Raw genomic sequence first — 115343 nt, 5'->3', positions numbered from 1 at the left:
ACGTTGTGGATCGTCCGGAAGACGGCCACCAGCAAGACAAAGGCACGCTGTACTTTGACGAAGTCTCGCTCATTATGCCAGGCTCCGCAGGGACAGCGCCGAAAGGAACCAACGTCGTTCCAGAGGTGCCGGGAACGCTCTCGCTGGGAGCAGAGCTCGATCTGGGCTACTCGTTTGAGCGTACAGCGCCTTTCCTGGACATGGCTTCGATCAAAGTAAATTCGATCGTGCCGCAGCCGCTTCCAGGCTATGTCCCGGCTGACTACTCCTTTACGATCAAGCCGGAGACGTACAAAGACGGTCAGGATGACAGAATCACCACATCTCCGCTGACATTGACCTTGACGCCGAAGAACTGGATCGCCGGCAAAGGAGTAGGTCTCCTGTACGTAAACGAAATCAACAAGACGTTTGACCCGCTGCTCGGTACGAGAAATGCGCAGGGACAGTGGGTCTACGAGGTAAATGACTACGGTACCTACATTCCGTACTATCTGGATGGTGCGGGCGGCAGTGCAGCCTTTACGGACATTTCCAAACACGCAGCCAAGAAGGAAATCACCTGGATGGCTGAAAAAGGGTACGTAAAGGGGCTGACGGAAACGACGTTTGGTCCCGAGGTCGCCCTCACCAGGGCCCAGTACGTCACGCTTTTGGCCCGTACCTTTAACTGGGAGCTGCCAGCGTCGCCCAAGCTGAGCTTCAAGGACAAAGTTCCGGCCTATGCCCAGGGAGCAGTCCAAGTAGCGATTGCCAAAGGGCTAGTAAAAGGCTACCCGGACAACACCTTCCGTCCGGATCAGCCTGTGACCCGGGCAGAGGCAGCCGTTATTCTGGACCGTGTACTGAAGAAAAAGGCGACTCCTGCCAAAGCGATGTCGGACAAAAAGTCGTGGCCATCCTGGGCGACCCAGTCGATCAACAACACGGTAGGCCAGGGACTGATAGACCCGCTGGGCAGCAAATTTGAACCGAATAAACCGGCGACCCGGGCAGTTACTGTCGTCGCGCTGTATCGGATATTGAACAAATCGTAGCACCTGTAAAACCGGCTTCTTCTTAAAGTGAAGAGGCCGGTTTTTTGTGTTTCTGCTCCTAACAGTCTATTGAGGAAAACAAAGGAGGCAGGTATACTTTATTTGTTAACTAATTTTACTAAATGGTTAACAAATAAATTTGGAGGAGGGCTGTTCCATGTCTATTTCACCGTACAGCTACGAAGAGCTCGCGCGGAAAAACAAGGAGTACCTCTGGAATCCGTTCACCCAAATGAAAGATTACATAGCGGATGACCCGGTGATCATTGCCAGAGGAGAAGGCATCAAACTGATCGATGTCCAGGGAAAGGCCTACTACGACGGGTTTTCATCCGTCTGGCTCAACGTCCACGGACACAATGTGCCGGAGTTGAATCAGGCCATTGTCGACCAACTGAACCAGGTCGCGCATTCCACTTTGCTGGGGATGGCGAACATCCCGTCGATCCTGCTGGCTGAGCAGCTCGTTCGGATCGCGCCTCCAGGTTTGACCAAGGTGTTTTACTCCGACAGCGGCGCTACGGCAGTGGAGATCGCGATCAAGATGGCGTTTCAATACTGGCAAAATCTCGGCAAAACCGGCAAGCGCTCCTTTATCACCATGAAAAACGCTTATCACGGGGATACCATCGGTGCAGTCAGCGTAGGGGCAATCCCGCTGTACCACGAGGTATACCGACCGTTGTTGTTTTCCCCGTACACGATTCCGTATCCGTACCCGTATCGCCACGAGGGCGAAAAATCGGCAGCAGATACGACAATAGCCTGTCTCGAGCAGCTCCTGGAAGAAAAAGCGGACGAGATCGCAGCGCTGATCGTCGAGCCGGTCGTCCAGGGAGCGAGCGGGATGATTTTGATGCCGGATGGCTGCCTTCAAAAAATGGCGGAACTGGCGAAGAAGTACGATGTGCTGCTCATCGCGGACGAGGTGGCGACCGGATTTGGCCGTACGGGGAAAATGTTCGCCTGCGAGCATGAAGGGGTTGTACCGGATATTATGACGATCGCCAAGGGCATTACCGGCGGTTATTTGCCTGTCGCTGCCACAATGACCACAGAGCGGGTGTACCAAGCCTTTTACGCGGATTACGAAGAACAGAAAACCTTTTTCCACGGGCATTCCTACACGGGGAACCCGCTCGGCTGCGCAGTCGCCCTGGCCAATTTGCGACTGATGGAACAGCGGAGGCTTGTCGATGAGGTAGCCCAAAAATCGGAGAAGCTGGGGGAAATGCTAAGGCCGCTGGCGGCATTCCCGCACGTAGGCGAGGTCCGGCAAAAAGGATTCATGGTCGGGATCGAGCTTGTACGCGACAAACACACAAAGGAAAGCTACCACTGGAATGAGCGCATCGGTGTGCGGGTGACGAAATCGGCCCGCGAACGAGGGCTGCTGACAAGACCGCTCGGGAACGTGATCGTGCTCATACCGCCGCTGGTCAGCACAGAGGATGACCTGGCCGCGATGGTCGACATTTTGGCAGCCTCGATCCGGGAGGTGACGGAAGGATGAGCGATGTCGCAGCCGATAAGCCGGTGAAATGGACAGGACTTTTTGTTTCCGGAACGGATACGGGTGTCGGAAAAACGATAATCACCGCCGGTCTGGCAGCCGTCCTGCGAGCGGACGGACTTGAAATAGGGGTTTACAAGCCGGTTCAGTCAGGAGGAGAAACCGAGGAAATGCGGGACTCCTATCTGCTCCGCGCCATTTCGGGTGTCAGTGATGCACCAGAAGAGATTGCTCCCTTTTCTTTTTCCGCTCCGCTTGCTCCTCTGCTCGCTGCGGAGGCTGAGGGAGTTGCGCTTTCATTGCCCCGGGTCGCAGCAGCAGGAGAACCGCTGAAACAGAAATACAAGGCTCTTCTGGTGGAGGGGGCGGGCGGACTCGCCGTGCCGCTGACAAAGACAGAGCTGATCGTCGATTTTGCGGCTTATCTGGGAATGCCGGTACTGCTTGTGGCAAGGGCCGGTCTGGGGACGATTAACCATACGATTCTTTCTGTGGCCTATGCCCGTCAGCATGGTCTCAGGGTAGCAGGCGTCATCCTGAACGGTTATCGCCCGAATGACAGCGATAAAAGCATGGAGAGCAATGCCGCTTTGATCGAAGAGTACGCCGGAGTGCAAGTGCTGGGACAAATCCCCTGGATGGAGGGGGAAATCTCGCAGACCTCCGTCACAGAAGCGATACGAGCTTACGCCGATACAGAAAAGATTCGAGAGCTGTTTTCCATTTCCACACGATAAGAAGAGGAGAGAAAGAGCATGAGCGTGAGTCTGAACACGGTGCACTGGAGCCGACTGGCCAAAAAAGCGCTGCAGGGAGATTTGTTGACACAAGAGGAGGCGCTTTCCGTTCTGCAAGCAGACGATGAAGAGGTGCTGCCGATCCTGCAGGCGGCTTTTCAGGTCCGCAAGCATTTCTATGGAAAAAAAGTAAAGCTGAACATGATCATCAATGCCAAAAGCGGTCTTTGCCCGGAGGATTGCGGTTACTGCTCCCAGTCCATCGTGTCCAATGCTCCGATTGAAAAGTACGCCTTTTTAGACAAGGAAACACTGATAGCCGGTGCTCGTGAGGCGCAGAACAGGCAAGCGGGCACATACTGCATCGTGGCATCCGGCCGCGGACCGACGGAACGCGAGCTGGAACAGGTGATCGAAGCAGTACGGGAGATCCGCGAGACGATGCCGCTGAAAATATGTGCCTGCCTGGGCATCCTCAAGCCGGAGCAAGCGGCCCGCCTGAAAGAGGCAGGCGTCCACCGCTACAACCACAATGTAAACACCAGCCGGTCCAATTACGGTCAGATCACGTCCACTCACACCTACGACCAGAGGGTAGAAACCGTAGAGGCGGCCAAGCAGGCAGGGCTGTCGCCTTGTTCCGGAGTGATCATCGGGATGGGAGAGACGGACGAAGAAATTGTGGAAATGGCTGTCGCCCTGAGGAGCATCGATGCAGATTCGATCCCCGTTAATTTTCTCAACGCCATCCCAGGCACTCCGTTGGAAAATCGCGGACGGACACCGGCAATGAAGGCCTTGAAGGTGCTGGCCCTGTTCCGCTTCATTTGCCCTTCAAAGGAGATCCGCGTCGCGGGAGGCAGGGAGAAAAATCTGCGTACGCTTCAGCCGCTGGCCCTTTATGCCGCCAACTCCATTTTTGTAGGGGATTACTTGACGACGCCCGGGCAAGAGGTAACGCTTGATCATCAAATGATTGAGGACCTTGGCTTTGAGATTGAGCAGTGTGCGCTGTAGGAGTGTGACCCAGTTGACGGCAGACAGCGGATATTCGTGGATGGAAGCGGAGTTGACGAAACGAAAGGAAAGCTTCTTGTACAGAGAGCTGCAAAAACACGATAAGATCGATTGTTCGCCGCTTGCACCTTCCGGCATGCCTTGCCTGCGTGACGAGTTTGATCAGCGCGAGGATTTTGTTTTCGACCTGGCTGAAAACGACGCAGACAAGTGGCTGTCGATCAGGGGAGAGAAGCTGTTCAACCTTTCGTCCAACAACTATTTGGGACTGTCAGGGGATCTGAGGCTTGTTCAGGCAGCTGCCGACGCTGCCATGCGGCTTGGAGCGGGAGCGACTGCTTCCCGTCTCGTCAGCGGCAATCACGTCTGCTACAGCGAGCTGGAGGAAGAGCTGGCGAGGTGGAAGGGGCGGGAAGCCGCGTTGGTGTTTGCCAACGGCTACATGGCCAATCTCGGTGTGATTTCAGCATTGGTGGGACGAGGCGATGCTGTGTTCAGCGACCGGCTCAACCATGCCAGCATCGTGGATGGCATCATTCTCAGCAGAGCAGACCATTACAGGTACCGGCACAACGACATGGATCATCTGGAATCCCTGCTAAAGAAGCACAGCGGAAGCAAAAGGCGCATGCTGATCGTCGCCGACGCTGTCTTTTCGATGGATGGTGACAGCGCTCCTCTGCGCGAGCTGGTGGAGCTCCGGGACCGCTATCACGCCTTGCTGCTGGTTGATGAAGCCCATTCCGGCGGTGTTCGTGGAGAGCGCGGAGAAGGTCTTTGCCATGAATACGGCTTGCACGGGCGGGTAGACGTGATCATGGGGACGTTCAGCAAAGCGTTTGGCGTTTACGGCGCGTACGTTTGTGCGGATGAGGTGCTGATCCGCTATCTGGTCAATACGGCCAGGCCGCTGATTTACTCGACGGGCTTGCCGCCGATGGTCGTCGCTTCCGTTCAGGCGTCCCTGCAGATCGTGCAGGAGGAAGGCTGGCGAAGAGAGAGGCTGCGGAGACTTGGCAGGTGGTTTCGGGATCAGCTGCGCCAGGCGGGATTATCCGTGATGGAGGGAGATTCGCCGATAGTCCCCTGGTTGATCGGCAGCAACGACCGTGCGCTTCGCATCAGCCGTGCTCTGGCGGAAAGGGGCATATCGGCGGTTGCGATCCGTCCTCCCACTGTCCCCGAGGGCGAAGCGCGGATTCGGTTTTCGCTCATGGCCACCCATGCCAAAACCGAACTTGCTGGAGTGCTGGAACAGATACGTGAGGTGGCTTATGCGGAACAGGAGGCGTACAGATGAAAGCCGTCATGCTGTGGATAAATGGCTGGGCCATGCCCGATGAGGTTTGGGAGCCGATTGTTGACGCCTTGGATGATTGTGAGCATAGAAGACCGGATTACTCGCGGATTGTTCACCCCGAGCAGTTTTACACGGCTGTCCGCGAGCAGCTTTCACCGTTGCGCTCCATGCCGCTCATCGTGATCGGATGGTCGATGGGCGGTATGCTTGGGCTTCGCCTTGCCCAAGAATCCGCGGTGGACGGTTTGATTGCGATTGGCACCGCAGCGAGGTTTGTCGGCAGCCGTGGCGATGGGAGCAGCGGATGGCAGGACACCCATCTGCGGCTCATGAGTCGAAAGCTGACCCGAAACCGGGAACAGGTAATCGGCGACTTTCACTACTCGATGTTCACGCAGGCAGAAAGGGAGAGGATTGCGGATGTCGGGGTCAGACTGGCTGACAAATGGCCGCAGCCGACACTGCTTGCCGGTCTATCCTACCTGCAAAAGGAGGATTGCAGTCCGCTGCTGCCGGAGATTGCCTGTCCCGTCACGGTGATTCACGGAACAGAGGATGGGATCTGTCCCTACCGGGCAGGAGTGGAGCTCGCATCCGGCCTATCTGCATCCGCCCTTTCCGCATCCGCTCTTTCCTCTGCCCGGCTGGTGTCTGTTCCGGGCGGCGGCCACGCCATCCCGCTCCTGTATCCGGAAATCATCATAGAAGAAGCCAAAAGGATGGTGGGCAGGTATGGCAAATGAACTTGTCAGCAAACGTTTCAGCGCAAAGGCAGCCACTTATGATCAGTACGCCGTCGTCCAGCAGGAGATGGCTTCCATTCTGGCCAAGTCAATTTTCTCCGGGACCCGGCAGGTGCAGAGCCTGCTCGAGATCGGGAGCGGCACCGGCGGGCTGACCTGGCTTTTGCGAGCGCAGTTTCCCCTATGCGAGTATGTGGCGCTTGATATCGCGCCGGGGATGGTAAAGCAGGCACGCGAGCGTTTCAGGGAAGATACGCGCATACGGTTTGAGCTGGCTGATGTGGAACGATGGGTATGGGAGGAGCGATCCGAGACATACGATTTGGCCGCCTCCAGCGCCTGTTTCCAATGGCTCCAGCAGCCAGCCCGAACGGCAGCGGGATTATACAAGCTTTTAAGACCCGGCGGGCAGCTGTTCTTCTCTACGTTTGGGCCGGGAACCTTTCAGGAGCTGCATCGCTCCTTTGACTCCGCCTACCGCCTGCTTGATCGGCCTCCAGAGCGGCATGGTCTTTCCTATCTGACCCCGGAACAATGGCGGGATATTTGTCTGGGGGCAGGGTTTGCGTCCGTGGAGTCTGAGCGGACCAGGCGAACGCTCTACTACCCCGACGTCCGCAGCTTTTTGCAGGCTGTCAAAGCGATCGGGGCAAATGCGGGAGGAAAGAGCAGCGGCGCTGGATTGGGGCAGCGGCGATTATTGACCGCGATGATGGCAGAGTACCAACGCTTGTACGGGGATGAAAGAGGCGTACCGGTTACGTACGAGCTTGTCTTTATACGGGCCAAAAAGGCATAGCCCTTGCGTTGTTGGAAAGAAACAGCCTTCACCGTTTGTTTAAACATAGAGCGAAATCCAAGATAAAGTGAAAACCAAGACAGAGCCGAATTCAAGTGTTTCCTGCACCAAAATGCGGCATCCGGCTGATTTTCCTGTTCGGATTCGATGTTGCACAGGGAGCCGATCACGACGACAAAAAACCCGTCCTGGCAATGGATCAGGACGGGTTTTGCTAACGGATCAAGCGCGAAGTCTCGCAAAACTCTCTCGTTTATTTCAAGTCGAAGTAGAGCGTATATGGATCGGTATCCGTATAGCCCGAGTACGATTTTACGAGAATGTAATACGTCTTTCCTTCTTCCGCATCGAAACGGAGAGACTCGTCCGAATTTCCGGCGCGGGTAGACGAAGCGATTTGATCGAGATTTTTTCCTACCAATTCATAAACGTACAAATCATAGTCGTAGCTTCCGTATGGAATCAACAGCAGCAGCCGTTCCTCGTTGTTGATCGGAGCGACAAACGAGAACCAATCTTCATCTGTGGCCGAACTGATGGTGCCTCTGATGCCATCTTCAAGTATCGGGTTTGCTTCGCGTCTTGTATTATTCGGTTCGCTTTCAAAAGGATACGTTGCCGCAGGAGCTGCTGAAAGCTTATGTACCTGCGCTGATTGCTGCTTTCCTGCTGCAGAAACGGAGCTGGAAAACGTAAATACGAGAGCAAGTCCAAGGAAGAGGTTCAAGTATTTTTTCATAAATAGAGTACCTCCATAAATTGGTATTCGATTCCATGGATAAAATATACAAAATTTAAATTTATTTGTAAACTGAAAATATGGACCGTTGTCTCTCAAAATCATTAAGACCTCTAGCACAAGCAAGAGATTCTTGTCGGGTTCTTGCAGCTTCGGAGTTTGAGCGGGGACAGCTTTCCAGGCAGATTGTTCAAAAATGCAGGAATATTTCGATCAGAAATGGAATGGTATGAAGATGCTTTCATCCAGTTTTGCGAGGAGTGATTTTTCGTGAGTCAAAGAGAAATCGTAATTGCAAGCGCCGTTCGGACGGCTATCGGCAATTTTCAGGGAGCGCTGGCAGGGGTAAGCGCTACACAGTTGGGAGCCGTTGTGCTGGAAGCGGCACTCGAACGCGCTGGCGTCGCCAAAGAAGCTGTCGATGAAGTGATACTTGGCAATGTGCTTCAGGCCGGTCTTGGGCAAAATCCTGCCCGACAGGCGGCGATCCGGGCTGGGCTGCCTCAGCAGGTACCTTCCATGACAATCAACAAGGTGTGCGGATCCGGGCTGAAAGCGGTCCACTTGGCGGTGCAATCGATTCTCTCCGGGGATGCCGAGGTCGTGCTTGCCGGGGGCATGGAAAATATGAGTCAGGCGCCATATCTGCTGGAAGGGGCGCGGGGCGGCTACCGGATGGGCGATCAAAAGGTGGTCGACAGCATGATCCGCGACGGTCTCTGGTGTGCGTTCAATGACTATCACATGGGGATTACAGCGGAAAATCTGTGCACGCAGTATGGGCTGACGAGAGAAGAACAGGACGAGTTTGCCGCCTGGAGCCAGGAAAAAGCGCAGCGTGCGCTAAGCGAAGGACGTTTTCAAGATGAAATTGTTCCCGTGCCGATTCCGCAGAAAAAAGGCGAACCGATCATGTTCAGCGTCGACGAATTCCCGCGGGCTGGTGTAACAGCGGAAGCACTCGGAAAGCTCCGCCCCGCGTTTAAAAAGGACGGTACGGTTACAGCAGGGAATGCTTCCGGCATCAACGACGGAGCGGCTGCTCTCTTGATCATGTCGGGAGAAAAGGCACGCGAGCTCGGTGTAATACCGCTGGCCAGGATTGTCGCCAATGCTAGTGCAGGTGTCGACCCGAGCATCATGGGCATCGGACCGGTTCCGGCGACGCGCCGCGTACTGGAAAAAGCGGGTCTGACGCTTGCGCAAATGGACTTGATCGAAGCCAATGAGGCGTTTGCCGTGCAATCGCTGGCAGTCGGAAAAGAACTCGGGATTCCGCGTGAGAAGCTGAATGTGAACGGCGGAGCGATCGCTCTCGGCCATCCAATCGGCGCGAGCGGAGCCCGAATACTGGTGACGCTTGTACATGAATTGAACAAGCGTTCAGGGGCAAAATATGGGTTAGCGACTCTGTGCATCGGCGGCGGCCAAGGAGTAGCCACGGTTGTTGAAAAAATCAATCAGTAGAAGAGATAGTTTTTCCAGTTTTGACGGCCGGAGAGAAAGGGCTGTTTTTGCAAAAAAACCGCGTCATTTTCAAATGTGAACGCTTTGTGTACAGAACCTATCGCACGTTGACAAATGGAATAAATCTTCGTTAATATGAATGAGGGCATAGGGGCACTTGACAACCTGCCCTCTCCTTGTGTATGAAAGGGGACGGTTATGTGCCGAAAATCGATAATCCGTGGCGAGCCGTCACGCTAGTGAGCCTGATAGGTGCGGACATGGCCGTTTGTGTCATTGGCGGCGTCTATCTGGGCAGATACGTTGACAGTCTTCTGTCTACCAAACCTTGGTTCTTGATGGTTGGGCTCCTTCTCGGATTGGGAATTGGCGTGTATAGCGTCTACCGCATAGTTCGCGGGTATTTGTAGGGAGATAGAACATGCAAACGTTTACTTCGGCTATGCGAGCAACCTTTCGCTATGCTTTTTTCTGTGTGGCCCTGGTTGCTATACTCTGGGCCGTTTTGCCTCCATATCGGCTGTTTTTGCAGAGCCTCCTGCTTGGAATGGGGTGCAGCCTACTGGGCGGCACCGTGCTCGTAAGCAAGACTTGGCGCATCGGCCAGATGGCTGTCGACCCGAGCGTCCGTCCAAAAGGAACAGGCATGCTGCAACGCCTCCTCTTGGCTGGATTCGCCGTATTTCTGACGATCCGCTTCCCCCATCTGTTTGTTTTGTCGGGCGTGCTGATCGGCCTTTTCCTCTTTCAAGTGTTAGGCTTCTTTTTCGTTTACCGCTCCTTAAAATAGATTTTGCAGCATTTTTTTACTCTGTACATGACTTGGTAATAGACTCGCGCGGAAGAAAGGGGTGAAATACATGCATTATTCTCTGCGATTTGAGTGGTTGGGCATGGTTTTTGATGTCTCGACCATCATTGCGATTTTGGTAAGCTCCCTGGTGGTTCTGCTTCTGTGTGTGGGTCTGACCCGCAACCTGACCACCGCTGCTCCAAGAGGCGGGCAAAACGTGATGGAGTGGATTGTCGATTTCGTCACAGGCATCACCAAAAGCTATATCGAGCCGAAAAAGGCAGCGCATTTTGTTACGCTAGCCTTGACCCTGTTCCTCTACATCTTTATCAGCAACCAGCTGGGCCTTGTGTTTAACGTGAATACGTCTCATCACAACGATCCGAATACGGGTCAACAAATGAGCCAGACGGTAGTCGATGCGCTGACGCTGGCGAGCGACGATGAAGCCAAGAAGCAGAAGCTGGAAAAGCTGAATGAAGAGTTGAACGCTACCGATCCTCACAGCCACGGCGTAGTCATCGGTTGGTGGAAATCGCCGACTGCTACCCCGAGCGTAACCTTTGCGCTGGCGTTTGTGGTGCTGCTCTACGCGCACTACCTGGGGATGAAGAAGAGTTTCGGCGGATGGCTCAAGCATACATTCCTGAACCCGATTCACATTCTGGAAGAGTTCATTATTAAGCCGTTGACGCTTCCTCTGCGTCTATTCGGTAACATCTTTGCCGGTGAGGTTTTGATCGCCTTCCTGTTGAGCGTAGGAATCTTCGGAAGCATTCCGTTGTTCCTGTGGCTGGGCTACTCCGTCTTTGTCGGCTCTGTCCAAGCCTTTATCTTCACCACGTTGGCGATGGTATACATTTCACAACAAGTGAATGACCAACATTAATTCACTGTAGATTTCTATCTTTTACACACACTAAGGAGGTTTTTTTACAATGGAAGGTTTGGCTCTTGCAATCGGTATCATATTTGGTCTGGCTGCTCTTGGTGCAGCAATTGGTAACTCTCTCGTTATTTCCCGTACAATTGACGGCGTAGCTCGCCAGCCTGAAGCGCGCGGCAACCTGATGGGTCTCATGTTCCTGGGTCTCGGTCTCGTCGAGGCGGTTCCGATTATCGCAGTTGCGATCGGTTTCATCCTCTTCGGTCGTCTGTAAAAAGCATAGGTTTGATGGGCGGGGGCTTGACCTTCGCCTCTATTTTAGTCATCAGAACTTATTTTTGCCCTGGTGGCTTGTGGCTCCGTCCGCCTTTTTAGCTGGCGCAGCCGGGTTATCTAGGAAAGAAGCGGCTTTAATCCGTAGATATACATTCTCCTGTTTGTAAGGAAGGAGTGAAACAAATGCTCGACTTTGGTGCCGTCTCCCTTAACCTTGGAGACTTGCTTACCCAAGTAATCGTATTCTTGGTGTTGCTGCTGGTTGTTCGAAAACTGGCCATGGGCCCTATCGTAGGAATCATGGAAAAGCGCCGTCAGCATATCGAATCCCAAATTTCCTCGGCTGAAAAGAGCCGCCAAGAAGCGGAAGCTCTTCTCGCCGAACAACGCCGCGTCCTCGACGAGGCTCGTGTAGAAGCAAAAGCAATTATCGACCGCGCTACGAAACAAGCTGCGGACGAAAGCGCGAAGCTGGTTGCCGATGCGCAAGCTGCAACTGAGCGCATGAAGGCTGATGCCAGCAAGGAACTGGCTCGCGAAGTAGAAAAAGCGAAAGCGGAGCTGCGCGATCAAATGACAGGTCTGTCCGTTCTCTTGGCTTCCAAGATCATTGAAAAAGAACTGGACGAAGCAGCGCAAAAAGCAACCGTTGACAAATTCCTCGCTCAAGTGGGAGATCGCCTATGAGCAGCGCAGTAGGAAAGCGCTACGCCCGCGCCCTTTTTGAAGTGGCCAGCGAGCGTGGGAAAATCGATCAGGTGGAAGCTGACCTTGGCGCAGTCGTGCAAGCGGTTGAGCAAAACGCCGATTTGAGCAAAATCCTGCTACACCCGCATATCGCGGCGGGAGCGAAGAAAACGCTGGTGGATGACCTGTTCAAAAGTCACATCAGCGAAGAGACTCACAATTTCCTGACCGTCCTGATTGAAAGCGGACGGGAAGCGCAGCTGGCACAGATCCAGCAGGCTTTCGTGAAGCTGGCAAACGAAGCGCGCGGCATTGCCGACGCCATCGTCACCAGCGCCAAGCCATTGAGCGCCGAAGAGCAAGCGGAGCTGGCCGAGAAGTTCGGTCAAAGACTGAACAAGAAGCTGCGCGTGCAAACCGTTGTGGATCCGTCCATCCTCGGTGGAATTGTGATCAAGATCGGCGACCGTTTGTATGACGGAAGCATTAAGACGAAGTTGGAACTTTTCGCGCATCAAGCATAAATGCCGTTTAAAGCGGGAATCCTGGTCAACTTCCGAAAGGCCAGGCATTCATATGAGCTTTAAACACCCTCTATTAAGATGTTGGACGAATGGGGTGAATGTTAAGTGAGTGCAATCAGACCAGAAGAGATTAGCTCCCTCATTAAAGAGCGGATCGCTAATTTTACATCTGAAATTGAAGTTGTGGACGTAGGAACGGTCATCCAGGTTGGTGACGGTATCGCACGCGTTCACGGTTTGGAAAAAGCAATGGCCGGGGAGCTCCTCGAGTTCCAAAACGGCGTAATGGGTATGGTACTCAACTTGGAAGAAGATAACGTGGGTGTCGTTATTCTTGGTCCGTTCCGTGACATTAAAGAAGGCGATACAGTAAAACGTACAGGCCGCATCATGGAGGTGCCTGTAGGTGAAGCAATGGTGGGCCGCGTAGTGAACCCGCTCGGTCAGCCGATTGACGGCCTCGGCCCAATCCATACGACCGAATTCCGCCCGATCGAAAGTCCGGCTCCGGGCGTTATGGCGCGTAAATCTGTTCATGAACCGCTGCAAACCGGTATCAAAGCGATTGACGCGATGATTCCAATCGGCCGCGGACAGCGCGAGCTGATCATCGGTGACCGCCAAACAGGTAAAACATCTGTGGCGCTCGACACGATCATCAACCAAAAAGGCAATGGCATGATTTGTATCTACGTGGCAATCGGTCAGAAGCAATCGACCGTTGCAAACATCGTAGAAACCCTGCGCAAGCACGGCGCTCTGGACTACACAATCGTCGTTTCCGCGACTGCGTCCGATCCGGCTCCGATGCTGTTCCTGGCTCCTTATGCTGGGGTTACGCTGGGTGAGTACTTCATGTACAAAGGCGGACACGTTCTGTGCGTATACGATGACCTGTCCAAACAGGCTGCCGCATACCGCGAAATGTCCCTCCTGCTCCGTCGTCCTCCAGGCCGCGAAGCGTATCCTGGTGACGTATTCTACCTGCACTCCCGTCTGCTGGAGCGCGCAGCGAAATTGTCCGATGAACTGGGCGCAGGTTCACTGACTGCCCTGCCGTTTATCGAAACCCAAGCGGGCGACATTTCCGCATATATTCCGACCAACGTGATTTCCATCACTGACGGTCAGATCTTCCTTGAAACAGACTTGTTCAACGCCGGCCAACGCCCAGCGGTAAACACCGGTCTGTCCGTATCCCGCGTAGGTGGTTCGGCGCAAATCAAGGCGATGAAAAAGGTTGCCGGTCCGCTCAAGCTTGAGCTGGCTCAATACCGCGAGCTGGCTGCGTTTGCCCAGTTCGGTTCCGACCTTGACAAAGCGACGCAAGCCCGTCTGATTCGCGGTGAGCGTTTGATGGAAGTAATGAAGCAAGGCCAATTCGAGCCGATTCCGGTTGAGAAGCAGGTTGCGATCATCTACACCGCAACCAAAGGCTACCTCGATGATATTCCGGTAGAGGCTGTTGGCCGCTTCGAGAAGGAACTGATGTCGTATCTTGAGTCCAACAAGCCTGAGCTGTTGGAGCACATCCGTACGACGAAAGAGCTTCCGGATGAAAAAGAATTCAACGCAGCGATCGAAGAGTTCAAAAAAGGCTTTTCGGTAACTCGCTAAACGTTAATCCAATAGACAACTGATGCATGCCGGGCCGAAAAGTTCGGCATGTGTCCCCAAGGTGGTGAAAACGATTGGCTAAAGGAATACGTGAGATTCGACGCCGTATTAAAAGCGTGAAAAATACCCGTCAGATCACAAAGGCGATGAAGATGGTGGCGGCTGCAAAGCTTCGCCGCAACCAGGAGAAGGCGGAAGCGGCCCGTCCGTACGCCGACAAGATTCAGGAAGTGATTGCGAGCATCGCAGGTGGCACCACCGGTTCCAAGCATCCGATGCTGCAATCCCGCCCTGTGAAAAAGACCGGCTATATTGTCATCACCTCTGACCGCGGTCTCGCAGGCGGTTACAATGGTAACATGATCCGTACCGTGATCCAGACCATTAACGAGAAGCACAAGTCCAAGGACGAATACGGCATTTTCGTAATCGGACGTAAAGGCCGTGATTTTTTCACGAAGCGCAATTACCCCGTCATTGACGAGGCAACCGGCATAGAAAACCCTGCCTTTGCTGATATCAAGAAGATCGCCAGTGCAGCCGTGCAGCTGTTCGCGGACGAGCAGATCGACGAGCTCTACTTGTGCTACAACAAGTTCCAGAGCGCGATCTCTCAGGTGCCTACGATCAAGCGTGTTTTGCCGCTTGAGGCTCCCGAGAGCAGCAACGGGCGTACGACGAATTACGAGTACGAACCGAATGCAGAAGAAGTCCTGGCTGATCTGTTACCGAAATATGCTGAAACGCTTGTTTACAGCGCCATGCTCGAGGCGAAGGCTTCCGAAGAAGGCTCCCGCATGACAGCGATGGGCAATGCGACAGATAACGCGACGGACATGATTGGACGTTACACGTTGATCTACAACCGTGCCCGTCAGGCAGCGATTACGCAGGAGATCTCCGAGATCGTCTCCGGTGCCAACGCACAGGCGTAAAGACGAAAGTTGACTCCCAATTCAGTTTCACAGGAGGGAAGAAGTAAGATGGCGAAAGGACGCGTGGTTCAGGTAATGGGTCCGGTCGTTGACATCGAGTTCGACCGCGGACATTTGCCTGCCATTTACAATGCGATCAAAATTCAACATAAAGCACAAAGCGCCGGTGAGCGCGACATCGATTTGACTGTCGAGGTTGCTACACACCTGGGTGACAACCTGGTTCGTGCCGTTGCGATGTCCACTACAGATGGTCTGGTGCGCGGCATGGAAGCTGTAGACACAGGAGCGCCTATCTCCGTTCCGGTCGGTGAGGTTACTCTGGGCCGCGTATTTAACGTACTCGGCGAGCCGATCGACTTGAAAGAACTGGGTCAAGTAGAGCGCCGCGACCCGATTCACCGCAAAGCTCCCGAGTTCGTGGAGCAAGCGACTGAAGTTGAAATTCTGGAAACAGGTATCAAGGTTATTGACCTTCTCGCTCCTTACATCAAGGGTGGTAAGATCGGTCTCTTCGGTGGTGCCGGTGTAGGTAAAACCGTTACGATCCAAGAGCTGATCAACAACATCGCGCAAGAGCACGGCGGTATCTCCGTATTCGCCGGCGTTGGCGAGCGTACCCGTGAAGGTAACGACTTGTACCATGAGATGAAAGACGCTGGCGTTCTGCCGAAAACCGCGATGGTATTCGGACAAATGAACGAACCGCCTGGCGCGCGTCTGCGCGTAGCGTTGACAGGTCTGACCATGGCGGAATACTTCCGTGATGAAGAAGGCCGCGACGTGCTTCTGTTCATCGACAACATCTTCCGCTTTACCCAAGCAGGTTCCGAGGTATCCGCTTTGCTCGGACGTATGCCGTCTGCGGTAGGTTACCAGCCGACCCTGGCTACCGAGATGGGTCAGCTGCAAGAGCGCATTACCTCTACGAAAAAAGGTTCCGTTACATCCATTCAAGCGATCTACGTACCGGCGGACGACTACACTGACCCGGCACCGGCTACGACGTTTGCTCACTTGGACGCTACGACGAACCTGGAGCGTTCCATCGCCGAGCTGGGTATCTTCCCTGCGGTTGACCCGCTCGCTTCCACATCCCGCGCTCTGTCTCCTGACATCGTTGGTCAAGAGCACTACGATGTGGCTCGTGGCGTTCAAAAAATCCTGCAACGCTACAAAGAACTGCAAGACATTATCGCGATCCTGGGTATGGACGAGCTGAGCGATGAAGACAAGCAAATCGTAGCACGCGCTCGCCGCATCCAACGTTTCCTGTCTCAATCGTTCCACGTTGCCGAACAGTTTACCGGTAACCCGGGCCAATACGTGCCGCTGAAGGAAACCGTTCGCAGCTTCAAGGAAATCCTCGAAGGCAAGCACGACCACCTGCCTGAGGGTGCATTCCTGTACGCTGGTACGATCGAAGACGTTGTAGAACGTGCAAAGACCATGGCGTAACACCCTGGAAAGGGGAGACCAGTAAGTGAGTAAGATGACAGTAGAAGTCGTAACTCCTGAACGGGTTTTGTTCAGCGGTGAAGCCAGCATGGTCATTGCCCGTGGCGTACAAGGGGATCTCGGTATTTTGCCGAATCACATGCCCATGGTGACTCCACTGAAAATCGCACCTGTTCGGATCAAGACCGAAGGCGACAAGGAGCTCGTAATGGCTGTCAGCGGCGGCTTCATGGAAGTACGCGGCGACAAGGTGACGATTTTGGCCGAGACAGCAGAAAGACCGGAGGATATCGATCCAAGCCGCGCCAAGGCAGCAAAAGAGCGTGCCGAGCAGCGTTTGAACGAAAAACATCCGGACCTGGATTTGCGTCGGGCTGAGCGTGCACTGCAACGCGCAATCACTCGTCTTCAGGTTACAAATAAGTAGATGACAAAAGTCCCCGCGCTTCTGGCGACGGGGGCTTTGTTGTATATCGAACGGACAGTGAGCGGCCCCAGCATTTTCAGGGAACAGGGGTAGTTTCCCCCAATTTTTTTTTCGAGTTGGTAATCGCCTATTGATTCCGTGTATAATAAACCTAATGCCCGGCCTCGGCAGCAAAGACGGCGGGATACTAGGTACTGGGATTGCGAATTGGCTATCGGGATAAAGGAGAGTGTAACATATGCAAACAGTTAGAGACGTTCGTGATAGCAGCAGCGAAGGCGTTGCTATTCCTGGCGCGTATGCGGGCCATGGCTGGAGCAACGTGCTTCCGCATGAAATGAATGTGCTGTTCCAAGCGCTGTGCTATGCAGTCACCAAAGGAGAAAGCAAAGCAGAGATGCGTGAGATCGTAGATGGCTTTGAAGGTTTGGAAGGCTTGTTTGCCGAACCGACCGAAGACATGTTCAACTCCAAAGAGGATTTTGAAAACTACAAGAGCCTGCTGGAAAGACATAAAAAAGTAATCGTCCGCTCCGGCTACGAGTATCCGAAATCTCGCGAGGAAGCGATTGCTCTCTTTGAAAGATGGGGACTGCTCATCGATAAAGGAGATGTGTGGGATATTCCGATCAACCCATTCCCGGACGCTCTGGACACATTCGAATTGACTGAAGCAGAACAGTATGCATTGAGATATGTAAGATTTGAAGCATTGGTGCATCCGTTCTTTGCCCGTCTGGTGATGACGCTCCATGAGCGTGACGATGAGTCCTTTACCTTTACCAAGGCGGAACTGAAAGAAATGCTGAATACCAACGATTCGATGCTGGCAGAAGTATTGATCAAGCTGACTCCTTACATGGAAGAGGCGATCGAGAACATGCTGGAAATCCCGGAAGATGAGCCGATGACGTTCTCAATCGTCTGGGAGCGCGTCTATGAAGACTTCCTCGGCCAGCAGTTTTCTCCGAACGTTCAATAAAATAAAAAATGCACAGAATGGAAAACTTAGGGAGAAATTCTCTAAGTTTTTCCTTTTATTGGTACATATGGAATGAGTTCGTTAGACACCATGTAGGCGATTTGCTATAATGATAAAGGTATTTTTTTCTAATGTTCACAGAGCGGAGGGAACGTCAGTGGGTGAAATCTATACCAACAATTATGTCATTGTGGCGATTTTCTTGTTCCTCGGGGTGTTGCTGCCTGTGGCGACAGTCAGCATCATCGGACCCATGCTGCGCCCGAAAAAGCCGACAGCGGAAAAACAGACAACCTATGAAAGCGGTAACATTCCAGTCGGAGACAGCTGGGTACGGTTTAACGTCAAGTATTATATCTTTGCCTTGCTCTTCGTCATTTTTGATGTGGAAACACTCTTTCTCTATCCATGGGCTGTAGCCTACAAGGAATTGGGACTGTTTGCCCTGGTAGAGATGGTGATCTTTATCTGCTTGCTGGTGGTTGGACTGATTTACGCATGGAGAAAGAAGGTGCTGGAATGGAACTAGATCTGACGAGCATTGCGCCTGAATTGCAAGAAGAGTTGAATCGCAACGTCATGTTTACGACGCTGGAAACGATAAAGGGGTGGGTACGAAGCAATTCGCTTTGGCCGCTTACGTTTGGTCTTGCCTGTTGCGCCATTGAAATGATGGGTACAGGCGGCGCACGTTATGACCTCGACCGTTTTGGCGTCATTTTCCGTGCCTCTCCCAGGCAATCCGATGTCATGATCGTTGCCGGAACAGTCACGAAAAAAATGGCCCCCCTACTCCGCAGACTTTACGATCAAATGCCAGAACCGAAGTGGGTAATCGCGATGGGTTCTTGTGCTACAGCCGGCGGACCTTACGTCAAGTCGTACAGTGTAGTAAAAGGTGTTGATCAGATCGTTCCCGTAGATGTCTACATCCCTGGATGCCCACCTAATCCCGCCGCTCTTATTTACGGAATAAACAAACTTCAAGAAAAAATTCGTTACGAAGCTAAGACTGGAAAGCAGGTGACGAATCAATGACAGAAGAAAAACGCAAACCGACGCCGGAAGAAAAAGCAAAGGCTGCAGCAGAAGCCAGAGCCAAGGCGGAAGCTTTGCGGAAAGCAAAAGAAGAACAGCAGGCAGCCGAGCAAGCTGGAGCCGAACCTGCCCAAGCTGGAGCGGAGCCGATTGGAGATTCCCAAGCTGGAGCTAAGCCAGATAACCCCACTCAAGCCGCGGTCGAGTCGAAAGCGTTCGACCAGTCCGCAGCGCCGAGCAAGCCCGTGTCTGAAATGACACCGGAGGAAAAAGCAGCAGCCAAAGCGGCGGCAGCGGCAGCAGCAGCGGCGAAGGCAAAGGCGGCTCGTGAAGGTTCTGCTGAGAGCGGAGCCGGCGGTGATGATGCGGATGCGAAGGCAAAAGCAGCAGCGGCAGCCAAGGCAAAGGCCGCGGCAGCAGCCGCAGCAGCGGCCAAAGCGAAAGCGGCGCGAGAAGCTGCTGGCCAGAGTGGTGAGTCCGCCGAAGCTGGCGGAGACGATGCCAAAGCGAAGGCAGCAGCAGCCAAGGCAAAAGCAGCGGCTGCGGCGGCAGCGAAAGCCAAGGCTGCCAAAGCTGGTGATGCAGATACAGAGACAGCCCCCGAGGCTCCCAAAGAGCCGTCGAAAAATCAGCCTTTTCTGGATAAATACGTGGCCCGTATTTCCGAAAGGTTTGGTGCAGATGTACTGGAATCCTCCTATATTAATGAATTGGCAAAAGAAGTGCCGACACTGGTCGTCAAGAACCAGCGCTGGCACGAGGTGGCTCAATTTCTGAGGGATGACGAAGAATTGGGCTTTGAGTACCTGTCCAATCTACACGGTGTGGACTACGAAGACAGGATGGAAGTGTACTATCACTTTTATTCCTACAAAAATAGACAAAGCGTTGCCGTAAAGGTAAAAACCGATCGGGAGCAGCCAACCGTTGCTTCTGTAGTGGACATATGGAAGGGCGCCGATTGGAACGAACGGGAAACTTATGACCTTTTGGGAATTCATTTCCCGGGACATACCGATTTGCGTCGAATTTTGCTCCCGGATGACTGGGTCGGTTATCCGCTTCGAAAGGACTACGTGCAGTACGACGAGGAGGTGTAGAAGTTGAACCAAGGCATTCTTACTACGAATTCAACCATCTCTTCTGATACCGGTATTCGGACAGAGGAGATGCTTCTCAACATTGGCCCGCAGCACCCGAGTACGCACGGAGTATTTCGTCTGGTAGTCAAGATCGATGGGGAAACCATCAAGGAAGCGATTCCGGTGATGGGTTACCTGCACAGGGGTACGGAGAAGCTGGCCGAAAACCTTACGTATACGCAAATTATTCCTTATACAGACCGAATGGACTATCTCGCAGCCATGACCAACAACTATGTCATTTGTCATGCTGTGGAGACGATGATGGGACTGGAAATACCGGAGAGAGCCCAGTATTTGCGCCTGATCGCAATGGAGCTGAATCGTGTGGCAAGCCACATGGTCTGGTGGGGTACTTATCTTCTCGACCTTGGTGCCATGTCGCCGTTCTTGTATGCATTTCGGGATCGGGAAACCATCCTTGACCTGTTCAACGAGCTGTGCGGCGCCCGGATGACCTTTAACTACATGCGCATCGGCGGCGTAAAATGGGACGCTCCTCCAGGGTGGATCGACAAGGTGCGGGAATTCGTCGCCTACATGAAGAAGGAACTGAACAATTACCATGCACTCGTTACAGGCAACGAAATTTTTATTAACCGCCTGAAGGGCATCGGCAAATTTGATCAAAAGACAGCCCTTGACTATTCGCTTTCCGGCGTTATGCTCCGCTCGACCGGAATCAAATGGGATCTACGCAAGGATGAGCCGTACTGCATTTACGACCGGTTTGATTTCGACGTACCGGTCTCGACCGATGGGGATTGCATGAGCCGTTATCATCTGAGGCTTGCCGAAATCGAGCAGTCTTTGCGTATTCTTGAGCAGGCACTCGACCAATTCCCAAGCGAAGGCGAAGTAATGGGCAAAGTCCCTCGCGTCATTCGTCCGCCTGCAGGGGAAACGTATGTGCGGATCGAATCGCCAAGGGGCGAGATCGGCTGCTACATTGCCAGCCAAGGAAAGGATAAGCCGTGGCGCTTGAAATTCCGCCGCCCTTCCTTTACCAATCTGCAAATTTTGCCGAAATTGCTTGAGGGAGAGAATATTTCCGACATGGTGGCAATCCTTGGCAGCATCGACATCGTGCTTGGGGAGGTAGATTGTTGATGCGAGACCTGTTGCAACAGACGCCTTCACTGGGAAATGCACTTTGGTTTTTCCTCGCTGCTGTAGTGTTGCTTGTGATTTTGTTGGGATTTGTAACATATGCGATCTATTTTGAACGGAAAGTAATCGGGTGGATGCAGGCGAGGATCGGCCCGAACCGTGTAGGGCCCTTGGGACTCTTGCAGACGGTGGCAGACGTTGCGAAGCTGCTGATCAAGGAAGATACGCGGCCCAAGCATGCTGACAAGGCTCTTTATGCGCTTGCTCCGATACTGGCGTACGCGCCTGCCTTTGCCGTCCTGGCGGTTTTGCCGTTTACAGAGACCCTGCAGTTTGCCGATCTCGGCATCGGGATCCTGTACTACATCGCGCTGTCGGGCATTACCGTTTTAGGCGTGATTACGGCGGGCTGGGCTTCCAACAACAAGTATTCCTTGATCGGGGGACTTCGTTCCGCGGCGCAAATGATCAGCTATGAAGTGCCGCTGGTTATGTCGGTGGTCGGGGTTGTCCTGATGACGGGCAGCATGAACCTGCGGGAGATCGTCCTGGCCCAGCAGGATATGTGGAACTTCATTCCGCAGTTTCTCGGCTTCGCCGTATTCCTCGTAGCGGCCCAGGCTGAGCTGAACCGTACGCCTTTCGACCTGCCGGAGGCCGAATCCGAGCTGGTCGGGGGCTACCACGTAGAGTATTCCGGTTTCCGTTTCGCCATGTTCATGCTGGCTGAGTACGTCTATATGTTCGGTATGGGTGCGATGGTCACGATCTTGTTCTTCGGCGGCTGGCTGCCGATTCATCCGGCGCTCAGCTTTATTCCGGGTATCGTCTGGTTTGCCGTCAAGCTGTTGCTCTACGTCTTCCTGCAGTTCTGGCTGCGTGCGACGATGCCGCGTCCCCGCGTCGACCAGCTGATGTCGTTTGCCTGGAAGGTGCTTTTGCCGGTGGCGCTGTTGAATATTCTCATCACCGCCGTAGTGATCTCCTACCAAAGCGGCATGATCTAAAAAAGCCAGGTATGACTGCTATTTTGACCAAGAGGGGTGACACACATGCTAGGACTGGCCAAAGGCCTAGGGTATACATTTAAGAGAATGACCGCGAAAAAGGTGACTCACTTTTATCCGGATGTGCCCTTTCCCATGCCGCCCCGCTTTCGCGGCATCCAGCACTTTTCGCCGGAGAAGTGCATCGTTTGCAACCAGTGTGCGCGCATTTGCCCGACAGAGTGCATTCAATTGACGGGCAAGCCCCATCCTGATCCGGAGAAAAAGGGGAAAATTATCGACACCTACGATATCAACTTTGAAATATGCATCTTGTGCGACCTGTGTACAGAGGTTTGTCCGACAGAAGCGATCGTGATGACGAACAATTTCGAGTTGGCAACGTATAGCCGGGATGAATTGTACAAGAACCTGACCTGGCTCGACGACAACAATACCAACGTCAGGGAGGAGAACTAGCGATGACTGGCGAGTTTATTGCCTTTTTTGTCCTGTCCCTCCTGACGATTGGCGGAGCCGTGTTCATGATCAGCTTTACGCGCGTCGTGCACATGGTCATCTCGCTCGGGATTACGTTTATCAGCATCGCCGGATTGTACGTCCTGCTGGGGGCGGAGTTCGTCGGGGTGGCACAGGTTCTCGTGTACTCCGGGGCGATCTCGATCCTCATGCTGTTCGGGATCATGCTGACCAAGCACGACGCATCTGATGAGGGCACGGGAAACACGTGGAAAAACTGGTTGAGCCTCATTTTTGTGGCGGCATTGTTCGGATTGATGTTCTGGGGCATCCAGAGCTCCGTATGGCCGGCACCACCGGAAACGGCTGCTTCAGATGTCAGCAACGTAAAGCAGATCGGTTTGGACGTATTTAAAAGGTACGTGATCCCGTTCGAGCTGATTTCCGTACTTCTGTTAGTGGCTTTGGTAGGCGCAATCATCATGGCGAAGAAGGAGGGGAACAAGGAATGAGCGTAAGCATTACCTCCTATTTGTTAGTGGCCTTGATCCTTTTTTGCGTAGGCTTGTACGGTGCATTGACCAAAAGGAATGCCGTCGTCGTCCTGATTTCGATTGAATTGATGCTCAATGCGGTCAATATCAACCTGGTTGCCTTTTCCAAATACGGGCTGTATCCGGCGGTTACGGGACATATCTTCAGTCTGTTCACCATGACGGTGGCCGCGGCTGAGGTAGCGGTCGCGCTGGCAATCCTGATAGCTTTGTACCGCAACAAGGAAACAGTCAATGTCGATGAGATGGATTCGATGAAACGCTAGGACAGGGATTCGAAAAGGAGGACAAAGATGGATACCCTTATGCAATACGCTTGGTTGATTCCTCTGTTTCCGCTTCTTGCTTTCATCGTGATCGTCTCGTTTGGCCGTCAGTTGAAAGAAGGAGCAGCTGCTGTCGGAATTCTCTTTACTGCCGTTTCATTCGGATTGGCGGTACTGACCTTCTGGCAGAGGTTTCAGGAGGGAGCGACTGACTACAAGTTCTCGATCGATTGGCTGAAGGTTGGGGATATTGTCATTACCATGGGGTTTGAAATCAACCAGTTGAATGCGTTGATGCTGTTGATTGTCACCCTCGTCAGCTTGCTCGTACAAATCTACTCCAAAGGCTATATGCACGGGGATGAGCGTTTTCCGGTGTTCTACCAGTACCTGGCGCTCTTTACATTCTCCATGCTCGGTCTGGTGATTGCTCCCAACCTTCTGCAAATATACATTTTCTGGGAATTGGTTGGAGTATGTTCGTTCCTGCTTGTCGGTTACTACTATTTCAAGCCGGAAGCGAAAGCTGCGGCGAAAAAAGCGTTCATCGTCACCCGCATCGGCGATTTGGGTCTTTTCATCGGGATCTGTCTGCTGTTCTGGTGGACCGGCAGCTTTGAACTGTCACAAATCTTTGACAGCATTGCGCTCGGAAAACTGGAGCCGTGGATGATCACGTTGGCGGCTATCCTGATTTTTGTCGGCGCGATCGGGAAATCGGGTCAGTTTCCGCTGCACACGTGGCTTCCGGACGCGATGGAAGGTCCGACACCTGTGTCTGCGTTGATCCACGCGGCGACAATGGTAGCGGCCGGGGTATATCTGGTAGCAGCGACGTACCCGCTGTTTATCGCTTCGGATGCGGCGTTGAACGTCGTTGCCTATATCGGTGGATTCACCGCCATTTTTGCGGCATCCATCGGCTTGACACAAAAAGATATCAAGCGCGTGCTTGCCTATTCCACTGTGAGTCAGCTCGGCTACATGATGCTGGCGCTGGGGGTAGCCGGGGCAGCCGGTTACGTGGCAGGTACATTCCATCTGATGACACATGCCTTTTTCAAAGCGCTGCTCTTTTTGGGGGCAGGCAGCGTGATCCATGCCGTACATACCCAGAATGTCTTTGAAATGGGCGGCTTGTGGAAGAAAATGCCGATCACGGCCTTGACCTTCTTGATTGGTTGTCTGGCGATTGCGGGAATTTTCCCGTTTGCCGGATTCTGGTCAAAAGAAGCGATACTCGGCGCGGTTTACGAAGCGCATCGCTACGATCTGTTGTTTATCGCGATACTGGCTGCGTTCTTTACGGCGTTCTACATGTTCCGTCTGTTCTTCCTGACGTTTGCCGGAGAGGCGCGGGGCAAGCATGAAGCGCATGAGTCGCCGGGAGTCATGACCGGACCGCTGTTGATTCTGGCACTTCTGGCCATTGTTGCGGGCTTCATCAATACGCCGTATGCGCCGGTCTTTGGCGACTGGCTCTTGAGCGGAGAAGTAGGCACGATCATTGAGGACGTGTTTGGCGCAGGAGAAGGCCACGCGGCAGCCTGGCTGCAAATCGCGGCGCTCGGGGTGTCGATCCTGGGAATCCTGCTTGCCTGGCTGATGTACGGAAAGCGGGCTATTCCTTCCGATGCCATTCCGGAAGCGATGCCGTGGCTGTACCAACTGTCCTATCGCAAGTATTTCGTAGACGAGTTCTATCATTATGTAGTGGTTGTTCCGCTCGGCTGGCTCGGCTACCTGCTCAATCTGTTCGACAAGTATATCGTTGATGGCCTGGTTTCTTTGATAGCGAAAATTGCCCGAGGCATCGGCGCACTGCATGGACGTGCTCAAAACGGTCAGGTGCAATCGTACGGGGCCATGGTGCTGTTTGGCTTGCTGTTGTTGATTGTCGCCATCACTTTGACGGCGCAGGGAGGTGGAGTCCTTGGGATTGGCCAATAGTATACTGCTTACATTGATCGTCTTCTCACCGCTTTTGGCTGTCTTGATACTGGCGTTCGTTCCCCGGCATCAAGGAGGCGTGATCAAGAAAATTGGCGTGCTGGGCACACTTTTGCCGCTGGCCTTGTCACTCATGCTGTTTGCGTCATTCAACTACGAATCTTCAGGCTTGCAATTCACCGAGACGGCGAAATGGATCTCGATTCCGGTCGGACTGCAGCAGTCGGGCGCGATCTTCTCGTTTGACCTTGGCTACGAGCTGGGCGTGGACGGAATTTCGATGCCTTTGATCGTGCTCACCGCGATCATAGCGACTCTGGCCGCTGTAGCCTCATGGAATCAAAAGAAGCGGCTGAAGGAGTACTTCATCCTGTTCCATCTCCTGCTGATCGGAATGTTTGGCGTGTTTGCTTCGCAAAACCTGTTTTTGTTCTTCATCTTCTTCGAGCTGACACTGGTACCGACGTACTTCCTGATCGGCATCTGGGGCTACGGAGAGAGGGAAAAGGCTGCGAACAAGTTTTTGCTGTACAACGGTATCGGTTCGGCAGTCATGCTGATCGCCTTTATCGTGCTGTTTATGTATCTGAACACGATGAACATGGATAAAATCGCCGAGATTCTCGCCTCATCAGGCAATCCGGCATCAGCGGCCATGTCGCCGGAGTTCCGCTTCGGCCTGTTTTTGGCGATCTTTATCGCCTTTGCGATCAAGCTGCCGGTCTTTCCGTTCCATACCTGGATGCTGAAGGTCCACGTGCAGGCTCCGCCGGCGATCGTCATGATCCACTCCGGCATCTTGCTGAAAATGGGTGCGTACGGACTTTTGCGCATGGGTATCGGCTTTTTCCCTGAACAAGCCTACCAGTTCGCGACGTGGATGGCTGTGCTCGGAATAATTAACATTCTATACGGTGCCGTGCTGGCCTTTGTCCAAAAGGATCTGAAGATGGTGATGGCATACTCCAGTATCAGCCACATGGGAATTGTCCTGCTTGGATTTGCCGCGATGAATACGATCGGCTTCCAGGGGGCGATGTTCCAGGTGATCTCGCACGGCTTTATTTCCGCGCTGCTGTTCTTCCTGATCGGCATGATTTGGGAGAGAACCAAGACCTCGATGATCGACGAGCTGGGCGGACTTGCGAAATCCATGCCGTTCGCCAGCGGAATCATGCTGGCGGGAGCGATGGCTTCTCTGGGACTGCCGGGGATGTCCGGCTTTATTAGCGAATTTTTCGCCTTCCTCGGCTTGTTTGGGCAAATGCCGATCCTGGCGGCTATCGGTACGCTTGGCATCGTACTCACAGCCGTCTATCTGCTGAGGGCTGTTTTGAAAACGACGTTTGGACCGACTCCGGGGCGGTTTGCAGGTGTGGCAGATGCCCAGCCTATGGAGGTTGTGCCGCTGGTCGTCCTGCTCGGATTTATTATCCTGATCGGCGTCTATCCGGCCGTTTTGGCAAATCCTCTGCAGCAAACGTTGAAAACGATCGTCCCAATCGTTACGGGAATAGGAGGGTAATCCATGGACGTAAAAGATATTTTCTCGTATGACTGGAGCTACCTTCTGCCCGAATTCATCATTCTAGGATTCGCGACCGCCCTGTCGCTGCTCGATCTGTTTGCCGGAAAGCGTTTGGGCAAATCCGTCATCGGGTGGCTGACGCTGGCGGGAGTGGTGCTGGCTGCCGTTTTCGTCTTTGTAAACATAGGGAAACTGGATGAACCGTACGCATACATGGCGGATACGATTCGCATCGATGATTACGGAAATGCGTTCAAGCTGCTGTTCCTCGGAGGAGTCGCCTTTACCGTGCTGCTTTCTCTCTCTTATATGAAGCAGGACGAAATCAGGCATGGCGGCGAGTATTACTACTTGCTGCTGACCGGTCTTCTGGGCGCAATGGTGATGGCTTCTTCTGCCGATCTGATCACCATGTTCGTCGGTTTGGAGCTGTTGTCCATGTCCTCGTACGTTCTGGTGGGCTTGCGCAAGCATTCCTTGCAGTCCAATGAATCGGCGTTTAAATACATCGTCTCGGGATCGATCTCCACGGCGGTGACGCTCTTCGGGATGTCCTATGTATACGGATTAACCGGAACGACAAACATTTATGAAATTTCCGTACGGCTGTCCGAAGCGGCGATGTCCGGCTATGAGTTTATGGTGTATGCGGGATTCACCTTTTTGGCTGTAGGGCTTGCCTTCAAAATCTCTGCTGCACCCAACCACATGTGGGCACCGGATGTGTACCAAGGGGCGGCGACTCCGGTCACGGCCTTCCTGGCGGTCGTCTCCAAAGCTGCCGGCTTTGCTCTCGTCTTCCGCTTGCTGCTGATCGGCTTCTTCAACATCCAGACCGATACGCGTTTCTTTTTCGATCAGGGAGCGCTTTACCTGGCGATCATAGCGGGGGCTTCGATGATTATCGGGAACACGATGGCTCTGCGTCAGACCAATGTAAAACGGATGATGGCCTACTCCGGAATTGCGCAGGCGGGCTATATGCTGGTGGCGTTTGCGCCGCCGACCATCCTGTTTTTCGGCGAAGTGACATTCTTCCTGTTCGCCTACCTGCTGGCCAGCTTTGGTGCCTTTGCGGTCATCATGGTGGTTGCTCGCGATCAACAAACCGATGATCTGAAGGGCTTTGCAGGACTTTATCACCGCTCGCCGCTGATGGCAGTGTCGATGAGCATCTTCCTGCTGTCGCTCGCCGGCATTCCGGTATCCGCCGGATTCTTCGGGAAGTTCTACATCTTTATGGGGGCGATCGCGCAGCAGAGCTATGTTCTTGCAGCGATTATGATCTTGACCAGTGTCGTGTCGTATTACTACTACTTTGGCATCATTCGGCAGATGTACATGCGCCCGGGAGCGACAGAGGCTCCTTTGTCCGTACCGAAAACGATTGGGGCGCTGGTCCTGATTTTGGCGCTGGCCACAGTGGTGTTCGGCGCATTCCCGGGGCTTGTGACTGATTATGTCCAAACGCACCTCAATCACGGGTTTAATTTTGGCGACATGCTGCCACCGAACTTTCAATGAATTGCGGTCAGGGATCAGGTACAATAGAGGGGACGGCTTGCGAGCCGCCCCCTTTTTACATATCAGTTGCCGTGGCGAGCAGAGGCAAGTGGTGCGGTCGGTTCTGGTTTGCTCGGTTCCGGCTACTCGGTACGGCTACTCGGTACGGCTACTCGGTACGGCTACTCGGTTCCGGCTACTCTGTTCCGGTTACTCGGTACGGTTACTCGGTTCCGGTTTACTCAGTTCCGACTTACTCAGTTTCGGTTAGGAACGGCACCGTGCTTCTTCTCGCTACAGCCACGTATAAAGCGGTCTTTGGTTTGATCCCAGTGAAAAATCGATGAACGGAAAGGCAAGGAGGAAACAAACGTGTCGCAAGGTATGTACGGTTTTGTAAGCATTATCGTCTCAGTCGCCCTGATCGGCGTCAGCTGGTGGGCCCTGCAGGCTTTTCGATTTGACCTCTTTCTGAAAAATCCGCAAGGGCCGCAAGCAAAGCTCTTGCAAATCATCATGTCCATCTTTCTCGGATACCAGATGGCGAGCTTTCTCATGGAATATCTCGGCTGGTCCTTGATCTTCGGGCAAATCTTTTCCTGACCGCAGGATTCGACAGGAATTGATTGGTATATCCCACCAGTTTTACGTGCAAACTGAGAAGTACAAAGAGAAGCGCGTAAAAAGGGAGAGGGATAAAAATGGGGAAACGGAACGTTTGGTTTGTTTTGATAGGATTGGCTGCACTGGGTACGGCGTGGTGGATGCCGGCAGAAGCGCAGAACGAAAGGCAGCTACATCAGGAGCAGCAGGAAACGCGGGCAGTTGCCCGATTGTTCGACGTATTGGAAGGCTCGGGAGCCAGGGTGGCAAGTGTGGAGGTGCGTACGCGCATTTCCTTGGGGAAACTGTCCGGCACCGAAGAAATGAAGGATTTGGCTGCGAAATGGGCGGATCGGCTTGACATGCCGCTATCCGAAGCAAAATGGACGCAATCATCCCATCTGTTTACCTATCAGGTCCCGGCCAATCTGTACGGGGTTCAGCTCGATTATCAGGTTACCGGGGTACCTCACAAAGATGGTATCGACACATATCTAGTACTGTCCATAAAAGGAAATCGCGATTCTCTACCATATGTTGATTTGATACAGAACAAGCACGAACAAGCCCTGAAGCAAGCCGGCTTCATTCCGCAATTTAGCACTTGTATTCGCGGATTGTACAATGTTAAACTGAGTGTTGATCAACAGGAGGGGAAAATTTTGTCGATATTTGACGCCCTCCATGCAAAAGAATTGGAACGTTTACAAGATGAGACGGTTGTCAGCATATCTGGTTACACTTCTGAGTGGAATTCGTTCTTATCACTAAACGGACAAGCTCGGATGAATCTGCAGGTCGCCACTCACCGGGACAGTTTGAACGGTACGTGGATTACAGCAGGTACACCGATTATCACAGCGGAATATTAGCACGCGGAGGGGTACACATTGGATAAAATTATTGTCCGCGGTGGGAAGGCTTTGGCGGGGAATGTGAAAGTTTCCGGCGCCAAAAATGCCGTACTCCCTATTATTGCAGCAGCTATCCTGGCCGAAGAGGGAACCAACGTCATTCACGACGTACCCGCTCTGGAAGACGTCAGGATCATATGCGATCTCCTGAAAACATTGGGTATCACCCTTACATACGATAAAGAAGTGCTGACCATCAACGCCTCTCGTGTGACGAGTGTGGAAGCATCTTACGAACTGGTTCGTAAAATGCGAGCGTCCTTTTTGGTAATGGGACCGCTCCTGGCCAGAGAAGGCAAGGCGCGTGTAGCACTTCCGGGAGGGTGCGCCATTGGTACCCGCCCGATCGATCAGCATCTCAAAGGCTTTGAAGCGATGGGAGCCAAGATTGAGATCGGACAAGGGTTTATCGAAGCCAGTGTCGAGGGACGTTTGCAGGGAGCGAAAATCTACCTGGATATCGCCAGCGTAGGCGCTACCGAAAACATTATGATGGCTGCTGCTTTGGCTGAGGGAACCACCGTTATTGAAAACGCAGCCGAAGAACCGGAAATCGTGGATTTGGCCAACTTCCTCAACGGGATGGGAGCCAAGGTTCGCGGAGCAGGTACCGGTTCCATTCGGATCGAAGGCGTGGAGAGATTGAAAGGCTGCACGCACTGCGTGATTCCGGACCGGATCGAAGCGGGTACCTTCATGGTAGCTGCCGCGATTACAGGCGGGGACGTTTTTGTCGAAGGTGCAATCTGTGATCATTTGAAGTCCGTTACTGCCAAGCTGAGAGAAATGGGCGTGGAAGTGGACGAGCAGGAGAACGGCATTCGCGTGAGAAGCAATGGCCGTCTCAAGGCTGTCGACGTCAAGACCTTGCCGTATCCCGGCTTCCCGACGGACATGCAGTCGCAAATGATGGCGCTGCTATTGGCATCGGAAGGCACCAGCATCGTTACCGAGACCGTTTTTGAAAATCGCTTTATGCACGTGGAAGAATTCCGCCGGATGAATGCCAATATCAAGATTGAGGGACGCAGCGCGATCGTGGAAGGCGGCGCCAAGCTGACCGGAAGCAAAGTGGCGGCGACGGATTTGCGAGCAGGAGCTGCGCTCGTATTGGCGGGCCTGGTGGCCGAGGGCGAAACAGAAGTGAGCAGCCTTCACCACATCGACCGGGGCTATGTCCAGTTCACGGAAAAGCTTCGCGGCCTGGGCGCTCTTGTAGAGCGTGTTTCGCCAGCGAAAGAAGTCGAGACAGAAGCGGTTGAACAGGTAAAAACCGAACCGATCAAAGTCCAGTTTTCTCCCAATTTTGCGTAAACACATACCGAGACTTCCCTGCAAGCGGGGAAGTCTTTTTCATTTTCAGCAAACTCTTCCATCTCTCTTATTCTCTCGTTCTACCTCCCGAGGCTTGGACATAGACTGAAATAGTCCAGCACAAGAGGGGGGATATGACGCATGAAACGTTACCTGGTGGCGTGGTTCATCGGATTGCCGATACTGCTCGTGATGCTGCCTGCCGCGCTGGTCTACTTTTTTTCCTCTCCACCCGGAAGCGAGGGGCTTCCGCAAGTCTCTGCCCCGAACAACCCGGCTGTTCATCAGTCGGCGATCGAGGTGAAGGTATATCGGACCGCCAAACAGGCTGTGGAAACGATGCCGTTGGAAACGTACATCGAGGGCGTAGTGGCGGCGGAGATGCCGGCAGAGTTCGAGCTGGAGGCGCTCAAGGCCCAGGCGATGGCAGCCCGTACGTACATCATCCGCAGGCTCGATGCGAAGAAATTTGATGACGTTCCCAAGGGAGCACAGGTCACCGATACGGTGAAGCATCAGGTCTTTCTCGACGAGGCGCAGCGCAAGCAGAACTGGGGGGACCAATTCGAGTGGAAAAACGCGCGCATCCGCCAGGCTGTGCAGGCGACGGCCGGGGTCATTCTGACCTACGGAGGCAAGCCGATCGACGCGACCTTTTTCTCCACCAGCAATGGGTTTACGGAAAATGCCAACGAGTATTTTGAAGAGCCGGTTCCCTATTTGAAAAGCGTGGCAAGCCCCTGGGACATTCAATCGCCCAGCTTTGAAAAAACCGTCAAAATCGCCGCAGCGGACCTGGAGCAGCGTCTCGGAATCAAACTGACAAAGGAAGCCTCCGGCAATGGCAGCTGGTATCGCATCGTGGAGCGGACGACGGGCAATCGCGTGGGCAAAATCAGCATTGGCGGAAAAGAGTTCAGCGGCAGGGAATTCCGCGAGAAGCTCGGACTCCAATCTTCCGCCTTTACGCTGGAGCTGCGAGGCAATGAAGTCCATATTACGACCAAAGGATACGGCCACGGTGTCGGGATGAGCCAGTGGGGGGCCAACGGAATGGCGAAGGCAGGGAAGAGTGCCGAGCAGATCGTCAAATACTTTTACCAGGGAATCGCCTTGGAAAATTGCGACCTCATCCTGAAAGGATAAAGGCAAAAGAGAAAAAAGGCTGTTTTCAGCAAATTTACAAGTTTCCCCTCTCTCTCAGGTTTATCCGCCGAAAATCTGGCGATACTGAGGGATGAGGTGATGAATACAATGGAAGATCAAAAAAATCAAAATCAACCGATTCCATTCAAAAAGGCAAGCTCCTGGAAAAACGTTTTGGGCAAAAAATGGGCGTTTCCGGCGATCTACATCGGCACCGCAGCAATTATTCTCGCTTTTGTGATGTGGTATCAGAGCGGCGGTGTGACCGACAATCTCCCCGGCCAAGCCGAGGGCGGCATTGCGATCACGACACCGCAGGAAGGCGCCAAAGATCCGTCTGAAGCTGACGAAAACAGCGCTGTTCCGGTATCTGGAACCGTTCAACAGCTTGCTTGGCCTGTAGCCAAAGGAGTTCAGTACGAAAAGGGAATGAATTTCTTCGACGAGCAAGCGTCCAAGGATGTACAGCAAAAAGCTCTCGTCAAGTATGACAACACGTTTATGCCGCACACCGGTATCGACCTGAAGTCGACTGACGGCAAGAGCTTTGATGTAACCGCCGCTCTGCCTGGCAAGGTGAGCAAGGTGGAAAACGATCCGCTCGTCGGTCGCGTGGTGGAAATCGAGCATGCCGACAAGATGGTCACCGTGTATCAAAGCCTGGACAAAGTGAATGTCAAGCCTGGCGATGAAGTAACCCAAGGCCAGGTGCTGGGTACAGCGGGCCGCAGCGTGTATGAAAAGGATGCCGGTATTCACCTTCACTTCGAAGTTCGCGTTGACGGTGCGTCTGTCGATCCGGAGCAATACCTGCTCCAATCGGAAATGCAGGATCAATAACGATTCCAGGAATTTCAGAAATGCCGACAAGCCTGTAGAGAGGTTCGCTCTGCAGGCTTTTTTTTATGAAAAACAGGCCGATGTGTACACGCCCTCCAAAAAAGATGTGGTCGTGCTGGCTTGTCAGGCTTGGAAACGTAGAATATGTGTCCGCACCCACCCATATATTGTAACAGACAATGTTGAAACAGGGAGGCGAGTAGCGTGCACGATTACATCAAGGAGCGAACCATAAAGATCGGCCGGTATATTGTAGAAACGCGAAATACGGTTCGCATGATCGCCAAAGAGTTCGGTGTTTCCAAGAGCACGGTACACAAGGATCTGACAGAGCGGCTGCCTGAGATAAATCCGGAGTTGGCGAACCAGGTAAAGGAAATATTGGAGTACCACAAGGCGATCCGTCATCTGCGTGGAGGAGAGGCAACCAAGATCAAGTACAAGAGAAGGAGCAAGAAAGTCCGGGTAGAACAGGAGGAAAGCGTATAAAAATATGCAATTCATAAACAATTATTTCCTAAGTCCATAAGAATTTCCTTGTCCTCTCACGTCTAACAGCCTATGATAAGGGGTAGATATGTAACTGGTACAGGGAGGACCTTTTCATGTTTGGCAAAGATATCGGAATCGACCTGGGTACGGCCAATGTCCTGGTTTTTGTAAAGGGCAAAGGCATCGTCCTGGATGAACCTTCTGTCGTGGCAATTGATAATCATACGAAAAAAGTGCTAGCCGTAGGAAATGAGGCTCACCGCATGGTGGGACGTACTCCAGGAAATATCGTGGCGATCCGGCCGTTGCGTGACGGGGTTATTGCCGATTTTGATATCACGGAAGCGATGTTGAAGCACTTTTTGGCTAAGATTGGCGGGAAGCAAATGTTTGCCCGTCCGCGCATCTTGATTTGCTGTCCGACGAACATCACATCGGTAGAGCAAAAAGCCATTCGTGAAGCGGCTGAGCGCAGCGGCGGTGCACGCGAGGTATTTATCGAAGAAGAACCGAAGGTAGCCGCTGTAGGAGCCGGCATGGAAATTTTCCAGCCATCCGGCAACATGGTAGTGGATATCGGCGGAGGTACAACGGATGTAGCGGTACTGTCCATGGGCGATATCGTCACATCTTCCTCCATTAAGGTTGCGGGCGACAAATTTGACATGGCCATCATGAGATACATAAAAACGAAATACAAGCTGCTGATCGGGGAACGTACGTCTGAAGATATCAAAATGCAAATCGGTACGGTTTCCGGCGGACGCCAGGACGAAATGGATATTCGCGGCAGGGATATGGTAAGCGGGTTGCCTCAAACCATTACCATTCGCTCGCACGAAGTCCAGGAAGCCCTGGCTGAGTCGGTTAGCGCAATTGTACAAGCATCCAAATCTGTTTTGGAACGAACACCTCCGGAGCTTTCTGCCGATATTATTGATAAGGGAGTTTTCCTGACTGGAGGAGGCGCGCTTCTGCATGGATTCGACCAGCTGCTGGCGGACGAGTTGAAAGTACCGGTGCTCGTAGCGGAAGATCCGATGATGTGCGTCGCCAAAGGAACCGGCATGATGCTGGACTATCTGGACAAAGTGCCGGCATATCGGAAGAAAAAGTTTTTCGGGAGGTAATGCCGTGTGATCAGAGGCTTGTATACAGCCGCATCGGGCATGTTGTCTTTGCAGAGAAAACAGGATTCGCTTGCCAACAATCTGGCTAACATCAATACGCCTGGCTACAAGCAGGACGTGGGCGTCATGCGCGCTTTCCCCGAGCAGCTCCTGTCTCGCATCCGCGATCAGGAAGGACCTGATATTCAGGGGATGCCGCAAATGGGTGGACAAGCAGTCCCGATCGGTCGTCTGCATACGGGTGTGTACATGTCGGAGGCGCTTCCTGTGTTTCGCCAGGGGGATATCGCCGAGACGCGCGATCCGTACGATGTCGCGCTCATGGACAACATCCAGCCGGATGAAGAAGGCAACGAGCGCCGCCTGTTCTTCAGCGTAGCGAGACTGGCTGATCCCGCTACGGATACAGCAGAGCCTGAGCAGCTGCGATACACCCGCAACGGCAACTGGAGCGTCAATGCAGACGGCTATCTGGTGACGCCAGACGGCTATTATGTGCTGAATAATGAGAATCAGGCGATCCGTGTCAACGATCCGGACTTTCCTGATCAGAGTGCGGGCCATACGCTGGAGATTACCGCCAACGGTGCGCTCTTTTATCGAAATGATGCTGGCGAACAGGTGCCGTTGAACGATCAAAGCCTGGGCATAAAAGTGCTGACCAATCCACAGCAAATGGTGAGGGAAGGAACCAACGTCTACCGCTACACAGGCGAGGGACAACCGGCAAATGTGGGCGATGACCCGGAAAATACGGGCTTTTACGGCGTGAAGCAAGGCTGGCTGGAACGCTCCAATGTCGATCCTGCCCAGACGATGACGGATATGATGACGGTTCTTCGGGCATACGAGGCGAACCAGCGCATCATTACGACAGTGGATGGCACGATGGAAAAAGCAGCCAATGAAATCGGACGGGTTAACGGGTAAGATAGGAGGAAGAGCGCATGCAATCACTAAACATCTCCACGGCAGCTCTGCGCGGCGTCCAGCAGGCATTGGATAACACGGCCAACAATCTGGCCAACGCCGATACAGTCGGATACAAGCGGCGGACTGCATCGTTTTCCGAGCTTTTGTCAGACTCGATGAACGAGCAGGCCGCAGTAGACAGCAGACAGCGCAATTCTCCGCCCGGTCTGCGCATCGGCAGCGGTTCAAGGCTGGGTTTGACGAAAACGGACGTCTCCCCGGGGAACATGAAGCAGACGGATGTACCGACCGATCTGATGATCGAAGGGGACGGCTATTTCCTGGTCTCTCGTCCGTTTCGCAACGCAAACGGGGAGCTGGACGATGAATACCGTCTGACGCGGAGCGGAGCTTTTCAATTTGCTCAAATGGCTGGGCTGCCCGGGTATGCTCTGGTAACTCCTACAGGCGAGTACCTGGTGGATGAAGTGGGGCTTCCCATCAGCTTTGAGAATCCCGGAGAGCTGACCATTACGCCAGAGGGCGTCGTGTTTTTGGATGGAAATGAAGTGGCGCAGATGCGTCTTTACAAAGTGGACAACCCTGACCAGTTGCAGCAGGTAGGAGACAACCAGCTTCTGGCTCCTGTGCTGGACGACCAGAAGGCACCTGACTTTATGCAGTTTGCCGACGGCCGGATCAAGCAAGGCGCACTGGAAACATCCAATGTCAATGTTCAGGAAGAAATGTCCCAATTGATCAATGTGCAACGGGCCTATCAATTGAATTCCCGTGCGATTGGAATCACCGACCAGATGATGGGGATTGCCAATTCGCTCAGGTCCCGTTAATACACTTTGGCATGTCGGAGGATACGCGAATGGATCAAGGAAAGGGGAAACGTTCCCCGCGTGATGGCCAGGGAGCCGAACAGAGAGAAAGGAAGCGTGTCGGCAGCGCTTGGCAAATAAAGCTCGCCAAGTGGCTGATCGTCCCATTTCTGCTGTTTTTCTCGCTGATCATCGGCCTGGTCATCGGTTACAGCATGGTCGGACACAAGCCGGCGTCAGAAGTGTTTGATATTAACACGTATAAGCATATGTATGATCTGATGTTCTCTGGCACCTAGAAAATACAGACCCCAGCCGCAGGAGGTGTGGGGTATTTTTTTGATCGCTTGCAAGCCTTCCCGGCTCTCTTCCGGGGACTTGTTGTGCCCTTTGTCCAAAGAGTATAATGGAACAGTGGTAAAAAGGGAGTGACGATTTGATCCGGAGGGATATCCGTGAATCTTCCAAATGCGCTGACCGTTTTTCGCATCGTTCTCATCCCTTTGTATTTGTACGTGTTTTTTCGGGAGTTCCCGTTTCATATTGAGGTTGCCCTCGGCATCTTGATTCTCGCGGGAGTGACTGACATTGCAGATGGATACATCGCGCGAAAGCACAAGCTTGTAACGACGTTTGGGACGATGATGGACCCGCTTGCAGACAAGCTGATGATGATGGCAGTGATCGCTTCATTGTTTTTAACAGAGCGGATCAGTGTATGGGCCGCCCTGTTTTTCTTTGCTCGCGACGCCGGAATGATCGTGGCATCGGCCTTTTTCCACTTCCGTGGGAAAAAGACAGTGCCAGCCAATGCGTTTGGCAAAATAACGACGGTCTTGTTTTACATCGCGTTCCCGATGGTCATGTACAGGTTTCAGTACGGCGAGCTTATCTTATGGACGGCTATCCTGTTCTCGTTTGTGACCGCCGCCATTTACCTGGTCAAGTTTCGTCTGATGAATCGCGTGTACTAATACAAACCAGGGATGAAAAGAGCACTTCCGCCGCATGTGCAGGAAGTGCCCCTCTATCTTAACCCCGATCTCCCCATGTGGAAGATAGGGGGGTGTCTTTATTCTCAGTTTCGAGTATGTTCTTCATGCATGGCATGAGTGATATAAAGAATGGAAATGGAGCGTTGTTTATGGAATTTCAATTGCCTTTGGACGTAACAGACATTCAATCGATTATCCCCCATCGCTATCCTTTTTTATTGGTGGACAAGGTTACCGAGCTGGAGTCGGGGAAGCGGGCAGTCGGGTTAAAAAACGTTACGGTAAACGAGCCGTTTTTCCAAGGTCATTTCCCGGGCTACCCGGTCATGCCAGGTGTGCTGATCGTCGAAGCGCTGGCCCAGGTAGGAGCCGTCGCGGTACTGAGCATGGAGGAAAACAGAGGCAAAATCGCCTTTTTTGCCGGAATCGACGAATTTCGCTTCAAGGATCAGGTCAAGCCGGGCGATACCCTGACACTTGAGGTCGAATTGACGCGAGTGCGCGGCTCGATCGGCAAGGGACACGGAACAGCCAAGGTAAACGGCAAGGTCGTGGCCGAGGGCGGACTTCTTTTTGCCCTGTCGGCAGCACAAAAGGACTAGAAAATCGCCCATCTTGTATGTAAGGCCTATTTGGGGTAGAATGGCTAATGTATGTGCAACATTTCTTAGGCGCTCTGCGTCTATCACGTAATGAAGGTGAAAACGTTGACCAAACAGGTCGCAAACATATTGGGTGTGTCGTTTTCTACACGCGGTTTTGACGAGACGGTGGCACATCTTGTCGACCGGATCCGGGAAGGAAAACAGACGCACGTCGTCACGGCCAACCCGGAAATTGTCATGCTGGCGAAGGAAAATCGCTCCTTTCTGAAACTATTGGACCAAGCCTATGTCGTTCCGGACGGGATCGGCATTGTCTATGCGGCCAAGTGGACGGGAGAGCCGATTCGCGAGCGCGTTGCGGGCGTGGAGCTGCTGGAAGCATTGATGGCAGCGGCAGACAGAGAAAAGTGGAAAGTATATCTTTTGGGAGCGTCACCGGAGGTAAACCGGCTGGCAGCGGAAAAGCTGTCCGAGCGGTTTCCGGGGGCGCGCGTCGTCGGGTATCGAGACGGTTATTTTCAACGAGACGAAGAACAAAGAGTCGTGCAAGACATAGCCGAAAAACAGCCCCATCTCCTGTTCGTGGCGATGGGAGCGCCCAGGCAGGACGAATGGATCGCCGCCTACCGCGATCAGCTTCAGGCTACGCTCGCGATGGGAGTCGGAGGCAGCCTTGACGTCATTGCCGGGAAAGTAAAGAGAGCGCCAAAGCTGTGGCAGCGCTTGCATCTGGAGTGGCTGTATCGACTGTTGGCCCAGCCGTCGCGCTGGAGAAGACAGTTGGCTATTCCGCTGTTTGTCTGGACAGTCTTGAAGGAAAAAAGGGGAAGCCGCTCCTGAACGTACCCGTAGAGAGGAGAACAGTCGATGTCTACACTAATCCTCGGATTACTGACTTCGCTGATAGTATCATTTATAGCCACACCATACGTGAAAAAACTGGCGGAATCCATCGGAGCGACAGACACGCCGGACCAGCGCAAGGTTCACAAGCGGATCATGCCGCGACTGGGTGGTCTGGCGATTTATCTCGGATATTTTGTTGCATTTTTCATATTTGTTCCATTTACTACGATGAAAGAAATGCTCGGCATCTTCATCGGCGGTACGATCGTGATGGCGACAGGAATGCTGGATGACAAATACCAGCTCTCTCCCAAGTGGAAGCTGATGGGCCAACTGCTTGCAGCGGCAGTCGTCGTCATTCCGTTTGGCCTCAAAATAGGCGTCGTCAACCTGCCTTATGAAGGCAGCATCGATTTCTCCAGCGGCTGGCTGCTCTGGCTCGGCGTACCGATCACGATCTTCTGGATTGTCGGTGTCACCAACGCCGTCAACCTGATCGACGGCCTGGACGGCCTGTCCGCAGGGGTATCGGCGATCGCGACAGCTACGATGGCCATCGTGGCACTGGTTATGTCCGGCAGCGGCGCGGCGGCTCACTATGACACGATCGCGATTTACTGCTTCGTTCTGCTGGGAGCCATACTCGGCTTTCTCTATTTCAATTTCCATCCGGCCCGTATTTTCATGGGAGACACCGGCTCGCTGTTTTTGGGCTTCAACCTGGCGGCGCTCTCCATCATGGGCTTCAAAGAGGCGCTGTTCGTCTCCTTTATCATCCCCATCGTGGTGCTCGGCGTTCCGCTTTGGGACACGTTTTTCGCCATCGTCCGGCGGATCGTCAACAAAAAGCCGATTTCCAGCCCGGATAAAGGCCATCTGCACCACTGTCTGTTGAACATGGGACTGTCGCACCGTGCGACAGTACTGACGATCTACATGATCAGCATCTTCTTCGGGACGATGGCGATCGTTTTGACAAAAACGACAAAATGGACAACCATCATCGTGATGGTGCTGCTGCTCTTCGCTACCCACATGGCGACAGAGATCGTCGGCCTCGTCGGCCGCCGCCACCGTCCGCTGATCAATACGTATCGCAAGCTGAAGGTGAAGAACGCCGATCAGCGCCGCAGTCACTAGAAATGAATAACGTACGCAAAGCCTCTGCTGGTGGACAGCAGGGGCTTTTTTTCTCCACATTTTTGCAGTTTATCCTTAACCAGATAGAAGATTTTGCCGATAACAGTAAAGACGAGTAAGGCATCCCCTGCACAAAAATTGGCAGGGCCAAATACAGACTATATGGAGAGGTGAAACCTTTTGCAGAAGATGTTCGCTACGATGCGGCAGTGGTTGGCTGTAAGTTTGGCACTGTTACTTGTAGTCAGTGGAGTGCTCCCGTCCATGGCTGCTGCTGCTACTGAGAAACCTGTCATTCTGGAAGATGCGTATAACGGCAAGGGCACAAGCCCTGTGGACGCTTATACGTATGGAAGTTCAAAGATTACCATCAGTGGTACCGTGGGAGCTGGCGTATCCGGCCGGAATTTGCGGGTCAAAATCACTTTGGGGAATGGAACCGAAGTCCCCGGGATGGAAAAAATAACACCGACCGTGTCGGGGAGCCAGTTTACGTTCTATGACATTTCGTTGCAGCCAGGTCTGAACAAGATCAGCTTTTACGAAAATGTAGGCAGTGTGGAAAAGGATCATTTGCAGTTTTACGTGAACTATAACGACACCCCGATCATTGAGGAAATATCTGTTGAGGATACCGAGCTCAATCCGAGTGGAGTCACCTATTATTCTTTGCCTGCCTCGAACCGGATGGTTGTCAATCTCAACGGCAAGGCGTTGAATGCGGATACCGTTGTCGTGGAGAATATCTCCAAGGGCGAGGAAGTTCGCGGTTCGGTCAGCAAAAACACAGGCTTCTTCAGCCTGAAAATTCCTGTCATGTTTGGTGAAAACACGCTTCGCTTCACGGCGTTGAACCAAAACAAAACTGTTGGCGCCATCGAGAGAAAGCTTCTGATTGTCACGACGTCGATCGGTGAAGCCGATTTGCTCTATAATCTCAGCATCAACAATGAGCGGCTGACTCCGGACACAGAGGATGAGGTCGGAAACAACATTGTGAGAGTCGATCCGGCAAGCTCAGCGAACCTGAGTCTGAAATCTTCCGCCTTGCTGCAATACGATACGGCGAATCCGAACAAGCCATTTGATTCAATGTCTTTTGTCATCAAAGAAGACGGGGCTTCGGCGGAAACCTCCTATACGGCTACCATTACAGACAAAAAAGCGTCCAATGACGGTTTTACGCAATACGAACTCAGCGGTAATGTGCCCCAATCGGCATTGGCATCTGGAAAGAAATACACTGTATGGCTTGTTTACAAGTACAAAGAAGACACAGATCCGTCTACAACACCGAGCTCCTTTGAGGTAAAACGGTATCTGTACACCATCAAGACCGTAGAGCAGGATGCGCCGCAGTTTATCTCCGGCAGCTATTTGGGAGCGCCGCTCTCTACTTCCAGGACGAATACTCTGCTGGGAGTGCCTGCAGAACTTCTCGTAACCGGTGAATTTGTTGGCGATTCCAGCAAGTATCAACTCTACCTAAACGAGAATCCACTGGACAGCAGCAACTATGCCCTGAAGGTAGATCCCTTTAAAGATGCATCAGGAAACACGGTTGCAAACAAATATGTGGCAACGATCAGCTTGAAAAATCCCGACGCAGGTACGGGAAATCTAAAAATTGTTTATACAGGCGGAGCTGGCACGTCTGTAATGTATCCGATCAAGTGGCAAATTGCCCCTTACGTACAGCTTACCTACAAAACCGGTTCGCAAGACAACAGCTTTTATGACGGCTTCCAGATCAATAGCGACAGCGATGTACCGACTTTGCACGGACGCGTGTACAACTTTGATCTGAAAGCAAACCCGAGCGATTCTTCCAAGCTGGATAATCTCACTGTGAAGCTGAACGAACAGGACCTAGCCCTTTCGAGTGTCGACGCCGCGAATGGCAAGTTCAGCATTTCAAGTTCAGAGTTGAAGAAGTCGGTCAACGGTTCTTCCATATTGAAAAAGGGTACAAACACCCTGAAAATTACACTGAATCCAACGGCAAAACCGGGAGCTACTCCTGTCGTATTTACCTACAATATCCTGTACATTACGGCCAAGGCTCCCTCCATCGAAGAGGTAAAGCTGTGGGGAATCTTCAATGGGAAGGAAAATGAGCTGACTGGTTCTACCGGCGGAACATACGAAACCGGTGCTGCTTTCTTGAGCAAATTCTCCTTTAAGGTAAAAGATGCCTCCAAGCTCTATGTGGAGAAAAACGGCAAGCGAATTGTGGAATTTGAAAAGGATTCCGGAAGCTGGAAGACGCCAGACCCTGCCAGCAAGGAATACAATGATGCGATTGGCGAGCTTCCGAGCAGTTTGCAAAACTTCTTTGATTCCAGCTACAACATTGACGACAAATCCAGCACGAGCTTCGAAGGGTCGCTATCTTCCTCCAAGTACAATCGCATGCTAGACAAAGTGCAGCAAGCGGTAAAGGGAACAGGCGATCAAAAACTCGAAGAGCAGGAAAAGTACCTGGCGTTGTTGCCGCTGACTCTGCGGAAAAACAACTCGACGGTATACACGATCGTTGCAGAGGATGAAAGCGGTACAGTCGTACGATACAACATCAAGATCAACCAGAGAACAAGCAACTGGGAGGTTTTGAGTCCGGTCAAAGCCAGGTCGACAGACCAGTACATTACTGTAAACAGCAACAGTGCCGTGATCAAGGTTTTCGCTGAAAAAGCGGACAAGGTCATGTTTGGCAAAATCGAAGCGAAAACGAGCAACAGGACTGAACCCGACTTTAGATTCGACCCTGATTTCGCAAAAGCGATACCGGAGACTTATTACGTCTTTACGGCGACTGTCCCGCTGAAAAACGGGTTGAACACGATCAAATTCACGGTTCAGGTAGGAGATACCACCTACAACGACCAGATTCAAATCTTTAATGCGAATTCGACGGTAGATGGTGCAGAATACCGCGAAGTCCTCGGCAAGAAAGTGTCATTCTCGGTATTTAACAAGGGGCTGGAATTGAAGTTCCCTGCAGGAACCGTACTTCTTTCGCCAAGCAATCACCGTGCAGGAGAAGAAGTCAAGAATCCAACCGAAGACATTTTTGTCGATGTACCATTGTATTTTGGTATTGCCGACCGTACCACGGGCCAGGTGAACTTGTCTGGCAGCTCGATGAAGAGCCGACTGGAATTGGATGAGAAGTTCAATTACGCAAGCCCGCTTTACTACATTGACGCTGGCGACGTGAAAAATCCAGGTGGGCGCGACCCATACTACGATGAGGACGATGGGGAAGAATTCAGAGGACGCTATGATGACAACCTCATCCCGAGCCGGGAAGGGACGCTGTCGATTCAATACGACTCTTCCATCGTGAATGCGGCAAACAACATTCTCACCGTTTATTATCACAACGGCTTTGAGTGGAAAAATATCGGGGGCGTTGTAAATACCGGCAAGAAGACCGTTACGGTTCCGTTTAGAGGCTTTGGTTATTACATGGTCATGAAAAACCGCGAGTCCTTCGACGACGTGGTGTTCCATGAATATGCCCGTGACGCGATGGAAACACTCTACTCAAAAGGAATCATGCCGGCATACAGCTACAGCACCTTTGGAGCGAATCGCGATATCACTCGCGGAGAGTTTGCGACCATGCTCGTAAAAGCGATGGATTTGCCGATCAAGGCCGGACCTTACTATGACAGTGATGAAACCGACCCGGTAAACCCGACATTCCTCGATGTCCGTCCGCGACCTGTTCACTGGGATTACGAGTATAAGTACGTGGAAACTGCAGCTCGTGCAGGAATTATTCGCGGGAAGGTGCCCGGATACTTCAGACCGGATGATCCGCTGACCCGTGAAGAAGCTGCGGTGATGATTGCCCGTGCGCTGAATCTGAAAACCGGTACACCGGAGGCTTCGAAGCAAGCTCTGAATAAAATGTTTACGGATGGAAAAGACGTCGGACACTACGCCACGGCTTCCGTCCTGGCCGTAGCAAAAGCAAAACTGATGAATGGCGAGGCCGATGATCCGACCGCCAAAAGACCAACATACAGCTTTAAACCGGCCAACAACCTGACTCGTGCAGAGATGGCCGTTATCACCGTTCGTGTAATGACGCAATTGAAGAAGCTGCCTAAGCAGTAACGTATAAAAGCGGCAACAAACACAAAAAGCTGAAGAGGCGAAATCCTCTTCAGCTTTCTTTATCTCGTCTTTCCTGAATATATGATTCGAATCTCTCCCGCAGGAGAAACAGCTGTTTTTCATGTTCAAAGACCTTATGTTCCAAAAAAGCGGTCGATTTGTCCGTCTGTTCCCACAATCGCTTCAGCTCAAGCAGATCGGACTGAATCTCGTCCATCCGGGCGTTGCTGTGTCCCACCATTTGGACCAGAGATGCATACATCTCTTCAAGGCTTCCCAGCATGCCATCATGTCGGTCCAATCGTTTCTCGACATTCGCAAACCGCAAGTCCATCTGCTCAAACCGCTTGTCTACATCATCAAATCGTCTGTCGATCTGCTCAAACCGCTTGTCTACATCATCAAACCGTCTGTCGATCTGCTCAAACCGCTTGTCTACATCATCAAACCGTCTGTCGATCTGCTCAAACCGCTTGTCTACATCATCAAACCGCCTGTCGATCTGCTCAAACCGCTTGTCTACTTCATCAAACCGCCTATCGATCTGCTCAAACCGCTTGTCTACGTCATCAAAGCGCCTATCGATCTGCTCAAACCGCTTGTCTACTTCTTCAAACCGCCTATCGATCTGCTCAAACCGTTTGTCTACTTCTTCAAATCGCCTATCAATCGCTTGAAAACCATGCTCCATCCTCTCGCCGAGTGCTTCCAGCTTGTCAAACAGCTCATCCAATGACCTGCCCACCGTCATTCCCCCCGATTGTTTGGATAGTATGGGTTCCTGCACTTGTCTCTCTATATTAATAGAAGAAAGAGGAGGGCAACAAGGTAAAATGAGTTTAGCAAAACTGTAATCAGCCCCAGCCCATCAAGTGAAATGACGTCAAAGCTCTGTCTGTAGTCTTTCTATCCAGATGGTTTACATCTAAGCGGTTAACCCGGACAAGCTGATTGACCCGCAACAAACCAATCCAACCGCACCTTAAACATCTTCCGACCCGACAGCCTCCACAGGGACTTCCACATACTCTTTTTCGCCGAGAACAATATGCGCCTGGCCATTCGTCACATCCGTCAAGTGCGCTACAAAATCGTCCTGCTCACCGTCCGGAATCAACACATGCACGGTGACCTTGTCCGTATAGTCCGTCCCGACGACTCGCTGCTGGCCGATCCGCAGTTCGTTTTCGACCTTGCCCCACCAGGTGTAGTCGACACTGACGGAGATTTTCTGATGAAGCGTATGGACGACGATTCCGGCCGCTTTCAGCGCGATCACCGTGCCTGCCGTATAGGCGCGGACCAGACCGCCGGCACCCAGCTTGATCCCGCCGAAATAACGAGTCACGACGACGGCGGTATCCTTTACCCCATTTTTCTTGATGCATTCCAAAATAGGCTTGCCAGCCGTTCCGCTCGGCTCTCCATCGTCGCTGGAGCGCTGGATCTGATCGTTCTCCCCGATGACAAAAGCCGAACAGTTATGGGTCGCATCCCAATGCTTTTTTTTAATCATAGCGATAAATGCCGCAGCTTCTTCTTCGCTGGTGACGCGCTGCGCATATCCGATAAAACGGGAGCGCTCGATGACAATCTCGTCTTCCCCGTATCCCGCAATCGTTTTGTACTGTTGTAGCATGCTCTTTCACCTCAAGGATAAGAATAGCATGTCCGCCAAAGGTTTTCGAATAGTGGATGGCAAACACGCTATATAGATGAAATTTTTCGGCGACTTAAACGTAGTAACACGAGATGGCAGGTGTGATAAACGGGGGGAGGGGTGCATATAGATGGCAAGGTGCAATGATAAGGTGAAAGATTTGGAAACTGGCGATTCTTCGTGTACGAAACATTATTCGGTGTGATATAGTGTTGGTGGGACAAACTGTAAGCTTCCTGCTAGTGAAAACATTATGAATCCAGGCAAAAAGGAGTGGAAAAGAATGAACTTTCCATATTCATCGAAGAAATGGCTGACGCTTTCCATAGCGGCCGTCATGGCGACCTCGATCGGTGTAGGTGCAGTCGCTTCTGAAAGCGGAACAGCAGCTCCTGCTTCGCAAACACAAGGAAGTCAGCAGAATGACAAAGCGACGACTGCAGCAACTGCGGACAACAGCAAGGCAGATGCGAACAAGACAGACGCAACAAAAGCGGATACCGCCGCAACGGAAGACAAAGCGGCTGCGAACGGTACGGCAGACGCAAAGGCAACAGAAACAAAGGCAACAGACGCCAAAAATACATCGACTACAAGCACAACTGGCACGACAAACACAACTACGACTACAAACACCAGCACCACGAATAATACACCTGCAGCAGATTCCACTGCGTCTGACCAGATGACTCTGGCCAAAGCGATCGAACTGGCGATGCAGAACAACTCCAAGATCCTTACAGCCCGTCTGGAAGCGAAAAGCGCAGATATTAACCAATCGCTGTCTTATGCCACGACCTCCGCGATCACAGCCGATATGATGGACAGTTCTCTGGATGCGGAGAAACAGAAAAAAATGACCCGGGCTCAGGCAGATCTGACTACAAAGCTGAATGACTTGGCGGTAAAGGTGACAGAGAGTCAGGTCAAGCTGGGAGTCCAGCAGGCTTACTACAATCTGCTGCATGCAGAGGCGGACCTGAACCTGAAAAAGCAAAGCCTGAACCGTGCGCAGACCCAGCTGAAAGTAGCAAAAGCGGCATTTGATGTAGGAACCAAGGCCAAGACCGATATTCTCCAGGCCGAGATGGGGGTAGCCGGCGCACAGGCGGCTCTGGCAGCTGCAGAAAACACCGTGGAAATCAACCGGATGAAATTCAATGAAATCATCGGCGTAGATGTCAACAAGAAGTGGAAGCTGGCCCCGGAGAACAAACAGGTAGCCGCTCCTACGCTTACTTTGCAGCAGGCGCAGGAAAAAGCGCTCGCCCAGCGTATTGAGGTGCAGCAAAAAGCTGGAGAGCTGGATCTCGCTCAACTGAACGTAAGACTCTTTGAAGAGTGGTCTCTGAGCTCTACCTATCAAGGCCGGATTGCCCGCAACAACGTGGAAAAAGCCAAGCTGGCCATTGATGAGCAAAACCGTCAGATCAAGATGGAGGTAGCCGAAAACTACCTCACGTTGAATGCAGCCAAGGTCGCGATCGATTTTAAGAAAAAAGCGCAGGAAGCGGCAGCAGAAAGCTATCGTCTGACCAACCTTCGCTTTGAAAACGGTCTGGCTACGACGCTGGAAGTGATCCAGGCTGAAGAAGAGTACTCCGACAGGGAAAATCAATACCTGGAGGCCATCCGCAACTACAATCTGGCGGTAGTGAACTTCGAGAATGCCCTCGGAGTGAGCAAGTAGCCAAGAGCTGTAAGTTGACCGGAAAAATGGAAAAAGGTTCACTGGTGACAGCCCGCCCAACCTGCTCTATAATACGAATTGTGGCGGATGTCACCATATACATAATGAAGTGAAAGTGCGACCACAAAAATTTTTAAAAACTTTTTTCGAAGGCACCGCAACTTTTTGCGAGCTGAGGCGTTTAATAGGATGTCACACGAAATACGGGGAATTGTGTAAAAAAGATTCACGAATTCTAGCACCTGTGATACACTAGGGATTGTTGCATTTACACAATACTGAATATACTAGAACTTTCACACTGAAAAAGCGGAGCAATCCTGCGAAAGGAGGTGAAACGCGCTTGCAGGATTCGGGCTCAAAAAAGAAAGATAGATTACTAAATAATATTCCCCAAGAACAATTTGTTTGTACTAGAGGAGGAGAACCCAAGGTTATGAAAAAGGTTGTTAACAGCGTACTGGCTAGTGCACTCGCACTGACTGTTGCTCCTATGGTAGTGGGCGCAGAAGAAGCAACTCAAACAGACACCACGAAAACAGAAGCTCCTAAGATGGATGCTGAACTTCAGAAGGTTGTAAACCGACTGAATGCACTGGGTGTTGTACAAGGTTATGGCGATGGCGATTTCAAAGTTGATCAAACAATCAACCGCGCTGAGTTCGCTACCCTGATCACTCGTATCCGTGGACTGGAGCAAGGTGCAAAATTTGCTCAATACCAATCCACTTTCACTGACGTAAACTCTTCTGACTGGTTTGCTGGTTTCGTAAACGTAGCATCCGGCCAAGAGATCATCAAAGGTTTTCCGGACAAATCCTTCAAACCTAAAAACGATGTTACTTATGCAGAAGCAGTAACCATGCTGATCCGCGCTCTGGGCTATGAGCCATCTGTTAAAGGCGTATGGCCAAACAACATGATCGCGAAAGCTTCCGAGCTGAACATCGCGAAAAGCATCACTGCTCCTAACAACGCAGCAACTCGCGGCGACATCTTCAAAATGATCGACAACGCTCTCCGCGTAAAACTGATGGAGCAACAAGATTACGGAGTTAACTTCAACTTCCAAATCACCAACGAAACTCTTCTGACTCGCTACATGAAAGTGAAAGTTCGCGACATGGAGTGGGCGAAAGACGAGAAGAACGGTGCACAAGATCTGCCGATCGTAACAAACGTACCAGTTATCGGTCTGGGCACTCTGAAAGCTAACGAAGTTTCCTTGAACGGTAAAAATGCTGGCCTGGGATCTTCTACTTACAAAGTAGCTGACGGTATCAACCCGAACGAATTCGATGGTCAACACGTACAAGTGTGGATCAAAGACGATAAAGAAAACACCATCGTTTGGATGGAAGGCTCCGAAGACGAAGAAGTAATCATGGATCGTCTGGGCACTTTCTACTTCAACGATCGTGAAATCAAAAACGGTAACACTGATGACATCAAGAAAGACAGCGATCTCGAAGATCTGGAAATCGAACTTGATGGCAACGGCAAAACCTACCGTTTCAACAAAGACACAAAAGTTACTTACAACTTCAAGCCTTACAGCGATGCTACCAAAGGTATCAAAGACATCATCGCTGCAAACGATGGCTGGACTTTCTCCGCAAAAGTAGTACTGGATGAGAAAGATGAAATCAGCTACATCCACGTAATCGACGACCAAACTCTCAACGCTACAAAAGAAGGCGTGAAGTACGGTTCCAAAGTTATCGAGAAAATCGATGCTGACAAGAAGAAAATCACCAACCTGAATGGTGGCTCCTTCAGCAAGCTGGAAGATCTGGACGAAGGAAAAGACTTCCTCGTATTCCGCGACAACAAGCCAGCTAAACTGTCTGACCTGAAGCCTATGGACGTATACAGCGTTTACTATGCTGACGGTAAGAAAGAAAAACTGCTGGTATTCGCTACTAGCACTGTAGTTGAAGGTAAAGTAGACAAAGTCGTTGTTCGTTCCGATTCCGACAACCGTCTGACTATCGGTGACAAGACTTACCGTTTCCGTACAGGTTCTACTTTCTCCGACAACCAAAACAAAGACATCACTGTTTTGGAAGCTGGCAACTGGGATAAAATCCGTGACCTGGATGGCGAGAATGTAAAACTGTACCTGGATGCATCCGGCCGTATCCGTCACATCGAAACTGGTGACAACGTAAGCGATCGCCGTTTCAAAGCAATCCTGACTTCTCAAGCCGAGCTGAGCCGTGGTAAATACGAATTCAGCATCATCGGTCAAAACGGCAAAAAATACGATCTCGCTCTGAAACCAGACAAGATTTACATGAAAGATGGTAAATCTTACGAGAAAAACAAAAAAGAAGACGAAATCAAGAAAGATTTCGTACCAAGCAAAGATGGAAACAAAATTCTGCTGCTTGAAGTAACAATGGATGCTAAAGGCGAAGCAGAAAAAGTAAAAGTTCTTGAAACAAACATGAAGTACCTCGAAGGTACTGCTTGGGATAATGCAGCAGACGAAGACGACGAAATGGTTAACGGCTACGATGTAGTCTCCGACACGGCGATCTTCGACATGACTGGCGAAATCCGCGGCACTCAAAACGAACTGAAGAGCCCTGGCATCGCTAAGTTCAAAGACATCGCGAAGAAGAAAGACCTCAAAGTTTACTACACTATCAACGACGATGAAGAAGTTGACGCTATCTTCGTTATCGATGGTAAAGGTCTGGGCAGCGATGTGAAATACGGTCAAGTTCTGAACCTCGGTTCCAAGGGCGATGACATCATCGAACTCATTACCAAGGATAAAGATGACAAACTGACCACTGTTGAGTACAAACTCGACGGCGATTACGAAGACCTTCTCGATGCTGGTATTCGTCGCGGCGACTTCATCGCTTACAGCCTCAACTCTGACGATGAAGTAATCGTTGATGATGTTGTTGAAGTAGTTGACCGTGCTGACGATATCGAAACTGCTGATTTCTTCGGCGATGGCAAATACGAAAAAGCAACGAAAAAACAACTGGAAGATGCAAACCTGGATAAACTGACAGTTGCTCAAGTAACAGACGTTACTTCCAGCCGCATCACTTATGAATACAAAGATGCAGACGGCAAGAAGCAAACTCAATACTTCTCTGTTAACAGCAAAACTGCTTACATCAACGCTGGCGACCTCGAAGCAGCTGACGGCGTAGACGAAGGCGACTACATCATCCTGGTTGAAACTGACGATGATGGTGACAAGTACGACTACGTACTGACTGTAATCAACGAAGATGACTTCAAACGTGAATTCACGAAAGAAGAGCGTGAAACAATCCTGAAAAACTTCTTCGCTCAAGCTGATTACGAAAAGCCAACGCCAGGTGAACCAGGCGACAAAGACATCCTGGATGAAGAGTCCCTGGAAGCGGTTGTTAGCACCATCTTCGATGACACTATCGGTAAGTACGTGATCACCGGTAAAGGTGAAAAAGGCGCTACTATCAAGGTAACTGTTGGTGAATTCGAAAAGACAGCTACTGTTGCAAATGACGGTACTTTCAAAGTAACTGTTCTGGGCGAACCAGGAGCAACTGAATACACCATCGAAGCTACTCTGGAAGGCCAAAAGTCCGAGAAGCACACAATCAAATTCGACACGAAGTAAGAATATCTACAGTTTCCAAGGGAACTGACTGATCCTCTTCAAGTGTTAACCTGTTTGGCATGAATGACCTGGGGCAGGGGGAAGTCCCTCTGCCCTGTCATTCCATGTAAGCCAAACACAGGACAGACTCAGATATGGGGAAACACACTCATCCAGATACACAGCATGAGTGTTTCTCAAATACAAAAAAAACCTATCAATATCTGGAGGGGTAGTACGTGAATAAAAAGCTGGTACTTTCTGTTCTTTCTACAGCTGTATTGACTAGCATGGCAGCTTCCGCAATGGCGAAACCTAGCCAAGGTTTCTACGTTGGCGGAGAAGTTGACAAATATTATTCTCCAACAGCATTGCTGGCTGACTTTAAAGCTGGCTTGAAAGAAATCCTGAGCAACGCAACCGACACTGTTTACGTAAACAAAGACGGTAAAGCTGCAAACTTCCTGGTAGCTGCTGAAGCTGAAAAAATGGAAGATGTACTGAAGCCAGCAACTCGTGATTTGTTCGAAGAGAACGATTACGCTGTAGTTGGTTCCGAGGGTGAGAAGTGGAACCCAGCTGATGAGAATGACTGGCCTGTTCCTGGTGATATCACTGTTGAAAGCGTAAGTGCTATTTCCACTAAAAGTATCAAAGTAACATTTGTTAATGCAGTTGCAGCATTGAACAAAGAAGATGTAACAGTAGTAAACAAGACTACTGGAGATAAACAATATGTTAAATCCGTAACTGTGTCTGAAGATAAAAAATCTGCGGTCGTTGAATTCTATGAATCATTGACTAAAGGTACTTACACAGCAACTGTTAAGTCTGGAAGCACATCCTCTTCAAAAGATTTTGACTTTGCGGTTGGCAAAGTAGCAAAAATCGAAGCGGAAACAACACAAATCGTACCTGCTGGTAAGGCAACAGCAATTAAATTCAAGATTCTTGATGAAGCAGGTTTGGATGTAACAGCAGACTACAAAGATAAAGTGACTTATGAATCTAACGTCACAATTGCTGATGGAAAAACTCCAGCGCTGGCAGATGGAGCTATTGCATTGGTATATGTGAAGTACCAAGAAAATGGTACTGAAGTGAAGAGTGAAAAAATTACGGTTAAAGCAGAAGCATCAAAAGCGACTGAACTGGTTAACTGGACTTTAGCTGCACCGAACCAAGACCCTGGGTTTGATAAGACAGATTATAAGCAAAACACAGTGGCTAAAACCGGTTCCGACCAAAAATTCTTCGTCCAGTTTAAAGACCAATTCGGTGAAAAGAGCGCATTTGATGGTAATGTTCGTTACGAATCTTTAGACAAAACAATCGCATTGGTTGACCAAGTCTCCGGTAGCGTAAAGCCAATTAAAAACGGTACAGTACCGGTTAAAATCTCGGTTCTTAAAGACGGAAAAGCTTATTTTACAAAAACAGTTGAAATCAGTGTTGTTGCTAAAGCTGACGTAAACAAAATTGAGTTTAAGGACCTGAAAGACAATGAAATCACTTTGTCTTCGTCTTTGGTAACAACTAAGAACGTAACGCTTGCATTCAAAGATCAGTATGGCGATGATTTCACTTATACCGGAGACGTGAAAGTTACTGTTAAATCCGGTAAAGATATCGTTGAGGTAAGCGAGACTACACCTAAGGGTACGTATAGCGTAAAACCTGTACCTAATACAGAAGGTGTAGCTGTCGTTGAATTCGCTATAAATGATCAAATCAAGACGGAACTGCTTGTAAAGGTTGAAAAAGCTGGAGCAGTTGCTGATTTTTCAGTAGACGGCTTTGAATCAGTCCTGGATAAGAGCGGTGATGGCAAAACTTCTAAATCGGAATTTACACTTAAAGTCTACGCAGTAGATGCGAACGGTGGAAAAGCTCAACAGCTAAATACAAATGTACACTACAGTGTTAAAGATTCAGCAGGAAATCCGGTAAATGTAACATCTGAAAATGGTGAACTGCTCATCGATTCCAAATCTGCTCTGTTTGAAGTAGGCAAGGAATACACTGTTACTGTAAAAGTTGGAGAAAACGCAGAAACCGCATACCAAGTATTCAGTGGCAAGTTCTCTGTAAAGGATACAAAGGAACTGCCTAAAGTTACTTTGACTAAGGGAACCCTCGATGTAAGTGTTGCTGATAGTAAAAATGATACCGTAAAATTTGTCGATGTAGTTCAGCTTAACCAATTGTTTGATGTTACCTATACAGGGGCAGGAAGCAGTGATATTACCGTAACAGACTTTGAGTTTGTTGGCGATAACGATGCTGTTCTTAACGGCAAAACAGCTACTACAGCAACATTACTTGAAGACGGCGTTGTATCGATTGTTATCAACACGGTTTCTGTTAAAGTAAAAGAAGATACGTTTAAGGTTGATCTTGGTGAAGTTTTAAAAGTAAATGTTAAAGGCTTTGGTGACAAAGAAGCGGCTAAAGCATTAGAAGAAGAAGTGAAGAAAATTAATTCTATTCCTGCACCGGAAGCTGATGCTACAAAATTAACATTGCCAACAGTTGGAGAAGGCTATTCTGTAGCGATTAAGTCGTCGGATAATGAAGATGTAATCGCAAAGGATGGAACTATTACTCCACCAGATGCGGAAACCACGGTTAAAATTGTCTTAACAGTAACTCAAAAATCAACTGGAAAAACAGCTGATACAGGCGAATTTGAAGTTAAAGTGCCTGCAAAAACCACCCCTTAAATAACACGAAACGTCACTTCATAAACTCACCTGAGTGAAAGAAGTGGAGAAATCCCCCTTGACGATGCAGATTACGCAAGTCCAGGGGGATTTTCTCTAACTGCCTTGTTCAATCGATTGGTGCAAATCCAATCCGTGATAACAGCCCATTCATCACGTGCCTAATCCTCCTGCACGTCAGCGGCCCTAATCAACCAATGGCGTGAAGTCAGGTGAAGTCGTACTCGCGCAAAGCGAGGCGGGGCTCCTTAAAAGCTGGCTATGGTCAGGCGACGAACCCATGTGGACCCAATCGAAAATAGCTGTCGTCAGGTAAAAAGCTAGGGGTTGGGCGACAGCCGCTGCATCTGCAATGATGCAGGCGAAACAGGAACAATTCGGCTGTTAAACCTGTTTTTCTTCGATTGTATAGTGGGGACCTACGGTTAGCAAAAGAAGGGATAGACAAGGCGGAACGTTTGAAGTCTTATCAGAAGAGGTGGGTTAGCACCGGCGAGGCTGATAAGATGGCGGCGGGTTCGTAGTAGTGATGATGGCTTGCCGTCTGTACCCGTAGTGGCAACACAGGCGGGGAGGGGAAAACGGGCCGGAGCGAAGGGACCCAGTCAGCGGATAAGAGGATATGAGAACGTACAATGGGCGTTGTAGTTTCTCGCAGTACCCGTGAGGACTGTAAATACAAACCGTATTTACAGTCCTTTTTGGTGATTCCTCTTTTCTCTCTGCTGATGGCACGCCGTGTGCGCTGAAAGGTGCCCGCACGGTGTAGGCTCGACTCGAAATTTCCTTGGGGAGAACAATCCGACGGGGATATAAGGCGAGCATAGCGATCCCAAGTTTGCAAGCGGCGAGGGGACAATCCACGACCCCTATGTCGTCAAAACCGCCGATCACTTGAACCATGTGAGAGAATACCTTGACTCCGCTTTCGTGTTGGATGCAGACATCGATCTGAGCAAGGCTCCTTACAACACAGGCAATGGTTGGACGCCGATCGGCACCGAAACGACCCCTTTTACCGGAACGTTTCACGGAAACGGGCACACCATCCGCGGTTTGTATATCTTTGAAGGGAAAAACCTCGGTCTCTTCGGAACCATTGAGGGCAAAGCGGAAATCAGCGACCTCACCCTCAAAGATGCGGACATTCGTACGACTAAGAGCGGAGTTGCCATCCTGGTCGGACAAATGCTTGGAGGAACCATAACAAATACTCACGTTTCCGGAACTATCAAAGCCGATAGCCACAACGTCGGGACATTGGTTGGGTATATGGAACGCGGCTCGATTGCGGACAGCTCCGGTTCGGGAAGAATTGACAACCATTTCTCTTGGTATACAGGCGGGCTTGTGGGAAGAATGGAGCCAGGGGCTACCCTGAGCCGATCATCCGCAGACACAACGACTAACGGCTTCGTTTCAACGGGAGGACTTGTGGGTGCAAACGCCGGTACCATTGAGCAATCCTTTGCCAAGGGCAGCGTAGAAAGTAACGCTTCCAACCTTGGCGGACTGGTCGGGGAAAACTACGGGGAGATTTGGCAGTCGTATGCACTGACGGACGTCACGGGCGGATCGAATAATGTTGGGGGCCTTGCCGGACTAAATGGAAGCAAAGGAACCATCGAACAGTCTTATGCAAAAGCAACGATTGATACTGAGTCCATGGCTGTAGGCGGATTGGTGGGAGAAAATCAGGGAGTGATAGCGGATGCGTATGCTAGCTCCGATATCACTGCAGGAAAGTATAGAGAGGATGTTGTCATCGGAGGGTTGGTGGGAATCAATCATAAAGAGGTTACCAGAACGTATGCTGCCGGAACCATAGACAGCAACGCCAAAGAAGTTGGCGGCTTGGTCGGCAAGCTGGACAGCGGCGGCACAGTGACCAACTCTTTTTACGATCAGGATCAGACTGGACAAAATGACACGGGCAAGGGAACGCCGCTTGCATCTGAACAAATGAAGGAGCAGGAATCGTTTACAGACTGGGATTTTACGGACGTGTGGCAGATGGGTGAGTATCCGTCTTTCCAATGGGAGTAAACACCAGAAAACTGCCATGAATCGATAAAAGTGGGTCGACCGCTACAAGCGTTGGCCCTTTTTCTTTTCCCTCGTCAAGACAGCAAAAAGACATAGCCCCAAGCTATGTCCTTCCCAGCAAAGTTTCTATTTCACGCTCATATCCATACCTGCGAAAGAACTCGATCAGCGCTACAGCGAAGATGTCTCTCTGGCTGATGTTCTTTTCCTTGCTATATTCCCGGACAAGTGAATCGAGCGTATTGGTCATGTGTACGGATTTGGTCACGAAAATGCCTGGAACTGCGTAGCGCGGCACCTTTCCGCTTTCTGCCCCCGGCACGATCAGATCGATCAGCCGGTCCTTGTTTCGCTCCAGCATCTCCAGAAGGGGCAAATAGCGCTCCAATTGGGCTGTGTCCGCACGGCTCAATCTGGGGGCCGGAGATGTGTTTACAGCCTCATCCCCTCCATGACTATCCTGCAGTTCTTCTACGGCCTCTGGACGGCCCTCAGCCTCCTCCTGGAGCTGTCCGTATACTCTCGTGTAATTCCCCTGCTCGGACGACCATCTGTAGCCCTTCGCTCTCATGTAATTGGCCAGTTCACGGTGATCGGCGAAGCCTAGGCGTTTGGCAATCGTCTTGGCGTCGGCTCCTTCTTTTTGGAACAGGGAAATGACCGTGGCTACTTTTGACGAACGAAGCAGTGCCAGATCCATATCCTGTTTGTCCACGCGACTGTAGGCCGGCACGTAGTTTTGCTTATCCCGGTCCCATTTGAAATTCTTGCGCCGCATGTAAATATCGAGGGTTTTGTAGTTTTTATAGCCTAGTTCTTTTGCGAGTTCATCCCTAGTCTTCCCCTCCACGAGACCGCGGAGTATGGCATTTGCACGTTCATCGTAGATGGGCTTTTGATCTGCTTGTACATCCATTGTTTTATACACCTCTATTAAACTCCCTTGCATGTTTCCATGCCCATTTCTTTATCGTTTCTCTATCTTGTTTACAGGGTATTGATTGCCTCGCTCAGTTGCTCCAAATCGGTATGTGTATAGATACTCGTCACATTCAAAGACGAGTGTCCCAGCAGCTTTTGTATTTGCACGAGATTCACATCCTTTTTGACCAGCCGACTGGCGAAGCTGTGGCGCAGGATGTGAGCTGTCACCTTCTTTTTCCAGCCCAGCTCATTGACTGCCTGCGATATGATTCGATTGACGTAGACAGGGGACAGCTTTCCCGTTTTCTTGGTGCAGAAAAACAACGGAGATTCGGTTTCAGGGCGTTGGTTGCGAATGTAATCCTCAAGTAAGGGAAGCAATCTATTGGAAATGGGTATGAGTCGGTCCTTGTTCCCTTTCCCGGCGACGACATGGATTACCCGATGTTTCAAGTCTACGTTGTCGACCGTCAGATTCAGGCATTCGGAAATTCGCATTCCCGTCATGTATAAGACGATCACCACCAAGCGAATCAAACGGTGGTCGATCTTTTTAATTAGTTGCTCGACTTCTTCTTCCGTCAGATAGGTTCTTTCTTTTTGCTGTACCTTAATTTTTTCCACAGAAAGCGCTACATTGCGGCTCACCAGCTCTTTGTTGTAAGCGTATGCAAAAAAAGAACGCAGCGTATGAAGGTTGCGCCCCCTGCTGGCGGGTGCATAATTTCGTTTTTCTTTGAGGTAGGTGAGGTAATCTTCTATATCGTTTGCTGTAATTTCATCAATGTAGGGCTCGACGTTATACTTGGCTTCAAGGAAGCGAGTGAAAAAAATCAGGTCCTTGCGGTAGCCGGTAATCGTCTCATGGCTTCGATCTATAGAGGACAAGTATTGCATAAACAATTGAATCGCATTTATGAGTAGCATGGCTATCTGCCCACCTTTAGTAACGAAACATGCTTCATCTTATGGACATATTGTCATATCAAACATTCTAACCAGTTTTATAGGTCGTATAACTTGGAAACGGTTGCAGTTCAAATATTATTGGGAAGTCAGTGTAGACAAGATTACATCTTTGGGTATTTTCAACATATGGTTTGTGCTGCTGGTTTTCTTCATATAGTGATTTTCTGTCTGAGCTCGGTAACGAATGATTCCAGAGTTGTGTCATCATTTCTGTTCAATGAAAACAAAAAGAAAGAGTCTAACACCTTTCGATGTTAGACTCTTAGTTGAAAATTCTTATGGACAGACGTCCTGACTAATAATTTACGCGCCTGCGCCAGTGTCTGTGCCTGCACCAGTGTCTGTGCCTGCACCAGTGTCTGTGCCTGCGCCAGTGTCTGTGCCTGCGCCAGTGTCTGTGCCTGCGCCAGTGTCTGTGCCTGCGCCAGTGTCTGTGCCTGCACCAGTGTCAGTACCTGCGCCAGTGTCTGTGCCGCCTTCAACAGCTGCAGTAACCAGAATCGGAAGCACTACTTCTTTGCCGCCGTAAGCCGCATCGAGAGTAATAACCAATGTTGCTTTGGTGTCTTTAGTAACAGCTTTAGTTGCAGCTTTCGCTACAGTACCAAGGTCGGAAACTGCTACCAAGTCATCAGAATCAACGATAGTTTTAAACTCAATACCGGTCAGTTCATCGGAATTATTCACAGACAGAGCGATTTCTTTACCGTCTGCACCGATAAATTGCAGTTCATCAATCAGATCGGTAAATGTAGCAGCGTCAGCTGTTTCTACTCCACCTGCAACCTCAACCTGAGTTTTGCCTTCTTTCAGTTTGATATCAGTGATTTGTGGAGTAGAGTTTGTTACTTCTACTTCAACGGTTGCTACCGTGATACCGCCTTGTTTGTAGGAGATCACTGCTTTACCGGCAGCGACTGCAGTTACCTCACCTTTGGCATTTACAGTAGCAACTTTTTCGTTATCGGAAACAAAGGTGAAACCTTCTTCTGCCTCAACAACGGTTCCTACTTTAACATCGCCAACATATTTCTCGATGGAAAGATCCACTGTTTCTTTCGTTGGGTAAATATCCAGTTTCAAATCTTCGGTAGAAGATGCTGGAACCAGTTTGTAATTGTCTGGCTCTTGTCCAGCAACATCTACTACTTGAACAGAAACAGTACCAACTACTGCATTGTCTTTGTTCTTGATTACAAGCGTATCAGTACCTGCTTTAAATGCCAAGTCGGTAACTTTAAGTGCGAAAGTGCTGTTATCTACAGCCAGCTTAGCATTTGCAAGGTCAATGACATCCGCTTTGTCGCTGCCTGTGGAGACAGTCCAGCCAGTAATGTCAGCTGCTTTACGCAGCTTAGCATCGTATTGATCCAGAAGTGTCAGTTCCAAAGAAGTTTCGTCTTTGAGAACTTTAGCGGAGGTTTCTTGTACTTTCGTTGCAACAGGAGAATCTTTTACTACGAGTTCAATAGCTGTAGATTTGTCTCCAATTGCCACTGTAATAGTGGTGGTTCCAGCTTTCAGGACTTTGATTTTACCTTCGCTGCTTACCAGAGCCACTGCAGGATTGCTAGAAGTATAAGTTACGCTTCCAGCAGCAACGCTCTCTCCATTTACTTCATCATCGCCAGTATTTTTGTCGATTACAGTACCAGCGAAGTTTTTACCTTTTGTGATAACAACTTCAGGTGCATCGTCAGTAGTTACATAGCCCAGATCCCAAAGCTTGCTGCCAACTTTGAGTTTTGCTTCAGTTGGTTCTACGACAACTGTGTCATCGCTAACTTTAACTGTCAGAAGATCGGATTCGAATTTTGCTGTGTCCTTTGTTACAACAACTTTATATTTGAAAGTTGTGCCAACAGAAAGACCGTCTTTCAATTCGCCTGTCTCGCTAGTATAAGCGTTACCTTTAAACACGTCAGATGTTGCTTGGAATTCAACTTTGTATCCAGCAGCAACCAATGCGTCAACAGTTACAGCTTGGTCACCGTTGATGGTCAGACCCAAGAACTGAGGAGCTTCAAGGGTTCCAGCTGCTACTGTACTGGTAATAGCACAAACCTTTACTAGTATTTGGAATCGTCTGGAAATTAGGTCCACCCTTTATTTTCCAGGTGGTTTCCAGCTATCCGCTGACTTTCCATTTGTAGAAAAAAGGAATATGGCTGTATCTTTTACCTAAGCAATGGAAATCCCCACAATATGGAAGTATTGGATTGCTAAGTAAGAACTTCATTCCCTATACATTTGCGGAGTCATGAACGCTCTAAGTCCGCTGCTATCGCGGAGGCTTTTATTGTTGAACTTTTTTACCGCAGCGCCAAACAATAAATCATTGCCTTTCTCTACAAAATTCAGATTGTATCCTTTCCTGTCTGTGATAAACTGAAACTGTTACCATATCTTGAGAGGGATTGCCGATGAATGGTTCGGAGAAAAGGTTTCTTGCAGAGCCGTTGTCATCAGGGAAAAGTGATGGGTTCCATTCAAAAACTGTACGCCACGCAGGTTTCTACTCAACCGTTCCATTATAAATAGCAGGTTTTGTACAATATGCGATTACGTATAAGCGAGGGGCGAAATCATGAACAATCGACGCTGCCAGATCGAGGGCTGCACCAATAACTATTACGCAAAAGGCTTTTGCATGAAGCACTACCAAAAAAACAGGCTGCTGCAAAAAACAGTGATGAGTGCACAGCCGGGTATGGAGAGACAGACTGTAAAAGAACGGATTTGCCAGGAGCCTGGTTGTGACAAAAAGCAGGTGGCCAAAGGGTTGTGCGCTACACACTACCAAAGAAACAGGCTGCAGTCGGTGAAAACGGCGGCAAGACATGAGATAAGCGTCACGCAGGAAAGCGGAAAGCCATTGGTTGGGAAGGTCTCAGGTGTGGTTCGTGAGCTGGATTCCCTGGGGAGAATTGTTTTGCCGATTGAACTCAGGAGGGTGCTGAATATCGAAGTAATGGACTCTTTGGAAATTTTTGTGGACAACGACACGATCATTCTCCGGAAATATGCTCCGGGCTGTGTATTCTGCGGAACCTTGATGAATGATACCTTCTATTTCAAAGGCAAACTCGTTTGCAAGACTTGCGTCGGGGAGAGTGCCACAGAGAGTTCTCCGGTAGACTTTGATTATTGATAAATGTAAGCAAGGCCCTTCTTTTCTTCGCATCGCTGTGGAGAAGAGAAGGGCCTTTCAATTTTTTACTTACTTTTAGGGGACCGGCGAGGTGTTTTCCTTTCTGGCCGGAGAGAATGTCTTCCAGGCTCGGAGCGAAGCTGTTCAAGGCTCTCTCATCGTAATTATGAATCGTTGGGTAAAAAACAGCAGCTCACCTGACTCGTAAGGTATTTATACACTGTACTAAGATATAAAAGCCGGTCTGGGTAAGTAAGGCTTGATTCGCTTTCAAGAATATAAGCGAATAGTAGTCTCAAAATGTAAAAAATACAAATATTTACATAAAGATAAGGTAATGATAATATAATGAAAAAATACAAAATTTGGGAGTTGGTGACTATGAAAAAATGGGCTTTGTTTACTCTTTTGTCCGCTGCCTTGCTTTTGCCTTCAAATGCGTTAGCCAACAATGAACCAACAAAGACTTCCGGGGTTTCAAGTACTGAAACAGAACAGCAGGCAATGGCAACACAAACCTTTCGATTTGCTGTAGCAGCGGGTGAATATGATGAGACTGGTTACATATATGTCAACACTCCAGGCTACGTCAATGTTACAGTAAATCAGCAGTCGTCTTCGGCGAGAGAAGCCAAAGTATACTACCGTTTGGCAAAGCTGGAACCAGACGGTTATCAAACGAGAATGGGAAGCGGAACTTTCACAGGTAACGGAACATTTAGTTTTTCAAGTGAGAATGTATGCCCGGTAGGGACCTACCTGATTACAATAGATGGTAGACAAGGAAAGGTTTCAGGCACTATAACGGTAAACACTCCATAGCACAGGTTTTTTTAAGTGCAAATTTACCAATCAACAAGTAAAAGCGGAGTTGAGCACGCAGCAGCTCACTCCGCTTTCCTTTTTGCAAGCAAAAATAAAATTACAACACAATCTCTGTCCCCATTCCCTTATCCTTCGCCAGCTCGTACACAGACTTGGCCACAGCCGTATCCAGATAGGCGATGCCGACCGACTTGTACAACGTGATCTCTTCCTCATTCTCGCGCCCCTTCTTATGACCCAAAAGGATTTCCCCCAGCTCGGCGTGAAGCTGGTCAAAGCTCCATTCGCCTCGGCTGACGGGGATGAGCAAATCGCCTGCTTCATGATGTGATCCTTCTATTGTATCGACGACGATCTTGCTGCATCTTTGCAAGGTGGTGAGGTCTACTTCCCGCATATGCGGCAAAAAAGCGCCGATGGCATTGATGTGGGCGCCTGGCTTCAGGCTGGCCCCGTCGAACAGGGGCGACTCCGACTTGGTGCTGCAGATGACGATGTCCGCGTTCTTCACTGCTTGATCGGCATTTTCGACGATGCGGATCTCCCCGGTCCAGTCCGGATACATGGTCCGGAGTATTTTTTCCATTTCTTCTGCTCGTGCTATCGTGCGGTTGTACAGCACGACCTCCTCCAAAGCTCGCACCTCCATGACCGCCTGAATCTGCCCCACAGCTTGTGCACCACATCCGAGAACAGCACAGCTTTTTGCCTGCTCGCGTGCCAGATACTTGGTTGCCACGCCGCTGCTCGCGCCTGTCCGCAGAACGGTCAAATAGCTGGCATCCATCATCGCGACATGCTGGCCGGTCTTGGCTTCGGTCAACAGGATGACGCTCTGCAGCGCCTTGATCCCGGCCGCATGGTTTTCCGGAAAAATACTGATCACCTTTACCGCAACGTAATCAGACGCTTCCAGGTAGGAGGGCATGTACAGGCTGGTCGCCCCGTACTTTGGATGGTCAATGGCAGTACGCACCGGGGTGTGGACGAGGCCGGCGGCATTGTCCCGGAATACTTGTTCGACATCCCGCAAGCAATCCTGCATCGTGTAGAGCTGGCGAATATCCTTCTGGGTCAAAACGAGCATGTGGATCATCCTTTCCTGGCGAAATAGGGGAGGACCTCCGGGAGGCTGCAGAGCGGGGCTCAGAAGTGTCGGTGCGGTCCTCACGAATCAGTGGCTTTTCAGCTATATTTTTCTACGGATTATCCAGGTCCAAGTCCTTTGTCTCCTTGGTCGCTCCGATGGCGATCAGGGAGATGACACCTGTCAATACAATGTAGAGGGCCACCGGTACCCATGAGTTATCGAAAGCGGCCAGCAAGGCGGTAGCGATCAGCGGAGCCGTCCCTCCGGCCAACGCGGCTCCCAGCTGATAGCCGACAGTCACACCGGTGTAGCGAACATTGGTGCTGAAGATTTCCGAGAACATCGTCCCCAGAACGGCCGTGACCGGCGCCCAGAGAATGCCCAGTCCGATAATGGTCGCAATCGTCAGTATTACGCCGGACTTTAGCGACAGCAGGTAAAAATAAGGGAAGGCGTAGAGGATGATCAGAATGGTTCCTCCGATGTACAACGGCTTCCGGCCGAGTTTGTCGGACAGCTTGCCCATATAGGGGATCATGATCGTCGTCACCAGAGTGGCAATGGTCACGGCATTTAGCGCAGTCACGCGGTCATACCCCAAATACCCTGTCGCATAGGCGATGACAAAGGTGGAGAAGATGTAGAACGGCCCTGTTTCCACGACTTTGGCGCCGACAGCGATCAAGACGGACTTCCAGTGATAGCGGAATGTGTCGATGATCGGGACCTTGGCGATATTGCCGCTTTCTCTCGCCGCCTGGAAAGCGGGTGTCTCATCCAGCCCGTTGCGAATCCACAAGCCGAGAAATACCAGTCCGGCGCTCAGGATAAACGGTACGCGCCATCCCCACGACATGAATTGTTCATCTGGCAGCGAGCTCATGACCGTGACGGCCAGTGTTCCGAGCAGCATTCCGATCGGTACGCCCATTTGCGGGATGCTGCCAAAGAAACCGCGTCTCCCTTTTCCCGAATATTCCACGGCGAGCAATAGTGCGCCGCCCCACTCTCCGCCGATGCCGAGGCCCTGGATCAGGCGCATCGTGACCAGCAGAATGGGAGCCCACACGCCGATCGCGTTGTAATCGGGGAGAAGGCCGATCAGGACAGTGGCTCCGCCCATTAGGGACAAGGTGAGAACCAATGTTTTCTTCCGTCCGATTTTGTCGCCGATATGACTAAAGATGATTCCGCCCAGCGGACGAATAAAGAAAGGAAGACCGAATGACAGGTAAGAAAGCAGAAGCCCTACGGTTGGATCTGTGGATGGAAAGAACAGCTTGTTGAATACGAGCGAGGCCATCGTACCGTAAAGAAAGAAATCGAACCATTCGATGGAGCTTCCGACCAGGCTTGCGACTAACGCTTTGTTTTGCAACCGTTTGGAAACCTCCGTTTGAACGTGTGCCATCTTGACAGCTACCTCCTTTGTACTGTAATCACTACTGAATGAGGTCAGAATGAGCGGCCATCTCTTGCTGTACAGACTGAGAAGCAATAAATTGAAGTGTCACTTCAATTCGGCGTTAAAAGAATTATAAGACTTGTTGATATATGTTTCAATAATCAAAATATTTTATCGAGAGAAACTTTTGTTTCTGAGTTGTGAAAAAGGAAAACGTTCTGTCGGGCACCCGTTTTCTTGCACTGTTTTCAAGAGTCAGGTGTGATAGGATAGGGATAACTCAGTAACCTTGCGAGGGAAGTCTATGGAACAAAACATCGGAAAACGAATGAAAGCGCGTCGTCTGGAACGAAAGCTGACGCTCAAGCAGGTGGCGGAGAAGACAGAATTGTCCATCAGCTTTCTGTCCCAGGTGGAGCGATCCAAGTCATCAGTCACTTTGGAGTCTCTCACGAAAATCTCGGAAGCGTTGGATGTGAGCCCCAGCTATTTTTTCCCGCAGGAAAAGAGTCCGAAATCATACATTTTGCGCAAGGGAAGCGGGGACGAGCTTCACTCAGAGCAATCGCGTTTTATGTACAAAGACTTGTCAGCCGATCTTCCCGCACCTTTGTTTGAGCCGATCTTGGTCACGCTGCTTCCGGATGACGAAAAAGGGGCCCCTTTTGCACACAAAGGGCAAGAATTTCTTTATGTGTTGGAGGGCATACTTACGCTCCTGATGGGAAGCGAAGAACACGACTTGTATCCGGGCGACAGCGTCCATATGGAATCATCCACGCCGCACAATTGGTACAATCGAACGGACAAACCGGTCAGATTTCTGATGGTCAGCTCGCCTGCCAGGTTTCTGAAAAATAGCGGGAAATGATAGCTTGCAGTCATAAATAGATATCTCCGGTTCAAAATATTTCGCCATCTGTAATAATTGTCGCGGCTCTCGCCGATATAAAAAGATAATACAATTTTTCATTACTTCACGGAGGGGACATCCAATGAAAAAACTGGTTTCCGCAAGTTTGATCCTGGCTCTGCTCGTTGCAGCTCCTATCGGCGCGGTTCACGCTGATAAGCCGGTAAAAGAGGAAAAAGAGAAAGCTGAAAAAGAGAAAGAAAAAGCAGAGAAGGAAAAGGAAAAAGCACAGGAAAAGGCCGAGAAGGAAAAACAGAAGGCCGAAGAAGATAAACAAAAGGCAGAAGAAAAAGCGAATAAGGAACTGGAGAAAGCCAAGAAGGAGCTTGAAAAAGCTGCCGAAAAGGCTGCTGAAGATGCCAAGAAGGCACAGGAAAAAGCTGCTGAGGATGCAAAAAAAGCACAGGAAAAAGCAGCAGAGGCTGTGAAAAAGGCTGAGGAAAAGGCCGCAGAAGCAGCAAAAAAAGCCGAAGAAAAGGCGGTAGAAGCTGCCAAGAAAGCAGCGGAAAAGGCAGCCGGTGCGATCGATCCGGCCACAGGGCTTCCGAGCAGCCAAGCTGGCAAAAAAGAAGCGATCCAGCAAGCGGTAAAAACAAAAAAAGAGCTGATCGAGCTGCGGGTTCAACTGAAAAAAAGCCAGGAAGTGACCGAAGAGCTGCGAGCGAAATACGAGGAGCTGACCAAGCAGCTGGAAGCACAGTCTGAGCTGAAGCAGGCGCTTGAGGTCCAGAAGGAGCTGCTCGACCGTTTCTACAAGCCCGGTGACAAGGAAGTCTATCAAAAATTGGGCGAGCTGTACCAAAAATCAGGTGAAGCGGGACTGAAGACGTTCATCAACGGCAAAGAGGTCGTAATGGATACAGCTCCTTTCCTTGAAAAAGGACGTGCACTGGTGCCGGTACGCGCGATTAGCGCTTCTCTGAAGGCAGAAGTGAACTGGAGCCCGGAAACCCGCACAGTCGAAGTAGTGCGCGGCGAAAACAAGATCGTTCTTCATCTCGACTCGGGAGAAGCAGTCGTAAACGGTGAGAAGATCAAGCTGGACACCAAGCCAATCGTGAAAAACGGCCGCGTCTTCCTGCCGCTGCGGTTCATCGGTGAAAAGCTGAACGCGAAAGTCGACTATCAAGAGACAGGCGACATCATCATCATCGAAGATCAGCAATCGACTGAAACGGCAACGGGTACAGAAGCGCCGGCTGCAGAAGGAACCAAAGCCCCATCAACTACAGAGTCTTCCGCTGGACAAACTGCCGATGGTTCTGCCGCTGCGACAGGAACGGCTGCAAGCACTGGAACGGTCGATATCGAGAAGCCGGCAGGCGATGCGGCAGCGACAATCTCTGGAAGCAGTACAACGACCGTGAATGCGGAAGCTGTGCAGCAGTAACTGGTAAAACTGCTCTTTCGCTGATCACCTTTTGAAAAGAGGGCATGTCTTGTTTTGAGACAGCCCTCTTCTTCATACCAGTCAAAAGTCCATCGGGCATTGTCAAAAGCCGTGCTGAACCAAGCTGCGGATATCGTGCGGCGAGCTGCTGTCATTTTCTGTCCGGTTTTCCGCGACTCTTTTGGCTTTGATGCGTCAAATAGTATATTGGAAGAATTATCTACTATGCAGCTGGATACCAAGTTTTCGATGTTGCATTGGGGTTTCACTGTGCTATAGTGGAGAACGAGTAGAATCTCTATATAGATGTAGAGAAAAGTTGGGAGCGAAGATATGCTATCCTTTTTGAAAAATCTGATGGGGAAAACACCGACACCGGAAGAAATAAAGGAACAGCTGCGAGAGGAGTCGATCCTCTCCGCTCAGGATACAGGCCTGCCTGCTGACAAACCGGCAAGCGCCGCCAAGAAACCGGCAGTGGCTGTCGGAATAACAAAGCTGTCCTTGCATGAATCTTGGGAGCAGCGCCTGAATGCATCGGAAAAGTACGCATTGTCCTTTACGGCACAGGAACTGCCGCCGTTGGAGCCCGGCAATATATCGCTGGCAGGCATTTCTCTCGTGCCCCATGAACAGGGGGTTGAGGTAACGGCCTTTCTGCGCAACGGTACGGATCGTCCTGTGCGATTGCAGAATATGACGCTCGTGATCCTGATTGGCGAAGAAGAGCTGTTTACCCGCCAGACATTTGATTTGTCCGAAGCAGGAGAAATACCGGCTCATTCGGCACGTCCGTGGTCGTTTGTATTCCGCAGTGAATATTTCCTGAAAGTGGATGTCCTGCTGCAAAACTGGAAAATTGCGTTTGAACTGGCCCAGAAAAAGATGGTGCTTCCGCAGCAGCTTGAATTGGAGGAGTCCTGGATTCGGACGCTTTCCGACGAGCAGAAGGAAGGCCTGATCGAGCTGGCGAAACGTCTGCCGGCGCTGAAAGAAGGAGAGGTCAACATTCAAAGTGTGCAGGTCCAACGTTCCAAAGAAGGCTCCCTGCATGTGATTCTGTTGATCCGCAATGGTTCCGTGCAGTCGCTCTCTTTCGAAAAGCTTCCGCTCGCGCTCTATGATGCCAGCGGACAAAAGGTCGCTGTCGGCTTGTTTGAGCTCGGCGGTCTTACCGTCAACGCAAATACGAGCAAACCGTGGATGTTCATCTTCCCAAAAGAGAGCATACTGATAGAAGAGCCGGATCTATCCCGCTGGAAGGTGAGTATTCCCCAAGAAGCACAAATAGAGTAAAACTGGATTTGACCCCGTTTGGGCAAAACCTTTATCATAGAAAAAAGTCATCGTTCGTGCTTCGGACAGGTGAGGAGGATGTACATGTTTTCTTTTTTTAAAAACTTGGTGAACAAAGAACAGGGCCAAAACCTTTCCGAGGAAGAATTGAAGAAAGAGCTTCGGGAAGAGGCACCTATTCATCTCGATGAGCTGGATGAACAGGAGATCGAGAAAGAAACTCCAGTACAGCCAGAAGCTGCAGGGGTTTCGGGAGAAGTCAGCACAGAGCTCTCTCTGCATCCATTATGGGAAGAGCAGCTTGATAACGAGAAAAAGTATACGCTCCGTTTTCTGCAGGCTGAGCTGCCAAAGATAAAGTACGGGTCTGTCAGTGTTATCGGATTTAGCATGATTCCACAGCCGACTGGCGGCGTCAACGTGGCATTGTTTTTCCGCAACGGGACTCCGGCTCCGGTCAAATTTAAGAACATTCGGCTGGCTATCTACTTCGATGACACTCCGTTTGCGCGTCAGCGGATCAATTTGTCTGACATGGGCACAATTCCTCCGTTCTCAAGCCGTCCGTGGGAAGTGCACTTCCCGCCTGGAAGCTTCCTGCATGACAACTTCGATTTCAAGAACTGGAAGGTTTTGATGCGGGCGAACAAGAGCCCGTACGTATGGCCCAATGAGCTTGAGCTCGACCCGCAGATGGAAGCGCGCATGACAGAGCGGCAAAAAGACCGTTTGGAGTATTTCACGAAAGTCTTGCCGCCAATCAAGGCTGATACGGTAGAGATTACCGGTTTTGATATCGGAAAGACAAAGGATGGGCGTCTGGTGGCCGGTCTGTTGTTCCGCAACGGAATCCCGTTTGACTTCACTCCGAAGGCCTTGAGGATTACCATATCCGATATGGAAGGCGATGTGGTAGCTACCGGCTTGGTCGATGCCAGCACGGTTAAGGTTCGCCCCAAAACGAGCCGTCCATGGCTGGTCGTGTTCCCGGCGGAAATGGTGAAAAAGCCGGATGCCGACATCCGCAGATGGGCTTTGGAAGTTACTACCACGTAAAGCGAACAGATGGCAAGCAGATTGCTGTGGTATGAGGAGGATACTGCATGAGTTGGTTATTGGAAAACTGGTTTGGCTCCAAGGAAAGCTTGGAAGCGGTGCGTGAGGAAATTCAGGAGAACCTGCACAAGGAGATTTATCTCGGAGTGTCCGGTATTGAGAATCCTGAGCAATCCTCCAACCGTGTGCCATCGAAGGAGCTGTTTCTCAGCCTCCACGGCCCGTGGGACACTCTCGATGAGCAAGAAGCGGAGCTGCTTCGTTTTGTTCACGATGAGCTTCCAGCAGTCGTTCGGGATGAAGTCGGGATTTTCCCGTTCTACACCCAGGTGACACAGGAAGGCTACCTCGTGCTCACTTATATTCGCAATTCGACGCAGCAAAGCATTTTGTTGGATCGTCTGCGCCTGAACCTGGTGACACCCGAGGGGAAGGTTGTAGCCACCAAGAGCTTTGAAATGATGACCTTTGGACCGATTGGCGATGAGTCCAGCCGTCCTTGCGAGTTTTTGTTCCGTTGGGATGAATTTGACGATCTTCCGGAGAAGGAAGTTCCGCTTACTCTCGGTTATCAAAGACCGAGTAAACAATCGGGTGAATCTGTATTGGCAGGAGGAGAATTGGAAATGGATGAAATCGAATACTACCGCCAGCAAGTCGCGGACAATCCAGTAGAAGAAGGCAAGGTAGACCTGAAGGCATTGGGCCTGAAGGAAGGGGAAAAAGGCGGTTTGAAAGTGGTTGTGCTGTTCCGCAACGGCTTGGATAAACGTCTGGAATTTACCGAAGTTCCGATCATTGTCCTTGATGCAAACGGCGATGATATCGCCCGTGTCAGCTACACATTGGAAAACATGAAAGTAGAACCAAAGGATTACCGCGTTATCGCGTTTGAGATCCCTGCTTCTTCGATCAAGAAACAAGGATACACTTTGGACGAATGTACCGTCTTTATTCCGAAGGCGCATCAACAACAGAAGGAATCTAAGGTATTCGACGCAACCAAGTCGAAAGGATTCCTGCAGTAGGAAGCTCCCCCTTTTCGTGCCGCGAAAAGGGGGTTTTCTATCGTTTTTTTCAATCCCAGCAATTTCCTGAATAGGGTTGCGTTTCTCACTTTCGTTCCGCTATGCTAAATGAATAGAATAAGAGTGTAAGGGAGCGGGGCTTTTTCTTTTTTACAAGGACAAGCGTTGAACAACCTGCATTCCTTTTTTCGGTCGGAAAAAGGGAGGAAGGACTGTAGTTCATGAAGAGATTAATTATGGCGGCTCTCGCCGTCACAGTGGGAATATCGGCTGCGTTTGCAGGGGGTCAGACAGCAAAGGCGGCGCTTCCCTCTGACAGATATATCAATAACCAAAGCCACCTGAAGAAGATCAAGGCTGATTTGGCCTGGACAAAAGTCACCGGAAACGACAATATTACCATCGCCGTTCTCGATACCGGAGTGGATTATAGCCATCCCGATTTGAAAGGAAACGTCCTTCCAGGAGTCAATCTGGTGCAGCCCGGAAAGCCTGCCCAGGACGACAGCGCGAACGGACATGGCACAGCTGTTGCGGGGGTTTTGGCCGCCAGGGGAAACAATGGGATCGGAGTCTCCGGCGTGTTGTGGAATGCGCGGATTATGCCGATAAAAGTGTTGGACAAGTACGGGGAGACAGATGTGGAGCTGCTCGCAAAAGGGATCAATGCAGCGATTGACCGAGGAGCTAAAATCATCCTGATGTCAGTCAGCAGTCTGTCCTATTCGAAAACGTTGACAGCGGCCATCCAGCGGGCGGAAGCGAGCGGGGTAGTCGTCGTCGCCGCCAGCGGGAACGAAGCGAACCGCGTCGCCTATCCGGCAGCGTATCCGACGGTGATCGCTGTTGGAGCCGTCAAAGAAAACTTAAAGCCGCTCTACGATTCGAACTCGGGACCGGAATTGAATCTCGTCGCCCCAGGGTTCAATATCTACACAACCAAGCCAAAGGGGAAATACGGAATGTTTAGCGGCACCTCAGCAGCTGCGCCCCAGGTAGCGGGTGCTGCGGCATTGGTGCTTGCGCGCAATCCGAATATGACGCCCCTGGATGTGCGCCAATTGTTGTACCAGACGGCTGCAGACCTTGGAGAGCGCGGCTGGGACAGGCAAACGGGATACGGGCTGCTCGATGTCAATCGAGCCGTCAGTGAAAAGCTGTCGATGGATTTTCATGAACCAAACAATACGCGAAATCAGGCAAAGGCATTTCCGATTGAATCACAGCTGAGAGCGAAATTATCAGAGTCAGACAAAACCGACTGGTATTATATGGATATCCCTTACGACGGAAAAGTCACACTGGTCTCAACCGTCACTTCAACGAATACAACTGCGCTGGCTGCTACTTTCTTCCCTGAAAATCGCGAAGCTTCTACCTATTACATAGGGAACGGAGACACGCTGACTGTACCGGTGAAAGCTGGTAGAATGTACATCAGGATGGAGCGAAGCTTCGGTGTGAAGGGCTTTACCTATCTGTTGACCAGCCGGTTTACGATCAATCCGGACAAGTATGAGCGCAACAATACAATGGATACGGCCCGCCCGCTGGTAGGCAACCAAATTTCCGTAATCGGGAACTTCCATGAAGAGGGCGACGAGGACTGGTTTTCTTACTATGTCCGCGAATACGGCCGGTTAAACGTAACAGTCACTGCCGATACCAAGCGGATCGACCTGAACATGAAGATCGGCAAAGAGGGACAAGCCTTTGAAGAATTTGACAAAGGCGACCGGAATGACCCGACCGAGCGCGCCCAAAAGGAAGTATCACCGGGCAAATACTACATCAGGCTGACCGAGTACTGGCGAAATCAGGTGAACGGCGAGTACAAGCTGGACGTGTCCTATACGCCGATTCGGAAGGATACCAATGAGCCCAACGATACATATCGCCAGGCGTCACCTTTGGCCAACGGAACGCTGATGACAGGAACCTTGCCTACTCATACCGATCAGGACTGGTTCCAATTTACGGTCGATTCCGAATCCTACGTCAGCATACGCGCTCCGTTCGTTCCCGTATCGACAGGGATGCGGCTGGAGCTGTACGGTTCGGATACATTGAACTACTCGCTCTTTGCCACAAACGACGTAGCGCAGCTGTCCGATCTGGGCAAAGAGGTGCTTGGCATGAAGCTGAAGCCGGGCAAGTATTATATCCGTCTGACAACCACATTGCCGTTTAAATACGATTCGTACCGGTTGACTTTGACCAAGCAGCCTTTGATCGCGGGTTATCGTGATATTTCCACGCACTGGGCCCGCAACGAGATCGCCAGACTCAGCACGAAGGGAGTCGTCAAAGGCTTTGATGATTCGACCTTCAAGCCTGACCAGTCGGTGACTCGAGGCCAGTTTGCGACGATGCTGATCCAGTCCATGCGGGCCAAAGGGATGAATATCGTTACGTATACAGGCAGAAATCCGTTCAAGGATCTTTCTAAAAATCACTGGGCCTATGGCAATCTGCTGACTGCCCACCAGCTCGGCATCATCAGCGGCTATCCAAACAGCACCATGCTGCCGGATCAATCGATCACACGGGCAGAAATGGCACTGATGGTAGCCAGAGCAAATAATCTCGTGCTCTATAATCGCAGCAGGTCATCGTTTACCGACGTGCCGACAAGTCACTGGGCGTCTCCCGCCATTGAGGCGCTGACGGCGAAAAAGTGGATAAGCGGTTACGGACGGACGTTCAAGCCGCAGGGAAGAGCTACACGTGCAGAGGTGGTCGTCCTGCTGGCGAAGGCTTACAGTTTGTAACTCTATGGAAAAGGAGAGAACATAAATGAAAAAAGCAACCAAGGGAATCCTCGCCATAGCAATTGTCGGGATGGGGGTCTTTGCTTCGCAGGCGATGGCAGACGGTGTTTCCGGTGTCCCGGGCTCAGCGGATGATCCGGTCGTCACCAAAAGCTATGTGGATCAGCAAATTCAAAAAGCTCTTGGCGGAGGGGCAGGCACAGGCGGTGCATCCGTCTCGACGGGGTTGACAGTGGTTGAGCTGCACCCGGGGCAGACGCTGTACGGTTTTGAGGGTACGGAATTTATCGTCCGTACGGGAAAAGTACAAGCAGTAGCCGGCGATAAAGGCGATGGCTTGACAGATATTACCGAGGGCAAGGACCTGCGAGCGGGAGCCCAGGTGGCTGCCAATCATCTGCTCTTGATCGCCCGTTCGGACAATCGCGGATTGCGCTTGAATGCAAACTACAATGGTGTCGCGCACATTATGGTTCGCGGCAAATACGAATTGCGCTAAGCGCTTATTGACACCGGCTATAAAAACGATTATTCTATTATCCGTAATGGATACTCTTATCCAGAGCAGGCGGAGGGACTGGCCCCATGAAGCCCGGCAACCGACTCGAGCGGTGCTAACCAGCAGAACGGATACCTGTTCTGGCCGATAAGAGGGTAGGGAACGCAAACACCAAGCACCTTTTCCTCTAAAACAGGAAAAGGTTTTTTTTTGCTTGTGCCTTCGTCTAATAAGAACCTGTTTCGGCTACCACACTATTTGTATGAGGTCAAAGGAGGTAGTACACATGTCTTTGCAAAAAGGTCGTCGTCTGTTTACTTCTGAATCCGTCACCGAAGGTCATCCGGATAAGATTTGTGACCAAATTTCCGACTCTATCCTGGACGCCATTTTGTCCAAGGATCCAAATGCTCGCGTAGCATGCGAAACTTCCGTTACCACTGGTCTGGTACTCGTGGCAGGGGAAATCACCACGAACACGTACGTGGATATTCAAAAGCTCGTCCGTGACACCATCCGTGAAATCGGATACGATCGCGCTAAGTTTGGTTTCGATGCCGACACTTGCGGCGTTCTGACCGCTATCGGCGAGCAGTCTGCCGATATCGCCCTCGGTGTAGACCAGGCGCTGGAAGCCCGCGAAGGGAAAATGACTGATGCTGAGATTGAAGCGATTGGTGCCGGCGACCAAGGTCTGATGTTTGGTTTCGCCTGCAACGAGACTCCTGAACTGATGCCTTTGCCGATCAGCATGGCTCACCAGCTGGCTCGCCGTCTGACCGAAGTGCGTAAAAACGGCACTTTGAGCTACCTGCGCCCAGACGGTAAAACACAGGTGACTGTAGAATACGACGGCGATAAGCCGGTTCGTATTGATACGATTGTTATTTCTACCCAGCACGCTCCGGAAACCACTCTGGAACAAATCAAGAACGACCTGATGGAGCACGTGATCAAGCCTGTCGTGCCAACAGAGCTTCTGGATGCCGAGACCAAATACTTCATCAACCCGACTGGCCGTTTTGTTATTGGCGGACCACAAGGGGATGCCGGTTTGACAGGCCGCAAAATTATCGTCGACACCTATGGCGGATACGCTCGTCACGGCGGTGGTGCTTTCTCCGGAAAAGACCCGACAAAAGTGGACCGCTCCGGCGCATATGCAGCCCGCTATGTAGCGAAGAACATCGTCGCTGCCGGCTTGGCTGAAAAATGCGAAGTACAAGTGGCCTATGCAATTGGTGTCGCACAGCCAGTGTCCATCAGCGTAGATACATTTGGGACCGGCAAGATTGCCGAGGACCAATTGGTAACACTAATCCGCAAGCATTTTGATCTTCGTCCTGCAGGTATCATCAAGCAGCTTGACCTGCGTCGTCCTATCTACAAGCAGACAGCGGCATACGGCCATTTTGGCCGCAACGATCTGAATGTGCCGTGGGAGCGTACAGATAAGGCAGAAGCGCTCAAGCAAGATGCAGCAGGGCTGTCCAAGTAAAGACCAAGCGCGAGAGCCTAGTGATACACACTAGGCTCTTTTTCTGTCATTGAAAACGGATTTCCTCTATATTTTTAAGAAGACTAGGCCTTAAGACTTGCGGCAAACTGCTGGAATTCAGTTCATAAAGGAATCCGTTCGTATATGTCGAAATTCCTATATAGGCATAAAGGAGGGAGTTTTTTGTGCCGAAGAGGTGGCCCTTCTTTCTCGTATTTTTCATTGCGCTAGGGCTCGTTGTGACTGCCGGACTGCCCGATACTGCCTCTTTTTTTAAAGAGGAGGCTCCAAAAGTGCAACCTTTCCCCCATGTCACTACGTCTATAAGCACAAGCGAGGAGCAATCGGCTGCACCACAGACAGAAAAAAACCGGGAAGAAGCAGCGTCCTCCAAGCTCTGGTATAGAGATCGGGTAGTCGTATTGACGTACCATCATGTGACCGACGATTCTGACCAGCGCTATGTTATTGGGGCGGAGCAGTTTAGAGAGCATATGACGTTTTTATTCGAGAACAATTTTCATCCGATATCACTGGCGGAATTTGTGCGTTTTGTCGAGACAGGAGTTTTGCCCACTGAGAATGCAGTCTTGCTTACATTTGATGATGGGTATGAAAGTTATTACACACATGCTTTTCCCGTAATGCAGCAGTATCGGTTCCCATCGGTCAACTTTGCCATACTTGGACGATTGCGGGATACCGAGGAGCGAAAGAGAGAAAAAATGACCACGCCGCTATCCCGTCCGCAAGTGAAGGAAATGCTGCAGACCGGGTTGGTGGAGATCGCTTCTCATACATACAGTCTTCACGACGAGAGGGCCCGCAACGAATGGGGAGATCTGGGACCGGAGACAGCACCTGTGTACATGGAGGAGCTCAAACGGCTCGAAGACGAACAAGAATACCGCAATCGCCTTTACGTAGATTTTACGATGTCGCGGGTCGGCTTGAGCGATCTGGTGGGCAAGCAGGTGCAAGCTATTTCTTTGCCGTTTGGATACAGCAATGACATCGTACTGGACATAGCCAAGCAAGCGGGCTACCGATTTGTCTTCAATTCAAATCGAGGTGTGGTAACGGCCCAGGTGAATCCGCTTTCCATCCCCAGATACGATGTCGGGATCAGGGAAATGGATGTGCCCAAGCTGCAGGCGCTGTTCCAGACGGTCAAAAACGAGGTAGAAGGAGATCAATAATGAATCAGGCGATCAGTATTACCATGTTGGATGGTGTGATCAATCGCACGATCGAGACGGTAGAGACGAGCAAATCGCAAATATTCGAGATCGCCGAAAATGCCAGGCAAGAAGGAAATTCCTTAAAACATGATTTGCATGAATTGCGGCAGGAAATAGCGAAAGTGATAAGCAAGGTAGATGAACTGGAGCTCTCCTACCGAAGGGCGCGAGCGCGCCTGGTGTTGGTTAGCCGTAATTTTCAGACATACACAGAGGAAGACATCCGCATCGCTTATGAAGAAGCCAACCGTATTCAGGTAGAATTGTCCATTTACCGGGAACGGGAAGACAATTTGAAAAAGCGGAGAAACGATCTGGAGAGGCAGCTTCGCACGCTGGAGGAAACAATCGAGCGAGCAGAAAAGCTGGTTACGCAGATGGGGGTTGTGCTAGGGTACTTGACCGGCGACCTGAGCAAGGTAGGGGAAGCTCTGGAGGAGGCCAAACAGCATCAGCTGATGGGTCTGAAAGTAATCCAAGCGCAGGAAGAAGAGCGGAAGCGGGTAGCGCGTGAAATCCATGACGGGCCCGCTCAATCCATGGCAAACGTCGTGCTGCGGTCTGAAATTGTCGAAAAGATGCTGAAAAATGAACGCATTCTGGAAGCGCAGATGGAGCTGCACGAATTGAAGGAAATGGTCCGCCTCAGTCTGGCTGACGTCAGACGGATTATCTTTGACCTTCGGCCCATGGCATTGGATGATCTGGGGCTGGTCCCGACGCTGCAGAAGTACATTCAGACGTATGAGGACCGCACGAAAATCTCCGTGGATCTGGTTGTCTTTGGCGTAGAGCAGCCGCTGAAAAGCTCTGTAAAGGCTGCGATGTTTCGACTGGTGCAGGAGTGCTTGAACAATGTTGAAAAGCATTCCGGGGCCAGTATGGTTCAGGTAAAAATTGAATTTCAGGAAAATACGTTGCGCCTAGTGGTCAAGGATGACGGAATCGGCTTTGATCAGGCAGCACAAAAGGCCAAGGGAGGCTCCTACGGGCTGCTCGGCATGAGAGAACGTGCCCAGCTGCTTGAGGGAACGATGGAATTGCAGTCTTCCCCTGGAGAGGGAACAAAGGTCATGTTTCAAATACCAGTCAAATTCTGAAGCAAGAGTGTACAGGGAGGATGAAATATGGAGAAGGTACAGCAAGAAATTCGCATCGTTATTGTGGATGATCACCAACTGTTCCGTGAGGGTGTCAAGCGTATTTTGGAAATGGAAAAGGACTTTCAAGTCGTGGGAGAGGGCGCTGACGGAGAAGAAGCTTTCCGTCTGGCCGAGGACCACAAGCCCGACGTAGTCCTGATGGACATCAACATGCCAAATGTGAGCGGTGTTTCCGCTGCGGAACAAGTTATTTCCGTAAGTCCCGGCACTCGCGTCATCATGCTGTCGATCCACGACGATGAAGGATACGTATATCGTACGCTTCGCTCGGGGGCGTCAGGCTACTTGCTGAAAGAAATGGGCACGAACGATCTCGTCGAAGCGGTGCGTGTCGTCGCTTCGGGTGGAGCATACATACATCCAAAGGTAACCGGCAAGCTGATCGAGGAATTCCGCCGGTTGAGCGAGCAGGAAGGAACGAATGATCGCGGTATAGCCGTGGATGATGCGGAACCAATCGATCCGAAGGTAATTGAGTCGCTCACCCGCCGTGAACGCGAGGTTCTCCAGCTGATGGCGGAAGGGAAGAGCAACCGTGCGATCGGGGAGTTCCTGTTTATTAGTGAAAAGACGGTGAAAAACCACGTCAGCAGCATTTTGCAAAAGCTGAGCGTGCAGGACCGTACGCAAGCTGTAGTTATTTCCATCAAGAATGGCTGGGTAAAACTGTAGAGCAGCTTCTTTTCTGCTTGTGATTTGCCGTTTGGCAGCACCGTGTCCAAGCTATCCCGCATACCTTGATCGTAAGAGGAGGTATGACCGTGATGGAAGAGCTGGTCGTGTGGTTGCTGGCGGCATATGGGTGCTCCTCTTTACTTGTGGGATTGGCGAATTTCTGGATCAGGCGGACGACAAAAGATGTCCCTCCGACTTACGAGCACTATCGATTGCTGCTGTTCAATTCGGGGGATGTGGTGGAGCAAGCTGTCAGGAAGCTTCAATTCCACTCGTATTTGCGAGGAACCCCTATTTGCATTTCGTATCAAGATGATGGATCGGTTGACGATACCATCCGGATCATGACGGTGTTGGAACGGACAGACTACCCGTGCAGGGAAGATCGGGAAGGCGCGTTCGGCGAGCCCGTCATGACCATAGATCTTCGCCAGAAGGGCGAACAGGAGCGCGCGCAATAGCGCGCTTTTTTGCGTTTTCAGAGGGCTCTTGCTTTTCTATGAGAGTTCCAATGGGATTTCCGTAGAGATTTCTTTGCATCCCCTGCAGTCTTTTTGCAAACTGTCCATAACAACAATCGGCGGGGGTTGAGTCTATGCGGGAATACTTGCTCTACATCAAAGTGTCGGGGGGAGCGGCGCAAGCCCATATCACGCCGTGCTTTCAGGTAGATCAGGCATTTTGGCGGGAAAGGGAGGGGGCACAGCTGTATGTGATCGGCAAAAGCAAGTCACTGGCTCTCGCTTTTTCCCTGCGCGGAGAATTGAACAATGCGCTTGGAGATCATGCGTTTACGGAAAAAAGCGTGGACAGCTATCGCGCTCTCGCCTCCGCTCACGTGAGAGAGGCTACTGTATTATACGGCAAGCAGGCAGCAGGCATGACTCCGATTGAAAAGGAATGGTTATCGCTTGAAAGTGTGGGGGGGAGCGGAGAACAAGCAGACACGCTTCCTTTGTCGCCTTCAAGCAAAGATACTTTGGAAGACACCGATGAACTGAAACGCGAATCCGAACGGCTGCTTGCATGGATGAGCGGGCGCGCTCTTTTGTGGGACGAGGTCGGTGTTCTTTTAAACAAAAAGGGATGGGCACCAAGGTCGCTGGAGTGCTGCTTTCAGTGGATGATTCTCTCGGGAAAAGCAGAGCGGAGGCCGGGAATTGAGTGGAGAATAAGGAGGAGCTGGCTGCGACATCGCATGCTGTTCACGTGTGCGAGGTGCGGATCGGAGCAAACGATCGTGCTGACGCGCTGCCATTCATGCAGACAGGGGTGTGCCTACTGTACAGAGTGTCTGGATATGGGGCGAAGCAAATGCTGCACACCGTATTTCTGTGTCCCGAGGCAAAAGGCAAGCCAAGCTTATGAAGCTGTAAGTCCCGGAAAACTCTGTGAGCGGACGGTAAATCGTGGTTTCACCGGAGAGCGAATGGCGGGCACAAGCTATGAACGGAGAGCAGCTCTTCTCGACTGGCAAGGCACCTACTCGCCGATGCAAAAGATGGCTGCGGAAAAAGCGCGCCAGTTCGTTGCCTCGGACAGGCCGGGCCTCGGCGAGTTCTTGCTCTGGGCCGTATGCGGAGCGGGCAAGACGGAGCTGCTGTTTCCGTCAGTGGCTGAGACCTTGCGAGCTGGTGGACAGGTATTGATTGCTACTCCGCGAAAAGATGTGGTGCTCGAGCTGGCTCCACGGATCGCGAAAGTCTTTCCAAATGCCCGGGTGATTGCCGTCCACGGTTCCAGTACAGAAAAATGGGAGGACAGCGACATTACGATAGCGACCACCCATCAAGTCATGCGGTTTTATCATCGATTCCCGCTCGTTGTGCTTGACGAAGTGGACGCCTTCCCCTACCACAATAATCCGGTCTTGTACCGCGTCGTATCGCGAGCGGTGCAGCCCGGCGGCAAGATTTTGTACTTGAGCGCGACACCTCCGCGCTACCTGCAAAAGCGCTTGGTGCCCAAGCGAGCTCAATCGCATATGCATTCCCGGACGCATGTTCTTTTGCCGGGCAGGTATCATGGCTCGCCGCTGCCCGTCCCACTCGTTTGTACGGTCAGGGGATTGCATAAACATCTGTCAGCCGGCCGCTCCGTTCGGCCTTTGCTAGAGACGCTGGCTGCGTCGCTGGATGGCGGACGCCAGGTCTTTGTGTTTGTCCCGCGAGTCGACCAGGTGCCCGTTGTTCTCGGTTATTTGCAACGGAGACTGCCGGGATACAGCCAAGCGATGGCAGGAGTCCATGCAGCAGATCCGGAGAGAGAGGAGAAGGTTCGCCTCTTTCGGGCCAAGCAATTGCTGGTAATGGTAACGACGACGATTCTGGAACGAGGGGTGACCATTCCACGCAGCGATGTCATTGTCGTCGGTACGGAAGCTCCTGTCTTTGATGAGGCATCACTCGTGCAAATTGCGGGTCGAGTGGGCAGGTCTAGCGACGCGCCAAGCGGTACAGTGCTTTTTATCGAAGAATACCGGACATCCGCTTCCCGAGCGGCGATTCGGCAGATCAATCGGATGAACCAGCTTGCTGCCAGTATGCAGCAGACAGGAGGACAGTCATGAGCGGGGCCGCCTGTGTAAGCTGCGGTGGAATCGTTTCGGGACGACGCCGTGAAGAGCTCGTCGGGCGATGGAGTCGCGCTCTGTCACGGCCAGCCACATACCCCCGGATCTATCGGCTGGTCGACAGTCTGCCGTTGTGCAGCAGTTGTCTGGCAGAATGGCAAGTGATTGGCACTCTCATCTGTGAGTGTTGCGGTCGGGATATGGTTAATCAGGTGAGAAACGGGGAAAAGATGTATCAGTCCCCAATAGGAGCTGACTTCAGTCAGCAGGAGAGGAGGGTGTGCAAGGATTGCCTGGCTGTTCAGGAGAAAGGGAATTCTCTTCTGCGAAACAGAGGGCTGCTGCCCTATGACGAGTGTGGAAAGGCAATGCTCAGTCGCTTTAAATACCGCGGAGACGAGCGGATGGCTGCTTTCTTTAGCGCCTTGCTGGCCATTGAATACTATCGCAGCTATCATTCAGCGGGATTCTCCTGCCTGTCGGAAGTGCCTCTGCATGAAAGCAGGCTGTCTGATAGAGGGTTCAATCAGATGGAGCTGGTAGCGGATGGACTTTCAAAACGGATTGGGATACCGTACATTCCCCTGCTCAAACGATCAAAGCAGACGGCCAAGCTCAGTCAGCAGCGCGGCAAGAGAGAGCGGGAGGAGAATATGCGAGGGGCCTTTACCTGTATGTATACAGGCAGCCAAATCGGTGGAATCATCAGAAAACAGGTTCGCGAAGTCTTGATTGTTGACGATATTTATACGACTGGTTCCACATTGCGAGCGTGTGCTGCAGCGATTCGGGAAGCGCTGGGTCATACCTGTCAGGTGTCTGCTCTTACCTGCTTTCGATAACCCTGTAATGTATTTGTCCTTTTTGGAACAATCAGCGTTTCTTCTTGTACATTCGCCATTTTTCGATATGATGGTAGTACATCCAGTTTTTATCACGAATGAGACTCGGATCGGTTAAAGGAGTTGTCTTTATGTCTCTGGGCAAACTTTCCAACTGTTCGCGCTGCGATGCCCTGTTTGTACAGACTGTCCGTGATATTTGTCCCAAATGCTATCAGGCAGTGGAAAAGGAATACGAAGAGTGTGCCAGGTTTTTGCGGAAACGAGAAAATCGGGGAGCCAACATTCATCAGGTAAGCGAGGCAACAGGTGTCAGTGTCAAACAGATTACCAAATTTATCAAAGAAGGGCGCATCTCCATCGAGGGAAGCCCCAATCTTGGCTATCCTTGCGAAAGCTGCGGGTTCTTGATCCGCAGTGGAAACCTCTGCGATTCTTGTGTTCGCAGTCTGCAGCACGATATTACCCAGCAAAGTGAAGTAGACCGCAGATTGGAAGAGGAAAGACGGGAGAAACTCGCACAGGCCGCTTATCGAAGAAGGGCGAAACCTGGCGAATAGTTTTCGCGAAAAAACCTAATCGACCAAAGGGAAATTGCCGATGATACTACTAAGAGACAGTATCGTCGGTTTTCTTTTTTTCGTTCTCCCTATAGATGAAACGGCAGCGATGCGGAGACGAATGGATTGCCAAGTTTTTTCGGTTTGAGAGGATGGGTAATAGATGCGAATTAACGAACCTAATCGCACAGGCATGATCAATGCATACAACAACACGGGAAAGGCTCCGGCGGCCAAAAACGGGCGTATCCCGATGGGCAAGGACGAGGTCAACATCTCGAATGAAGCGCTGGAAATGTTGAAACAGGTGGAAGCCCCCCAGTCTCCTGAACGGAGAGAAAAGATAAACAACCTGAAGAAGCAGGTGGAAGAGGGAACGTACAAGGTCCCAAGCGACAAGATCGCAGAGAAGTTCCTCTCCTTCTGGCGCAAGCTGTAGGGCTGAGGAGATCAACGGAGTGGAGGGAGCAGCATGGCGAAATGGAGCAACCTCTACGAGCTGCTCGACAACTTGATCGAGCTGCATAAGGCGTTGCAGACGTTGGCGGTGCAAAAAAAGGAAGTCTTAATCAAAGGCGACGTGGATCAGCTGCTGGCCATTACCACTCAGGAGAAAAAGCTGATCAAAGCCGTGAGTGCGGCCGAGGACACGCGCCAATCTCTCGTTGCCCAAATGTTTGCCGAGCAAGGCATTCACCGCGACAACGGCACCCTGGCGGAATTGATCAAGCTGACGACCAGCCCGGAAGAGAAGGCCCGCTTGATGAAGGCTCGGGATGAGTTGACGCGGATTGTTTCCGAACTGCGAAAAGCGAACGAATTGAATCAGCAGCTGCTCGAGCAGTCTCTTTCATTTGTAACTATGACCCTGGATCTGCTTACGGACTCGCCGGAGGATGACTTTATCTACGGCAGAACAGCAAGGGCGGATGGGTATCGAAACCATGCACGGACGTTTTTTAACAAAAAGGCATGAGGAAAATAAAGTAAAGAGGTGCCGATATGCGCTCTACCTTTCACGGAATAGAAGTAAGCAAGCGCGGATTGTTCGCGCAGCAATCTGCCCTGAATACGACGGGACACAACATCTCAAACGCGAATACGGAAGGATATACGCGTCAGAGAGCCAATATGCAGGCGACAACGGGGCTGCCGTACCCTGGCATGATGGCAACGATCGAACCCGGCCTGCTGGGAACAGGGGTTAATGTCGTAAGCTTGCAACGATTGCGGGAAGATTTTCTTGATGCGCAATTCAGAAATGAGCACAAGCGTCAAGGCTACTGGGACGGCCGCCTGGAAACGTTGGAAAAGCTGGAAGGCATTATGAACGAGCCATCCGATACCGGACTTCAAAAGGTAATGGACCAGATGTGGCAGGCATGGCAGGATCTTGCCAAAGACCCGACCAACACGTCGGCACGAGCTGTCGTCAGGGAGCGGTCGAAGGCGGTTGCCGATACGTTTAACAGTCTGTATAAGCATCTGGAGGAAGTGCAGAGGGATCTTAATAACGTGGTAGGCGTTAAGGCTATGGAGATCAACTCCCTCGGACAGCAGATTGCCAGTCTGAACCGGCAAATCGGAGATATCGTACCGCATGGCTATACGCCGAATGACCTTTACGACCAACGGGATGTTCTGCTCGACAAGCTGTCCAAGCTGGTCGAAGTGAAAGTGACGCCGGCTGCCAACGGGATGGTAAACGTTACGATCGAGAACCGAAACTTCGTGAACGGCATCCAGTCCCTGCCGGTAGCGACACAACAGAATGCCGACGGGATGCTCGATATGACGCTGGAGGGCGGCGTATTTGTGCCAACGACAGGGTATATGGCTGGCGTGTACGAGTCCCGGAATCAAATCGTTCCCAATCTCATGCACCGTTTGGACGTACTGGCGATCAACCTGACCAAAGAAATTAACGATGTCCATCGAACAGGCGTCAGTTTAAACGATATGAAAAACGGGGGACCGCAAGACTTGCCGTTTTTTGTAGATGCATCCACTCCGGCAGGAGGAAAGGACTATCCAAAAGGGGCGGGGACGATCACCATTAATCCGGCGATCCTGGCGAGCCTGGATGCGATTGCAGCCGCACAGCCGGAAACCGGCGGAAATGCAGCCGGAAACAACAAAAACGCTCTCGCAATCGCGGCAATCAAGTTCAAGGTGCTCCAACCCGGTCCAGGACCCAATGATTTGAAGGAAAGCTCTTCTTTAGACGACTATTACCGTTATACAATCGGCCAGTTGGGCATCGACGCCCAAGAGGCGGTGCGGAATCAACAAAATGCGGAGATGATTGTGGGAACGATTGACAACCAGCGCCAATCCGTATCCGGAGTATCCATCGACGATGAAATGGCCGAATTGGTGAAATACCAGCACGCTTACACCGCTTCCGCACGTGTCATGACAAGCATGGATGAGATTTTGGATAAAGTGATCAACGGTATGGGTCGAGTGGGCTTGTGATTTTTACAGCTTAATTGAAATGAGGGAATGAACATGGCCTTGCGTGTCACGCAAAACATGCTGAACAGCAACATGCTCCGCAATTTGCATAAATCGATGCTGAATATGGACAAGATGCAGCAACAGCTTGCATCCGGAAGGAAGATCAACCTCCCATCCGATGACCCTGTAGTGGCGACCAGGGGAATGTTCTATCGTTCTTCCCAAATGGAAAATGATCAGTATAAGCGCAATGCCAGTGAGGCAATGTCCTGGATGGATTTGACTGACAAGACGCTGGATGAAGTGGGAAACGTCATGAAGCGTGTCAGCGAGCTGCTTGTGTATTCAGGGAACGGAGCCACTTCGCCGGATGATTTGAAGACCATGGGAGCGGAAATAGCGGAGCTGAAAAAGCATCTGGGGACGCTTGCAAACCAAACGATCAACGGCAAGTACATCTTTGCCGGTACCGAAACAGACAAAGCCCCGTACGATGAAAATGCAAATGGCGGAAAAGGGGATTTTATCAACAAAAACAGCTCGGAAGTGCTTCTCGAATTAAGTCAGAATGTATTTGCTGCTGCCAATATCAATGCCCAAAAGATATTCAATTATCCGGATAATGCGGGGAACATGTTTAAAGTATTGGACAATATAATCGAAGAGTTGAACAATGGAAGGTCAGCAGCCCAATTCCAGGACGAAATCTCCCAGCAATACGACAATCTGCTGGCGGAACGAGCAACACTCGGAGCGCGTGTCAATCGCATCGAATTGATTGGAGAGCGCCTGAACGTACAGGAAGTTAACATTAAAGAATTAATGTCCAAAAACGAGGATGCAGACATCGCCGAGGTCATCACCAACCTGAAAACACAGGAAGGCGTACACCGATCTGCCTTGGGGGCTGGTGCACGGATCATCCAGCCGACATTGTTGGACTTCCTGCGTTGACCTGAGTGAAGGGAGGTTGGAAGGATGCAGTTGCCGTACATACGGATGCAGAGCACCTTCGTCCAGCTTGGATTGAACATACGAAAGCCTGTTCAGGAAATTGAACAGCCTCGCGCCGAGATGAATTTGCGCCAAGAGCCCGCAGTTCTCACAATCCAGCAAGGCCGAATGGAGATGTCTCTCGATGCGAGTCAGGCCCGCAGCAACATCGGCATCATGACAAGCATGGAATTTAGCGACAACATCGCTTCCTACGGAAGGTCAAAGCTCCTGGAAGCGATCGGCCAAATCAGCTACGAAGGCGATACGATGATGCGGATCGAATCCGGGGGAAACCCCATTGCCGATCTGGCTTTGGACAGAGGAATTTTGCTGAGAGACGGCTACACACCTCCGGCTGCTTCCCTGGATGAGGGTGTGCACGTACAGTTTGAAAAGAAACCGGTCGTGATCGATGTAAAGCGAAACGGGATGAGGATGGATCCGGTCCTGAAGCCGCCGGTCCATACGTATACGCCCGGAAAAGTAGAGCCTTATATCTTGAAATGGCCAAGCCTCCAGATGGAAGCGGTAGGCATTTTTGTTGATCGAAGCGTATAAGCGAGGGACGATTATGAATGCAAACCAACAGGTGGAATTGGGCAAACTGTTTTTTGAGGATGGAATACCAGGGTTTGGCGATCTGCAGTTTTTCCTGCTGAAGCAGGAGGAGGAAAGTCCGTTTTTTTTGATTCAATCTGCCGAAGAAGAAGAAGTCGGATTTTGGGTAGTCAATCCCTTCGTCTTTTTTCCGGAGTATGAGTTTTCCCTGACGGAAGCAGCGAAAACGGCGCTCAGCATCGAAGAGGATACACCAATCGGAGTATTTGTCATTATTACCGTTAGAGAAAATCAGGTAACGGCCAACCTGAAGGCTCCGATCGTCGTCAATCTGGGAAAACGCATGGCAAGACAGGTGATTTTGCAAGATGACCGTTATTCCATTCGCCAGCCGTTGCTAGAACCCAGAGCGGCCGTGACAGAATAGGTGGTGAGCCCATGCTCGTTTTATCCCGCAAAAAAAATGAATCGATCATGATTGGCGACACCATTGAAATCAAAGTGATCGCCGTAGAGGGCGATACAGTCCGCATAGGGATTGAGGCCCCACGCAACGTCGAGGTATACCGCAAGGAGATTTACGAGGCAATCCAGGAAGAAAACAGACTGGCCACCCAGCACCAAACGGACTGGGCCAAGATGAAAGAAGTACTCAGGAAAACACAACCGGGTGATGATCAATAAAATGATCGTCACTTTTTTTGTTTTTCCGAAGAAAAAAGTAGAAAAAACACTAAAGGTCCTACGACCCTATTCCGATAATAAAAATGTAGGGAAAAGGTCGCAAGCGCGCGATTGCGATGGTTCCCAATTACTTGCAGCAGTCACAGGGACGTGACTGCCGAAAATCAAGGAGGAAACAGAAATGATTATCAACCACAATATTTCTGCAATGAACACTCACCGTCAACTGGGCGTAAACACTGGCTCTTTGGCGAAAAACGTTGAGAAGCTGTCTTCCGGCTACCGCATCAACCGCGCTGCTGACGACGCTGCTGGTCTTTCCATCTCCGAGCGTATGCGTGCACAAATCCGTGGTATGGAGCAAGCTTCCCGCAACTCCCAAGACGGTATCTCCCTGATCCAAACTGCTGAGGGCGCTCTGCAAACTGTAAACAACATGCTGGTTCGCATTAAAGAAATCGCTACTCAATCTGCGAACGGTACCTATGGTGACGATGCTGACCGCGCTCGTCTGCAAGAAGAGCTGTCTGAACTGACCAAGGAAATCAAAAATATTAAAGACAACACTACTTTCAACGGAATTCATTTGCTCAACGGCAACAGCGGCAAAGATATCAAGCTGCAAATTGGTGAGGCTGCAGGTCAAGTTCTGACTCTGACTGTTGCCAGCTTCAACCTGAGTGCTGTAGCTACAGCTGTAAGCGGCTGGGACATCGGCAGCCAATCTGGAGCATCTGCTGTATTGGGTGCGATCGAAACTCAAATTAATAATGTAAGTAAAGCCCGTTCCTATCTGGGTGCAAACCAAAACCGCTTGGAAAACACTATCAACAACCTGAACATCACTTCCGAGAACCTGACTGCAGCTGAGTCCCGTATCCGCGACGTAGATATGGCGAAAGAGCAAATGCAGTTCACGAAGAACAACATCCTGACTCAAGCTTCTCAAGCGATGCTGGCTCAGGCTAACCAACTGCCGCAAGGCGTATTGCAACTGCTTCGTTAATCAGCAATTTAAAAAAACATGGACTACTGCTTGGTCAGTAGTCCATGTTTTTTTCTTTCCAAGAAATGTGGCTAACTAGTTTGGAGGTGATTGTCGATATATTAAATAAGAACGGAAATGGGGGCAAGGCATATGCGATTAGTGATCTCCGGACAAGAATACTATTGTGACAACAAGGAATTAACAGCTGCGCAGATCATGGGAAAAGTGTTGGAAATATCCCTATCAGATAATCTCGTGCTCAGTCATATGAGAATTGACGGTGTAAATGTATACAGCAATGTGGAAAGTTATTTGGAAGAGCACTTTTCAACAATTGAATGTGCGGAAGCTGTATTCGTAACGGTTCCGGAATTGCTTCATGATATTTTCGATACAACCTCTGAGTATCTAGATCGTGCAATCCCAGAACTTCAAGAGTTATCTGAGGAATGCTATAAAGCACCTAATACTGGTACGTGGAACAAACTTGGGCAATTGTTGGAAGCCATTCAATGGTTTCAACAAACAGCAATATTCGTAGAGGAGCACAGGGAAAGTATTCCAGATTCATTCATTCATGAAAAGACTTTTGATTTCACGAACGAAACAAGCATGCTGCAAGAAGCTGTAGAACAACAGGATTTTATTCTGTTGGGAGATATTATTCAGTTTGAAATCCTGACTAAATTTCAAGAGATCGCTCATCAATTGCAAAAAATGACTTCTGTTGAGGTAGACAGACATGATCTTAATTGATAATGTTGTGTTTTTAAAAAATAAATTTGCTGCTGCCTGGGATATGGTAAAAGAGGCGGAAGCGCAGGATATTTCGGAAAAAGTAAAGGTTGAATCAGCTCGAACAGGAGTTGAGACTCTGTCTGTTCAAACGGAGAAGGGTATCAACTATATACATAGCAGGTACGATCCCGTATCCGAAGCAGAAAAAATCATGGCTGAATACTCGGATATAGAAAAAGATACACATGTATTTTTTTATGGCGTTGGAATGGGGTACCATATTGAGTGGTTCATAGAGAAACACCCTGACGTCCCTTTTTCTGTGTATGAACCCGAGATGGACTTTTTTCGGTTGTTGACAGCTGAAAAGAAACTAGAGAGTTGGAACCCAAAATTTTTACGGAATATGTACCTTGGGGATAGTTCCGAAACGATTTCTAAAAACCTAACCCACTTTGTGGATGTGGTAAAAGAAAAAGTTATGCTGATCATTCTCCCTAGTTACGAACGTATATTTACAGAAAAAACGAGGAAATTTGTAGCCGAATTTCGAAATGTCGTGTATACAAATGCCGCCTACCAATACGCGAACGTAGTTTTTTCGAAACGCCAACCAATAAATAGTATTGTGAACTTAACCACCACTTTGAAAACACCTAATATCCTTAATGAGAAGCCTCAGAGTTTTCAAGGGAAGCCGGCGATATTGGTTGCGGCAGGACCTTCTCTGGACCTGGAATATGAAAACCTTCGCTATATAAAAGAGAACGGATTGGCCTATATCTTTTCTGTAGGTTCAGCCATCAATTCTTTAATTGAAAACGGGATTTATCCTGACGCTGCATGTACTTATGATGGAAAAGAGGCTAACCACCTTGTATTCTCCAAAGTAGTCGAAAGAGGAATTACTGATATTCCTCTGTTTTACGGCAGTATGGTAGGTTATGAGACAGTCCAGAAATACCCCGGGCCGATGATGCATTTCATGGTTGGAGGAGATTATTTTTCTAGCTTTGTATTAAAAAGACTGAATGACACTCCGGTGGACTTTGTTAATCCCGCAAAATCAATTGCCATTATTACGCTTCAACTCCTGTACAAGCTTGGCTGCAATCCTATCATATTAGCTGGCCAGAACTTTGCATATACAGAAGACCGTACATATGCCCAAGGTATGGCATTTAATAACGAGCTATCAACTACCCATATGGAGCAGGCTATTGTTGTCAAAGATGTAGGAGGCAACGATGTATACACGAACCGGGGGTTGAACAGCTTTAGAGAGGAAATGGAATCTCATATTGCCAAGCTTTCCGATCTGGAGGTAATCAATACGACCAAGGGTGGAGCACGTATTAAAGGGACGGTATATGAACCTCTTGAGAAATTAATTAACGAGAGGCTGCAAAAGCAAGTCGTTGAAAAGGATTGGTTAACTACCCTTGGAAATGATTACGATCTAGAGCATTTGATTCAACAAACGCAACATTTGCTATCCGAACAAGAAAAGTTTATCCACTTGTGTGATTCGTTTACAAACTTGTTTGCAGAAATGAAACGAAATATAGAAGCCTTTAATAGCAAAAGTGTCGGAAAATGTTTCGTTAAGTTTGACAAGCTGTTTGACAGATTACAGGAAAACAAGTTTTATCGATTGTTATTACAGCCGATGAATCAGCTTTTGTTTGAAGCTATTTTGAAATTGTTTGACGAGATCAGGTTTCAAAATGATAACTTTGCAAAAGCAAGAAAATTAATAAATGATTTTACATCATTTCTAAAAAACTGCGAATCAGACATGAATACAATAACACCTTTGATAAAGAATTCCTACCAAGAGGCTTTGTTGCTTCAAAAGGAGCGCACAACTCCATAACAACGACCAATATGAACGGGTGATCCTATGAATGAATTGATAATTGGTGACAGAAAGATTGGCCCAGAACATCCCCCTTTGGTAATCGCGGAAATAGGCATCAATCATGAGGGAAGTTTTGACAAAGCTATACAAATGATCGACGATGCTGCTTCAGTAGGATGCGAATGTGTCAAATTTCAAACGCACGTCGTAGATGACGAGATGATCCCCAATAATGTGATACCGGGAAACGCAAAAGAGTCGATTTGGGAGATTATGAATCGTTGTGCTTTAACCAAAGAAGAAGAGCGAGAGTTGAAAAAGTACACAGAAGCGAAAGGCATGATTTTTCTAAGCACCCCCTTTTCCAGAGCAGCAGCGGTACAATTGGAGGAATTGGGCGTTCTAGCATACAAAATTGGTTCAGGGGAGTGTAACAATTACCCTCTGATTGAACATATTGCGCGCTATGGAAAGCCTGTTATTTTAAGTACAGGTATGAATAATCTCGAGAGCATAGAGAAGGCTGTAGCGATCCTTCGCAAACATAATACGCCTTTTGCGTTATTGCATTGTACAAGCATTTATCCGACGCCTTACGATAAGGTACGCTTGGGAGCATTGGAAGAACTGGCTCAGGCTTTTCCTGATGCGGTTCTCGGATTATCCGATCACTCTTTGTCGAACTATCCTAGCCTTGGTGCAGTAGCCTTAGGTGCAAGAATTCTTGAACGTCACTTTACTTCCGATAAAAGCTGGCCTGGTCCTGACATATCCATCTCAATGGATCCGACAGACTTAAAAGAGTTAATTGAAGGAAGCAGGGCCATCTTCCAAGCGCTTGGAGGCCGAAAAAACGTACTTAAGGAAGAACAGCCGACAATCGATTTCGCGTATGCTTGCGTTGTGGCGATTCGTGATATTCGTGCTGGCGAAGAACTGTCAATGGAAAATATCTGGGTAAAGAGACCTGGAACAGGGGAGATAAAAGCCGAGCATTTCGACAGCCTTCTTGGCAAAAAAGCGCTATCCCCAATAAAGCAGAATGAACAAATCCGGTGGGCGCATGTGAATGGGTAAAAAAATATTGTTTCTTACGGGGACACGAGCTGACTTTGGAAAATTAAAGCCGTTAATGCGAGCCGTTGACGAATCTCCTTTGTTTGAGTGTGAGATTTTTGTTACCGGCATGCATACTCTTTCTCGATATGGACTGACAGTTGAAGAGGTATACAAAGCGGGCTTTACAAACATTCATACGTTCAGAAACCAAATCCATGGGGAGCCCATGGATTTGGTATTAGCCAACACAATTGGAGGACTGTCACGATTCATTCATGAGGATCGGCCTGATTTAATTGTTGTGCATGGAGATCGAATCGAAGCTCTTGCAGGAGCGATTGTCGGCTCGCTAAACAATATTTTGGTGGCGCATATCGAAGGGGGAGAATTGTCGGGAACTATTGATGAATCTATACGTCATTCGGTTTCCAAACTATCCCACATTCATTTTGTAGCGAACAAGCAAGCCGCAGTAAGGTTGGAACAGTTGGGGGAGAAGACCAGCAATATTTTTGTGATTGGTTCCCCTGATATTGATATCATGCTGTCTGATCAGTTGCCAACTATTGAGCAGGTCCGAAAGCGATACGAGATCGATTTTGAAAAGTTTGGTGTCGTCTTGTATCATCCTGTAACTACCGAAATTGATTGCATAAGAGAAAATGCGAATCAATTAGTAAAGGCATTGATCTCCAGCGGCCTCAATTACGTTGTCATTTATCCGAATAATGATTGGGGAAGCAATGATATTTTAGCGGAATACAAAAGACTGGAGAATAATAACCGTTTTCGAATTTTCCCTTCTCTACGATTTGAGTTCTTTTTAACTTTGCTAAAAAATGCTGATTTTATTATCGGGAATTCCAGTGCAGGCATTCATGAGGCTCCCGTGTACGGTTTGCCGACAATCAATATTGGCAGCAGACAACAAAACCGATTCTTCCATAACACGATTTACCACGTAAGCAATGATTATGATGAAATCATGGACGCAATAAAAAAGGTTGCCGGTATGACAAAAAAGGAGCCATGCTTTAATTTTGGCCATGGCAATAGTACTTCATTATTCATGAATGTACTGGAGGACGGAAGTATATGGGGAGTTTCGAAGCAAAAACAGTTTCAAGATATTTTGATCAAATAGCCAAAAATAGGATTCTGGCGATTATTCCGGCGCGGGGCGGATCTAAAGGGGTACATCGGAAAAACATCCGAAAGCTGCTGGGAAAACCCCTCATAAACTACACGATCGAAGCAGCAGCACAATGTCCCTTGATCGATCGGTGTATCGTAAGCACAGAAGACCAGGAAATAAAGCAATTCAGTCTGGAAGCCGGAGCTGAAGTGATTGACAGGCCTATTGAGCTTGCAACCGATACGGCATCGTCAGAAGATGTCGTTCGGCACGTTCTGGAAGACTGCTTGAAAAAAGGAGAATTGCCGGAGTTTTTTGTGCTGCTACAACCGACATCTCCGTTGCGCGACGAGAAGGTCCTTACAGATTGCATTGAGAGCAGCCTTAAAGCAAAGTCGCGGTGCACGATCAGTGTGACAGAGGTCGAACATCATCCTTACAAGGCATTTTATGCGGAAAATGGAATGCTGACCCCGTTAAAAGACAGGCAAAGCTTAAGCAAACCAAGGCAGCAACTGCCTCATGTCGTCCGTCAAAATGGTGCTATCTATTTTTTGGAAAGCGCCAGTTTTTTGGAGCAGAATTCCTTTTATATTGAACCGGCACTACCGTTTTATATGGATGCAGACGCAAGTATCGATATAGATCATGAAAGAGACTTTCTTTTGTGTGAGGCACTTCTTTTGAATAAAGCAACAAAAGGCATATAACGGATGCAACTTAAACAATTGTGAATCCTCTGCTTTAGCAAAAGGGAAGTAAAGCTTTTTCCTCGAAAAACCGATAACTATGATAGGAAAATATCCTAAGGAGGATTGTCAATGGACGTCGGTTCAATCCATGGCTATGGTAAGTTGAAGTCGTATTCTGACATAACCACGAATACTTCCATTGCTCAGCCTGCAGAAAAGACGCCACCGTCCCTAGATAAACATCAAAGTATCGGCGAAATTGAATCAGAGATTGCGGGTATAAACAAATGGTTGCAAATGACCAGCTCCCACATTAAATTTACGCTTCACGAAGACTTAAACGAATACTATGTTCAAGTAATCAATGACCAGACCAATGAGGTCATCAGAGAAATCCCGTCCAAAAAAGTAATGGATATGGTCGCAAAAATGCATGAGATGATCGGACTGCTTATAGATGAGAAAAGATAGGAGGATTTGCCCATGTCTCCCATTCGATTTACGGGAATGGCTTCCGGTTTAGACACAGAGAAAATGATCAAAGATTTGATGAAGGCTCAACGCGAGCCTGTCAATCGGTTGATCAGAAAAAAGCAAACGGACGAGTGGAAGCGCGATACCTATCGCGAAATGAACAAGCTGCTTGACGAACTGAGAAAATCGGTTGAAGCGGTGCGGTATTCTTCTAACTTCAAAAAGAAGGTCGCTTTTTCCGAAAATGATGGGCTTGTGTCTACCAAGATTTCAGGTATTCCGCAATTCGCCACGTATTCCGTGAACGTTGAAAAGTTGGCTAAAGCAGAGAGTCCGGCTGGCGTATCAATTGAACTTGATAATGTAGTTGACAAGGGTCAAGCCCTTGGTGCAAAAGGCACCTTAACAATTAACGGGGTAGACATTGCTATCGATGTCAATGATTCGATTACCAGTATTAATGAAAAGCTAGCAGCACAAAGTACGGATAAGCATGCTCTAATTGAAGCGAGCTTCGTGAATGGATCGTTAGTTTTTACCTCTAAGTCCGGTGCGGAACTGACCGGTGTTGATCCGAGTGATTCCAGCAAAGACAATAAGTTTTTCTCCGTAAATTTTACTGCCGATCCAGATGGAACAAGCGGAAAATTAAAGATTAGCGGCAGCGTAGATTCATCACTGAGAACGGATGGAGAAAAGGGTATCGTTTACATTAACGGAGTAAGGATGGAAACGGCCACAAATACGGTATCTTTTGACGGCATTGATTTTACCATTAAGGGAACCAATGGCGGTTCTCCTGTCATCGTCAATACAAAAACGGATGAGGATGCCATCTTTAACCAAATCAAAGGGTTCGTGGACAAATATAATGAAGTGATCGAAAAGATCAATGCAAAAATCTCCGAACCTAAGTACAGAAGCTACAAGCCATTACTGGATGAAGAAAAAGAAGAACTGCCGGAAAAAACGGCGGAAAAGCTGGAGGCGATGGCCAAGAGCGGTATTCTGCTGCGTGATCCGATTTTAAAATCGGGCCTGGATCAAATGCGTTACGCCATCAGTGCGCCATTGAAGGTTGCTGGAGTCAATGAAAAATTTGACACATTGTCTGAGATCGGCATTGGTGGTCCGCCTAGCGGCAAATATGCTTACCAAGAGAACGGGAAGCTTTACATTAACGAAACAAAATTGCGTGAAGCGATCAGCAATAATGGGGAAGATGTATTAAAGCTGTTTACCAATTACAGTTCAAGCAACGATCCTGCAACCAAGTTCAACGAAAGCGGTATTGCCGAGCGGCTCTATACTCAACTGACCAAAGTAATAGACAGAGTGACGAATGAAGCAGGCAGTTCAACTTTTCTTGTTGATGACAGCGTGATTGGCCGTGGAATCAAAGAGACAAATAAAGAGATCAATATGTGGGAAGACCGCCTAAAAATGATCGAGGATCGCTATTGGAAACAGTTTACTGCGATGGAAAAAGCGATGTCCAAGTTCCAGTCCCAAGGCAACTGGTTCGCGCAAATGCTTGGTCAACAATAGCAGGGAGAGATGCAGATGTTACATAATGCTGCTCAGACCTATCAGTCCAATCAGGTGACGACAGCTACTCCTGGGGAATTGACGCTCATGCTTTACAATGGGGCGATCAAGTTTATTAAGCAAGCAAAAAGTGCCATAGATGAAAAGAATGTCGTAAAAGCACATGAAAATTGTTTGAAAGTGCAAAACATCTTGTACGAGCTACTGTCCACTTTAAACAAAGACTATCCCATTTCCGAGGAACTTGAAAAAATGTATGACTATATGCTCCACCGGATGATTGAGGCTAACATGCGGAAGGATGCTTCTATTTTAACAGAAGTGGAAGATTATTTTGTCCAATTCCGGGACACCTGGAAAGAAGCTATGTTGTTGGCGAAGAAGCAAAGATGAGGAGCAGTAGCATGGTTTTCGAAATGGATGGAATTGTGGAGGAAATGCTCCAGCTGACTATCCAGCTGGAGCAGGAAGTCATGCAATCAGATAGTGATCCAGACAAGTGGTTGTTATATTTAGATGAGCGGGAAAAAATGATGAGGAAAATTGATACGTTGATTTCCGCCGGTTCCCCACTCTCAGATGCGAACAAGATATCATTGGCCCAAATACATGACATCAACCAGCGTATCATGCCGATCATTTCAAATCGTATGCAAGCGGTACAAAAGAAGCTTACTGAAATACAACGGAGTAAAACAGCAATGAATACTTACCACGATGCTGGACCGAATGCTTTTGGCGCGTTTTTTGACTCCAAGAAGTAAAAACTCTATCTCTTCTAAATCACTGGAGACGGTGAGCTTATGGAGAGATAGAGTTTTTTATAGTAACAATGCAGATTGGAAACTTATGAACGCAGTTATATGTTGAGACCTCCGCATGTGGGAACAGAGAGTTTTTCACGCTTAGACAATCTTTACGTACACCTCTAATTTACCTTTATTTAAGGAGAATCATAATGTCAAAGGACTATGAAATCACAATTGATGCACATCCAAATATATACAATGACTTCTCACCGAGAAAGTTGAATATATATTTTTCTGAGCCGGACAAAGGAATTAATAATGAAACAGGACTTTTCCTGTTCATTCCAGGATTTGGGGCAAATGCGAATTCGAGAGTCTACAAAAAAATGCGTTCTGTTTTTTCTGATAAATATAATGTCGTTACGATACAATGTGACTATTTTGGCTGGGAGTTTATGCAACAGGAGAATTTGGAGGAAACATCCAAAAATTTTAATGATATGGGGATAATGCAAGCTCTTGACAACATAACTGCGGTAATCATTGTTTCTGAAATCATCAAGGATAATAAATACACCTTTAATAATAGTAAAATAATCGCTTACGGACATTCGCACGGTGCATATTTAGCGTATTTATGTAATGTTTTTGCACCTAACTTGTTTTCTTTAATTGTTGATAATTCAGCATGGATATTTCCTGCTTATTTAAAGGCAAACAGAGTCTTGAACATGAACGGAAAGATGATTTTATTTGATTACTATGCAAAGTCTATAATAAAAGATTTTGAAATACTGAATTTATCATCGCTATATAAAGATTTTAAAAACAATTGTATGATTCATTCGTTTCATGGAGAAAGAGATAGTTTAGTATCCTTGAAAGAAAAGAGGAGCTTTTGTTCCTCGCTAAATAATTGTTTTTTACATGAGATAACGGAAGATAAAATTGATAATCATATCTTCAAATCTACCTTTCATGGTCTTAATGCAGACTTTTTATTGCTTTTCGATTACCTCTTATCCAATTTCAGCATTAGCTTTAATTACAAGAATGCTATTACATTGAAAGATCATCGATTAGACACAAAACTATATAGTTATGTTTTTGACTATAGTGGATTTGTACCAGTCTTAAACATATTTTCAAAATAAAAGGCAAAGGACATATCTGAGTAACGGAGCTAAGAAAGGAGGGCAGTTTCACGATGGAGGCGTCTGTGAAAGCTGTCCTTTGTTATTTACCAAACGCGGTCGAGGTTGAAACACTAAACGCCCTATTTTCATGGTTTTGTAAACTCCCTCTCGCATTCTGACGATAACAAAAGAGAGAAAGCTTCGTGCGATCCCGAGGGAGAGATGAACAATGAGAGTAAACTACCCCGCCTCTGCCAACCAAATTCAGCCCAATAGTGGTGTTCAGATACAGGAAAATAAAGGTGAATCCCAAGGGAGGACATTGGCGAACCGGCCTGCTATAGCCGGAGGGCAGCCTGACGTATCCAGCGTCTTGCGCGGCCTTGGAACCGATCCTACACCGGAAATGAAGCAGTCTGCAAAGATTCTGCTTGATGGCGGAATCTCACTGAACAAGCAGGCAGCCCAGGATTTAAAGGAATTCATGGGGAAAGCTCCGGGAAGTCTGGATCAAAAGCTGGAAACAGTCCAAGCCTTGGCTGATAAAAAGCTGGATGTGTCGCTTGGGCAGCTGAAGGCTGTCCACGAAGCGCTGCACGGAAAGTCCGTGACCGGGGCTCTGAATGAGCTTGTTCAAAAGGGTGCTGGAAGTACGGATACCGAGATGGAATTTCAAGAAAGCTCTTTTCGTGAAAAAAAATCGGACTTCGACAAGACTGTGCAAAGGATACGCGAGCAAATGGCTGGCAGTCCGAAGGGAACGGCCGAAATGGGCGAGAAGCTCGGGAAAGTCCTGTATGAAGCGGTTCAACTTCATCAGTCGGGAAGAGAGCAGGAAGCCCGGCTGCTGCTCATGAACGCACTTGCCCAGCTAGGTGATGCGGACAGTGTCTTGAAGGTGGGACTGCCGGGAAATGCCTCTTTCGCAGCAAGCCCCGCGGAACTTCTTGCCCAGATGAAGGCAGCGTTGAATCAAGAGATGTCTTTGGATCAGTTGCTTGCAAAGTTTGGCGATCGCCTGTTCGATCTTTTGCAGAAAAACCAAGTGGCAGCCGGAACGCTTGAAAAAGGGCTTGATCAGGTGCAAAACCACATGTCCGGACATGCTGCATCGCCAGAGGAAACAGGCAATCCCGCTCCTTCTGCCGGAATTGCTTACGATGATCAAGCTGAGATGCACATGGCCTCATTTCTGACGACAAAGGATTTGGTCGTCACGGAAATTACGCAAAAGCTGAGTCAGGCCGCTGCCAACTTCCAAAGCGTAAAAAGGGAGATAGTCAGAAACATCGACAACATGCTGAAAGTTGCGGAAACCAATAAAGGGAACATTTTAGCCGGGGTAAAGCCTTTGTTGGAATCAACCATCGATGCGCTTGACAAAGCGATTTTGAAAAGCGAAATGATGATGCTGACGGACATGGAGACAGAAAAGCAGCTAATAAAGGCAAGCAGTGAATTGGCCGAAGCCAGAAGGTTCTTGGCGAAAGGGGAAAACAGCCAGGCGGCAGCAGTGTTAAAAGGAGTCCAAGCAAAGCTGGACGCACTAAACTGGAAGCCGTCCGATGTACGAATCCAGCACTTTGCGACTGGCCAAAGCATCTTTGCAGAAAAAGTCCCGCATGCTTCCCGTCTGTTTAGCCAGATTGCAGAGACGGTTCAGCACTTTCAGAATCATCCGCCCTCTGCCCGCAATACGTTCGAATTTGTCCGTTCGCTCGGATTGAATTATGAAAGCGAGCTGGCGCAGTCGTTTACAGAGCGTCATCCGGGCGAACGGGGCCAGGGCCAGGGGCACGCTCAGGAGAATCTTCACAAGAACCTGAAGCATGCGCTTCTGCAGCTTGCCAAAGCGGGCGAAAAAGGCACGACCTCTGTCAGTGGCGGTCAAGCGGTAGAGCAAGCGCTGCAAAGTATAACGGGCCAGCAGCTGCTGAGCAAGCCGGATGCGGGCAACCAGCCCCAAAGCATGTTTATGCAGTTGCCGCTTTTGCTCCAAAACGGACTCGAAAATGTAAAGCTCTACGTTCAGTCAAAAAATGAGGGGCAAAAAGTCGATTGGGAAAACTGCAGTCTGTATTTTTTAATCGAGACAAAAAAACTGGGGCCGACAGGGATTCACATTACAGCGGTGGAGCGCAATCTGTCCATTGCGATTAAAAATGACCAGCCGCAAATCCGGGAGCGTTTGGATTCTATCATAGCCGGATGCAAGGAAAATTTGGCCCAGATCGGTTACAATGTAGTAGGTGTGTCATTTGCCAAGTTTACCGAGCAGAAAAAAGAAGAGCAAGTACCGGCAGGACAAAATACCGCTGCAAATACGATGCGACCAAATGAGCCTAACCCAGCCGCGAAAGGGTTTGATCTGAAGATATGATCCGCAAGTCTTTCAATCAAAAGCAGAGACAAGCTATAAATGGTCCCATGGCAGCAGTTATCCGCTATGATCAGGAAAACGATTTCGTTCCTGCCGTCATCGCGCAGGGAAGAGGCCACCTGGCTGAAAAGATCATCTCTATGGCCAAAGACAACGACATCCCTCTCCAGGAAGATTCTTTGCTTGTAAAGAATCTGATTGATATCGATCTGGGGGAAAATATACCGCCCCAACTGTATTCGGTAGTGGCCGAAATCCTTTTGCTCATCGAGGAAATGGAAAGATACAATGGGCGATAATGGGCGAGACAGACCAGATGCTGACAGAAAGGTACGGATATAAATGGAAGTAAACAAGATCGGGCAAATATCCGTTGAACAACGAAAGTCCAAGCAGGATGTACCAGCGGATCGCGTGGCTTTTTCGGAACTGATGAACAAGGGCCGGCAACAACTGAATACGGAACGTCTTCAAAAAATGATATCAGAGATTGAAGAGCAGGGAAAAATCCTTGCCGATACACGTACGGTAGGAGATCTTCGGAAATTTAAGTCACTGGTAAAGAGCTTTCTTGACGACGCGGTGAAAAACGGACTGAGCCTCGAGGAGCAGCAAGGCTACAACCGGAGAGGACGGTCCCGTATTTTCAAGATTGTCAAGGAAGTTGACAAGAAGCTGCTTGAACTGACCGATTCCGTCTTGAAAAGTCAGGAGCCCGGTTTGCGAATTCTGGAACGGGTAGGAGAAATCAAAGGATTGCTGATAAACACGTATGCGTAATGTCTTTCACAGGTAGAGAAGCGGGATCTGGCAGGTTATCCTCAGCAGGGAGTTACTCGTGATCCGCTCAAGGAAACGTACATTTCTGCATGCAGTGAAAAGCGATCCGCGAGTCGGGGGTCCAAGCTGGGGACGGCGAGAAGAAAGCAGCATGTGGCTGGATGCACCAGGGAAACGAAAGCGACAAAAACGGATATGGAGAACCAGTAGCCTAAAAACCAACCTCGCTTGCCAAAAGTAGGGTTGGTTTTTTGTATATCGTCGGCTCAACCGTATACAATCTGTTATCTGGCTTCTCCAACTTGTCGTCCAGACAGCTTATTCAAAACAGCATAACTCCATTACAAATTGAATAACAGCAAGACTCGGAAAGTAAAAGCTCATTTCATTTTTGTCTGCGCTTGTATTCACTATTGAATAAAAAGAAAAACCGCATATGGTTCAACAACGGCCATGCACCGCTGCAACCGCACCTATACCGTGAGAAAGCAACAAGCTCACTGCAAATGGCACAAAAATTGCAAGATAATTTGAAAAAATCAAAAATACGGAGGGGTCCATCTGATGAAAAAGAGCTTTTTTTCATTCTGCTCCACACTTCTGCTCATCGCGGCACTGGTCGGATGCAGCAGCAGTCCGCCTGCGCCGGCCGGTTCATCCCAGCAACCGGAAGCGTCCACAAAGCAAGAGGGAGGAAGCGGAGCGGAACAAATCCTGCAGATGAATGGCCGGGAGCCCAAAACGCTGGATGCGGGTCTTTCCAACGACGTCGCCTCGGGTGCCTACATCCGGGCCATCTACGATGCATTGGTCCGGTTGGACAAGGACGGCAAGCCGGTCAATTCCGTCGCATCCGACATCAAGATCTCGGAGGACAAAAAGACCTATACCTTTACCCTGCGAGAGTCGAAATGGTCCAATGGCGAGCCGCTGACGGCCAAGGATTTTGCCTACGCCTGGTTCCGGACACTTGATCCGAAGACGGCCAGCAGCTCCGCGTACAAATACTATCCGATCGTCAATGCAAAGGCCTTTAACCTGGGCAAAGCAAAGAAAGAGGATGTCGGGATCAAGGTCATCGACGACAAAACGATCGAAGTGCAGCTGGAAAACCCGACGCCTTACTTTTTGACGCTGGCAACCTTTTACTACCCCGTAAACCAAAAGGTCGTGGAGGGGAACGAGAAGTGGGCCAATGAAGCCGCCACCATCGTCACCAACGGTCCTTTCAAAATCGAGACCTGGGAGCACAAGAGCAAAATCGTCCTAGTGAAAAACGAGCATTACTGGGACAAGGAAGCCGTGAAGCTGGACAAAATCGAATTTTCCATGGTGGAGGACGCCAATACCGAGCTGGAGATGTTTAACCAGGGCGAGCTGGACTGGGCTGGCGGGCCGATCAGCAGTCTGCCGGTAGATGCGATTCCGGCGATGAAAGAAGAGGGCAAGCTGCAGGCGATGCAAAAGGCGCAGTCCTACTACCTGCTGTTCCAGACGGAGCAGGCGCCGTTTACAAACGAGAAGATCCGCAAAGCGTTTGCGTATGCCATCAACCGCCAGGAGATCGTGGACAATATTTTGCAGGGCGGACAGACAGCTCTGACCGGGCTGGTGCCGCAGTCGGCTTCCCTCAAGCCGGAGGGCTATTTCAAGGACAACGATGCGGAAACAGCCAAGCAGCTTTTGGCGGAAGGAATGAAGGAGCTGGGGATTGAAAAGCTGCCGGAAATTACGTACCTGTACTTTAATTCCGACGCCCAGAAGAAAATTGCCGAAGCTCTGCAGGGCCAGTGGAGAAAAGTGCTCGGCATTGAAGTGAAGCTGATCAACAAGGACATGAACGTGATGTTTGACGAGCAGGCCCAGGGGAAATACATGATCTCGGTAACAGCGTGGACGGCCGATTACAACGACTCTGTCAATTTCCTCGAGCTGCTGATGGAAAAGTACAGCGACAACAACTGTACACTGTGGCACAGCGAAGCCTACAACGACCTGATCAACCGCTCCTACAAGGAAACGGATGAAACCAAGCGGAATCAGCTTTTGCAGGAAGCGGAGTCGATTTTGATGAACGAGATGCCAGTCACGGGACTGTACAGCAATGTGAACGTCTGGGTGCAAAACGACAAGCTCAAAGGCGTGACCGTAGACCCGCTCGGCTATATCGACATGAAGTGGGGCTACAAGGAATAGAGGTGTAGAAAGCAGTGACAGAGAATGTTTTCCCTGACCAAATAGCTGCAAATAGAAGTGCAGAAAGGAGGTTATCGATATGAATCATCAGGAGTGGAAACAGGAGTTTGAACCATTTGCCCAAGCTCGAATGGAGCAAGCCCAGGTGCCTGGAGGGGCGATCGGAATCTGCAAGGACGGAGAGCTGGTCTATTTTGGCTCGTTTGGCTTCAGCGATGTGGAGAAGCAGCAGCCGGTCACGCCGGATACGATATTTGGCATCGCTTCCGTGACCAAGTCGTTTACCTGTATGGCCATTATGCAACTGCAGGAGGCAGGCAAGCTGTCTGTTGACGATCCTGTCGTGGACTATCTGCCTGAGTTTCGCATGCCGCAAGACCAATTCACACGGGATGTGACGATTCATCACTTCATGACCCATACGCCGGGAATGCCGCCCTTGCCCTTTTTGACATCCGCCATGAAGCGGTCGATGGAAAAAGATCCGGCGGTTCTGGAGACGGAGCCGGAGTGTGTAGACGAGTCGGTCCCTGTCGTGGATACGTACGAGGAACTGATGGAGCAAATCGGCTCGTTTCCGGAGGAGGTACTGGGGCGGCCGGGAGAGGCGTTCAGCTACAACAACGATGTGTACGGGCTGTTGGGAGCTATTGTAGAGCGCGTCAGCGGCATGTCCTTTGAACAGTATGTGACGGAACACATCCTGCTCCCCGCGGGGATGAACCGCAGCGTGTTTACTCCGGAGCAGCTTGCAGCACATAGGGACGTAGCAGAGCTGTTTACCCGCAAGACGCGGAACGGAGCCAACGAGGTATTCCACGCCCCAGTCCTGCACGATGCTCCGGCGATGCGGGCCGCAGGCTTTTTGAAATCGAGCGTGGCCGATTTGCTCCGGTATCTGGACATTTTCCGTACAGGTGGAATGGCAGGAGAGACGCGCATCCTCTCTCCGGAGAGTGTGGCCGAGATGACGACTCCCCATGTGAAATGCGATGCTTGCTGGCACTACGGGTACGGCTTGCAGATCGTGCCCGACTTCGTTGGCGGGCCGCTGATCGATCACGGAGGGTCGCTAAAAGGGGTCAGCTCGCAGATTTTTGTGTTGCCGGAAAAGGGCATCACCGGAGTCATCCTGACCAATGTCGACGGCGTGGAAGTGCGCGAGATAGCCGTAGGAGCGCTCAACCTGGTCCTGGATAGACCGCTTGAGACTCCGCTGTTTCGCTTTGCGGACCAGTCGCTGGCGGCAGAGAAGCTCGCTGATTATGCCGGAGAGTATACTTGTCAGGAATGGATGGAAATGAGTGTGGAAGCAAAAGACGGAGTATGCCAGATGACAATGGACGGTACGACTTATGCGCTGCGGCCGGTCGGGAATGATCTGTTCGTATTTCGCCGCAGAGGAGCGGATATCCCCGTGCTGTTCGTGCGAAATGAAGCAGGTGCGGTCCACCGGGTCGTATACGCGAAGCGCCAGCTGCGCAAGAAAGCGCAATGACTTTCGTTCTATTCAAAAGCATAACATGAAGAAAAAACGGACGCGGAGAAGATCCCTGCGTCCGTTGCTCTTTTCCTACACGCTGATGTCAATCGTTTTTCCGGCTGTCGGATGAGGCGCTGCTTGAGCGGCTTGCTGCACGCTTTGCTGCGCATTAGAAAAGTCCTGGATCATCGCTGTCGCACCTGCTGCCATCGTGTTCTGCGCCATTTTCATGACGCTGAGGCTGACAGTGTGTCTCAACTGGCTCAGTTGCGCGCTCATCATAGAACTCATATCCATTTGTGGTTTCCCTCCTTTTTCATTTGGGTCCCTTCACTTTTTTATCGGATTGGAAAAGCTTTGGTATTATAATCAAACTGAACATTTCCGATAAAGGAAGAGAAGAAAGCAAGTGGGAAGGTGACAGGTTTGTCGACGAAACGACGCTCGCTCCTGCTGGTGGGAGCAGTAGTGCTTATTTTTACACATGCGGTTTACCTGAAAGGAAACCTGTCCGATCTGTTGAACCTGACGGCTATCGAGCTGGTTGGGTTGTCAGTGCTTATCTCGTATGCGATCAAGCGCAAGCATCTGGAGGTGCGCAAAATCGTCCGTCTGTTGATCCATGGGCGCGAGGGAAACGTGGAGGAGACGATCAAGCGGTTTTATTACTACGCACTGGTTCAAAAGGAACAAGGGTATCTTGAGCTGGAAAAAGAGCTGCAAAATGAAAAAGATTCCTTCGTCCGTCGGGGCAGTCTGCTTGCCATCGAAGGAGTACCGGAGGAGGAGCTCCGCATGATTCTCGAAAACGAGCTGAAGGGCGAACAGCATCGCTACCAGCAGGCGGCAGGCTTTTTCCGCCTGGTCAGCCTTTTGGCCCCCGGCATGGGTCTGGTGGGAACGCTCCTCGGAATGACGGGTGTTCTGGAGACGCTGAATGATTTGACCCAGACGGGATACAGCCTCAGCTCGGCGGTCGTAGCGACGCTGTACGGGGCGCTTTTGGCCAACATGTTTGCCCTGCCGTGCTACTACCGGCTGATGGACTTGTATGATCAGGAAATGTTTGAAAAGCGGCTCTATCTGGAAGGCTGCATCGGTTTGCAGCGAATGGAGACGCCGCGTGTCCTGTTTGAAAAATTGAACTCGTTTTTGCCCGGAGACAAAAAGCTTGTTCTCATCAAAACCCCTGGCAGCATGAAAGGGACGATCGAAAGGCAGGATCTCCATGCATGACGATCGCTTGTACGACGAAAAAGAGCTGGAAAAAAGCTGGCTGATCAGCTATAGTGACTTGTTTACCCTGCTGTTCGTGATCATCCTCATCGTTGCCGCCGCCCATTCGGCCAAGCTCAAGACCGATATGCAGGAAATCAAGCAAGAGGAGGCCCGCCAGCAGGAAAGTCTGCAAAAAGTGCACGAAAGCCTGGACCTGTTGAACATTCAGAAGCTGGAGCTTCAGCGCCAGGTCCACGAGCTGGAAGCAAGACGCGGAGTGCTGGAGGCTGCAGTAGGTGGAGAGACAGGGGAGACGGTGCCCAAGCGGGCCGTTCCGGTAGATATGGAAGACAAGAGTGACCGGGATATGGAGACAGTGCGAACAGCGCTTTCCGCGGCTCTGGAGGAGCAGAACATCGACTATGAAGAGACGGAAGAAGGCTTGAGAGTCCGCCTGCCGGAGAAGATTCTGTTTTCCAGCGGCTCCGCGGATTTGCGGGAGGATGGAAAGCAGGTGATCGATCATGTCGCACAGGTCCTGGAGCGCTTTTCTTACAAGGTCCGGATCGAAGGATATACGGACGACGTGCCGATTACGCACAGCTCTTTTAGGTCCAACTGGGAGCTGTCCTCTGCCCGGGCGATTGCGGTCATGCGGGAAATGGTGGACGGGCATGGGCTGGCCGCAGATCGATTCACCGTTGCCGGTTGGGGAGAGTATAAACCGCTTGTAGATAACACATCTCCCGAGAATCGCAGTCGCAACCGACGCGTAGAAATTGTCATTCTGGCAGACAAGAGCCAATAAATAAAATTTTCTGTAAATAAAATGAGTTTTCGGAAGGATTCCCGTGCATCAGAGAGAAGTATTTCTGATAGGAATCCTTCTTTCTTTTTGTACGAACCCTTGTTCTATTTTCTTGCCAAAAAACATATTTATTGGGGAGAACGAGCATAAGGGTGAGTTATGCCCAGCTTGTGCACAACGGCCTGTGGATAATGTGGACAACTCTGTGGATGACGCAAAATAAAAGGTGTGCCGATGTGGACAAAGGCTGGGGAAAAGGTTTTCAAGGTAGACACAGATAAGGGGGACATGAACAGATGAAGATGAAGAAGAAATGGTTGACGTCGCTTGTCTTGACTGTCGGGGTAGGGCTGTTGGTATCCGCCTGTGGAACGGGAGGGAATCAGGCTTCGTCCGGCAGCGGCACGGCAGGAGGAGGTACGGCGGAAAAGGTGTACGTGGTTGGTACCGACGCAGCGTATCCGCCGTTTCAAATGCTGGAGGCCGACAACAAGATCACCGGCCACGACATCGATGTGTTAAACGCGATTGCCGAAGCGGGCGGCTTCAAGGTCGAATGGAAGAATACCGGCTGGGACCCTTTGTTTGACGGTCTGGACAGAGGGACCGTAGACATCGGAATCTCGTCGATTACGATCACCGAAGAGCGCAAGAAAAAGTACGACTTTTCTGAACCGTATTTCGAAGCCAACCAGTTGATTCTCGTTGCCGAGGACTCACCGGTAAACAAGCTCGATGACTTGAAAGGCAAGAAAATCGGCGTGCAGGGCGCAACCACGGGCGGAGAAGTGGTAAAGAAAGCATTTGGCGACACGTATCAAGGGCTGAAGGAATACGACGACATGCCTTCCGCTGTGGATGATTTCTTTAACGGGCGCGTGGATGCCGTAGTCGGCGATAATGGCGTCATTCAATATTACGTGAAAAAAATCAAGGACAAGAAATTCAAACTGATCAAAGACGATTCTTTTGAAAAGGAGTATTACGGCATCATGGTCAAAAAAGGCAACACCGAGATCCTGAACAAGATCAACGACGGGTTGAAGAAGATCAAGGAAAACGGTAAGCTGCAAGAAATCTACAACCAGTATTTTAATAAAGAGTAAGAGGGAAGCGCGGACGGGTACGTCAACAGGCGTACCCTGCTGCTTTTTTCGTCCACAGCCAAACAACTTGGAGGGAGGATACAACTCTGGACTGGAGTGTCGTTTACGATTATCGGGAACTGTTCATTCGCGGAATTCTCAATACAATCCTGCTGACGGCCATCGCTACTGTCGTGGGAACGCTTCTGGGGCTGTTTATCAGTTTGGGGAAGCAATCGAGCAAGGCCTGGCTGCGGATTCCCAGCGCGATTTACGTTGAGCTGTTTCGGGGAACTCCGATGCTGGTGCAAATTTTGTTGATTCACTTTGCTGTTATCCCCTCCATTTGGGAGGTATTCTTCCCGGGCCAGAGCAGCCCGGAAGCCATTTATTCCGGTATGATTGCATTGTCCTTGAATGCAGCAGCGTATATCGCTGAAATTTTTCGCGCGGGGATTCAGTCCATTGACCCCGGCCAGATGGAGGCGGCCCGATCTCTCGGGATGACCAAAGGGATGGCTATGCGGCTGATCGTCATTCCTCAGGCGTTCACCCGCATGCTTCCCGCACTGGGAAATGAATTCATCTCGCTGTTGAAAGACTCGTCCCTGACTGCGGTCATCGCCACGCCGGAATTAAACTACGCGGCGATGAGCGTAGCCAAAAGCACCTTGGAGCGCTACCCTCCGTATTTGACGGAAGCAGCCGTCTATCTGGTGCTTACGCTGTTCTTGTCGAGAATCGTCGTCAGAGGACTGGAGAAGAAATATTCAACCAAATGAGGGATGATTTGACTCTCGTTTTGGCGGATGATATAGTCATTCACATGGGATTTGAAATCCCAAGTTTTTACAAAAGAAAGGAATGTGCATCAGCATGCAAGGCAAAGTAAAATGGTTTAATGCAGAAAAAGGTTTTGGCTTTATTGAGCGTGAGGACGGCGGAGACGTTTTCGTACATTACTCGGCTATCCAAAAAGAAGGCTTCCGTACATTGGAAGAGGGACAAACCGTAGAATTTGATATCGTGGAAGGGGATCGCGGTCCCCAAGCAGCGAACGTAGTTATCGCGTAGCTACTGATTGCAAACGCCAGCCACCGATAAAAGCAAATCCCCCTGTACCAAATGGTATGGGGGATTTTTTCATGTACGGCCTGTTGTCAGCCGATGATGCTCTGGATGTGCAGGGAACGGTGTTGACGCAAATCGAGGTACTCCCCTCTGCGGCGTACGAGAGGCCGCAGAGGCTCATCTGTATGAATCATGATGACTTCCACGCGATCACCTGAATTGAGGTAAGCTTCTGCCCCTACATACAGCATCACGACATAATGGATAAAGCGGGTGACAACCTGGGCGTTTAACTTGCCTGAGTAGGCCAAATTTTGTAACACGGATGCAGCTTCGAAAGGGGAGGTTCCCTTGCGATACACCCGGTCCGTGCAAATGGCGTCAAATACGTCTGCGACACTGACGATTTGGCATTCGATCGGAATGTGCTCCTGTGTGCGTCCTTCGGGATAGCCGCTGCCATCCAGCCGTTCGTGATGAAGAAGCGCACAGAGAGCAATCAGCTCGTCTGCTCCCTCCATTTGGCGAAGCAGATGCTCCCCGAGCCGGGCATGCTGCTTCATCACTTCGTATTCCTCGTCGGTCAGCCGCTCCGGTTTGAGCAGGATTTCTTTCGGTATCAGCATTTTGCCTACGTCATGCAAAAGGCCCGCCTGCCCCAGCAACACAATGTTTTCCTGCGTGTGTCCCATCAGCTTGCCGATTAATGCAGCCAAAATGCCCACATGCAGGGAGTGGCGGTAGGTGTATTGGGCGGTTCCTTCCTTTACGTAAATAAAACGCTGAACTCCGCAACGCTGCAGAATTTCGTCCAGCAACGGATAAAACACATGATTGAATTGATGCAGAGGAGGAATGGAACCGGTCGCGATCCGGATGAACAACTCCTCTGTTTGTTTGACAGCTTCCATGTATTCACGAGCTGCTTCCACTTCATTCCAATGGAGCAGGGGAGAAGGTGGGTCTGGTAAGTCGCCATCCTTGGCTACATATACCCGTTCGACCTGGTGTGCACAAAGCAAGCGGATATCGCTTTGGTGCAAGACCGCGCCAGCCGGCAGGAGCAAAAGCCCCTTCTCGTTGTATACGTCTTGTGCCAGCGTCTTTCCCGTAATGGAATGCGAAGGGTTTACCTCTTCCATGAGGATTCCTCCATTCAGTTGTCTTGCGCGGTAATTATTCCCTAATGATCGTAGTATATCATAGCTGTTTTTGAAAGCTTTACTAGAAAATTGTCGTAACTTGTAGAGATGTAAACATTTTGTAAAGGTTTTTTTAAGCTGGCGGGGAGGATTTTTTACATATGTAAGGAATAGGTATTAGGAAAGACGGAAGGAGGTTTGAACCATGAAATTTCAAATTCGTGGAGAAAACATTCAAGTTACCGCAGCACTTCGAGAGTATGTAGAAAAGAAAGTGGGCCGTCTTGCAAAGTACTTTGAAAACTCTAGCCCTGCAGATGTACAGGTTACGATGAGAGTTCTAAAGGGAGAAGGGACCATCGAGGTGACGATCCCTCTCAGCGGAGTAATCCTTCGCGCCGAAGAAACGCATGAAGATATGTACGCCTCCATTGATTTGGTGGTAGAAAAGCTGGAAAGACAGATTCGTAAGCATAAAACCAAATTAATACGCAAGCTCCGTACCGAATCGACCAACAAGGCAGCGGGGAATAGCCGCCAGGCGGTCGCCGTATTGACAGAAGACCTGGAGGAGGGGGAAGATGTCGACATCGACATTGTTCGGACCAAACGCTTTAACTTAAAGCCGATGGACGCCCAGGAAGCAGTCATGCAAATGGATATGCTAGGTCACAGCTTCTTTGTTTTCCAAAACAGCGACACGAACGACGTCAACGTCGTTTACCGCCGAAATGATGGTCGCTACGGATTGATTGAACCGAAATAAAGCCCGTCAAACAGGGAGTTGCTTATTCTGGCAACTCCCTTTACTTGTGCACTCCTATTCTCATTTGATAAAATATCAATTTAGGGAAGACGCATATGTAAAAGTGTCTTTTTATGGAAGTGGAAGTAGGAATCGCTCCTGAAGGCCTATAATGGTTTTTCGGCGGGAGGGTACATGAAATAGAAAGCAGATTGCCACTGGGAAGCCTCCGTTCGAGGACCCTGATGTGGCTGCGCAAGGGAAGCATAATCGAAGCAGTTTTGCCACTAGGAAGGGGTGTCCTTATGCTGGGACTCGTAAAAAAGATTTTTGGCGACAGCAACGAGCGTGAAGTCAAAAAGATGTTTAAGCGCGTAGAAAAGATCAACGCGTTGGAACCGACTGTACAAGCACTGTCCGATGAGCAGTTGCGGGCGAAGACGGAGGAATTTAAAAATCGGCTCGCGAAGGGCGAGACACTGGACGACATTCTAAACGAAGCGTTTGCGGTCGTCCGTGAAGCATCCAAGCGAGTTCTGGGCATGCGTCACTTTGACGTGCAGCTGATCGGCGGTATGGTCCTCCAGGAAGGACGTATTGCCGAGATGAAGACAGGGGAAGGGAAAACCCTCGTCGCGACGCTGGCGACCTACCTGAATGCGCTGCAGGGCAAGGGCGTACACGTCGTAACCGTCAACGAATACTTGGCTGAACGCGACTCTACCATCATGGGTCAGCTCTACAATTTCCTCGGACTTACAGTCGGTCTGAACAAAAACGGTCTGACTGCGGAAGAAAAGCGTGAAGCTTATAACTGCGATATCACGTATGGTACCAACAACGAGTTTGGCTTTGACTATTTGCGCGACAACATGGTGCTGTACAAAGAACAGATGGTTCAGCGCCCGCTTTACTTTGCGATTATTGACGAGGTGGACAGCATTCTGATCGACGAAGCGCGTACGCCGTTGATCATTTCCGGTGCTGCCAACCGCACTACAGAACTTTACTACATCTGTTCGCATTTTGTGAAGCGTCTGGAGGCGGAAACAGACTATACGGTGGACGAAAAATTAAAAATCGTTTCATTGACCGATGAAGGCGTGGCCAAGGTCGAGCAGGCATTCAACATTGAAAACCTGTACGATACCGCGCACATGACTCTCAACCATCACATCACAGCCGCCCTGAAAGCGCAAGTGCTCTTTAAGCGCGACGTGGACTACGTGGTGCAGGATGGCGAGGTTGTCATCGTCGATGAATTTACCGGCCGTCTGATGGTAGGACGCCGCTACAGCGAAGGTCTGCACCAGGCGATTGAAGCCAAGGAAGGGCTCCGTGTTCAGAGCGAGAGCATGACGCTGGCGACGATTACTTTGCAAAACTACTTCCGCATGTACCAAAAGCTCTCCGGTATGACCGGTACAGCCAAAACAGAGGAAGAAGAGTTTAAAAAGATTTACGGCTTGGATGTAGTCGTGATCCCGACCAACAAACCCGTTATCCGTCAAGATTTGCCGGACCTGGTTTTCAAAACCGAAGCGGCCAAGTACCGTGCGGTCGTGGCCGATATCGTCGAGCGTCATAAAAAAGGCCAGCCGATCCTGGTCGGTACGATTTCCATCGAAAACTCCGAGATGCTCTCGCAGCTGCTCAAGCAAAAGGGCGTACCGCATAACGTGTTGAACGCGAAGCAGCATGCGCGCGAAGCGGAGATTATCGCTCGTGCGGGTCAGTACGGCGCTGTCACCATCGCGACGAACATGGCCGGCCGCGGTACGGACATTCAGCTGGGCGAAGGCGTAGCCGAGCTGGGCGGTCTGCACATTATCGGTACCGAGCGCCATGAGAGCCGCCGGATTGACAACCAGCTCCGCGGACGTGCAGGACGTCAGGGCGACCCGGGTTCTTCCCAGTTCTTCCTCTCCATGCAGGATGAGCTGATGAGACGCTTCGGAGCGGACAACATCATGAACATGATGGACCGCCTCGGAATGGAAGAGGACATGCCGATCGAAAGCAGACTCGTTACGCGTGCTGTCGAATCCGCGCAAAAACGGGTGGAGGGCTCCAACTTTGACGCCCGTAAAGTGGTTCTCCAGTACGACGATGTCATGAACCAGCAGCGCGCAGTAATTTACAAGCAGCGCCGCGATATTTTGGAGCAATCGGATTTGAGCGAAGTTGTCCTGCCGATGATCTACAGCGTCATCGACCGCACTGTGGAAAACTTCTGTCCGAAGGAAGAGGTACCGGAAGAATGGAACCTCGAAGGCTTGGCCGAAGCAGCCAACAACGGCTTCCTGCACGATGAGATCATGACTGCGGACAAACTGAAGGGCAAAGAAGCCGAGGAAATCGTCGAGCTTCTGAAAGAAGAGGTCCTGAAGCAGTTCAAGCAGCGCGAAGTGGAAATCGGCGAGATGATGCGCGAGTTTGAAAAGGTCGTTGTACTCCGCGCTGTCGACAGCAAGTGGATGGATCACATCGACGCGATGGAACAGCTTCGACAAGGTATCCACCTGCGCGCTTACGGACAAAACGATCCGCTGCGCGAGTACCAATTCGAAGGCTACGAAATGTTCCAGTCGATGGTCGCTGCCGTCGAAGAGGAAGTGGCCATGTACATCATGAAAGCAGAGGTCAGCCAAAACCTGGAGCGTCAGGAAGTGATCCGCGGTCAGGCTGCAGATCAGTCTCAACTGAAAACGTCCGGTCCATCCGAGCGTCCTGACAGCGAGACCTCCGGTGACGCCGATCCGAAAAACCGCGCTCAGCGCCGCGCCGAGGAACAGGAGCGCCGCCGTCAGATGAAACGGAATCAATAAAAACGATAGATTCACTGTCATTTTTGCTAGAAAACAACGAAACCCACTCTTTTCCGAAGCCGGAGAGAGTGGGTTTTTTTCGTTATTCTTCCTGACCGTCAGACAGGCTTCGTCCCTTTCCCGCTTTCTTCGTTGGAAAAATGATCGCTGTTTGTCTGACACTGCAGGATTGTATCGAACGATTTTGATAGAAAAAATAGGGAAAATCTTTACAATCGGTAGTACAACAAATTTTCGATGGAGGATGATAGCGATGAATAGAGCAGTGAGAATGGTACTAAGCACAACACTGGTATTGGGCTTGGCAGCTTCCGCCCTCTCTGTGGTACAGACCCCGGCTTCGGGGAAAAGCAAGGAAAGGGCCTATCTCATCGCTTATAAAAACAACATCCCGAGTGATTTGGAAGAGAGAATCGAAGAATCGGGAGGATCAGTGGAGACTGTCATCGATGAAGTCGGCATCGTATCCGCCACCTCTGATGATCCGGACTTTTTAGAGAAGATCAGGGAAGACAAGGAAGTGCTGGCAGCGGAGGAGGAGCTGGAAATCTTCCTCGACGAGGAGGAGCCGGAAGCGGCGGACGGACAGCCGATTACGGATATACCTCAGCCAGACTGGGATGATCCCGATCAGAATTATTACGATTTGCAATGGGATATCAAGCGAATCACCAATAACTTCAAATCCCATGAGATCAGCAAAGGAAACTCAAGAACGGTTGTCGGGATTATCGATACCGGATTGGACTTCGACCATCCGGACCTGCGGGACAATGCGGATGAAGAGGGCAGCAAGACATTTGTGCCGGGGACGAAGGACGCATGGGACCAAAACGGACATGGCACGCATGTTGCCGGTTCCATCGCAGCCAATGGCAAGATGCTCGGGGTGGGCCCCAACCTGACTGTGCGAGCCTACCGGGTGTTCGGGGCAACAGGCGGCGCCCAGCAGTCCTGGATTACGGACGCATTGGTGGAGGCAGCCAATGATGGGGTGGACGTTGTCAATATGAGCCTCGGCGGCTGGAGGTGGATGGCTCACAACTACGGTGAAAAAGGAGACTCCGCCTCGATGGTGGCTTACCACAGGGCTGTCCAGTACGCGGTGAAAAAAGGTGTCACAGTCGTCGTCGCTGCCGGCAACGACTCAAGAAACCTGGGAAGTCTGCACGATATGCAGGAATATTGGAAGGAAACCTACGGCCTCGATATCAAAGGGCCATCCCGGGTAGTACCGGCACAAATCCCAGGGGTGATCACCGTATCGTCGTCCAATGAATGGTCCGAAGACGAAATCGCCTTTTACTCCAACTACGGCAACCCGATCGATATAGCTGCACCGGGCGGAGACAATGGACCGGAATACGACAGACTGTACCGTCAAGACCCGAAAGGAGACTATCTGGATAAACGCGACTTCCGCTATCGCGCCTTCTCCACCTATCCGACGTACTTGCCGCCTTACTTTACCTCTAATCTGAAGGGGTACGCATTTATGCACGGCACGTCGATGGCAGCGCCCAAGGTGGCCGGAATTGCAGCCGTGATCAAATCGGAACATCCGGATATGAAGCCGTCCCAGGTGGCAGCGTTGATCAAGAAAACAGCGGAGGACTTCGGGAAGCGAGGACAAGACAAGTACTTCGGGGCTGGGGAAGCAAATATTTACAACGCGCTGACGGAGTAAACAATGGTTTACATCAGCTTGAAAAACTAGATGCTGAACGGGGGAATGAAGCATGAGAACGACAGGAAACGTAATGGGTGTTCAGGCGCAATTCATCCTCGAGAGAATCGACGAGACGTGGAAGATACTAAAGCGGAGAATGCAGGACGCTCAAGGGGGGTACCTGTTTACAGACAAAGCGCATGCGGCTGCAACAGCAGCAGAGGCTGCTTCGGCTGAGGGGGGCGGGGAAGCAGATGCTCACAATCAGGTGCTGGTCGGTGTCCAAAGCCCGGTCTTTGACGATCACAGGCTGACAACCGAGCTTCCCGAGCCCAACTGGGGCATTGAGCTGCCTTTGCAAGCTGCATTCATCACGGACACGGGAAGAGGCAGCCAGATGGGGAACGGATTATTCTCCCGCAGCACAAACAGCGTGAGAACAAGGCAAAAGAAGAAGCGTGCAGGGTTGTCGATCCTCCATTTGCTAGGCAGGATGGCTCGACCGGAAAAAGCGTCTGCAAGCCCGAACGAGCCGCAAGAGACAAGATCCGCTCCGGCACCGCCAAATCTGCCGGGAAGCCAAGGCTTCCGTTATTTGGGCCCCAATTCGTGATCACCGGTCATGTTGCGAATCCGCCGAATTACGGTACAATGATACATAGCATAATGAAGAGTAGGTGATTCGCACATGGCATTAATTGATATTGCGGACATCAAGCAAGAGATGTCGAGCATGGCTAAACGTTTAGCGGATATTAGGGGGTCTCTTTGACCTCCCAGTCAAGCAAGAGAGGATCGGTGAGCTGGAGGAGCGCATGCTGGCTCCGGACTTCTGGGACGACAACGACGCTGCCCAAAAGACGATCAGCGAGCT

The 115343-nt window shown here is 50.3% G+C and carries 109 protein-coding genes and 1 riboswitch (2 of these 110 only partly in view); of the genes, 99 read left to right on the top strand and 10 right to left on the bottom strand.

Translation table 11 applies throughout. The annotated features are described in order from the left end of the window. The 7 genes from NST37_RS23135 to bioC all read left to right on the top strand — a co-directional run. A protein-coding gene (locus NST37_RS23135; protein WP_024983757.1) for a phosphodiester glycosidase family protein crosses the window boundary here: on the top strand, window positions 1–1037 show its final stretch. 2125 nt of this gene lie to the left of the window's left edge; only the last 1037 of its 3162 coding nucleotides appear in the window; its start codon lies beyond the left edge, outside the window; it ends in the stop codon at window positions 1035–1037. Between the two features lie 157 nt (window positions 1038–1194). Continuing rightward, complete coding sequence (bioA, locus tag NST37_RS23130; protein ID WP_024983758.1) at window positions 1195–2550, top strand: adenosylmethionine--8-amino-7-oxononanoate transaminase; 1356 nt, start codon at window positions 1195–1197, stop codon at window positions 2548–2550. Then, window positions 2547–3287 carry a dethiobiotin synthase gene (gene bioD / locus NST37_RS23125; protein ID WP_003388426.1) on the top strand — a complete coding sequence of 247 codons (741 nt, stop codon included), beginning with the start codon at window positions 2547–2549 and terminating at the stop codon, window positions 3285–3287. The genes bioA and bioD overlap by 4 nt, the downstream gene beginning before the upstream one ends. Before the next feature lie 18 nt (window positions 3288–3305). Further along, window positions 3306–4304, top strand: coding sequence for a biotin synthase BioB (gene bioB / locus NST37_RS23120; RefSeq protein ID WP_003388425.1), 999 nt, complete (start codon window positions 3306–3308; stop codon window positions 4302–4304). Between the two features lie 13 nt (window positions 4305–4317). Continuing rightward, complete coding sequence (gene bioF / locus NST37_RS23115) at window positions 4318–5604, top strand: 8-amino-7-oxononanoate synthase (RefSeq protein WP_003388424.1); 1287 nt, start codon at window positions 4318–4320, stop codon at window positions 5602–5604. Further along, window positions 5601–6347 (top strand): alpha/beta hydrolase, encoded by a 747-nt coding sequence (locus tag NST37_RS23110; protein ID WP_031932675.1) that lies wholly within the window; start codon window positions 5601–5603, stop codon window positions 6345–6347. The genes bioF and NST37_RS23110 overlap by 4 nt, the downstream gene beginning before the upstream one ends. Further along, entirely contained in the window at window positions 6337–7146 is an 810-nt protein-coding gene (gene bioC, locus NST37_RS23105; RefSeq protein WP_327926454.1) for a malonyl-ACP O-methyltransferase BioC, read from the top strand. The genes NST37_RS23110 and bioC overlap by 11 nt, the downstream gene beginning before the upstream one ends. Window positions 7147–7399: 253 nt before the next feature. On the opposite strand, the gene NST37_RS23100 is transcribed toward bioC, so the two are convergent. Next, window positions 7400–7885: a PPC domain-containing protein gene (locus tag NST37_RS23100; protein ID WP_003388420.1), complete on the bottom strand. Its 486-nt coding sequence runs from the start codon at window positions 7883–7885 to the stop codon at window positions 7400–7402. A 270-nt stretch (window positions 7886–8155) separates the two neighbouring features. On the opposite strand from NST37_RS23100, the gene NST37_RS23095 reads away from it, so the two are divergent. The 38 genes from NST37_RS23095 to NST37_RS22910 all read left to right on the top strand — a co-directional run bounded on the left by NST37_RS23095 (window position 8156) and on the right by NST37_RS22910 (window position 44389). Continuing rightward, window positions 8156–9352, top strand: coding sequence for an acetyl-CoA C-acetyltransferase (locus NST37_RS23095; RefSeq protein WP_003388419.1), 1197 nt, complete (start codon window positions 8156–8158; stop codon window positions 9350–9352). A gap of 200 nt (window positions 9353–9552) precedes the next feature. Further along, window positions 9553–9762, top strand: a complete 210-nt coding sequence (locus tag NST37_RS23090) for an AtpZ/AtpI family protein (protein ID WP_003388417.1) — start codon at window positions 9553–9555, stop codon at window positions 9760–9762. Window positions 9763–9773: 11 nt separating this feature from the next. Beyond that, complete coding sequence (locus NST37_RS23085; RefSeq protein WP_003388416.1) at window positions 9774–10142, top strand: ATP synthase subunit I; 369 nt, start codon at window positions 9774–9776, stop codon at window positions 10140–10142. Between the two features lie 70 nt (window positions 10143–10212). Beyond that, window positions 10213–11034 (top strand): F0F1 ATP synthase subunit A, encoded by an 822-nt coding sequence (atpB, locus tag NST37_RS23080; RefSeq protein WP_003388415.1) that lies wholly within the window; start codon window positions 10213–10215, stop codon window positions 11032–11034. A gap of 49 nt (window positions 11035–11083) precedes the next feature. Continuing rightward, window positions 11084–11305 carry a F0F1 ATP synthase subunit C gene (gene atpE, locus NST37_RS23075; protein ID WP_003388414.1) on the top strand — a complete coding sequence of 74 codons (222 nt, stop codon included), beginning with the start codon at window positions 11084–11086 and terminating at the stop codon, window positions 11303–11305. A 185-nt stretch (window positions 11306–11490) separates the two neighbouring features. After that, on the top strand, window positions 11491–11994 hold the full coding sequence (gene atpF / locus NST37_RS23070; RefSeq protein WP_003388413.1) for a F0F1 ATP synthase subunit B: 504 nt from the start codon (window positions 11491–11493) through the stop codon (window positions 11992–11994). Further along, window positions 11991–12518 carry a F0F1 ATP synthase subunit delta gene (locus NST37_RS23065; RefSeq protein ID WP_003388412.1) on the top strand — a complete coding sequence of 176 codons (528 nt, stop codon included), beginning with the start codon at window positions 11991–11993 and terminating at the stop codon, window positions 12516–12518. The genes atpF and NST37_RS23065 overlap by 4 nt, the downstream gene beginning before the upstream one ends. Window positions 12519–12623: 105 nt before the next feature. Beyond that, window positions 12624–14135 carry a F0F1 ATP synthase subunit alpha gene (gene atpA / locus NST37_RS23060; protein ID WP_003388411.1) on the top strand — a complete coding sequence of 504 codons (1512 nt, stop codon included), beginning with the start codon at window positions 12624–12626 and terminating at the stop codon, window positions 14133–14135. Window positions 14136–14209: 74 nt separating this feature from the next. After that, complete coding sequence (gene atpG, locus NST37_RS23055) at window positions 14210–15070, top strand: ATP synthase F1 subunit gamma (protein ID WP_003388410.1); 861 nt, start codon at window positions 14210–14212, stop codon at window positions 15068–15070. Between the two features lie 48 nt (window positions 15071–15118). Then, window positions 15119–16528, top strand: a complete 1410-nt coding sequence (atpD, locus tag NST37_RS23050; protein ID WP_003388408.1) for a F0F1 ATP synthase subunit beta — start codon at window positions 15119–15121, stop codon at window positions 16526–16528. Window positions 16529–16553: 25 nt separating this feature from the next. Next, the gene (locus NST37_RS23045; RefSeq protein ID WP_024983766.1) at window positions 16554–16955 is read left to right on the top strand and encodes a F0F1 ATP synthase subunit epsilon; all 402 of its coding nucleotides are present in this window, start codon (window positions 16554–16556) and stop codon (window positions 16953–16955) included. Between the two features lie 238 nt (window positions 16956–17193). Then, a complete protein-coding gene (locus NST37_RS23040; protein ID WP_003388406.1) occupies window positions 17194–17937 on the top strand; it encodes a DUF6042 family protein in 744 nt (247 codons plus the stop codon). 157 nt (window positions 17938–18094) lie between these two features. Continuing rightward, a complete protein-coding gene (locus NST37_RS23035; protein ID WP_003388405.1) occupies window positions 18095–18466 on the top strand; it encodes an NADH-quinone oxidoreductase subunit A in 372 nt (123 codons plus the stop codon). Beyond that, window positions 18457–18975, top strand: coding sequence for an NADH-quinone oxidoreductase subunit B (locus NST37_RS23030; RefSeq protein ID WP_003388404.1), 519 nt, complete (start codon window positions 18457–18459; stop codon window positions 18973–18975). Before NST37_RS23035 ends, NST37_RS23030 begins: the two co-directional genes overlap by 10 nt. Beyond that, window positions 18972–20075: an NADH-quinone oxidoreductase subunit C gene (locus NST37_RS23025; protein ID WP_339185910.1), complete on the top strand. Its 1104-nt coding sequence runs from the start codon at window positions 18972–18974 to the stop codon at window positions 20073–20075. The genes NST37_RS23030 and NST37_RS23025 overlap by 4 nt, the downstream gene beginning before the upstream one ends. Before the next feature lie 69 nt (window positions 20076–20144). Next, window positions 20145–21227: an NADH-quinone oxidoreductase subunit D gene (locus tag NST37_RS23020; RefSeq protein WP_031932671.1), complete on the top strand. Its 1083-nt coding sequence runs from the start codon at window positions 20145–20147 to the stop codon at window positions 21225–21227. Further along, window positions 21224–22234 carry an NADH-quinone oxidoreductase subunit NuoH gene (gene nuoH, locus NST37_RS23015; protein ID WP_171506720.1) on the top strand — a complete coding sequence of 337 codons (1011 nt, stop codon included), beginning with the start codon at window positions 21224–21226 and terminating at the stop codon, window positions 22232–22234. Before NST37_RS23020 ends, nuoH begins: the two co-directional genes overlap by 4 nt. A gap of 45 nt (window positions 22235–22279) precedes the next feature. Then, window positions 22280–22693: an NADH-quinone oxidoreductase subunit NuoI gene (nuoI, locus tag NST37_RS23010; protein WP_003388400.1), complete on the top strand. Its 414-nt coding sequence runs from the start codon at window positions 22280–22282 to the stop codon at window positions 22691–22693. A 2-nt stretch (window positions 22694–22695) separates the two neighbouring features. Beyond that, a complete protein-coding gene (locus NST37_RS23005) occupies window positions 22696–23205 on the top strand; it encodes an NADH-quinone oxidoreductase subunit J (protein WP_003388399.1) in 510 nt (169 codons plus the stop codon). Next, window positions 23202–23513 carry an NADH-quinone oxidoreductase subunit NuoK gene (gene nuoK, locus NST37_RS23000; protein WP_003388398.1) on the top strand — a complete coding sequence of 104 codons (312 nt, stop codon included), beginning with the start codon at window positions 23202–23204 and terminating at the stop codon, window positions 23511–23513. The genes NST37_RS23005 and nuoK overlap by 4 nt, the downstream gene beginning before the upstream one ends. Window positions 23514–23540: 27 nt before the next feature. Next, window positions 23541–25463, top strand: a complete 1923-nt coding sequence (gene nuoL / locus NST37_RS22995; protein WP_003388397.1) for an NADH-quinone oxidoreductase subunit L — start codon at window positions 23541–23543, stop codon at window positions 25461–25463. Beyond that, window positions 25453–26988 carry an NADH-quinone oxidoreductase subunit M gene (locus NST37_RS22990; protein ID WP_024983770.1) on the top strand — a complete coding sequence of 512 codons (1536 nt, stop codon included), beginning with the start codon at window positions 25453–25455 and terminating at the stop codon, window positions 26986–26988. The genes nuoL and NST37_RS22990 overlap by 11 nt, the downstream gene beginning before the upstream one ends. Before the next feature lie 3 nt (window positions 26989–26991). Beyond that, window positions 26992–28515: an NADH-quinone oxidoreductase subunit NuoN gene (gene nuoN, locus NST37_RS22985; protein WP_339185908.1), complete on the top strand. Its 1524-nt coding sequence runs from the start codon at window positions 26992–26994 to the stop codon at window positions 28513–28515. Between the two features lie 351 nt (window positions 28516–28866). Then, window positions 28867–29097 carry a DUF1146 family protein gene (locus NST37_RS22980; protein WP_003388393.1) on the top strand — a complete coding sequence of 77 codons (231 nt, stop codon included), beginning with the start codon at window positions 28867–28869 and terminating at the stop codon, window positions 29095–29097. A gap of 98 nt (window positions 29098–29195) precedes the next feature. After that, window positions 29196–29969, top strand: a complete 774-nt coding sequence (locus NST37_RS22975; RefSeq protein WP_171506721.1) for a YwmB family TATA-box binding protein — start codon at window positions 29196–29198, stop codon at window positions 29967–29969. An 18-nt stretch (window positions 29970–29987) separates the two neighbouring features. After that, window positions 29988–31325, top strand: coding sequence for a UDP-N-acetylglucosamine 1-carboxyvinyltransferase (gene murA, locus NST37_RS22970; RefSeq protein WP_003388389.1), 1338 nt, complete (start codon window positions 29988–29990; stop codon window positions 31323–31325). A 141-nt stretch (window positions 31326–31466) separates the two neighbouring features. Then, window positions 31467–32471 carry a stage II sporulation protein D gene (spoIID, locus tag NST37_RS22965; protein ID WP_339185904.1) on the top strand — a complete coding sequence of 335 codons (1005 nt, stop codon included), beginning with the start codon at window positions 31467–31469 and terminating at the stop codon, window positions 32469–32471. A gap of 108 nt (window positions 32472–32579) precedes the next feature. After that, complete coding sequence (locus NST37_RS22960; protein ID WP_003388386.1) at window positions 32580–33311, top strand: M23 family metallopeptidase; 732 nt, start codon at window positions 32580–32582, stop codon at window positions 33309–33311. Between the two features lie 204 nt (window positions 33312–33515). Then, window positions 33516–33800: a sporulation transcriptional regulator SpoIIID gene (spoIIID, locus tag NST37_RS22955; RefSeq protein WP_003388385.1), complete on the top strand. Its 285-nt coding sequence runs from the start codon at window positions 33516–33518 to the stop codon at window positions 33798–33800. A 116-nt stretch (window positions 33801–33916) separates the two neighbouring features. Then, on the top strand, window positions 33917–34933 hold the full coding sequence (locus NST37_RS22950; protein ID WP_003388382.1) for a rod shape-determining protein: 1017 nt from the start codon (window positions 33917–33919) through the stop codon (window positions 34931–34933). 6 nt (window positions 34934–34939) lie between these two features. After that, window positions 34940–35863: a flagellar hook-basal body protein gene (locus tag NST37_RS22945; RefSeq protein WP_003388381.1), complete on the top strand. Its 924-nt coding sequence runs from the start codon at window positions 34940–34942 to the stop codon at window positions 35861–35863. Window positions 35864–35880: 17 nt separating this feature from the next. Next, window positions 35881–36696: a flagellar hook-basal body protein gene (locus NST37_RS22940; protein ID WP_003388380.1), complete on the top strand. Its 816-nt coding sequence runs from the start codon at window positions 35881–35883 to the stop codon at window positions 36694–36696. 29 nt (window positions 36697–36725) lie between these two features. Next, window positions 36726–36974 (top strand): DNA-directed RNA polymerase subunit beta, encoded by a 249-nt coding sequence (locus NST37_RS22935; protein ID WP_003388379.1) that lies wholly within the window; start codon window positions 36726–36728, stop codon window positions 36972–36974. Window positions 36975–37124: 150 nt separating this feature from the next. Then, window positions 37125–37649, top strand: a complete 525-nt coding sequence (locus tag NST37_RS22930) for a CDP-alcohol phosphatidyltransferase family protein (RefSeq protein ID WP_031932667.1) — start codon at window positions 37125–37127, stop codon at window positions 37647–37649. Window positions 37650–37819: 170 nt separating this feature from the next. Then, on the top strand, window positions 37820–38272 hold the full coding sequence (fabZ, locus tag NST37_RS22925) for a 3-hydroxyacyl-ACP dehydratase FabZ (protein WP_003388377.1): 453 nt from the start codon (window positions 37820–37822) through the stop codon (window positions 38270–38272). A 105-nt stretch (window positions 38273–38377) separates the two neighbouring features. Beyond that, entirely contained in the window at window positions 38378–39115 is a 738-nt protein-coding gene (locus NST37_RS22920) for a WecB/TagA/CpsF family glycosyltransferase (protein ID WP_171506164.1), read from the top strand. A 27-nt stretch (window positions 39116–39142) separates the two neighbouring features. Then, a complete protein-coding gene (locus tag NST37_RS22915) occupies window positions 39143–40261 on the top strand; it encodes an MraY family glycosyltransferase (protein WP_003388375.1) in 1119 nt (372 codons plus the stop codon). A 189-nt stretch (window positions 40262–40450) separates the two neighbouring features. Further along, entirely contained in the window at window positions 40451–44389 is a 3939-nt protein-coding gene (locus tag NST37_RS22910) for an S-layer homology domain-containing protein (protein ID WP_231504290.1), read from the top strand. A gap of 49 nt (window positions 44390–44438) precedes the next feature. Here NST37_RS22910 and NST37_RS22905 read toward each other — a convergent pair whose 3' ends face one another. Both NST37_RS22905 and NST37_RS22900 read right to left on the bottom strand, forming a co-directional pair. Beyond that, a complete protein-coding gene (locus NST37_RS22905; protein ID WP_327955744.1) occupies window positions 44439–45134 on the bottom strand; it encodes a hypothetical protein in 696 nt (231 codons plus the stop codon). A gap of 237 nt (window positions 45135–45371) precedes the next feature. Continuing rightward, the gene (locus tag NST37_RS22900; protein WP_024983776.1) at window positions 45372–46028 is read right to left on the bottom strand and encodes a YigZ family protein; all 657 of its coding nucleotides are present in this window, start codon (window positions 46026–46028) and stop codon (window positions 45372–45374) included. 304 nt (window positions 46029–46332) lie between these two features. Between NST37_RS22900 and NST37_RS22895 the strand changes: the two genes are divergently transcribed. The 4 genes from NST37_RS22895 to NST37_RS22880 all read left to right on the top strand — a co-directional run bounded on the left by NST37_RS22895 (window position 46333) and on the right by NST37_RS22880 (window position 56118). Continuing rightward, window positions 46333–47739, top strand: coding sequence for a TolC family protein (locus tag NST37_RS22895; RefSeq protein ID WP_339185897.1), 1407 nt, complete (start codon window positions 46333–46335; stop codon window positions 47737–47739). Between the two features lie 436 nt (window positions 47740–48175). Beyond that, a complete protein-coding gene (locus NST37_RS22890; protein ID WP_339185895.1) occupies window positions 48176–51370 on the top strand; it encodes an S-layer homology domain-containing protein in 3195 nt (1064 codons plus the stop codon). A 218-nt stretch (window positions 51371–51588) separates the two neighbouring features. Beyond that, window positions 51589–54072 (top strand): immunoglobulin-like domain-containing protein, encoded by a 2484-nt coding sequence (locus tag NST37_RS22885; RefSeq protein WP_339185894.1) that lies wholly within the window; start codon window positions 51589–51591, stop codon window positions 54070–54072. A gap of 930 nt (window positions 54073–55002) precedes the next feature. Further along, window positions 55003–56118: a GLUG motif-containing protein gene (locus NST37_RS22880; protein WP_311067978.1), complete on the top strand. Its 1116-nt coding sequence runs from the start codon at window positions 55003–55005 to the stop codon at window positions 56116–56118. Between the two features lie 103 nt (window positions 56119–56221). On the opposite strand, the gene NST37_RS22875 is transcribed toward NST37_RS22880, so the two are convergent. From NST37_RS22875 to NST37_RS22865, 3 genes are all read right to left on the bottom strand, one after another. Then, window positions 56222–57034, bottom strand: coding sequence for a hypothetical protein (locus NST37_RS22875; protein WP_251246991.1), 813 nt, complete (start codon window positions 57032–57034; stop codon window positions 56222–56224). Between the two features lie 71 nt (window positions 57035–57105). After that, window positions 57106–57969, bottom strand: coding sequence for a site-specific tyrosine recombinase/integron integrase (gene xerA, locus NST37_RS22870; protein WP_339185892.1), 864 nt, complete (start codon window positions 57967–57969; stop codon window positions 57106–57108). Window positions 57970–58314: 345 nt separating this feature from the next. Next, window positions 58315–60021, bottom strand: a complete 1707-nt coding sequence (locus NST37_RS22865; RefSeq protein WP_339185890.1) for an Ig-like domain-containing protein — start codon at window positions 60019–60021, stop codon at window positions 58315–58317. Window positions 60022–60598: 577 nt separating this feature from the next. Here NST37_RS22865 and NST37_RS22860 point away from each other — a divergent pair. Together NST37_RS22860 and NST37_RS22855 are read left to right on the top strand one after the other, a co-directional pair. Continuing rightward, window positions 60599–61162, top strand: a complete 564-nt coding sequence (locus NST37_RS22860; protein WP_003388361.1) for an AbrB/MazE/SpoVT family DNA-binding domain-containing protein — start codon at window positions 60599–60601, stop codon at window positions 61160–61162. A gap of 381 nt (window positions 61163–61543) precedes the next feature. Further along, entirely contained in the window at window positions 61544–61984 is a 441-nt protein-coding gene (locus NST37_RS22855) for a hypothetical protein (RefSeq protein ID WP_003388360.1), read from the top strand. Window positions 61985–62084: 100 nt separating this feature from the next. Here NST37_RS22855 and NST37_RS22850 read toward each other — a convergent pair whose 3' ends face one another. Together NST37_RS22850 and NST37_RS22845 are read right to left on the bottom strand one after the other, a co-directional pair. Beyond that, complete coding sequence (locus tag NST37_RS22850) at window positions 62085–63074, bottom strand: ornithine cyclodeaminase (RefSeq protein WP_031932656.1); 990 nt, start codon at window positions 63072–63074, stop codon at window positions 62085–62087. A 112-nt stretch (window positions 63075–63186) separates the two neighbouring features. Beyond that, window positions 63187–64488, bottom strand: coding sequence for an MFS transporter (locus tag NST37_RS22845; RefSeq protein WP_031932655.1), 1302 nt, complete (start codon window positions 64486–64488; stop codon window positions 63187–63189). Between the two features lie 298 nt (window positions 64489–64786). Between NST37_RS22845 and NST37_RS22840 the strand changes: the two genes are divergently transcribed. The 38 genes from NST37_RS22840 (at window position 64787) to NST37_RS22655 (ending at window position 103918) form a co-directional block, all read left to right on the top strand. Further along, window positions 64787–65353: an XRE family transcriptional regulator gene (locus NST37_RS22840; RefSeq protein ID WP_003388354.1), complete on the top strand. Its 567-nt coding sequence runs from the start codon at window positions 64787–64789 to the stop codon at window positions 65351–65353. A 124-nt stretch (window positions 65354–65477) separates the two neighbouring features. Further along, the gene (locus NST37_RS22835) at window positions 65478–66785 is read left to right on the top strand and encodes a copper amine oxidase N-terminal domain-containing protein (RefSeq protein ID WP_339185887.1); all 1308 of its coding nucleotides are present in this window, start codon (window positions 65478–65480) and stop codon (window positions 66783–66785) included. Between the two features lie 333 nt (window positions 66786–67118). After that, entirely contained in the window at window positions 67119–68081 is a 963-nt protein-coding gene (locus NST37_RS22830; RefSeq protein WP_339185885.1) for an accessory Sec system S-layer assembly protein, read from the top strand. Window positions 68082–68165: 84 nt separating this feature from the next. After that, on the top strand, window positions 68166–69137 hold the full coding sequence (locus tag NST37_RS22825; protein ID WP_227278441.1) for an SLAP domain-containing protein: 972 nt from the start codon (window positions 68166–68168) through the stop codon (window positions 69135–69137). A gap of 47 nt (window positions 69138–69184) precedes the next feature. After that, window positions 69185–70165: an SLAP domain-containing protein gene (locus NST37_RS22820; protein ID WP_031932651.1), complete on the top strand. Its 981-nt coding sequence runs from the start codon at window positions 69185–69187 to the stop codon at window positions 70163–70165. A gap of 221 nt (window positions 70166–70386) precedes the next feature. Further along, on the top strand, window positions 70387–72936 hold the full coding sequence (locus NST37_RS22815; protein WP_031932650.1) for a S8 family serine peptidase: 2550 nt from the start codon (window positions 70387–70389) through the stop codon (window positions 72934–72936). A gap of 25 nt (window positions 72937–72961) precedes the next feature. Then, the gene (locus NST37_RS22810; RefSeq protein WP_003388342.1) at window positions 72962–73435 is read left to right on the top strand and encodes a hypothetical protein; all 474 of its coding nucleotides are present in this window, start codon (window positions 72962–72964) and stop codon (window positions 73433–73435) included. A 53-nt stretch (window positions 73436–73488) separates the two neighbouring features. Then, a riboswitch (SAM riboswitch) is annotated at window positions 73489–73589 on the top strand. A gap of 138 nt (window positions 73590–73727) precedes the next feature. Next, window positions 73728–74933, top strand: a complete 1206-nt coding sequence (gene metK / locus NST37_RS22805; RefSeq protein WP_003388340.1) for a methionine adenosyltransferase — start codon at window positions 73728–73730, stop codon at window positions 74931–74933. Window positions 74934–75118: 185 nt separating this feature from the next. After that, window positions 75119–76132 carry a polysaccharide deacetylase family protein gene (locus NST37_RS22800; protein ID WP_003388339.1) on the top strand — a complete coding sequence of 338 codons (1014 nt, stop codon included), beginning with the start codon at window positions 75119–75121 and terminating at the stop codon, window positions 76130–76132. Further along, a complete protein-coding gene (locus tag NST37_RS22795) occupies window positions 76132–77274 on the top strand; it encodes a sensor histidine kinase (protein WP_003388338.1) in 1143 nt (380 codons plus the stop codon). The genes NST37_RS22800 and NST37_RS22795 overlap by 1 nt, the downstream gene beginning before the upstream one ends. A 27-nt stretch (window positions 77275–77301) precedes the next feature. Further along, window positions 77302–78009, top strand: a complete 708-nt coding sequence (locus NST37_RS22790; RefSeq protein WP_003388337.1) for a response regulator transcription factor — start codon at window positions 77302–77304, stop codon at window positions 78007–78009. An 89-nt stretch (window positions 78010–78098) separates the two neighbouring features. Further along, window positions 78099–78473: a glycosyltransferase family 2 protein gene (locus NST37_RS22785; RefSeq protein WP_141334254.1), complete on the top strand. Its 375-nt coding sequence runs from the start codon at window positions 78099–78101 to the stop codon at window positions 78471–78473. Between the two features lie 134 nt (window positions 78474–78607). Then, window positions 78608–80581, top strand: a complete 1974-nt coding sequence (locus NST37_RS22780) for a helicase-related protein (protein WP_339185883.1) — start codon at window positions 78608–78610, stop codon at window positions 80579–80581. Further along, complete coding sequence (locus NST37_RS22775) at window positions 80578–81426, top strand: ComF family protein (RefSeq protein WP_031932647.1); 849 nt, start codon at window positions 80578–80580, stop codon at window positions 81424–81426. Before NST37_RS22780 ends, NST37_RS22775 begins: the two co-directional genes overlap by 4 nt. 131 nt (window positions 81427–81557) lie before the next feature. Then, a complete protein-coding gene (locus tag NST37_RS22770; RefSeq protein WP_003388331.1) occupies window positions 81558–81986 on the top strand; it encodes a TIGR03826 family flagellar region protein in 429 nt (142 codons plus the stop codon). Window positions 81987–82149: 163 nt separating this feature from the next. After that, on the top strand, window positions 82150–82425 hold the full coding sequence (gene flgM / locus NST37_RS22765) for a flagellar biosynthesis anti-sigma factor FlgM (RefSeq protein ID WP_327955759.1): 276 nt from the start codon (window positions 82150–82152) through the stop codon (window positions 82423–82425). Between the two features lie 33 nt (window positions 82426–82458). Beyond that, window positions 82459–82962, top strand: coding sequence for a flagellar protein FlgN (locus NST37_RS22760; RefSeq protein ID WP_003388329.1), 504 nt, complete (start codon window positions 82459–82461; stop codon window positions 82960–82962). 26 nt (window positions 82963–82988) lie between these two features. After that, window positions 82989–84464 (top strand): flagellar hook-associated protein FlgK, encoded by a 1476-nt coding sequence (gene flgK / locus NST37_RS22755; RefSeq protein WP_003388328.1) that lies wholly within the window; start codon window positions 82989–82991, stop codon window positions 84462–84464. Window positions 84465–84497: 33 nt separating this feature from the next. Continuing rightward, window positions 84498–85400, top strand: coding sequence for a flagellar hook-associated protein FlgL (gene flgL / locus NST37_RS22750; RefSeq protein ID WP_003388327.1), 903 nt, complete (start codon window positions 84498–84500; stop codon window positions 85398–85400). Between the two features lie 24 nt (window positions 85401–85424). Next, window positions 85425–86000 carry a DUF6470 family protein gene (locus tag NST37_RS22745; RefSeq protein WP_024984132.1) on the top strand — a complete coding sequence of 192 codons (576 nt, stop codon included), beginning with the start codon at window positions 85425–85427 and terminating at the stop codon, window positions 85998–86000. Between the two features lie 13 nt (window positions 86001–86013). Next, window positions 86014–86427, top strand: coding sequence for a flagellar assembly protein FliW (locus NST37_RS22740; RefSeq protein ID WP_024984131.1), 414 nt, complete (start codon window positions 86014–86016; stop codon window positions 86425–86427). An 11-nt stretch (window positions 86428–86438) separates the two neighbouring features. Next, window positions 86439–86684: a carbon storage regulator CsrA gene (gene csrA, locus NST37_RS22735; RefSeq protein ID WP_003388324.1), complete on the top strand. Its 246-nt coding sequence runs from the start codon at window positions 86439–86441 to the stop codon at window positions 86682–86684. A 181-nt stretch (window positions 86685–86865) separates the two neighbouring features. Then, window positions 86866–87690, top strand: a complete 825-nt coding sequence (locus NST37_RS22730; protein ID WP_339185880.1) for a flagellin — start codon at window positions 86866–86868, stop codon at window positions 87688–87690. Between the two features lie 132 nt (window positions 87691–87822). Next, window positions 87823–88428 (top strand): hypothetical protein, encoded by a 606-nt coding sequence (locus NST37_RS22725; RefSeq protein ID WP_003388322.1) that lies wholly within the window; start codon window positions 87823–87825, stop codon window positions 88426–88428. Further along, the gene (locus NST37_RS22720) at window positions 88415–90286 is read left to right on the top strand and encodes a 6-hydroxymethylpterin diphosphokinase MptE-like protein (protein ID WP_339185877.1); all 1872 of its coding nucleotides are present in this window, start codon (window positions 88415–88417) and stop codon (window positions 90284–90286) included. Before NST37_RS22725 ends, NST37_RS22720 begins: the two co-directional genes overlap by 14 nt. 27 nt (window positions 90287–90313) lie before the next feature. Further along, entirely contained in the window at window positions 90314–91348 is a 1035-nt protein-coding gene (locus tag NST37_RS22715) for an N-acetylneuraminate synthase family protein (RefSeq protein WP_003388319.1), read from the top strand. After that, window positions 91341–92474 carry a UDP-N-acetylglucosamine 2-epimerase gene (gene neuC, locus NST37_RS22710; RefSeq protein ID WP_339185876.1) on the top strand — a complete coding sequence of 378 codons (1134 nt, stop codon included), beginning with the start codon at window positions 91341–91343 and terminating at the stop codon, window positions 92472–92474. Before NST37_RS22715 ends, neuC begins: the two co-directional genes overlap by 8 nt. Beyond that, window positions 92426–93175, top strand: coding sequence for an acylneuraminate cytidylyltransferase family protein (locus NST37_RS22705; protein WP_003388315.1), 750 nt, complete (start codon window positions 92426–92428; stop codon window positions 93173–93175). The genes neuC and NST37_RS22705 overlap by 49 nt, the downstream gene beginning before the upstream one ends. A gap of 111 nt (window positions 93176–93286) precedes the next feature. Beyond that, on the top strand, window positions 93287–93628 hold the full coding sequence (gene flaG, locus NST37_RS22700; protein ID WP_031932643.1) for a flagellar protein FlaG: 342 nt from the start codon (window positions 93287–93289) through the stop codon (window positions 93626–93628). A gap of 12 nt (window positions 93629–93640) precedes the next feature. Beyond that, window positions 93641–95179, top strand: a complete 1539-nt coding sequence (gene fliD / locus NST37_RS22695) for a flagellar filament capping protein FliD (RefSeq protein WP_003388313.1) — start codon at window positions 93641–93643, stop codon at window positions 95177–95179. A 15-nt stretch (window positions 95180–95194) separates the two neighbouring features. Beyond that, on the top strand, window positions 95195–95572 hold the full coding sequence (gene fliS / locus NST37_RS22690) for a flagellar export chaperone FliS (RefSeq protein WP_031932642.1): 378 nt from the start codon (window positions 95195–95197) through the stop codon (window positions 95570–95572). 11 nt (window positions 95573–95583) lie between these two features. Beyond that, complete coding sequence (locus NST37_RS22685; RefSeq protein ID WP_003388311.1) at window positions 95584–95943, top strand: flagellar protein FliT; 360 nt, start codon at window positions 95584–95586, stop codon at window positions 95941–95943. A 194-nt stretch (window positions 95944–96137) separates the two neighbouring features. Further along, window positions 96138–97082 (top strand): DUF2920 family protein, encoded by a 945-nt coding sequence (locus tag NST37_RS22680; protein WP_339185873.1) that lies wholly within the window; start codon window positions 96138–96140, stop codon window positions 97080–97082. 211 nt (window positions 97083–97293) lie between these two features. Then, window positions 97294–99444: a hypothetical protein gene (locus NST37_RS22675; RefSeq protein WP_339185871.1), complete on the top strand. Its 2151-nt coding sequence runs from the start codon at window positions 97294–97296 to the stop codon at window positions 99442–99444. Further along, complete coding sequence (locus NST37_RS22670; protein ID WP_003388308.1) at window positions 99441–99743, top strand: EscU/YscU/HrcU family type III secretion system export apparatus switch protein; 303 nt, start codon at window positions 99441–99443, stop codon at window positions 99741–99743. Before NST37_RS22675 ends, NST37_RS22670 begins: the two co-directional genes overlap by 4 nt. Window positions 99744–99786: 43 nt before the next feature. After that, complete coding sequence (locus tag NST37_RS22665; RefSeq protein WP_003388307.1) at window positions 99787–100224, top strand: YaaR family protein; 438 nt, start codon at window positions 99787–99789, stop codon at window positions 100222–100224. Window positions 100225–100788: 564 nt separating this feature from the next. Next, window positions 100789–102420 carry a peptide ABC transporter substrate-binding protein gene (locus NST37_RS22660; RefSeq protein ID WP_003388306.1) on the top strand — a complete coding sequence of 544 codons (1632 nt, stop codon included), beginning with the start codon at window positions 100789–100791 and terminating at the stop codon, window positions 102418–102420. Window positions 102421–102499: 79 nt separating this feature from the next. Further along, window positions 102500–103918, top strand: coding sequence for a serine hydrolase domain-containing protein (locus NST37_RS22655; protein ID WP_339185869.1), 1419 nt, complete (start codon window positions 102500–102502; stop codon window positions 103916–103918). A 75-nt stretch (window positions 103919–103993) separates the two neighbouring features. Here NST37_RS22655 and NST37_RS22650 read toward each other — a convergent pair whose 3' ends face one another. After that, window positions 103994–104200, bottom strand: coding sequence for a hypothetical protein (locus NST37_RS22650; protein ID WP_003388303.1), 207 nt, complete (start codon window positions 104198–104200; stop codon window positions 103994–103996). Between the two features lie 129 nt (window positions 104201–104329). On the opposite strand from NST37_RS22650, the gene NST37_RS22645 reads away from it, so the two are divergent. The 5 genes from NST37_RS22645 to NST37_RS22625 all read left to right on the top strand — a co-directional run bounded on the left by NST37_RS22645 (window position 104330) and on the right by NST37_RS22625 (window position 108088). Continuing rightward, complete coding sequence (locus NST37_RS22645; protein ID WP_003388302.1) at window positions 104330–105139, top strand: MotA/TolQ/ExbB proton channel family protein; 810 nt, start codon at window positions 104330–104332, stop codon at window positions 105137–105139. Continuing rightward, window positions 105132–105929 (top strand): flagellar motor protein MotB, encoded by a 798-nt coding sequence (locus NST37_RS22640; RefSeq protein WP_003388301.1) that lies wholly within the window; start codon window positions 105132–105134, stop codon window positions 105927–105929. Before NST37_RS22645 ends, NST37_RS22640 begins: the two co-directional genes overlap by 8 nt. A 296-nt stretch (window positions 105930–106225) precedes the next feature. Continuing rightward, window positions 106226–107035 (top strand): basic amino acid ABC transporter substrate-binding protein, encoded by an 810-nt coding sequence (locus NST37_RS22635; RefSeq protein WP_003388300.1) that lies wholly within the window; start codon window positions 106226–106228, stop codon window positions 107033–107035. Between the two features lie 86 nt (window positions 107036–107121). Continuing rightward, window positions 107122–107796, top strand: coding sequence for an amino acid ABC transporter permease (locus NST37_RS22630; protein ID WP_024984022.1), 675 nt, complete (start codon window positions 107122–107124; stop codon window positions 107794–107796). Window positions 107797–107890: 94 nt separating this feature from the next. After that, entirely contained in the window at window positions 107891–108088 is a 198-nt protein-coding gene (locus tag NST37_RS22625; protein ID WP_003388298.1) for a cold shock domain-containing protein, read from the top strand. Window positions 108089–108174: 86 nt separating this feature from the next. Here NST37_RS22625 and NST37_RS22620 read toward each other — a convergent pair whose 3' ends face one another. Further along, on the bottom strand, window positions 108175–109227 hold the full coding sequence (locus tag NST37_RS22620; RefSeq protein WP_339185867.1) for an HD-GYP domain-containing protein: 1053 nt from the start codon (window positions 109225–109227) through the stop codon (window positions 108175–108177). 205 nt (window positions 109228–109432) lie between these two features. On the opposite strand from NST37_RS22620, the gene raiA reads away from it, so the two are divergent. The 5 genes from raiA to prfB all read left to right on the top strand — a co-directional run. Further along, window positions 109433–109993, top strand: a complete 561-nt coding sequence (gene raiA / locus NST37_RS22615; RefSeq protein ID WP_003388296.1) for a ribosome-associated translation inhibitor RaiA — start codon at window positions 109433–109435, stop codon at window positions 109991–109993. Window positions 109994–110277: 284 nt separating this feature from the next. Beyond that, window positions 110278–112800 carry an accessory Sec system translocase SecA2 gene (gene secA2, locus NST37_RS22610; RefSeq protein WP_003388295.1) on the top strand — a complete coding sequence of 841 codons (2523 nt, stop codon included), beginning with the start codon at window positions 110278–110280 and terminating at the stop codon, window positions 112798–112800. A 253-nt stretch (window positions 112801–113053) separates the two neighbouring features. Next, entirely contained in the window at window positions 113054–114487 is a 1434-nt protein-coding gene (locus NST37_RS22605; RefSeq protein WP_339166731.1) for a S8 family serine peptidase, read from the top strand. Window positions 114488–114539: 52 nt separating this feature from the next. Further along, window positions 114540–115082, top strand: coding sequence for a hypothetical protein (locus NST37_RS22600; protein WP_024984020.1), 543 nt, complete (start codon window positions 114540–114542; stop codon window positions 115080–115082). 75 nt (window positions 115083–115157) lie between these two features. Then, a protein-coding gene (gene prfB / locus NST37_RS22595) for a peptide chain release factor 2 (RefSeq protein WP_122958876.1) occupies window positions 115158–115343 on the top strand; the annotation gives its coding sequence in 2 pieces (ribosomal slippage) (window positions 115158–115238 and window positions 115240–115343; 1125 coding nt in all); it runs 940 nt beyond the window's last position.

It is taken from the genome of Brevibacillus sp. FSL K6-6036, assembly GCF_037964015.1.
In the GTDB taxonomy this organism is placed as follows: domain Bacteria; phylum Bacillota; class Bacilli; order Brevibacillales; family Brevibacillaceae; genus Brevibacillus; species Brevibacillus borstelensis.
Note: the sequence above shows the minus strand (reverse complement) of the source record. Positions and strands in the feature narration are given on the sequence as shown.

Coding starts and splice junctions, on each gene's coding strand:
- bioA (WP_024983758.1), top strand. CDS start 1,195: ATGTCTATTTCACCGTACAGCTACGAAGAGCTCGCGCGGAAAAACAAG.
- bioD (WP_003388426.1), top strand. CDS start 2,547: ATGAGCGATGTCGCAGCCGATAAGCCGGTGAAATGGACAGGACTTTTT.
- bioB (WP_003388425.1), top strand. CDS start 3,306: ATGAGCGTGAGTCTGAACACGGTGCACTGGAGCCGACTGGCCAAAAAA.
- NST37_RS23110 (WP_031932675.1), top strand. CDS start 5,601: ATGAAAGCCGTCATGCTGTGGATAAATGGCTGGGCCATGCCCGATGAG.
- bioC (WP_327926454.1), top strand. CDS start 6,337: ATGGCAAATGAACTTGTCAGCAAACGTTTCAGCGCAAAGGCAGCCACT.
- NST37_RS23100 (WP_003388420.1), bottom strand. CDS start 7,885: ATGAAAAAATACTTGAACCTCTTCCTTGGACTTGCTCTCGTATTTACG.
- NST37_RS23085 (WP_003388416.1), top strand. CDS start 9,774: ATGCAAACGTTTACTTCGGCTATGCGAGCAACCTTTCGCTATGCTTTT.
- atpB (WP_003388415.1), top strand. CDS start 10,213: ATGCATTATTCTCTGCGATTTGAGTGGTTGGGCATGGTTTTTGATGTC.
- atpE (WP_003388414.1), top strand. CDS start 11,084: ATGGAAGGTTTGGCTCTTGCAATCGGTATCATATTTGGTCTGGCTGCT.
- atpF (WP_003388413.1), top strand. CDS start 11,491: ATGCTCGACTTTGGTGCCGTCTCCCTTAACCTTGGAGACTTGCTTACC.
- NST37_RS23065 (WP_003388412.1), top strand. CDS start 11,991: ATGAGCAGCGCAGTAGGAAAGCGCTACGCCCGCGCCCTTTTTGAAGTG.
- atpD (WP_003388408.1), top strand. CDS start 15,119: ATGGCGAAAGGACGCGTGGTTCAGGTAATGGGTCCGGTCGTTGACATC.
- NST37_RS23040 (WP_003388406.1), top strand. CDS start 17,194: ATGCAAACAGTTAGAGACGTTCGTGATAGCAGCAGCGAAGGCGTTGCT.
- NST37_RS23030 (WP_003388404.1), top strand. CDS start 18,457: ATGGAACTAGATCTGACGAGCATTGCGCCTGAATTGCAAGAAGAGTTG.
- NST37_RS23025 (WP_339185910.1), top strand. CDS start 18,972: ATGACAGAAGAAAAACGCAAACCGACGCCGGAAGAAAAAGCAAAGGCT.
- NST37_RS23020 (WP_031932671.1), top strand. CDS start 20,145: ATGCTTCTCAACATTGGCCCGCAGCACCCGAGTACGCACGGAGTATTT.
- nuoI (WP_003388400.1), top strand. CDS start 22,280: ATGCTAGGACTGGCCAAAGGCCTAGGGTATACATTTAAGAGAATGACC.
- NST37_RS23005 (WP_003388399.1), top strand. CDS start 22,696: ATGACTGGCGAGTTTATTGCCTTTTTTGTCCTGTCCCTCCTGACGATT.
- nuoK (WP_003388398.1), top strand. CDS start 23,202: ATGAGCGTAAGCATTACCTCCTATTTGTTAGTGGCCTTGATCCTTTTT.
- nuoL (WP_003388397.1), top strand. CDS start 23,541: ATGGATACCCTTATGCAATACGCTTGGTTGATTCCTCTGTTTCCGCTT.
- nuoN (WP_339185908.1), top strand. CDS start 26,992: ATGGACGTAAAAGATATTTTCTCGTATGACTGGAGCTACCTTCTGCCC.
- NST37_RS22975 (WP_171506721.1), top strand. CDS start 29,196: ATGGGGAAACGGAACGTTTGGTTTGTTTTGATAGGATTGGCTGCACTG.
- spoIID (WP_339185904.1), top strand. CDS start 31,467: ATGAAACGTTACCTGGTGGCGTGGTTCATCGGATTGCCGATACTGCTC.
- NST37_RS22960 (WP_003388386.1), top strand. CDS start 32,580: ATGGAAGATCAAAAAAATCAAAATCAACCGATTCCATTCAAAAAGGCA.
- NST37_RS22950 (WP_003388382.1), top strand. CDS start 33,917: ATGTTTGGCAAAGATATCGGAATCGACCTGGGTACGGCCAATGTCCTG.
- NST37_RS22940 (WP_003388380.1), top strand. CDS start 35,881: ATGCAATCACTAAACATCTCCACGGCAGCTCTGCGCGGCGTCCAGCAG.
- NST37_RS22935 (WP_003388379.1), top strand. CDS start 36,726: ATGGATCAAGGAAAGGGGAAACGTTCCCCGCGTGATGGCCAGGGAGCC.
- fabZ (WP_003388377.1), top strand. CDS start 37,820: ATGGAATTTCAATTGCCTTTGGACGTAACAGACATTCAATCGATTATC.
- NST37_RS22915 (WP_003388375.1), top strand. CDS start 39,143: ATGTCTACACTAATCCTCGGATTACTGACTTCGCTGATAGTATCATTT.
- NST37_RS22910 (WP_231504290.1), top strand. CDS start 40,451: ATGTTCGCTACGATGCGGCAGTGGTTGGCTGTAAGTTTGGCACTGTTA.
- NST37_RS22900 (WP_024983776.1), bottom strand. CDS start 46,028: ATGCTACAACAGTACAAAACGATTGCGGGATACGGGGAAGACGAGATT.
- NST37_RS22895 (WP_339185897.1), top strand. CDS start 46,333: ATGAACTTTCCATATTCATCGAAGAAATGGCTGACGCTTTCCATAGCG.
- NST37_RS22890 (WP_339185895.1), top strand. CDS start 48,176: ATGAAAAAGGTTGTTAACAGCGTACTGGCTAGTGCACTCGCACTGACT.
- NST37_RS22875 (WP_251246991.1), bottom strand. CDS start 57,034: ATGGATGTACAAGCAGATCAAAAGCCCATCTACGATGAACGTGCAAAT.
- xerA (WP_339185892.1), bottom strand. CDS start 57,969: ATGCTACTCATAAATGCGATTCAATTGTTTATGCAATACTTGTCCTCT.
- NST37_RS22860 (WP_003388361.1), top strand. CDS start 60,599: ATGAACAATCGACGCTGCCAGATCGAGGGCTGCACCAATAACTATTAC.
- NST37_RS22855 (WP_003388360.1), top strand. CDS start 61,544: ATGAAAAAATGGGCTTTGTTTACTCTTTTGTCCGCTGCCTTGCTTTTG.
- NST37_RS22850 (WP_031932656.1), bottom strand. CDS start 63,074: ATGCTCGTTTTGACCCAGAAGGATATTCGCCAGCTCTACACGATGCAG.
- NST37_RS22845 (WP_031932655.1), bottom strand. CDS start 64,488: ATGGCACACGTTCAAACGGAGGTTTCCAAACGGTTGCAAAACAAAGCG.
- NST37_RS22840 (WP_003388354.1), top strand. CDS start 64,787: ATGGAACAAAACATCGGAAAACGAATGAAAGCGCGTCGTCTGGAACGA.
- NST37_RS22835 (WP_339185887.1), top strand. CDS start 65,478: ATGAAAAAACTGGTTTCCGCAAGTTTGATCCTGGCTCTGCTCGTTGCA.
- NST37_RS22830 (WP_339185885.1), top strand. CDS start 67,119: ATGCTATCCTTTTTGAAAAATCTGATGGGGAAAACACCGACACCGGAA.
- NST37_RS22825 (WP_227278441.1), top strand. CDS start 68,166: ATGTTTTCTTTTTTTAAAAACTTGGTGAACAAAGAACAGGGCCAAAAC.
- NST37_RS22820 (WP_031932651.1), top strand. CDS start 69,185: ATGAGTTGGTTATTGGAAAACTGGTTTGGCTCCAAGGAAAGCTTGGAA.
- NST37_RS22815 (WP_031932650.1), top strand. CDS start 70,387: ATGAAGAGATTAATTATGGCGGCTCTCGCCGTCACAGTGGGAATATCG.
- NST37_RS22810 (WP_003388342.1), top strand. CDS start 72,962: ATGAAAAAAGCAACCAAGGGAATCCTCGCCATAGCAATTGTCGGGATG.
- NST37_RS22795 (WP_003388338.1), top strand. CDS start 76,132: ATGAATCAGGCGATCAGTATTACCATGTTGGATGGTGTGATCAATCGC.
- NST37_RS22790 (WP_003388337.1), top strand. CDS start 77,302: ATGGAGAAGGTACAGCAAGAAATTCGCATCGTTATTGTGGATGATCAC.
- NST37_RS22780 (WP_339185883.1), top strand. CDS start 78,608: ATGCGGGAATACTTGCTCTACATCAAAGTGTCGGGGGGAGCGGCGCAA.
- NST37_RS22775 (WP_031932647.1), top strand. CDS start 80,578: ATGAGCGGGGCCGCCTGTGTAAGCTGCGGTGGAATCGTTTCGGGACGA.
- NST37_RS22770 (WP_003388331.1), top strand. CDS start 81,558: ATGTCTCTGGGCAAACTTTCCAACTGTTCGCGCTGCGATGCCCTGTTT.
- flgM (WP_327955759.1), top strand. CDS start 82,150: ATGCGAATTAACGAACCTAATCGCACAGGCATGATCAATGCATACAAC.
- NST37_RS22760 (WP_003388329.1), top strand. CDS start 82,459: ATGGCGAAATGGAGCAACCTCTACGAGCTGCTCGACAACTTGATCGAG.
- flgK (WP_003388328.1), top strand. CDS start 82,989: ATGCGCTCTACCTTTCACGGAATAGAAGTAAGCAAGCGCGGATTGTTC.
- flgL (WP_003388327.1), top strand. CDS start 84,498: ATGGCCTTGCGTGTCACGCAAAACATGCTGAACAGCAACATGCTCCGC.
- NST37_RS22745 (WP_024984132.1), top strand. CDS start 85,425: ATGCAGTTGCCGTACATACGGATGCAGAGCACCTTCGTCCAGCTTGGA.
- NST37_RS22740 (WP_024984131.1), top strand. CDS start 86,014: ATGAATGCAAACCAACAGGTGGAATTGGGCAAACTGTTTTTTGAGGAT.
- csrA (WP_003388324.1), top strand. CDS start 86,439: ATGCTCGTTTTATCCCGCAAAAAAAATGAATCGATCATGATTGGCGAC.
- NST37_RS22730 (WP_339185880.1), top strand. CDS start 86,866: ATGATTATCAACCACAATATTTCTGCAATGAACACTCACCGTCAACTG.
- NST37_RS22725 (WP_003388322.1), top strand. CDS start 87,823: ATGCGATTAGTGATCTCCGGACAAGAATACTATTGTGACAACAAGGAA.
- NST37_RS22720 (WP_339185877.1), top strand. CDS start 88,415: ATGATCTTAATTGATAATGTTGTGTTTTTAAAAAATAAATTTGCTGCT.
- NST37_RS22715 (WP_003388319.1), top strand. CDS start 90,314: ATGAATGAATTGATAATTGGTGACAGAAAGATTGGCCCAGAACATCCC.
- neuC (WP_339185876.1), top strand. CDS start 91,341: ATGGGTAAAAAAATATTGTTTCTTACGGGGACACGAGCTGACTTTGGA.
- NST37_RS22705 (WP_003388315.1), top strand. CDS start 92,426: ATGGGGAGTTTCGAAGCAAAAACAGTTTCAAGATATTTTGATCAAATA.
- flaG (WP_031932643.1), top strand. CDS start 93,287: ATGGACGTCGGTTCAATCCATGGCTATGGTAAGTTGAAGTCGTATTCT.
- fliD (WP_003388313.1), top strand. CDS start 93,641: ATGTCTCCCATTCGATTTACGGGAATGGCTTCCGGTTTAGACACAGAG.
- fliS (WP_031932642.1), top strand. CDS start 95,195: ATGTTACATAATGCTGCTCAGACCTATCAGTCCAATCAGGTGACGACA.
- NST37_RS22685 (WP_003388311.1), top strand. CDS start 95,584: ATGGTTTTCGAAATGGATGGAATTGTGGAGGAAATGCTCCAGCTGACT.
- NST37_RS22680 (WP_339185873.1), top strand. CDS start 96,138: ATGTCAAAGGACTATGAAATCACAATTGATGCACATCCAAATATATAC.
- NST37_RS22675 (WP_339185871.1), top strand. CDS start 97,294: ATGAGAGTAAACTACCCCGCCTCTGCCAACCAAATTCAGCCCAATAGT.
- NST37_RS22670 (WP_003388308.1), top strand. CDS start 99,441: ATGATCCGCAAGTCTTTCAATCAAAAGCAGAGACAAGCTATAAATGGT.
- NST37_RS22665 (WP_003388307.1), top strand. CDS start 99,787: ATGGAAGTAAACAAGATCGGGCAAATATCCGTTGAACAACGAAAGTCC.
- NST37_RS22660 (WP_003388306.1), top strand. CDS start 100,789: ATGAAAAAGAGCTTTTTTTCATTCTGCTCCACACTTCTGCTCATCGCG.
- NST37_RS22655 (WP_339185869.1), top strand. CDS start 102,500: ATGAATCATCAGGAGTGGAAACAGGAGTTTGAACCATTTGCCCAAGCT.
- NST37_RS22650 (WP_003388303.1), bottom strand. CDS start 104,200: ATGGATATGAGTTCTATGATGAGCGCGCAACTGAGCCAGTTGAGACAC.
- NST37_RS22640 (WP_003388301.1), top strand. CDS start 105,132: ATGCATGACGATCGCTTGTACGACGAAAAAGAGCTGGAAAAAAGCTGG.
- NST37_RS22635 (WP_003388300.1), top strand. CDS start 106,226: ATGAAGATGAAGAAGAAATGGTTGACGTCGCTTGTCTTGACTGTCGGG.
- NST37_RS22625 (WP_003388298.1), top strand. CDS start 107,891: ATGCAAGGCAAAGTAAAATGGTTTAATGCAGAAAAAGGTTTTGGCTTT.
- NST37_RS22620 (WP_339185867.1), bottom strand. CDS start 109,227: ATGGAAGAGGTAAACCCTTCGCATTCCATTACGGGAAAGACGCTGGCA.
- raiA (WP_003388296.1), top strand. CDS start 109,433: ATGAAATTTCAAATTCGTGGAGAAAACATTCAAGTTACCGCAGCACTT.
- secA2 (WP_003388295.1), top strand. CDS start 110,278: ATGCTGGGACTCGTAAAAAAGATTTTTGGCGACAGCAACGAGCGTGAA.
- NST37_RS22605 (WP_339166731.1), top strand. CDS start 113,054: ATGAATAGAGCAGTGAGAATGGTACTAAGCACAACACTGGTATTGGGC.
- NST37_RS22600 (WP_024984020.1), top strand. CDS start 114,540: ATGAGAACGACAGGAAACGTAATGGGTGTTCAGGCGCAATTCATCCTC.